We start from the raw sequence: 112,559 nt of genomic DNA on the forward strand, positions 1-112,559 counted from the left end.
CTACGAACCGAGCGGTCGGAGGTTCGAATCCTCCTGAGTGCGCCATTATGTAAGAAGCTTTGATTTTATCGAAGATTCTGCAGCCAGAGGCGAGCTGGCTTATCAAGCGCTTACGCACTCATAGCTCAGCTGGATAGAGTACTCGGCTACGAACCGAGCGGTCGGAGGTTCGAATCCTCCTGAGTGCGCCATACCAAGAAGGGCCTGCAGTAATGCAGGCCCTTTTTCGTTTCTGAGCGAATCATCGTTTGCCGGTAACGCAGCCTTTCTCATCGAAGGTTACGGTGCGCGCTCGGCCTTCGCTTTTCTCGTAGCGATAGCGAGTGCGGCCATTGGTGCTGACGACGCTACTGGGGCGTCCAAGGGCGCTTTCCACGTCGGAACGAGTCATCCCGCTAAGTATCCGTTGTTTGATGATCGCCTCGCGGCGCTCTCCGCCGCTGATGCGGTTGCCGCAGCCATCGTGCCGTTCGGCGACGATGGTGAGCTGGTCGCTCGACGGCGTCGTCTTGCGCGTACTGCGCGGATTGGTCGTAGCCATCTTGACCGCCTTGCCGCTACCGGGCGAGGGATTGTAGGCCTGCTGCTTCTGTATGTCGCTGCCGCCTGGACAGCCTTGCTGGGCGTAGGTGATTCGCCCTGCCTCGTCCGTGCAGCGAAATACCGTTGCTGCGGCCGGTGCCTGGCTGGTCAGTATGGCGAAGGCGAATAAGGTGGCGGAAAGGGGGTAGTGCATGTTCGTCCTCCATGACGAAGAAAGGGCATAAGCCTAGGCGTAAAATTCTTCTTGTGCAGCTGTGCCTTGCTGTGGCGTGAAGGCGTCGACAGATGAGCTCGCCTCGTATTAGGGGTGTTCGGGCGGCTGCACAGCTGGCGCAAGCAGTTGTATTCGCGTTCGTTTGAACAGCCTTGCCGATAGAGCGGTGGTATCATCGCGGCGTTCGCCTTCGGGCTTGTGGAATCGAACCATCCCATGGACTTACCCAGTAGTCGCTCAAGAATCCCGCTTGCCAATCACATGACTGATTGATCCTCTTGGCGTGCCCCTCGCGCTGGGGGTGGAGTGCGCCATGACAGAAGTAGAAGCAAAAAAAACGCAAGAAACGCTGCAGGATCGCCTGGCGCAGGTGATCGAACTATTGCATCGGCACCGCCTGGTCGAGGATCTCACTCATCGTCAGGAGGGTGAGCATCAGGAGCTGGTGGAGAGCCTGGTGCATCGGCAGAACCTGGCGGAATTGCAGCGCAAGCTCGATGCGCTGCATCCGGCGGACGTTGCGCATATTCTCGAAGCGCTTCCTCTCGATGACCGTCTTACCGTTTGGCAGCTGGTAAAAGCGGAACGCGACGGCGACATTCTTCTCGAAGTTTCCGACGCGGTGCGCGAAACGCTGATCGCCGACATGGACGATCACGAGCTGCTCGCGGCGGCCAAGGAGATGGATGCCGACGAGCTGGCCGACCTCGCGCCGGAGCTTCCGCGAGACGTCGTTCACGAGCTGATGGAAACGCTCGATGCGCAGCAGCGAGAGCGGGTTCGCTCGGCTCTGTCCTATGAGGAAGATCAGGTCGGTGCGCTGATGGACTTCGAGATGGTGACCATCCGCGAGGATGTCAGCCTAGAGGTCGTGCTGCGCTACCTGCGTCGCCTCAAAGAGTTGCCTGGTCATACCGACAAGCTGTTCGTGGTCGATTACGACGGCGTGCTCAAAGGCGTGTTGCCGATCAAGCGGCTGCTGGTCAATGACCCGGAAAAGCAGGTGGCCGAGGTCATGGCCAGCGATCCCGTCACCTTTCATCCTGACGAAGACGCCTACGAGGCGGCGCAAGCCTTTGAGCGCTATGACCTGGTTTCCACGCCCGTTGTCGACAAGGGCGGAAAGCTGATCGGGCGCCTCACAATCGATGAGATGGTCGACCTGATTCGCGAAGAGAGCGAGAGCGAAGTGCTCAGCATGGCTGGTCTGCGCGAAGAGGAGGACATATTCGCGTCAGTGTGGAAATCGGTTCGCAACCGTTGGGCCTGGCTCGCCGTGAATCTTGTTACCGCGTTTATTGCTTCACGAGTGATTGGTCTGTTCGACGGTTCGATCGAGAAATTGGTGGCGCTTGCAGCGCTGATGCCGATTGTTGCTGGGATCGGTGGCAACTCGGGTAACCAGACGATCACTATGATCGTGCGCGCGATGGCGCTCGATCAGGTTGGTACCGGCAATACGGCCCGCTTGTTGCGCAAGGAGCTGGGAGTGGGGCTGGCCAACGGCGTGGTTTGGGGCGGGGTGATTGGGCTTGTGGCCTACTGGTTATACGGCAGCTGGTCGCTGGGCGTGGTGATGACGGCCGCAATGACCTTGAATCTCCTGCTGGCTGCGTTGATGGGGGTACTTATTCCGATGACGCTTGCCCGTTTGGGGCGCGATCCGGCAATGGGGGCCAGCGTGATGATCACGGCCATGACCGACAGCGGTGGTTTTTTCATCTTTCTAGGTTTGGCGACAGTTTTCCTTCTCTAGCCCTGGGGTTTAACAATAAAAAATCCGATGCTCTGTGGAGCATCGGATTTTTTATTGGCACTCATTGAAACTGACAAGGCCAGCTTGTGGCTGCTGGCGCTCAGGCTTCTTCTTTAGCCAGCTCCGCGTCCTGAGCGATCAGAGCAATCAGTGCATTCTGTTGGCGATGCGTGAGCTGGCGGAAGCGCTGTAGCAGCTCACGCTCGTGCATCGACAGTTCGGGGCTGTCCAGACGCATGCTCAGATCATCATCTAATGCGCCTTCCTGCAGGAGGCTCTGCTCCAGGCGCGCAATGATCTCAGAGTTCATGCTGCGGTGGTGGTTGCGCGCGACGTCGGCAATGCGCTCACGCATGCCGTCGGGCAGTCGAACCACGAATTTGTCAGCCGTTCGGCTGGAATAAACTGCCTGCTTCATAGGGCGCATAATAAACCGGTTAGTCAGGTTGGCGTGGTGGCTTATTGCCGTGAAAGGTCATTGGTCTGACAACCGCCGTCCCGCGCTGTTCCGTTTGCGTAGAAAAACTTTTGGGACGGGTTGGTGGCGCCAATTGTACGGCGGTTATGCGAGGCGGGTAAAGGCATTTTGCTATTAGTGTGCGCTGATTGTGATCGGCCGCACCCCAGACCATCCAAGCCGGACGCAGATAATGTCAACGCAGTACGGGATCGAACTTTATGCGTCGCCCAATCAACATGGCACATATAAACGCCAGGCCGCAAATAACTAGTCCTGCCTGCGCGGCGATGTACCAGCCTTTTGCAACTTGTGGCTCGATGATCAGAAATGCGCCGAAGATCGCCCCAATAACTAGACAGAAGATGGCGAAGTTGGACATTGCAGCTCCCTCTAGGTTTAGTCGGTCGCTAAATCGGATCAGAAGACCCATCGCTGTGGTTGACTGAGGCTCGTTGGGCCGGTTCCGCTCATATTTAGAGCGCGTGCGGCAGGTGCTTCGAGGCCCGGCATGCCTGGCTGCGCTGCATTTGCTGTTCTGAAATCGGTGCCGTGTTCCGTCGGCGGGTGTGTCATGGCTGCATTGACTGCGAGTGTCGTGCCGAGCAGGCAAATCATTTTCCACATGATGCGTATCCTTCGCTGATGGGGTATTCCCAAAAGGAAGCACGCGTCATGCCAATGATTTGTTAAAGAAAATCATTTTAAAATCAACAAGATAGCGTAAGCTTGGGAATGTATGGCATTGCATAATGCATGATTCTAAAAATCGAAATTGCATTTTGCATGGGCGACCTGGCATGACAAAAATGGCTCGGCTCGCTAACATGCCGCGCGCACGTCCCAGTAGCTCAATTGGATAGAGCATCCCCCTCCTAAGGGGAAGGTTGTGAGTTCGAGCCTCGCCTGGGACGCCAGCCTTCAAGTAGCGCTGCTTCGCTACTCTCCGGCCTTGAGCGAGACTCTCCTGCCGAATTGCTTCTGGTATCCTGCTGGGCGGGATATCGGCTCAGTCGAGCCCATCTTCCGACTGATTACGGCGTGCTTCGCGCTGCAGTTGATAGACAAAACGCTCAACATTTCGCTGGGTAAGGCCGTTGATGCGGTAGAAGCTCAATCCGCAGAAGGTCAGGTCGAGTTTTTCGTCGTATGCAACGTGGCGAAGTTCCGCGGCAGACTGCACCGTGCCGCTCGGGAGGCGTACGGAGAGCTGTTCGTATACCTGGCCGGTCTGCAGCCGGCTTTGCACATCGCCTTTGAAACTCACCTTGCAGCCGGTGGCAGATATGTCGAGAAGCTTGCCTTCCAGGCTGTTGCGTAGCCTGTTGCCGCCCAACGTGGTGGCAATAGGCGCGCCTTGCAGCGGCGCGCGATAGGCGTTGCGGCGCTGGTGATAGGTCAGCTCTGTGGGGATCGGAACCCAATAGCAGCGTGCGCCGTCCATCTCGCTCGGATGGATCGGCTGGGAATTGCTCCAGGCAATTCTCACGCCTTCGTCGAACGCCTCCAGATGAAAGGCTTCGCCTTGAAGCAGTAGGCGCTCGCCGTCATTGGGGATCAGTTCATCCAGTGCAAGCCAGCCTTTCTCGCGGTCCAGTTCGATCAGAAAGCTCTGGTAGCGCTGGTTGCGCTCGTCGAAGCGAATCATCACCGGGCTGCGGTTATCGAGCAGCGGTTTGAGGCTCGCATGGATTTCCAGGGGCGAGGTCAGCAGCTTGGGTGGTTGTGGGCCAGCTTCTTCAATGAAAGGATTTGCCACGTTCCAGGTCTCTCAGCGCAGCTGCGTCGCGAACGGTCATGCCCGCGCGTCCGTGTGTGGGGGGGGTCAGGCCTGGCTGAGAGGCCTTTGTTGAGTGGTCTTGGCCGTGCCGCCCCGGTTGTCGTACAGGTCCGGCGTCGCGTTACTGCCTTGCAGAATCTCCAGCATGCTGCCGACGGCTGCGCGATTGGCGCGAATCAGTCGGCCGTTACGCTCGTTGGCTGCGCGGCAGGCATTCAAGGCGGTCTCGAGTGAATCGGCCTGCTCAAGAATGCGGGGGCCTAGTGGGGTCTTCGCGGCGAGTTGTTGCAGGCCGGCACGATCCGAGCTCAGCCCTTGTTCGCTCAGCCACTGGCTGCGCAGGCCGCCATGCTGGCCGAGTAGTGCAAGCAGTGGTTGCGTCTGCGAGAGGATGCCTTCCAGTTTCGCCAGATCGCGATCACTCAGCGCCTGAAATTCCTGCTCGGCGAGCTCAAGTAATTGCTGGGCGATGTCGATATCGCCATTCAGTTGCTGGAGCAGGGCTTCGTCTTGCATGTCTGGCTCGGAAAGGGGCGCTGAGTCGCCTTAGCGCTGGGTTTCAAACGCCAGCAGCTTGGAGGCGACGCGCTGACTGTCGACCTGATAGCTGCCGTCGGCGATGGCTTGCCGCAGTTTGGCCACGCGCTCTTGATCTACGGACGGCTGTTCATTGAGCTTGTCCATGGCCTGCTGCAGGCGCTGGGCTTCGGGGCTCAGTTGTACGGATTCGCCAGCCGGAGCCGTAATATTGCTGCTGACTGGTGCGGTATCGCCGCTCGCCGGCTGCGCCGTGGGGCGCTCGTTGCCTTGAACGCTGCCGCTACGCGTAGCGGTCGACCCGAGAGCGCTGTTGGGCCGGTTGAAGTCGATGACCATGATGCAAACCTCGAAGGAATCAGGACGCTTGCCCGGTTTTCGGCAACGTCCGGAAGAACTTTAGCTTTTTTATCCACCATCGTCATGGCTGTGTCTCGCACATGCAGCGGGAGGCTCCGCTACATAGCCACCTCAACCTGCCCGGGGCCGGCGACCCGAGCTTTGACGATTCGTCCCGAGCGCAGGTTTTTTACACGGATCTGCGTGCCGGGTGCACCGTCGGACATCGCTTCACCGGGCATGCGGACGTTGATGCCTCCGCTGCGCGCGGTGATGACTACCTGATCGCCCTTACGTACCACCTCGGCGAGCTGCAGAAGGGTAGGCGCGAGCGCCTGATCGAGTTGAACCGGCCGCGTCAGCTTGTTGCCCAATACCTGGTCGAGCGACGTCAGATAGCCTTGGGTGAGCAAGGACACATCCCGTTCAGCCAGGTAGACGTCGGCGGCACTGAGGGTGCTGTCGCGCTTGAGTGGGCGTGCGGCGATGATGACATCCCGAAACAGGCGAACCTGGCCAGGAACGAACAGTGACCACGGCGAGCTGCCTTCGCAACTGACGCGAACCGTGACGCGACCGATCGGTTGCGCGGGGCTCTCGAGCTTGAAGGTGAGTGGCTTGTCGCAACTGGCCAGGCGCAGGCGAGGGTCCAGGCGATTCACTTCGATTTCGTGACGGCCGGCGATGTCGCTACGTCGCAGATAGTCCGTTGTCGCCTGCTCAAGAAACTTTCGAGTCTCGTCGATAAGCTGGTCGGGATGTGACAGAGTCGGCATCTGCTCCGCCAGAGCAGAGGCACTGAGCAGGGCCAGGCACGCAAAGATGGCGAAGCGGCTGCGCGTCGTTTTGGCGGCGTGTCGAAATAATGTCGGTTGAGCATTCATGGCTCGATCCGAAGCAAGGGGCGTGCCCATCGAGCCCGTTTTGGCTTTAGGCAGCGCTGCTGCTAACGCATGAGGATGACGGCATGGTCGGAGTATTGGATTCGGTTAACCAGAGAACCCAGTTGGTGGGGCAGAACCGTCTGGAGCTGCTGTTGTTCCGCCTCGACGGCGCGCAGCTGTACGGCATCAACGTGTTCAAGGTGAAAGAAGTACTGCAGTGCCCGCGCCTGACCGTCATGCCGCGCTCGACCGCTGTCGTCCGCGGTGTCGCCAATATCCGCGGCAATACGTTGCCGATCCTCGATCTGGCATTGGCCATCGGCAAGCCCGCGCTCGACGATCTGCAGAGCTGCTTTACCATCATCACCGAGTACAACAATCGGACCCTTGGTTTCCTGGTGCGATCAGTCGAGCGCATCGTGAACATGAACTGGGAGGAAATCCTCCCGCCGCCCAAGGGTGCCGGACGCGATCATTACCTCACGGCAGTGACGCATTTCGACGGGCAGATGGTCGAAATCATCGACGTGGAAAAGGTTCTGGCCGAAGCCGCGCCGGTTTCGGAAACGGTTTCGGCCGCTGTCATCGATGCTGATGTGCAGGCCCGTGCCGGGTCGTTTCGCGTGCTGATCGTCGACGACTCCTCCGTCGCGCGTAAGCAGATCATCCGCTGTCTGCAGAATCTGGGCGTAGAGGTGGTGGCGCTCAATGACGGGCGTCAGGCGCTGAACTATCTGAAGGCAATGGCCGATGAGGGGCGACGTCCGGCCGATGAGTTCATGATGATGATTTCCGATATTGAAATGCCGGAAATGGATGGCTATACCCTGACTACTGAGGTGCGTCACGACCCGCGTATGCAGGACATGCATATCCTTTTGCATACCTCGCTATCGGGGGTGTTCAACCAGAACATGGTCAAGCGGGTTGGCGCGGACGATTTTCTTGCCAAATTCCAGCCGGACGATCTGGCCACCCGCGTGGCGGAGCGGATAAAACGTGCGGACGGAAACTGAGGCCATGACCTCTCATTACCAGGGCGGGAGCAATTAGTGTCAGGCGATCAGGATTTCGAGCAGTTCCGGGTATTTCTTGAAAAGACGTGCGGCATCCTGCTGGGCAGCAACAAGCAGTATCTGGTCTCCAGTCGACTGAACAAGCTGATGGAGCAACAGCACATCACCTCGCTTGGCGAGCTGGTCAGGAAGATTCAGAGCATGCCGCGCTCGGGCCTGCGCGAGCAGGTCGTCGATGCCATGACGACCAACGAAACCCTGTGGTTTCGCGACACCTATCCCTTTGAGGTTCTCAAGAACCGGGTGCTGCCCGAGCTGCTCAAGAGTGGCGCGGGCCAGCGGCTGCGGATCTGGTCGGCTGCCTGCTCCTCGGGGCAGGAGCCTTATTCGCTGTCGATGAGTATCGATGAGTTCGAGCGGGCCAGCCCGAGCCAGCCGCGATTGGGGGTACAGATCGTCGCCACCGAATTGTCTGGAACCATGCTCGCGGCCAGCAAGGCGGCTGAGTATGACGGCCTGGCCATCGCCCGCGGCTTGTCCAGCGAGCGTCTGCAGCGCTACTTCGATGTTGCCGCGCCGGGGCGTTGGGCGGTCAAACCGCCTATTCGCGCACGCGTCGAGTTCCGGACGCAGAACCTGCTCGACAGCTATGCCGCGCTGGGCAAGTTCGACATCGTGTTCTGCCGTAACGTACTGATCTACTTCTCCGCCGACGTGAAGAAAGACATCCTTCGCCGTATTCATGCGACGCTCAAGCCCGGCGGTTACCTGTTCCTCGGCGCTTCCGAGGCGCTCAACGGCTTGCCTGAGCTGTATCAGATGGTTCAGTGCAGCCCGGGCATCATTTATCAGGCGCGATAGCCTTTGTCGGCGGCAGAAAACCGTCATGCATCATGACGGTACGCGGCAACGCAGCGGTAAAGCCTTGCCGCTTTTGACGCCTAAACTGGCGTCGTTCGAAATAAAACCTTATAAATCAATCGGTTGAATAGATGGCATGGGCTTTGCTCAAGTTTGCGCCAGCAGACTTGTATCCGGCAGAGGCCCAGATCCATGAGCATCAGTTTCGACAAAGCACTCGGCATTCACGAGAAGGCGCTTGGTTTTCGTGCACAGCGTGCCGAGGTGCTGGCCAACAACATCGCCAACGCCGATACGCCCAACTACAAGGCGCGTGATCTGGACTTCGGCGCCGTTTTGGCGGCGCAGGCCGCACGCGGTGAGGGCAGCTTCGCCACGCGTACCACCGACGCCCGGCACATCGCCGCCGAAGGACTGGAGATCGCCGATCCCTCGTTGCGCTTTCGCACACCGGCGCATGCCTCGCTCGATCAGAACACCGTCGATCTGCAGATAGAGCAATCCAACTACGCGCAGAACGCCGTCGATTTTCAGGCGAGCTTCACCCTGCTCAACAGTAAGTTCCGCGGGCTGATGAGCGCCCTGCGTGGCGAATAAGGAGTCCAGCCATGTCCCTGAGTAATGTCTTCAACATCGCTGGTAGCGGCATGAGTGCGCAAAGCACGCGCCTCAACACCATCTCCAGCAATATCGCCAACGCCGAGACGGTGTCGTCCAGCGTCGATGAGACCTACCGGGCTCGTCACCCAGTGTTCGCCACCATGCTGCAGCAGGCCAGCGGCGCGCCGAACGAGTCATTGTTCGCCGATCAGGACCAGGCCGGCGTCGGTGTGCAGGTGCTTGGTGTGGTCGAGGACCAGAGCGAGCTGCAGGCCCGTTATGAGCCCAATCACCCGGCGGCCGACGACAAGGGCTACGTCTACTACCCGAACGTCAACGTGGTAGAGGAGATGGCCGACATGATTTCCGCCAGCCGCGCGTTCCAGACCAATGCCGAGCTGATGAACACGGCCAAGACCATGTTGCAGAAAGTGCTGACACTGGGTCAGTAAGGGAGCCTTTTGATGAGCACAACAAGCGGCGTTGGCGGTACCGGCTCGATACTGGATCAGTACCAGTTCGGCAAGGACCGTGAGGTCAAGGGCGAAGAGCTCGGCAAGAACGAGTTCCTCGAACTGCTGGTCGCGCAGATGAACAACCAGAATCCGCTGGAACCGCAGGAGAACGGCGAGTTCATCGGCCAGCTGGCGCAGTTCAGCACCGTCGAGGGCGTCGAAAAACTGAATTCCAGCATGGAGACCATCCTCTCCGGCTACCAGTCGTCGCAAGCGTTGCAGGCATCGTCGCTGGTAGGGCGCAAGGTCATCGTGCCGACCGACAAGGCGGTGGTCGACACCAGCGAAACCTTCAAAGCCAGTCTGGTGCTGCCAACGTCGAGCAGCAACGTGTTCGTCAACATCTACGACAGCACCGGCGCTTCGGTCAGTCGCGTCAACCTCGGGCAGCAGCAGGCCGGCAACGTCTCCTTCATGTGGGACGGCAAGGATGCCAGCGGCAAAACCTTGCCGCCCGGCACCTACAAGTTCGAGGCGCAGGCTACCTACGACGGCGAAACGAAGGGGCTGTACACCCTGCTTCCGGCCAATGTGGACAGCGTCACGCTCGGGCAGAACGGCGGGGAGCTGATGCTCAACCTGGCCGGTATCGGCAGCATCGGGCTTTCCCAGGTCCAGGTCATCGGACAATAACCGCCGGCACCCGGCGAAAGGAGCGATTCAATGTCCTTCAATATCGGTCTCAGCGGCCTGCGTGCCGCGAGCAAGGATCTCAACGTCACCGGCAACAACATCGCCAACGCCGGCACGGTCGGCTTCAAGCAGTCGCGTGCGGAGTTTTCCGATGTGTATGCCGCTTCCGTCATGGGGACCGGCAAGAACCCGCAAGGCAGCGGTGTGCTGATGTCGAACATTTCCCAGCAGTTCAACCAGGGCAACATCAACTACACGCAGAACGCTCTGGATCTGGCGATCAACGGCAACGGCTTCTTCCAGGTCAGTAACAACGGTGCCATGAGCTATACCCGCGCGGGCTACTTCGGCACCGACCGCACCGGGTTTCTGGTCGATAACTTCGGTTACAAGCTGCAGGGCTATCCGGTCGATGCGAACGGCAATCTGCAGAGCGGCGTCGTTGGCGATCTGCAGGTGCAGACCACCAACCAGGCACCGAAGGCGACCAGCCAGATCACCACGGCGTTCAACCTGAATTCGACGCAGACGTCGCCGGCGACTTGGCAGGCTGCATTTAATGGTGCGGCATTAGCGGAACTGAGGGCGCAGCCGGGTAGCATGGCCCTCTCGAGCAGCCAGATAGATGATGTTGCGTTTGACCCCGTCGCCTGGCAATCCGACTTGTCAACGGCAGCACCCGGCGCGGGCGATTTTTTTCTCGCTAAATTGAAAGGTATCTATAGCGAGCCGAGCAGGACGCCCTTTGAGGATGGTGCTGGTAATCTCGTTGACTCCGCGGGGTATGAAGCGGCCATCAAAGCGGCAATTCGGTCTGCCATGAATGCAGCCGATACAGCGGTCTTGGCTGATTCTGTTGCGGTTGCGTCAGTTGAAAGTATTGCTCTTCCTGCTGCGGCGCTGACATTTGATCCGGCGGATCCGACTACATATAACAGCTCTACCTCGCTTAACATCTATGACTCGCAAGGCAACGCGCATGTCATGACGCAGTATTTCGTCAAGACCGGCGCTAATACGTGGGATATGAAGGTTCTGGTTGATGGGCGCAATCCGGCCGATCCGGCGGGCGAGCCTCTGCCATACGTGATGGGGCTGACCTTCAACTCCGCTGGCGCGCTGACGACTGTTAGTGATGACGGCTCGGGGCTGTTTTCTGTCGATGCTGCCACCAAGAAGGTCACTCTCAACGCGGCGACCGGCAATCCGCCTACCGGTGGTTGGGTGCCGGCCATTGCCGATGGCGCTAACTGGAGCTGGAACGGCGCCCTGGCCAACCCGGGTGGCATCGTCCTCGACTTCTCCAAGTCCTCGCAGTACGCCAGTACCTTTGCGGTAAACAGCGTGGCTCAGGACGGTTACACCACCGGCGAGCTGGCCGGCCTGGAAATCGACGACACCGGCGTGATCTTTGCGCGTTACACCAACGGCCAGTCCAAGGTGCAGGGGCAGATTGTGCTGGCCAACTTTGCCAACGTGCAGGGCCTGACTCCGGTGGGCAAGACGCAGTGGGTGCAGTCGTTCGAATCCGGTGAGCCGGTGGTGGGCACGCCGATGTCCGGCACCCTCGGGGCGCTGCAGGCCGGTGCGCTGGAAGACTCCAACGTCGAACTGTCCGACCAGCTGGTCAACCTGATCGTCGCCCAGCGCAACTATCAGGCGAATGCCAAGACCATCGAAACGGAAAGCGCGATCACTCAGACCATCATCAACCTGCGCTGAGGTTGAGAGGCAAGCGGCTTGCCGCCACCGGCAGGATTCCGCCGCTTCCTCGATCGAAGGCCCGCAAGGGCCTTCGTCGTTTCTGAAAAACGCTTCCGATTCAATGGCTTGGGCGGTTATGGTCGCGGTGGCACGCGCCTTGCTATCTCGATGTCAACAGAATGGCGAGTGTCAATCTCGCGTCTTGGAGTTTGCTGATGGACAAGATGCTCTACGTGGCCATGACCGGCGCCAGCCAGAACGCGCGGGCACAGCAGGCCCATGCGAACAACCTGGCGAACATCTCCACCACCGGATTTCGGCGGGATTTCGAGCAGGCGCGTTCGATGCAGGTGTTCGGCGACAGTTTCCCGGCGCGTGTCTACGCGATGACCGAGCGCCCGGGTACGGACTTTACCGCCGGCGCGCTACAGGAAACCGGGCGCGATCTGGATGTCGCCATCGAAGGCGAAGGCTGGATCGCGGTTCAGGCGCCCGATGGTGGCGAAGCCTACGTGCGCACCGGCAGCTTGAATATCGATGTGCTCGGCGTGCTGCGTACCGCCGATGGCATGCCGGTGATGGGCAACGGCGGGCCGATCGCCATTCCGCCCGAGGAAAAGGTCGACATCGGTCAGGACGGCACCATCAGCATCCGCGCTCTGGGCGAAGACCCGAACGTGGTCGTCACTGTCGATCGCCTGAAACTTGTCAATCCCGATCCGCAGCAGCTGGAGAAGGGCACCGATGGGCTGATCCGCATGAAGGGCGGCCAGCCAGTGGAGGCCGACGCAGGCGTGCGCGTGACCTCGGGCTTCCTCGAGGCGAGCAATGTGAATGCGGTGGCCGAAATGACATCCATGCTGGCGCTGTCGCGCCAGTTCGAACTGCACGTGAAGATGATGCGCACCGCCGAGGATGATGCGGCTGCGATGGCTCGCGTCCTGCAAATCAGCTAACACCAGCGCGTCGCGTCCGCTCGACGCACGAGGAGAAAGCACATGCTTCCAGCACTTTGGGTCAGCAAGACCGGTTTGTCCGCCCAGGACATGAACCTGACGACCATCTCGAACAACCTGGCCAACGTCTCGACCACCGGCTTCAAGCGTGATCGTGCCGAGTTCCAGGACCTGCTCTATCAGATCCGTCGCCAGCCCGGCGGGCAGTCCAGCCAGGACAGCGAGCTGCCGTCCGGCCTGCAACTGGGTACCGGGGTACGCATCACCGGCACGCAGAAGATCTTTACCACCGGCAGCCTGCAGACCACCGAACAGCCGCTCGACATGGCGATCAACGGGCGCGGCTTCTTCCAGGTGCTGCTGCCTGACGGCACCGTGTCCTACACCCGCGACGGTAGCTTCCACCTGAGCTCCGACGGCCAGATCGTCACCTCCAACGGCTATTCGCTGGAACCTGCCATTGTCGTGCCGCCGGAAACCCAGACTTTCACCGTCGGCGAAGACGGCACCGTCTCGGTGACTATGCTGGGCAATGCGCAGCCGCAGATCATCGGCAATATCCAGACGGCTGACTTCATCAACCCGGCCGGCCTGCAGGCGATGGGCAGCAACCTGTTCCTGGAGACCGCGGCCAGCGGCGCGCCGCAGATCAGTACGCCGGGCCTCAACGGCCTGGGTACGGTGCTGCAAAACACCCTGGAAAACTCCAACGTCAGCGTGGTGGAGGAGCTGGTCAACATGATCACCACCCAGCGCGCCTACGAGATGAACTCCAAGGTCATCTCCACCGCCGACCAGATGCTGTCGTTCGTTACCCAGCAGTTGTAAGTCGCGTTAACCGTTGTTGCAGGGCATGGATAGCTCGCTGTGTCCGAAGTCGTTTCAGTGGCCCTGTCCGGGCTGAGGTGTGTATGAGCCGCTTGTTGACCGTTGTTGTCTCGATATCGTCCGCGCTGGCCCTGGCCGGCTGCGTGGCGCCGGCGCCCAAGCCGAACGATCCGTACTATGCGCCGGTGCTGCCGCGTACGCCGCTGCCGGCGGCGCAGAACAACGGTGCGATCTATCAGGCCGGTTTCGAGACCAACCTCTACGACGACCGCAAGGCCTTCCGGGTGGGCGACATCATCACCATCACCCTCAACGAGCGGACCCAGGCGAGCAAGAATGCCTCGTCGCAGATTTCCAAGGACAGCAGCGCCAACATCGGCCTGGGCTCGCTGTTCGGCGGTGGCGTTTCGATGGGCAATCCGCTGACCGGCAACAAGATGACGCTCGGCGCCGAATACGAGGCTGAGCGTGACACCTCCGGCTCCGGTCAGGCGGGGCAGAGCAACAGCCTCTCCGGCTCGATCACGGTGACCGTCTCGGAGGTGCTGCCCAACGGTATCCTCGCGGTGCGCGGTGAGAAGTGGATGACGCTCAACACCGGCGACGAGCTGGTGCGCATCGCCGGCCTGGTGCGGGCCGACGACATCACCACGGACAACACCGTGCCTTCGACACGGATTGCCGACGCGCGCATCACCTATTCGGGCACGGGTGCCTTCGCCGACGCGAGCCAGCCGGGTTGGCTGGATCGCTTCTTCATCAGCCCGCTGTGGCCGTTCTGACCGGAGGCTGTTCCATGATGCGCAAAATCTTCGTGCTGCTCGGCCTGCTCGGCCTGGCCATGACCGCCCAGGCCGAGCGCCTCAAGGACGTCGCCACCATCAACGGCGTGCGCGCCAACCAGCTGGTCGGCTACGGACTGGTGGTCGGCCTGAACGGCAGCGGCGACCAGACTACACAGACGCCGTTCACCGTGCAGACGTTCAACAACATGCTGGCGCAGTTCGGCATCAAAGTGCCGGCCGGCGGCAACGTGCAGCTGAAGAACGTCGCGGCGGTTTCCATTCACGCCGAGTTGCCGCCATTCGCCAAGCCTGGGCAGACCATCGACATCACCGTGTCCTCTATCGGTAACGCCAAGAGCCTGCGCGGCGGCAGCCTGCTGATGGCGCCGCTCAAGGGCATCGACGGCAACGTCTACGCCATCGCGCAGGGCAATCTGGTGGTCGGCGGTTTCGATGCCAGCGGCGCCGACGGCTCACGGGTCACCGTCAACGTACCGTCGGCCGGGCGAATTCCGGGAGGGGCGACCGTCGAACGGCAGGTGCCGAGTGCCTTCAACCAAGGCAACACGCTGACGCTCAACCTCAATCGACCGGACTTCACCACGGCGAAGAATATCGTCGACCAGATCAATGACCTACTCGGCCCAGGCGTGGCGCAGGCGCTGGATGGCGGCTCCATCAGCGTCAGCGCGCCGCTGGACCCGAGCCAGCGAGTGGATTACCTGTCGATCCTGGAGAATCTCGAGGTTGACGTCGGCCAGGCGGTGGCCAAGGTCATCATCAATTCGCGCACCGGCACCATCGTCATCGGTCAGAACGTGCGCGTGCAGCCAGCCGCCGTCACCCACGGCAGCCTGACGGTGACCATTACCGAGGATCCGCAGGTTAGCCAGCCGGAGGCGTTCTCCGCTGGGCAGACCGCGGTGGTGCCCAACTCCCGGGTGCAGGCCGAAGAGGAAGCCAAGCCGATGTTCAAGTTTGGTCCCGGCACCACGCTGGACGAGATCGTGCGTGCGGTGAACCAGGTCGGCGCGGCGCCCAGCGACCTTATGGCGATTCTCGAGGCGCTCAAGCAGGCCGGTGCATTGCAGGCCGATCTGATCGTGATCTAAGGGTTTAACGGATATGGATACTCGTCTGGGCGCCAGCGGGCGCGGTCTCGACAGCGGCAGCTACACCGATCTCAATCGCCTCAACCAGTTGAAGGTGGGTAAGGATCGCGATGGCGAAGAAAACGTGCGCAAGGTTGCGCAGGAATTCGAGTCGCTGTTTCTCAACGAGATGCTCAAGTCGATGCGCTCGGCCAATGCCGTGCTGGCCGAAGACAACCCGCTGAACAGCCAGGCCGCCAAGCAGTATCAGGAGATGTACGACCAGCAGCTGTCGGTCAGTCTGTCGAAAGACGGCGGCGGCATCGGCCTGGCCGACGTGTTGGTGCGCCAGCTGAGCAAGCAGACTGAAACCGCCAGCCGGCCGAACCCGTTCGCCCAGGTCGCTGCCACCGAAGGCGCGAGCTGGCCGAACAAGCCGGCCGCGGCGACCGAGGCCGTGCGTGACGACTCGCGTCTGCTCAACCAGCGCCGCCTGGCGTTGCCAGGCAAGCTCAGCGAGCGCCAGGTCGCCAATGTTTCGGCAACCAATCCTGCCGCGCCGCAGGCGCTGGTATCCGATGGCAAGCCGCTGGTCGAACTGGACTGGAAGCCCGCCACCGCCTTCGCCGCCCCGCAGGACAAGTCGCTGATCGTCAACGGGGTACCGGCGAATGCCGCCGCAGCGCCGAGCAAGACGCGCTTCAGCTCGCGCGAGGAATTCATCACCACCATGCTGCCGATGGCCGAGAAGGCCGCCGAGCGCCTGGGCGTCGAGCCACGCTATCTGGTGGCGCAGGCCGCGCTGGAAACCGGCTGGGGCAAATCCATGATCCGTCACCGCGACGGCAGCAATAGCCACAACCTGTTCGGTATCAAGGCTACCGGCTGGCAGGGGGAGTCAGCCACCGCGACCACCACCGAGTACGTCAATGGCAAGGCCACCCGCGAGGTAGCGGGCTTCCGAGCCTACGACTCCTTCGAGCAGAGCTTCAACGACTTCGTCAGCCTGCTGGAGAACAACGACCGTTACCGCACCGCCATTCAGGTCGCCAGCAATTCCGGTGATTCCGAGCGCTTCGTCAAGGAGCTGCAGAAGGCGGGCTACGCCACCGATCCGCAGTACGCGCGCAAGATCAGCCAGATCGCGCGCAAGATGCAGACCTATCAGACCGTCGCCGACGCAGGTTCGGCGCCCGCCATGCGGACCAGAGGCTAATTCATGGCTGACCTACTCAATATTGGCCTGTCCGGGCTTTCCGCCAGCAAGACGCAGCTGTCGATCACCGGCCACAACATCAGCAACGTCAACACGCCGGGCTACACGCGCCAGGATGCGACCCAGGCGACACGGCTGGCACAGTTCAGCGGCGCGGGTTATATCGGCTCCGGCACCACGCTGGTCGATGTGCGCCGCAGCTATAGCGAGTTCCTGACCAGTCAGTTGCGCAGCAGCACGGCGCTCAATAGCGACGTCGCGGCCTACAAGAGTCAGATTGATCAGCTCGACTCGCTGCTTGCCGGTACTACCACGGGAATCACCCCGGCATTGCAGAGCTTCTTTTCCGCATTGCAGACCGCGGCCGAGGACCCGGCCAACATTCCGGCGCGGCAGCTGGTGCTGGCCGAGTCCGAAGGCCTGGCGCGGCGTTTCAATACCGTCTATGACCGGCTGGCCGAGCAGAACGCGTTCACCAACAAGCAGATGTCCGCAGTCACCGATCAGGTCAACCGACTGGCCAGCAGCATCGGCAGCCTGAACGAAGCCATCGCCGTCGCTGCCGCCAATGGCAAGCAGCCGAACGATCTGCTTGATGCTCGCGAAGAGGCGGTGCGCCAGCTGTCCACCTACATCGGCGTAACGGTGGTTCCGCAGGACGACAGCAGCTTCAACATCTTCATCGGCAGCGGCCAGCCGCTGGTGGTGGGCAGCAGCGTGGCGCGCCTGGAAGTGGTGCCGGGGCAGGGCGACCCTAACCGCCACGAGGTACAGTTCATCAGCGGCGGCTCGCGCCAGGGCATCACCTCGCAGATCAGCGGTGGCGAGCTGGGCGGGCTGATTCGCTACCGCAGCGAGGTGCTGGACTCGACCATGAACTCCTTGGGCCGTCTGGCACTGGCGGTGAGCGATCAGGTCAACAGCCAGCTCGGGCAAGGGCTGGATCTGAAGGGCAATGTGGGGACGGCGCTGTTTGGCGATTACAACGATCCGGCGCTGGCCAAGCTGCGCGTCAATGCGTTTTCCGGCAACAGCAGCAACGCGCAACCGGCGCTGAACATCACGCAAACCAATCTGCTGACCACCAGCGACTATCTCATGGAGTACGGCGCTGGCGGCTACACGGTGCGTCGCCTGAGCGACAGCCAGCCGATGACGGTGACCACTAATGCGGATGGCAGCCTGAGCATCACCGACAAGAGCGGCCGGGATCAGGGATTCCAGATCGTGCCGGGAACGCCGGCACCCGCGCTGGGCGACAAATTCACGCTGCAGCCCACGCGTCGCGGTGCAACCGATATCACGGCGGTGCTCGATCAGGCGGATCAACTGGCGTTCGCCGCGCCGATGCGTGCCGAAGGTAATTTGCAAAACAGCGGAACCGGACTGATCGGTCAGCCTGATCTGGTCAATGGCCCGTCGCCGATAGACAAGAGCGTGCTCAGCGCAGCCAGCCTTTCGCTCGAGGTAACGCTGAGTGCAGATGGCAAGACCTATACGCTGGGCGATCCGCTGCCGAGCGGCTGGTCGTACGTTGATGATCAGGGCAATCCGTTGACGCCCGCTCCCAGCTTTACGTCGGGCACCGCCAATACCGTGCGGGTGGCTTATACGTCTGGCACCGAGACGTATCAGCTGGCCTTTGCCATGAGCGGCCGTCCGGCAAATGGTGATGATTTCAGTATCGCCTTCAACCAGAGTGGAGTCTCCGACAACCGCAACGCCCTGAAGCTGGCCGACCTGCAAAGCAAGCAGAGCATCGGTGTCGATAACAACGTGGCGGGTTCCGGTTTCAGTTTCACCGACGGCTATGGCGAGCTGGTCGAGCGCGTTGGCACGCTGACCGCGCAGGCGCGACTGGACAGCGAGGCGAACGGCGCGATCCTCAAGCAGGCCACCGACAACCGCGACTCGCTGTCGGCGGTCAACCTCGACGAGGAGGCCGCCAACCTGATCAAGTTCGAGCAGTACTACAACGCCTCGGCGCAGATCATTCAAGTTGCCCGCTCGCTGTTCGATACATTGATCAGCACCTTCCGCTAACAGGCCCGACCATGCGCATCTCGACCTTGCAGGCATTCAACAACGGCGTCGCCGGGTTGCAACGCAACTACGCCAACGCGACCCGTACTCAGGAACAGATCAGCACCGGCAACCGCATCCTCACTCCGGCCGACGATCCGGTCGCGTCGGTACGCCTGCTGCAGCTGGAACAGCAGCAGAACGTGTTGAGCCAGTACAACGCCAACCTCACGGCGGCGAAGAACAGCCTGACCCAGGAAGAGGTCACGCTCAATTCGGTAAACACCGTATTGCAGCGCGTGCGCGAGCTGGCAGTACAGGCCGGCAACGGCGCGCTCGATCCGCAGGATCGCAAGTCCATTGCGGCCGAACTGGGCGAGCGAGAGGATGAGTTGCTGTCGTTGATGAACACCCGTAACGCGCGAGGCGAATATCTGTTCGCGGGCTTTCAGGGCAAGACACAGCCGTTCGTGCGGGGCGCCGATGGCAGCTATAGCTACGAAGGTGATGAGGGGCAGCGCAAGCTGCAAATCGCCAGCTCGTTAAATATTCCGATCAGCGACAATGGCAAGTCGGTCTTTGAGAACGTGATCAATGCCGGGCGTTACCAAAGCGTCTTCACCGCTCAAGCCGGTTCCACGTTGAGCGTTTCGGCTCCGCTGGTTCAGGATGAGGTCGCGCTCAGCGCAAATCCGGCATTTCCCGCTGCGGGCATTGGCGTGCACTTCACTTCGGAAACTGACTACATCGTCTACGATCTCAGCGCTCCGCCAGCTGATTTTGCTGATCCATTTGCCGATCCCAATCTCGTCCTCGCGTCCGGTTCTTTGGACGACAAAACGGACACAAGCGACAAACTCGTTTTTCGTGGTGTGGTCATGCAGTTTAACGGCACGCCTGCGGCTGGCGATTCGGTTGAGGTTACGCTGGACGCTACTCAGCAGAAGCAGGGCATCCTCAGCACCATCGCCAGCCTACGCTCCGCGTTGGAAAACCCTATCACGGGTAATCAGGGGGTTCACGATGCCGTTGCCGTCGCGCTGACCAACCTCGACCACGGCATGGTCAGCGTCGATGCCGCGCGCGGCAATATCGGTGCGCGGCTGAACGTGATCGAAACGACGCAGACCGATAACGAGGACGTGACGCTGGTGAACAAATCGGTGCAGGCCGAGCTGAAAGAGCTGGACTATGCCGAAGCGTTGTCGCGCCTGTCGTTCCAGACCGTCATCCTCGAGGCGGCGCAGCAGAGCTATGTGAAGATCAGTGGGCTCAACCTGTTCAACGCGATGAGGTAACGGCAGGTTGACGGGGTTCGCAAAAAACGCATCCCGTTTTGACTTCGCTAGAACGCTGTCTAGATTAAGCACGCTGCGGAGCAGGAAGTACCGCAGCCTTCAAACTTCATAAGGACGTGAATATGAGCAAAGCATTTCTTTCCGCAGTGGCCTTCGCGCTACTCACCTCGCTGGCCGTGCCAGGCCATGCTGCCAGTAATCCTCAGCAGAGCGCTCCTGCCGCTGTACCGGCAGCGAATGCCGAGATTGCAGTCGTCAAGATCAACAGCGCCGACGCAGAAACCCTGACCCGGGAACTCAAAGGCATCGGCCCGACCAAGGCGAAGGCGATCATCGATTATCGCGACGACCACGGCCCGTTCCAGTCAGTCGACGAGCTGCTGGAGGTCAAGGGCATCGGCGCGGCAACGCTCGAGAAGAACCGCAGCAAGCTCAGTCTGTAACCTGCAGCCGAAGCGAGTCGCACTGGCTCGCTTCGTGCCAGCCCCTCCTTCGGCCGAACCCTGTCGCTGCAGCCCAGTCAAAAACGCTATCGAAAAAGCGTTGACATATGACGGTTATGCACATTTCAAACGGCCAGGAGACCGTTCGTCTCCGTCTCCTTGTCGTTGCTTAATCAAATGACATAAGTCATTGTTTTTCAATGACTTGGGCGGCTGCGCAAAAAAGGAGCGATTTGTCTCAGAGGCCCGTGAGTAGGGCGTTTGACGCAATCATCCATAAACAATTCACAAGGTTATCCACAGCTTCTGTGGGTAACCTCGCTAACCCAGCAAGGACGCTGCCTGGAGGAAACTCTGTATGAAAGCGCCCTGGAATTTCCTGCGATACCTACCCGTTGCCCAACGCGTCATTGCTCGTGGCAGAGTTCCCGCGTTGCTGCTGGCGGTCGCGCGTAAGCGCTCCTCTCACGGCGGGTTGCTCAAAGGTTTGCGTGAGGATCTGTCGCTGTTTCAGGCGTTGTGTGTCGCTTGGTGGCGCGGAGAGTACCGGGCGATCAGCAAGTCGACGCTCGTGTCGGTAGTTGCCGCGCTGTTGTACTTTCTGTCGCCGCTGGACGCGCTTCCGGACTGGATTCCCGGGCTCGGCTTCATCGATGACCTGGCGGTGATGGGTTGGGTCATGCGCAAGTGGTCCGACGAGCTTGTGGCGTTTCGTGGCTGGCGCGACGCTCAGCCACCGTCGCGTAAAGCGGCGCTGGAGGTGTTGCCGGCAGCGCAGGAAACCGAGCGACGTTAGAGCGGATGCGCTGCCGTTGCATACAGTGAAATGCAGTGGCAGCGCGATGCTCCATTGCCTGTCCAGACTGTTAAGATTTGGCTATCTAGGCCAAAGAGTTCAGGAAAGAAAGATGAATGTGCAGGTCATCATGCGCGATGGCGCACCCGAATATGCTGTCCTGCCGTGGAGCGAATATGAAGCGCTGCTGAATGCGGTAGGGCGACGACCCGACGCTCCTCAGCCTGCCCCTGAAGCTGTTTGCGCATCGGCGCTGCGACAGCTGCCACAATTGCGTGAGGCGAAGGGGCTGGATATCGCAGCGTTGGCCCGCTCAGTAGGTATCAGCCCGGCCTATCTCGCATTGATTGAAAGCGGTGAGCGGGTACCCGATACGGCGATCCGCCGCGCCTTGGCCCGTGCCCTCGAGGTACCACGCTGGGAGGACGACGCTTGAACCTGCAACGTCCTGCGGTACGCATCAGTCGGCAGCATTGGCAAGCGCTGCTGCTGGAGTTGGGCGAGGCTCGCCGGCAGCGTCATCTGGTGACCTATCGAGCATTGGTCGAGCGCCTGCAATTGCCGGCTCCGGCCATGCAAACGCTGACCGCTGCGCTGGAGCATCTGGCCGCGTTGGATGCGCGGGCGGAACGGCCTTTGCGCAGCGCACTGGTCATCAGTCAGGGCGCCAGCCGTCTACCCCGTACGGGGTTCTTCGAGTGTGCGACGAAACTCGGGCGCTTCAGTGGACCGTCAGATGGGTTCGCTGCGGCATCCTGGCACGCTGGCGAGGTCGCGCGGGTTTTCGAATTCGACTATCCGGAGGTTCCATGATGCTCTGGAAGCTGCGCGCGAGCGCAGGCTATCTGCTCGCCCGCAAACTGATGGCTGCGCGTTGGGCGGTGCAACAGCCGAAGCTATGGCGCTGGATGGAAGGGCAGTTCTCGCGCAAGGCCAATCTGGGCGATCGTGCCGCGCAGAGTTTCTACGGCCATATGCTCTATTTTCGTGGCCAGGGTCTGGGCGCAAAGCAGGAAGGCATACGGCTGTTGCGTTTGGCTGCTCAGGCCGGCGATGCCAAAGCGGCCTACCAGCTGGGCGTGATCAGTCTCAGTGAAGATGCCTCGCGTGGTCCAGATGGCCCTGAGGCTGCGCGCTGGTGGGAGCAGGCGGCAACTGCCGGGCATCCGCTGGCGGCGATGCGGCTAGAGCAGCTTTACCGTGCCGGTGGCTATGGCCTGGCTGCGGATCCGGCAGAAGCCGATCGCTACAAGGCGCTCGCCGCACACCGCGGCATATAAGGTCTGCTGGAGCTGATGAGAATGAAAAAAGGCCGCCTCGTTGGGCGGCCTTTCTGTTAGCGCAGTTCAGTAATCAGTGCTGTGCCATCGCTGAATCGAGACCCAAGTAGTCGAGCAGAATCCGTCCGCTCTCCGCGAGATAGGCGTCGTCCTCCGGCTTGAGTTTCTCGGGCTCGTGAGGCGTACTCGTCTCGTCGTCCTTTTCCAGCTTGGCCAGAGGTTCTTCGCCCTTGGCCTGGCGCAGCGCGTTTTCCAGCGACAGCTGACGTTTCTCGATAGCGGCCTGCTGCGCGCGACGCTTGCTCTCGTTGAGACTTACCGTGGTTTCATGCATCAGCTCTTGGGTTAGAGCCAGGCGATCACGCGTAAACACGAAGTCCGGATTCTGCTCGGTACGCGCCTCGTGGCGCGCCTTGAGTTCGGCGAGGAACGGCTTGAACGGGTTCATATCAGGATTGATCGCGGCGCGGATACTGTCCCAGGGCATTGCCTCGGGCAGCGCGCTTTCGCCAATCTCCTTGGTATCGACGTCGGCCGGATAGCTGATGTCCGGAATCACGCCCTGGTGCTGGGTGCTCTGCCCGGAAACCCGGTAGAACTTGGCCAGAGTGAGCTTCAGTTCGCCGTGGTTGAGAGGCTGGATGGTCTGCACGGTGCCCTTGCCAAACGTCTGTCCGCCGAGGATCAGAGCCCGGTGATAGTCCTGCATGGCGCCAGCGAAGATCTCCGAAGCGGAGGCGGACAATCGATTGACCAGCACCGCTAGCGGACCTTTATAGAATGCACCGACGTTCTCGTCGGCCAGCACGTCGACGCGGCCGTCGGCGTTGCGCACCAGCACGGTCGGCCCCTGGTCGATGAACAAGCCGGTCAGCTCGGTGGCTTCCTGCAGCGATCCGCCGCCGTTGTTGCGTAGGTCGATCACTACGCCATCAACCTTCTCCTGCTGCAGCTCGGTCAGCAGTTTCTTCACGTCGCGGGTGGTGCTCTTGTAGTTCTGGTCGCCGGCGCGCAGCGCTTTGAAGTCGAGGTAGAAGGCCGGTATCTCGATGACACCGAGCTTGAACTGCTGACCCTGGTGCTCGAGGTTGAGCACCGATTTCTTCGCCGCCTGTTCTTCCAGCTTCACCGCTTCGCGAGTGATCGCGACGATCTTGCTGGTCTGGTCGTTGGGTGCGTTGCTCGCCGGAATCACTTCCAGGCGCACAACTGAGCCCTTCGGGCCGCGAATCAGCTTGACCACTTCGTCCAGTCGCCAGCCAATCACGTCGACCATCTCGTCATCGCTCTGGGCGACGCCGATGATCTTGTCGGCCGGCGCCAGCTGCTTGCTTTTCTCTGCCGGGCCGGCCGGCACCAGGCGCACGATCTTGACGTGCTCGTTGTCGCTCTGCAGCACCGCACCGATGCCTTCCAGCGACAGGCTCATGTTGATATCGAAGTTCTCCGCGTTATCCGGCGACAGGTATTGCGTGTGCGGGTCGTAGGACTGCGCGAAGGCGTTGATGTAGGTCTGGAACACATCCTCGCCGCGAGTCTGCTCCAGTCGCGCGAGCTGGTTCTTGTAGCGCTTGGTCAGCAGTTCCTGAATGGCCTTGGGCTCCTTGCCGGCAATCTTCAGGCGCAGGACTTCATCCTTCACGCGCTTGCGCCAGAGGTCATCGAGTTCGGCGCGATCCTTCGCCCAGGCGGCTTTCTCTCGATCCACCAGCAGCGTCTCGTCGACGGTGAAGTCGATCTTGTCGACGCCCTGTTGCAGCAGGCCCAGCGCATAGTTGAGGCGATCTTCCAGGCGCTCCAGGTGACGTTTGTAGATGAGGAAGCCCGGTTCCAGGTTGCCGCGCTTGAGGAAGTCGTCGAACTCGGTGCGCCAGCGATTGAATTCGGCGAGGTCCGATGCGAGGAAATAGCTGCGCGCCGGATCGAGCATCTCTATGTAGCTGTCGAAGATCTTTGCCGAGCGTGCGTCGTTGAGCGGCGGCTTGTTGTAATGGTGGCGCTTGAGTAGCTCGACGACGTTGAGGCTGGCGATGACCTGCTCGCGGTCCGGCTGAAGGTAATCCCACTTCGGTGCGTCGCCAGGCTTGGCCAACGCCAGCGAGGCCTGGAGGCCGAACAGCAGGGTGAAAACGGTGCAGGCAAGCGTGCGTTTCATGGTTTGAGGGCGACGTAAGGCTGAGGAATAACGCATATTAGGCCATCTAGGGTTGGCGCCGGTTCGTCAGGCGTCCGGCGGTATGAAGCACGCGCCCGTCGGTATGGCTGGGAGAGACCAGCGAGTAACGGTTGGGCGCAGGATTGGACTCACTATGGAGGCAGCATGAAGGCATTGCAAGGCGTCGAGGGGGAACTGGAGTGGGCGCAGCGACCAGCCCCGGAGTGTGGCGAGGGTGAGGTGCGAATCCGCGTTGCGGCCGCTGGGTTGAACCGTGCCGACCTGCTGCAGCGTGCCGGTCATTATCCGCCGCCAGCGGGCGTGACCGATATTCTCGGTCTGGAGTGTGCCGGGGTGGTCATAGAGGCCGGCGCGGGTAGCCGTTGGCAGGTTGGCGATCGGGTCTGCACCTTGCTGGCTGGTGGCGGTATGGCGGAGGAGGTGGTGGTCGATGCCCGGCATGCGCTGCCGGTGCCGGCGGGACTGTCGCTGCGCGAGGCGGCGGTGATTCCTGAGGTGTATGCCACGGCCTGGCTCAATCTGTATCGGCTGGGTGCGCTGCAACCTGGCGAGAAGGTGCTGCTGCATGCTGGGGCCAGCGGTGTCGGTTCGGCGGCGATCCAGCTGTGCAAGGCATTCGACAACCCCTGCTGGGTCAGCGTGGGATCGGCGGAGCGTCTGGCCTACTGCGAGGCGCTCGGTGCACAAGGCGGCGTGCTGCGTGGAGAGGCGCTGGAGGCGCTGCGCGATTTCGCGCCATTCGACCTGATCCTCGATCCGGTCGGTGCCAAGTACGCTGCACTGAACCTGCAGCTGCTGGGGCTGGACGCGCGCTGGGTGATGATCGGCCTGATGGGCGGACGCAAGGCCGAGCTGGACCTGGCAGGGTTGTTGGCCAAGCGCATCCAGCTGATCGGCTCGACGCTACGCAGCCGCGATGCGGACTACAAGGCCGGGTTGCTCGCCGAGATGGAGGAAAATGTCTGGCCAATGTTCGCCGAGGGTAAATTGTCACCGCGTCTGGAGCAGTGCTTCCCGATCGGCGATGCCGAAGCGGCCTTCGCGGCCCTGGCCAGCAATACCGTCTCCGGCAAGCTGGCACTGGTCATCGACGCCGATCTGCAGTGACCATCGATGCGGGGCGCTGGCCGGCGCACCCGCGTCCGTTTCAGGGCAGCGTGCTGCTCGAATAGAAGGCAGTGAGTACTTTCACCAGGTGCGCCAGATCCTGACTGCCGGCCAGTTCGCGGATCGAATGCATGGCGAAGGTTGGCAGGCCGATATCGACCGTGCGCACGCCGAGCTGACCGGCGGTGATCGGGCCAATGGTCGAGCCGCAGCCGAGATCGCTGCGGGTGACGAAGCTCTGTACCGGCACCTCGTTTTCCACGCATAGATGACGGAAGAAACCGGCGGTTTCGCTGCTGGTGGCGTAGCGCTGGTTGCTGTTGACCTTGATCACCGGGCCGGCGTTGAGCTTCGGTCCGTGGTTGCCATCATGTTTGTCGGCATAGTTGGGGTGCACGGCGTGCGCGTTGTCGGCGGAAATCAGCAGGGAACGATTGATGCAGCGCTGGAAACTCTCATCCTCCGGGAGCACGCGACGCAGCACCTGTTCGAGGAACGGGCCGTCGGCACCGCACATGGAACAGGAGCCGACCTCCTCGTGATCGGTACAGACGAGTAGGCAGGTCTCCTCCGGCGCAGCGTGCAGCAGCGCCTGCAAGCCGGCGAAGCAGGACAGCAGATTGTCAAGGCGGGCGCCGGCGATGAAATCGCCGTTGAGGCCGACCACTGCGGCTGGCTGGGTGTCGTAGAGACTGAGCTCGAAGTCCAGAATCACGTCGGCGATCAGATCGTGCTCGCGGCTCAGCTGTTCGGCCAGCAGCGCACGCAGATCGGGGTTTTCCTCGCCGAGTACCTGGGCGATCAGTGGTGGCAGCTCGTTCTGGGCGTTGATGGCCCAGCCCTGGTTCGCTTCGCGGTTGAGGTGAATGGCCAGGCTGGGGATCACTGCGATGGGCAGCCGGAAGTCGATCAGCTGGCTTTCGATGCGGCCGTCGCGGCTGTAGGTGACGCGGCCGGCGAGCGACAGGTCGCGGTCGAACCAGGGTGCGAGCAGCGCACCGCCGTAGACTTCCACGCCGAGCTGCCAGAAGCCCTGGCGCTGCAGGTCCGGATGCGGCTTGACGCGCAGGCAGGGGCTGTCGGTATGCGCGCCGACCAGGCGCATGCCGTGCTCGACCATCGTTCTGCTGCCGAGCTGGAAGGCAATGAGCGACGAATCGTTGCGCGTGACGTAATAGCGCCCGCCGGGCTGCAGATGCCAGGCGTCGCGTTCCTCGAGCGGAGTGAAGCCGGATGCCTGCAGGCGCTGGGCGAGATTGCGAGTGGCGTGGAACGGCGTGGGCGATGCCTGAAGGAATTCGATCAGGCTCTGGTTAAGTGTTTGCGGCATGACGGGCTCCGGACTTCAATGGCGCGAAGTCTACCGCATCGATCCCGGGCGGTCTGCGCGATTGGCCGGCGCTAGGGGATGCCCGTTCAGAACGGCGCCGCGCAGTCGAAGCGCAGGCGTTCGCCGGTCTGCGGGTGGGTCAGCGTCAGCATGCTGGCATGCAGGCACAGACGCTCATGCGCCTGCAGGGCCTGCTCGTGCGCGTAGAGGCGGTCGCCGAGCAGCGGATGGCCGATGGAGAGCATGTGCACGCGTAGCTGATGCGAGCGACCGGTGATCGGTGTCAGTTCGACGCGGCAGTGATCACCACGGCGCTCGAGGATGCGCCAGAACGTCAGCGCATGTTTGCCCAGCTCGTGATCGACGACGTGCCGTGGCTTGGTCGGCGGGTCGTAGCGCAGTGGTAGGTCGATACTGCCGCTGTCCTGCTCCGGCTGGCCCCAGCACAGCGCCGTGTAGGCTTTTTCGGTTTCGCGATCGTGAAACTGACGAGACAGCTCGCGGTGGCTGTCAGCATCCCGGGCGAGCACGATCAGACCCGAGGTTTCCCAGTCCAGCCGGTGCACGATGCGCGCTTCGGGGTAGCCGTTCTCCTGCAGACGGGTCACCAGGCAATCGCGGTTATCCTCGGCGCGGCCGGGCACCGAGAGCAGCAGGGTAGGCTTGTTGATCACCAGCAGGGCGGCGTCCTGATGGACGATCTCGATGTTGCTTAGCGGCATGTGCTTTTCCACAAACGAAGACGGCGGCCCGAGGCCGCCGTTTCTGAAACAACCGGGTCGCTCAGCGATCCGGCAGGGTGATGTTCAGCTCGAGGATCGAGCAGCTGCCCTGGTCCTCCAGCGCCACCTGGACCTGATCCTGATCGATGTTGACGTACTTGCGGATCACCTCCACCAGCTCCTTCTGCAGTGCAGGCAGGTAGTCCGGCTGGGTGCGCTGGCCGCGTTCATGCGCAACGATGATCTGCAGACGCTCCTTCGCGATGGCGGCGGGCGTTTCCTTCTTCTTGCGCTCGCGAAAGAAATCGAAAAGGTTCATTCGCGGCCTCCAAAGAGTCGCTGCAGGAAGCCGGGCTTCTTCACGTCGAGGAAGCGGTGGGCCACTTCCTTGCCGAGCAGACGGTCTACGGCGTCGCTATAGGCCTGGCCTGCGTCGCTCTGGTCGTCGAGGATCACCGGGATGCCCTGGTTGGAAGCCTTGAGCACCGCCTGGGATTCCGGGATCACGCCGAGCAGGCGGATGGAAAGGATTTCCTCGACGTCTTCGACGCCGAGCATTTCGCCCTTGTTGACGCGCTCGGGGTTGTAGCGAGTCAGCAACAGGTGCTCCTTGATCGGCTCCTGGCCGTTCTCGGCGCGGCGCGATTTGCTGGCCAGCAGGCCGAGCATGCGGTCGGAGTCGCGTACCGACGATACTTCCGGGTTGGTCACGACGATGGCTTCGTCGGCGTAGTACATGGCCAGATGCGCACCCTTTTCGATACCGGCCGGGGAGTCGCAGATCACGTACTCGAAAGTCTTGCTCAGCTCGTCGATCACCTTGCCGACGCCTTCGAGCGTCAGGGCGTCCTTGTCGCGGGTCTGGCTGGCGGCGAGGACGTAGAGGTTCTCCAGGCGCTTGTCCTTGATCAAGGCCTGGCCGAGGGTCGCGTCGCCATTGATGACGTTGACGAAGTCGTAAACCACGCGACGCTCGCAGCCCATGATCAGGTCCAGATTACGCAGGCCGACGTCGAAGTCGACCACGGCGGTCTTGTGCCCGCGCAGAGCGAGGCCGGTTCCGATGGCGGCGCTGGTGGTGGTCTTGCCGACGCCACCTTTGCCGGAAGTGACTACGAGGATCTTGGCCAAGGTGCTTCACCCTAAATGTGAAAAATCGGCCTCGTCGGCCTGAGCGGCGCGGGAAGCCATTTCGGTGCGGAAAAATTCGCGGAAGTATCCGTTAAAGGCGGGTGATGTTCAACACGTCGCCGGCGAGCCGGATCTGCACCGATTCGGCCCACAGCGGCTCGCGGCGCAGGTCTTCGGCCACCTTGTACTGACCGGCGATCGAGATCATCTCGGCGGCCAGTTGCTGGCAGAAAATGCGCGCATTGGCGTCGCCCTTGATGCCCGCCAGCGCGCGCCCGCGCAGCGGACCGTACACATGGATGTTGCCATCGGCGAGAAGTTCCGCGCCGGGGCTGACCGCGGCGAGCACGATCAGGTCGCCGCCCTGGGCATAGACCTGCTGGCCGCCGCGGATCGGCGTGGTCACCACACGCGTCGGGCGATAGACCGGTTCGGCGGGTTTGGCAGGTGTCTTGCTCGCCAGGTCGACCTTGCGCTCGCGTGCGCCGGAGGGCGGCAGCACCGGGATATCGAGCCCCTCGGCAGCGCTGATATAGACCGGCTGGGCGGCACGAACCGCCAGTGTGCGCAGGCCGTGCTTGCGGCATAGCGCGATCAGCGCGGCGAGGTCGACATCCGCACCATCGGCGGGGAGCTTGTCCAGGGCCAGTACCAGCGGTGTGTTGTTGAAGAAGTCTGGTGCCTGCTCGACCTTGGCCGCCAGCTGTTCGTCGAGGGCGTCGAGGTCGTTGCGGACAATCTCCAGCACGGTGATGGCGAGCATGCTGCCCTTGAGCTGGAAGACGGGGGCTTGGGGAGAGGAGTCGGCTTGGCTCATGGTCTGCCTGCGGCGGTAAATGGCGAGGACTTATAGCGGGGTGCGGCGCGGCCTGCAACAGCGAACATGGACTGCCGCCGGGGCCAGCGGCTCGGTTTTGCAGCGTTTTTCCCGATAGAATGCGCGGCTTCACCCGCTTCGAGCTCGCTATGGAACGTCCTCACTTTCGCCCGTACTTCCTGCATCCCCGTTTCTGGCTGCTCTGGCTGGGGCTGGGGTTGCTCTGGCTGCTGGTGCAATTGCCGTATCCGTGGCTGTTGTGTCTGGGGCGTCTGCTTGGCCGGTTGATGTATGCCGTCGCCGGTTCGCGCCGGAAAATCGCGCGGCGCAACCTGGAGCTGTGCTTCCCTGAACTGAGCCAGGAGCAGCGCGAGCGGCTGCTGAAGGAAAACTTCGCTTCCACCGGCATCGCCTTCTTCGAGATGGCCATGAGCTGGTGGTGGCCGCAAGCACGCCTGCAGCGCCTGGCGCATGTCGAGGGGCTGGAACACCTGCAGCGCGCACAGGCGGCGGGGCAGGGCGTGATCCTGATGGCGCTGCATTTCACCACGCTGGAGATCGGTGCCGCGTTGCTGGGCCAGCGCCACACCATCGACGGCATGTACCGCGAGCACAAGAACCCGCTGTTCGATTTCATCCAGCGTCGCGGGCGCGAACGGCACAATCGCGACGCCACCGCCATTGAGCGTGAGGACGTGCGCGCCATGCTCAAGGTGCTGCGCGCCGGCCGCGCCATCTGGTACGCGCCGGATCAGGACTACGGGCGCAAGCAGAGCCTGTTCGTGCCGCTGTTCGGCATCCAGGCGGCAACCGTCACCGCCACTACCAAGTTCGCGCGCCTGGGGCGGGCGCTGGTGGTGCCGTTCACTCAGGAGCGTCTGGCCGACGGCTCGGGCTATCGACTGGTGATTCATCCGCCGCTGGAGAATTTCCCAGGCGAGAATGAAGAGGCCGACTGCCGGCGCATCAATCAATGGGTCGAGGAAGCGGTCGGCGCGCTGCCGGAGCAATACCTCTGGGCGCATCGGCGCTTCAAGACGCGTCCGGAAGGCGAGCCGAGCCTCTACGGTCGGCGTAGAAAGCGGCGCGGCTGATCCTGTGGATCATTCCGCAATCTGCAGATCACGCGCCCGGCTGTAGACGTAGCGCACCTTTTCATACTCGAACGGCGAGTTGAGCTGGCCGTAGCGGAAGTCGGTGCTGTAGCGCATATCCACCACGCGCAGCGCCGTCAGGCCGAACTGCCCGCCGCTGGCCTCGGCGTAGCCGAAATAGTCCACCTGGCGTTCGATGGCGAAGTCGGTGACCAGTCCGGCGCTGTCACGCAGGTTGGACGGACCGAGCGCCGGCAGGATCAGGTACGGGCCGCTGGGGACGCCGTAATGTCCCAGGGTCTGGCCGAAATCCTCCGGCTGGCGAGGCAGCCCCATGCGCGTCGCCGGGTCCCACAGGCCGGCGACGCCGATGATGGTGTTGAACAGGAAGCGCGCCGTCGCGTTCATCGCCCGCTCGCCCTTGAGCTGCAGCACGCTGTTGGCCAGAGTCGGCAGTTCGCCGAGATTGCTGAAGAAGTTGCTCACTCCGGTGCGCACCAGGCGCGGGGTGACGTAAACGTAGCCGCGCACTACCGGCAGCATCACCCACTGGTCCAGCCGGTAGTTGAAGTGGTACATGCGCCGGTTGAACGACTCGAAGGGGTCATAGACGTCCAGCGCCTTGAAGGTTGCGCGCTCGAACTCGCGCTGGTCGAGACCGGGATTGAATTCGAGATCGCGCAGCGGGTAGGTGAAGCCATCCTCGTCGATGTTCGAGGTTTCGCCCCAGGCCGCGGCGCTGGCGAGCAGCAGCGGCAACAACAAAGAAAACCTAGCCACGGAAGAACTCCAGCATCTGCGCGGTGTTGACGCGGTAGTTGAGGTTGCCGCAGTGCCCACCGCGCGGGTACAGCGTCAGCCGCTCGCCGAAGGTGCGCCGCAGAAAGCCGATGTCGCCGGGGCCGAGGATCAGATCATCGGCGTTGTGCATCACGGCAATCTTGTCGGCGCTGCGCAGGTAGTCCTCGAGCGCGTAGAGGCTCACCTGCTCGATCATCTGGGTGAGGCTGCCGCCGTCGTACTGCGCGCGCCACATGGGAATCAGCTGTTCGACGATGTAGCAGTCGAAGTCGCATAGCAGCGCGCGCTTGAGGAACGGTTCCAGGCTGGTGCCTTCGTCGATCGGGTAGTCGGGCGGAGTGATCAGTCCGCGACGGTTGATCAGGTCCGAGGTAAAGGCGATGTCCGCCGCGGAGAAGCGGAACACCGTGCCGATCAGCATCGCCATCTGCTCGTCGCTGAGCCGCAGCGGCGACTGCTGGAAGTCGTAGAGCATGGCTTCGTCGAGGTCGATGTAGCCCTTGTGGCGGTAGTAGCGGGTCAGCTTGTCCAGCACGACCTCGTAGAACGTGGTGTTGTTGTCTATGCCTTCGACCCGGGTTTGCACCAGCTTGTCCAGGTTGCTGATCGAGGTATAGAGGTTGACCGGCGGGTTGAGCAGCAGCACGCGCTTGAAGCCGAAACTCTGTCGCGTCTCGTCGAGCTGGCTGACGAAGGCCGCATGCAGCGCGCCCAGGCTGTAGCCGAGCAGGTGGAACTCGGTCACCGGCAGTTTGCGCTGCTGCGCACGCACGGCCTGCATGACCCGGTAGAGATCCTTGGCGTCGTCCTGGCTCAGGCCCGGTGTCGCATAGCGCGAGGCAGCGGCCATGAAGTCGTAACTGGTGGGCGAGGAGAGCTGCACAACATGGAAGCCGGCGCCGTAGAACAACTGCTTGAGCGCCTCGGTCTTGCCGTTGGCGTAGTGCGCGCCCGTGCCGGAGATGATGAAGATCAGGGGCGCCGGTCCGGCCTGACGTGCGAGCCGGTAGCCCAGGCGTTTGACCGGCCAGAAATTGTCCGGCAGCGTGAATTCGCGCTCCGGGCGCAGGCGCAGGCTGTAGTCGTCCTGATCGATCTCGTCGTCGGCCGGCACCGCCGGGCGCAGTTCGAGCGGGGTCGTGGCGATGGTCGCCTCGAACGGATTGTCCAGCGGAAAGCCATATTCGGCGGCACCGAGGTCGGCGGCCTGCACTGGCAGTACGCAGGCGACCAGCAGGGCGATGAGCGGCAGCAGCGGCATGCGAATTCTCCATAAAGCGACCTGCGCGGCGGCAGTCATGCGGGGTCGAGCCGTGCAGCCCTTCCTGTGCGACGTTCCGGCGTTTCGTCGTCGCCGGTGCGGGCCTGGCTCAGACACGCAGCCCCGCGATTGGTTTGATCTGCGTCGCTCGACATCGTTTCGCCGGTAGCAGCAGAACGGCGCCACCGGGCCTTTTTCGGCGCATCGCAGCTACCTAGAACGTATACGCCTTTAGGCGACATGGCGTGCCGAAGAATGATTTTGGTCATGTTAAGCAAGTGCCGTTCCGGAACGCTGTGAGCCCCGCGAAATAAGGCCTGCAGGATGTTTCAAGATGTTTGGCTGGCTCTAGATCGCTGCTTTGCGCCGCTCGAAGTCAGACCAAAGTCGGGTGGAATTCAGCCGATCCGGCCCTAAAGTAGCCACCCTGTCCTCATTGGGGGGCAAATGATCGTGGAGACAGTTGCAATGCACAATAACGACAATGCTTACCAGCAGATCTATAACAACCCCCGCTTTCAGGAGCTGGTCGCCAAGCGTGGCCGTTTTGCCTGGATGCTTTCGATCATCATGCTGGCAGCCTATTTTGCCTTCATTCTGGTGATCGCTTTCGAACCCCATCTGCTGGGCGTCAAGCTCAGTGCGCAAACCGTTACCACCTGGGGAATTCCTGCCGGCCTGGGCCTGATCTTCCTGGCCATCGGCCTGACGGGAGTCTACGTGCAGCGCGCCAACGGCGAGTTCGACCGTATCAACCAGGAAATCCTCAACGAGGCCCAAAAATAATGATCGCTCGTTTGCTGTCTGCTGCCGCACTACTGGCAGCCTCCCCGATGCTGCTGGCGGGAGAAGCCCTTACCGGCGAAGTCCAGAAGCAGGCGACCAACTGGACCGCCATCATCATGTTCGTGGTGTTCATCGCCTTCACGATGGGTATCACCAAGTGGGCGGCCAAGCGCAACACCTCCACGTCCGATTACTACACCGCCGGCGGCAGCATCACCGGCTTCCAGAACGGCTTGGCGATTGCCGGTGACTACATGTCCGCGGCGTCGTTCCTGGGTATTTCCGCTCTGGTGTTCACCAGTGGCTATGACGGCCTGATCTACTCCATTGGCTTCCTGGTCGGCTGGCCGCTGATCCTGTTCCTGATGGCCGAGCGCCTGCGCAACCTGGGCAAGTTCACCTTCTCCGACGTTGCTTCGTACCGTCTGGGCCAGACACAGATCCGCATTCTTTCGGCGCTGGGCTCGTTGACCGTGGTGGCCTTCTATCTGATCGCGCAGATGGTCGGTGCCGGCAAGCTGATCCAGCTGCTGTTCGGCCTGGACTACTACGTCGCCGTGATCATGGTCGGTGTGCTGATGGTCTGCTACGTGCTGTTTGGCGGCATGCTGGCGACCACCTGGGTACAGATCATCAAGGCGGTGCTGCTGCTTTCGGGCGCCAGCTTCATGGCCATCATGGTAATGAAGCACGTGGGCTTCGACTTCGGCACCCTGTTCTCCGAAGCCGTGAAGATCCACACCAAGGGCGAAGCCATCATGAGCCCGGGCGGTTTGGTAACCGATCCGGTTTCGGCGATCTCCCTGGGCCTGGCGCTGATGTTCGGTACCGCTGGCCTGCCGCACATCCTGATGCGCTTCTTCACCGTCTCCGACGCCAAGGAAGCCCGCAAGAGCGTGTTCTACGCCACCGGCTTCATCGGCTACTTCTACATCCTGACCTTCATCATCGGTTTCGGCGCGATCCTGCTGGTCAGCACCAACCCGGAATACAAGGACGCCACTGGCGCCATCATCGGCGGCACCAACATGGTGGCCGTGCACCTGGCCAACGCGGTCGGCGGTAACCTGTTCCTCGGCTTCATCTCCGCTGTGGCCTTCGCCACCATCCTGGCGGTGGTTGCCGGCCTGACCCTGGCAGGTGCTTCGGCCGTGTCTCACGACCTGTACGCCTGCGTGATCAAGAAGGGCAAGGCCAAGGAAGAGGACGAGATGAAGGTGACCAAGCGCACCACCCTGGCTCTGGGTGTGGTCGCGATCATCCTCGGTATCGCCTTCGAGAAGCAGAACATCGCCTTCATGGTGGGTCTGGCGTTCTCCATCGCTGCCAGCTGCAACTTCCCGGTGCTGTTCCTCTCCATGTACTGGAAGAACCTGACCACTCGCGGCGCGCTGATCGGTGGTGCGATGGGTCTGTTCACCGCGCTGGTGCTGACCATCCTCAGCCCGACTGTGTGGGTGCAGGTACTGGGCAACGCCGAGGCGATCTTCCCGTACTCCTACCCGGCGCTGTTCTCGGTAGCTGTCGCCTTCGCCGGTATCTGGTTCTTCTCGATCACCGACAAGTCGAAGATGGCCAGCGACGAGCGTGCGCGCTTCTTCCCGCAGTTCGTGCGTTCGCAGACCGGTCTGGGTGCAACGGGTGCCGTTGCTCACTGACAATCGTCCGTGATGTAAAAAAAGGCAGCCTTCGGGCTGCCTTTTTCATGCCCGCCGGAAATTGGCCCGGATGTTCTCTTCGCACGCCGCGCCAGCGATCCGCATGACGGTTTGCCCAGGTCATTCAGCGCCCTGATGGATGCCGGGCGGCCGGATGCCTTTCGCTAGACTCGCTGCCATTGAACCGGACAACGAGGGCTGCACGATGAATCAGAACCGCATGATGGTTACCGGAGCGGGCTCCGGGCTGGGCCGCGAGATCGCCCTGCGCTGGGCGCGCGACGGCTGGCGCCTGGCGCTTTCCGACGTCAACGAGGCGGGGCTGGCGCAGACCCTGGAAATGGTTCGCGCCGCTGGCGGCGATGGCTTCGTCCAGCGTTGCGATGTGCGCGACTACAGCCAGCTGATCGCCTTCGCCCAGGCCTGCGAAGACAAGCTCGGCGGCATCGACATCGTGGTGAACAACGCCGGCGTGGCGTCGGGAGGCTTCTTCAGCGAGTTGTCGCTGGAAGATTGGGACTGGCAGATCGCGATCAACCTGATGGGCGTGGTCAAGGGTTGCAAGGCGTTCCTGCCGCTCCTGCAGAAGAGCCGCGGCAAGCTCATCAATATCGCCTCGATGGCCGCGCTCATGCAGGCGCCGGGCATGAGCAATTACAACGTCGCCAAGGCCGGTGTGGTGGCGCTGTCGGAAAGTTTGCTGGTGGAACTGCGTCAGCAGGAGATCGGCGTACACGTGGTGTGCCCGTCGTTCTTCCAGACCAATCTGCTGGACTCCTATCGCGGCCCGACGCCGCACATGAAGGCGCAGATCGGCAAGCTGCTGGAAGCCTCGCCGATCACCGCGGCGGATATCGCCGACTACATCCATCAGCGGGTGGCCGCAGGCGAATTCATGATTCTGCCGCACGAGGAAGGGCGTATCGCCTGGCGGATCAAGCAGCAGAATCCGCAGGCGATCTACGACGAAATGGCCGCCTTGGCCGAGAAGAAGCGCAGCAAGGTCGGAAGCTGACCGATCGGTTCAATAGGCTTGTCGTCGCCCGGGGCTGGGAGTAGGGTTGCCTCCCCGGCGCCTGCCATGACTGTTGGATTCGCTGTGAACAGACCCTCCCGCTGGGTGCTGATGGCCGCGCTGCTGCTGGCGGCCGTCAACCTGCGCCCTGGTATCACCTCCTTCGCGCCCCTGATCGAACAGATCGCCATCGAACTCGGCCTCAGCCGCAGCACCATCAGCCTGACCACCGCGCTGCCGGTGCTGCTGATGGGCTTGCTGGCGCCGCTGGCGCCACGACTGGCGCTGCGCTTTGGCCTGGAGCGCAGCATCGGCCTGTGCCTCGGGTTGATCGCGGTAGCCTTGCTGCTACGCCTGTTCGGCGAGCAGGCCTCGCTGCTGATTCTCACCGCCGCGCTGGTCGGCGCCGGCATCGCGGTGGCGGGGCCGCTGCTGTCGGGCTTCATCAAGCGCTACTTCCTCGAACGGATCGGCCAGGCTGCCGCCTGGTATTCGCTGGCCATGGCCGTGGGTGGCACGCTGGGTGCGGTGGTCACCGCGCCGGCGAGCGAGCTGTTCGGTCAGCAGTGGACCTGGGGCCTGGCGCTGTGGGCCTTGCCGGCATTCGCCGCGCTGGCGCTGTGGTGGCGCCTGCCGAACCAGCCGGATGCGGTACCAGAGCAGCGTGCCGGGCTGCCCTGGCGCGTGCCGCGGGCTTGGTTGATCAGCCTGTACTTCGCGCTGCAGGCGGGACTGTTCTACGCGCTGGCGACCTGGCTGGTGGCGCGCTATCACGAAGTGGGCTTCAGCATGTTGCACAGCAACGGCTTCTTCAGCGCGTTCATGATGATCGGCTTGCCGAGCTCCTTTATCGCGCCCTGGCTGGCGCAGCGCTTTGGTCAGCGGCACCTGCTGATGTGTGGCTCGGGCGTGCTGGCGACGCTCTGCCTGAGTGCCATCGCGCTGGTGCCGCAGTGGCAGCCGCTGCTGGTCTGCATGCTGCTGGGCGTGGTGCTCAATGCGAGCTTCTCGCTGGCGCTGGTGCTGCCCATGTATGAAGCGAGCACGCCGCTGGCGGTCAGCCGACTGACGGCGATGATGCTCTGCACCGGCTACAGTCTGGCCTGCCTGACCCCGGTGCTGGCCGGGCTGGGACGCGATCTGTCCGGTGACTATCGTCTGCCGTTCCTGGTGCTGGCGGGCATGGCGGCCATCATGGCGGTGCTGGCCACGCGGCTCAAGCCGCGCCAGTCCTAGCAGGCGGCTCGCGCGGGCTGCGTCTGGCGTGGGCGTTGTGGCACGGTTCGAACTCGCGACACGACGCGGATGACCGTCCCGCCACGCTGTGCTAGAAAGCTCGCCTTTTCCTGGCCTGCCGCACCGGAGTAACCGCGTGGAGTCCGAATCCATCGTCTATGGCTGCATCCGTGACTGGCCTTCGGCCGACCCGGAGCAATGCCTGCGCCGCCGTGTCAGCAACCGCAAGGTGCTGCGCGCACTGCCGCACGGCGAAGCCTGGCCGTTCATTGGTCGTGAGATGTTCTCCTACTGCAGCGAGGCGGAGCAGGGCCTGTATCAGACCCAGGTGATTCACTTCGGCGCCAGCTACCGCGCCGTGGAGTACGAGTGGGCGCTGTGGGTCGAGCACTTCGAGGCACTGCTCCGGCAGCTTTACTGGAGCAGCGCCGTGGTGCACCTGGAGACCGAGCTCGCCGGCGCGCACACCTTCCGCTGGGAAACCGAGACCGGCAGCCATAACCCGCAGCAGAGCGAACTGCGCCTGCGCTGTGCGTGGGAGCGCGAAAGCTCGCTATTCAGCTGAGCGGCTCATTCGAGCCATTCCCGCGGGACCTCATGGCGCAGCGCCAGCTGGCATTGCTGGCTGTCGGCGTCGAACACGATCACCGCCTCGCCCTTGTCCAGCGCGCGTCGCACGCGGGCGACACGGGTTTCCAGCGGCGTCTCGTCACCGTTGTCGGTGCCGTCGCGGGTGACGAAATCCTCGATCAGGCGGGTGAGGGTGTCTGCTTCGAGCAGGTCGTGGGGAATCAGCATCGCGGATCCGATCAGCGGGGGCGGTGCGGGGATTCTACCGGTGGGCTCGCGGCATCGTGCAGGTAATCGTCCAGGCAGGCGTAGAGTTGCTGGCTTTCCAGCGGCTTGCCGATGAAATCGTTCATGCCGGCAGCAAGGCCGCGCTGGCGATGCTCGGCCAGCACATGGGCGGTGACGGCGATGATCGGCACCGCCGGCCATTGCCGTTCGGCTTCCAGCGCGCGGATCTGCCGGCTGGCCTCGTAGCCGTCGACCTCGGGCATCTCGCAATCCATCAGGATCAGGCGCACCGACCCCGGATCGCGCCGATACAGCTCCACGGCCTGGCGCCCGTTATCGGCCAGCCGCACCGTGTAGCCACGCTTTTGCAGCATGCCGCGGACGACCATCTGGTTCACCGGATTGTCTTCTGCAACCAGAATGCACGGCGGGTTGTCGACGATCTCGTCCGGCGCTGGTGCAGCCGGCGTCGGCAGATTGTCCGCGTAGAGCATCTGCAGCGCCTCACGCAACGGCGCGCTCTGCAGCGGCAGCGACAGGCTGGCCATGCGCAGCCCCGCAATGGGCTGCGGCTGTTCCAGTATCGGTGGATAGAGCAGCAGGATCCGCTGGTTCGCCTCCAGATGCGCCGCGAGCTGTTCCAGCCACTGGTCCGGCGTGCCCGGCCACGGCGCCTGCAGCACCAGCAGCGGCGGGGCGCTGTAGTCGCTCAGATAGTCGAGCAGCCGTTCCGGCTCCAGGCAGCGCTCGGTGCGCATGCCCCAGCGTTGCAGCAACTGGCTCAGCGCATCGACGCCGTTGCCGTCGAGCGAAGCCAGCAGCGCCGGGCGACCGGCCAGCAAGGCGATCATCGGATCGTCGTCCTGTGCGCTGACATGCAGCGGAATCTCGAAGCTGAAGCGGCTGCCTTCGCCCGGTGTGCTCTGCACTTCGATGCGCCCGCGCATCATCTCCACCAGCTCCTTGCTGATCGCCAGGCCCAGGCCGCTGCCGCCGTAGCGGCGGCTGGTGCTGGAATCGCCCTGGGAAAACGACTCGAACAGCGTGGCGAGCACCTCGGCGCGCATGCCGATGCCGCTGTCGCTGACGCAGAAGCGCAGGTACGGCGTGCCGTCCGTCTCATGGGTACAGGACACTTCCAGGCGCACGTAGCCCTGCTCGGTGAATTTCAGCGCGTTGCTCAGCAGGTTCATGAGGATCTGCTTGAGGCGGGTCGGGTCGCCGCGGACCCGGCGCGGTACATGCGGCTCCAGGCCGACGTGCAGGCTCAGCTGCTTGTCCAGCGCCTGCGCCGTGAGCAGGCTGATGGATTCGGAAATCAGCGTTTCCAGGTCGAACTCGATGTCTTCCAGGCTGAGCTTGCCCGAACCGATGCGGGCATAGTCGAGGATGTCGTTGATCACCGTCATCAGCGAATGGCCGGAGCTGGTGATGGTGTCCAGGTAGAAGCGCTGGCTGCGGTCCAGCGGGGTTTCGCGCAGCAGCTGCAGCATGCCCAGCACCCCGTTGAGCGGGGTGCGGATCTCGTGGCTCATCTTGGCGAGGAAGCGGCTCTTGGCCTCGTTCTCGCTGTGGGCCTGCTCGGCGGCCTGGCGCGAACGGAAGCCCTCTTCCTTGAGGCGGTTGATGCGGTCGGCCAGGCCCAGCGAGAGGGTGATCAGCTCGAACGTCACCGCGGCCTTGACCACCGAGGCGCCGTACAGCCCGAGCACCTCGAAACCCAGCGATCCGGTGGTCACAATGATGAACGAGGCGAGCAGCACGCCCCAGGCGATGGTGTAGTACAGCCCGTAGCGCACACCGTTACGCCAGACGAAGGCGCCGGTGGCGAGCAGGCCGATCGAGGTGACGATCACCACCACGCTGGCCAGGATGCTCCAGACATGCAGGCTCAGCAGCACCCCGGAAGCCAGGCTGGCGAAGGCCGCCAGCAGCGCCACGCGCAGGCCGCGGTCCAGGTGCGGGAAGTGCTCGCGGGTATGCAGGAAATGCCGGCTGAACTGGATCGCCACCAGGCAGTGGCTGTACATCAGCAGGTAGATGCCGAAAGTCGAGATGGTGCTGTTGTCCGGCAGCCATTTGATCAGCAGACCGTCGAACGCCAGCGCGAACAGGCCGACGTTGAGGTTGTAGATCAGGTACCAGAAGTAGGCCGGCTCGCGCAGCGAGACGAACAGGAACAGGTTGTAGCAGAACATGGCGAACAGCACGCCGTAGAACGCGCCGCTCATGCCGAGCAGTTCTTCCTGGGCTGCGGCGCTGGCGGTATAGCTGCTGAAATACAGCGGCACGTACAGGGTGCTGCTGGTCTTCAGGCGCAACAGCAGGGTGGTGTTGCCGGCGGGCAATTCGACCGGGAACCAGAAGTCGGCGATCTTCACCGGGCGTTGGGTGAACGGGTAATGGTCGCCGGACAACTGCCGGCTGAGGCTGCCGTCCGGGTACTGCAGGTACAGCTCGATATGGTCCAGCAGCGGGTAGTTGATCTCGATGAAGCCGCCGAGCGCGCCGGCCAGGCGATTGTCCAGCTGCACCCGCAGCCACCAGGTCGAATCGTTCTTGCCTTGGTTGACGTGGCGGCCGGTCAGATGCTGGAAGCTCTCCGTCGGCAGCGCGAGCACCTGCTCGACACTCAGTTCGCCATGCGGGTCCTCGAGGAAATAGGTGTGCTCCCCGAGTGCCTGGCGCGAGTCGGCGGAATCCAGCAATGCGGGCACGAACGCCCACGCCAGTGGCGAAAGACAGTACAGCAGGATCGCCAGGCAGAAACGCGGCAACATGGTCGGATTCCGGGAACGTGCAGCAGGAAAATGCTGGAAGGCGGCCAACGGAATGGGGGACTGCCGAACTGCCCCAGGCCCTGGCTCGGGCCTTCCATCATGCCGCGCGATTGCGGCGCTATCTTTGCCCAGGTGCCGCGTCGCGGCAACCCCGGCGGCACGGAAGCCGGTAGCCGGTCACGCACCGTCGTCGTTTATTGTCGGTGATCGTCGGCGTCACGGCCGACCAGCGAGTCCACCGCCGGCACGCGGGTGTCGTTCTCCATCTGTGCGTCGTGCTCCAGCTGGTGGCTGAAACGCTCCAGCGAATCCTGCGCGTGCTGGGCGTCGCTGGCGAACACCGGTGGGCTGAGCATGTAGCTGCACAGCAGTCGGCTCAGCGCGCTGAGGCTGTCGATATGGGTGCGTTCGTAGCCATGGGTGGCATCGCAACCGAATGCCAGCAGGGCGGTGCGGATATCGTGGCCGGCCTCGATCGCCGACTGCGCGTCGCTGTGGTAGTAGCGGAACAGGTCACGGCGGACCGGTATGTCCTGCTCACCGGCCAGGCGGAGCAGGTGACGCGACAGATGGAAGTCGTAGGGGCCGCCAGAATCCTGCATGGCCACGGTGACCGCGTGCTCGCTGGATTCCTGGCCCTTGGCCGCCGGCGCGATGTCGATGCCGACGAATTCGCTTACATCCCAGGGCAGCGCACCGGCGGCGCCGGAGCCGGTTTCCTCGGTGATGGTGAACAGCGGATGGCAGTCGATCGGCGGCTCCTGGCCGCTCTCGACGATGGCCTTGAGCGCGGCGAGCAGGGCGGCGACGCCGGCCTTGTCGTCCAAGTGACGGGCACTGATATAGCCGCTCTCGGTGAATTCGGGCATCGGGTCGAAGGCGACGAAATCGCCGATGTTGACCCCCAGCGCGCAGGTTTCGGCGCGGCTGTAGGTGTAGGCATCCAGGCGCAGCTCGACGTGGTCCCAGCTCACCGGTGCCTCATCCACCGCCGTGTTGAAGGCATGCCCGGACGCCAGCAATGGCAGCACGCTGCCGCGGATCACGCCGGTGTCGGTGAACACGCTGACGCGGCTGCCTTCGGCGAAGCGGCTCGACCAGCAGCCCACCGGGGCCAGACCGAGGCGTCCGCTGGGCTGGATCTCGCGGACAATCGCGCCGATGGTGTCGAGGTGCGCCGCCACCGCGCGGTCCGGGCTGTCGCGGCGACCCTTGAGCGTCGCGCGGATGGTGCCGCGGCGCGTCAGCTCGAAGGGAACGCTAAGCTCCTGCAGGCGTTCGGCGACGTAGCGCACGATGGTGTCGGTGAAGCCGGTGGGGCTGGGGATGGCGAGCATTTCCAGCAGCACGCGTTGCAGATAGTTGAGATCGGGTTCGGGTGTTCTTGCAGTCATTGAATGCTCCCGTCGGGACCGCAGGCGGCCGGATGAATGCCGGCCTCCGCACGCGAGGCGTGCGGGCCGGCGCGGGACTCAGGCGTTGTTCTGGCTGAGTGGGAAGAGCAGGTCGATGAAACGCTCGGCGGTCGGTTGCGGCTGGTGGTTGGCCAGACCGACGCGCTCGTTGGCTTCGATGAACACGTAGTCGGGCTGGTCCACGGCGGGCACCAGCAGATCGAGCCCGACCACCGGAATGTCCAGTGCGCGTGCGGCGCGCACGGCCGCCTCGATCAGCTCAGGATGCAGCAGGGCGGTGACGTCTTCCAGCGTGCCTCCGGTGTGCAGGTTGGCGGTGCGGCGCACGGCCAGGCGCTGGCCCTGCTCGAGCACGCTGTCCAGGTCGAACCCGGCGTCGCGCAGGCAGCGGCGGGTTTCCTCGTCCAGCGGGATACGGCTTTCGCCGCCGGTCGCGGCTTGGCGCCGGCGACTCTGCGCTTCGATCAGCGCGCCGATGCTGTTGCGCCCGTCACCGATGACCTCGGCGGGCCGGCGAATCGCCGCCGCCACCACTTCGTAGCCGATCACGACGATGCGCAGGTCCTGGCCGGGATGGTAGCTCTCCAGCAGCACGCGGCTGTCGAACTGGCGCGCGAGGCGGATGGCCTCCTCCATTTCCGCGACGCTGCGCAGATCGACGGCGACGCCCTGGCCCTGCTCGCCGTCCACCGGTTTGACCACCACGCTGCCGTGCTCGGCGAGAAACGCCGCATTGTCGGCAGCGCTGCCGGCCAGCTGCTGCGCCGGCAGGTGGATGCCGGCGCGGGCGAGCGTGCGGTGGGTCAGCGTCTTGTCCTGGCAGAGGGTCATGCTCACCGCCGAGGTCAGGTCCGACAGCGACTCGCGACAGCGTACCCGCCGGCCGCCCTGGGTGAGGGTGAACAACCCGGCCTCGGCGTCGTCGATGGCGATCTCGATGCCGCGCCGGCGCGCCTCGTCGACGATGATGCGCGCATACGGATTGAGCGTCGCTTCCGGGCCGGGGCCGAGAAACAGCGGCTGGTTGAAACTGTTCTTGCGCTTGACGGTGAAGGTCTGCAGGTCACGAAAGCCGAGCTTGGCGTACAGCGCCTTGGCCTGCTGGTTGTCGTGCAGCACCGACAGATCGAGATAGGCCAGCCCGCGGCCCATGAAATGCTCGATCAGGTGCCGCACCAGCACCTCGCCGACGCCAGGGCGCGGGCAGCTGGGCGATACCGCCAGGCACCAGAGGCTCGAGCCGTGCTCGGGATCGTTGAACGCCTTGTGGTGATCGATGCCCATCACGCTGCCGATGACCTGCCCGGAACTCTCGTCCTCGGCGATCCAGTACACCGGGCCGCCTTCCTCGCGCGGGGTGCAGCGTTCCGGGTCGACCGGCATCATGCCGCGCGACTGGTAGAGGCCATTGATCGCCTGCCAGTCGGCGGCGCTCTGCGCGCGGCGTACGCCGAAGCCGCGCACGCCCTTGCGCGCCGGGCGGTAATCGGTGAACCAGATGCGCAGCGTGTCGGAGGGATCGAGAAACAGCTGTTGCGGCGCGTGTGCCAGCACCTGGTGCGGTGCGGCGACATACAGGGCGATGTCACGCTCGCCGGCCTGTTCGTTGAGCAGGTCGGCAGCGAGTTCCGCCGGATCGGAGTAGGTGTGGCCGATCAGGATGCGGCCCCAGCCGCAGTTCAGCGTGACCGGTCCGCAGGGTTCGACCTGGCCGTCTTCGGCGAACCGCGCCTGCAGGCGCTGGTAGGTGGGTGCTTGCCCGCGCAACAGGCGCTGACCATAGGCTTGAGACTTCTGCATGGTGCTTTTCCTTGAGGCGTGGCCCACGTCGGCAGCTGGCGTTGCCGCCGCGCGTGCGCATTCTTAGAGGCCTTGCTCACTCAACCAAAGGTTGACCGCCGCGAGCTGCCAGAGTTTTGAGCCGCGCAGCGGCGTCAGCTGGCCATGCGGATCGGCGAGCAGCCGCTCGATGGCCTCGGGGCGGTACAGCCCGCGATCCTGGCTGGGGTCGAGCAGCAGTTCGCGGACCCAGTTGAGGGTTTCGCCCTGCAGATGCTTGAGCCCGGGCACCGGGAAGTAGCCCTTGGGGCGGTCGATCACCGCCGCCGGGATCACCTGGCGTGCGGCCTCCTTGAGCACATGCTTGCCGCCGTCGGGCAGCTTGAAGCGCGCCGGAATGCGCGCCGACAGCTCGGCGACGCGGTAGTCGAGAAACGGCGTGCGTGCTTCCAGGCCCCAGGCCATGGTCATGTTGTCCACCCGCTTGACCGGGTCGTCGACCAGCATGACCGTGCTGTCGATACGCAGCGCCTTGTCCACCGCGGCTTCGGCGCCGGGCTCGGCGAAATGGCGGCGAACGAACTCGCCGGAGAAATCGCCCTGATGCCACTGGTCCTGCATCAGCGCGCGGTACTCGTCGTAGTCGCGATCACGAAAGGCGCGCAGGTAGGCCGCCAGCGGATCGCTGGCGCCATCCACCTGCGGATACCAGTGGTAGCCGGCGAATAGCTCGTCCGCGCCCTGGCCGCTTTGCACCACCTTGCAGTGCTTGGCGACCTCGCGCGAAAGCAGATAGAAGGCGATGCAGTCATGGCTGACCATCGGCTCGCTCATGGCCTGGAAGGCCGCCGGCAGCTGTTCGAGTATCTCCCGTTCCTGGATGCGCAGCTGATGGTGGCGGGTGCCGTAGTGCTCTGCGACCAGATCGGAATACTTGAATTCATCGCCGCGCTCGCCGCCGGCATCTTCGAAGCCGATGGAGAAGGTCAGCAGGTTGTCGGCGACACCTGCCTCGCGTAGCAGGCCGACCAGCAGGCTGGAATCGACGCCGCCGGACAGCAGCACGCCGACATCCACCGCGGCGCGCTGCCGGATCGCCACCGCTTCGCGCAGGCTGTCGAGGGTGCGGCTTTGCCAGTCCTCGAAGCTGTAGTGCTGCTCGTCCTCGCGGGCGCCGTACTCCAGCGTCCACCAGCGCTGGGTGGTGGTCGTGCCGTCGACGCCGACGCGCATCCAGCTGGCCGGCGGCAGTTTCTCGATGCCGGCGATCAGCGTGTCCGGCGCCGGCACCACCGCGTGGAAGCTCATGTAGTGATTGAGCGCCACCGGATTGAGCTGGCCGGCAATGTCGCCGCCCTTGAGCAGGGCCGGCAGCGTCGAGGCGAAGCGCAGGCGTTGCCCGGTGCGCGACAGGTACAGCGGTTTCACGCCGAGGCGGTCGCGGGCGATGAACAGCTGTCCGCTGTCACGCTCCCAGATGGCGAAGGCGAACATGCCGTTCAGGCGCGGCAGCAGCGCCTCGCCCCAGGCGTGGAAACCCTTGAGCAGGACCTCGGTGTCGCCTTCTGAAAAGAAGCGGTAGCCCAGCGCTTCCAGCTCGGCGCGCAGTTCCGGGTAGTTGTAGATGGCGCCGTTGAAGACCATCGCCAGGCCGAGCTGCGGATCGATCATCGGCTGGCCGGAGGCCTCGCACAGATCCATGATCTTCAGCCGGCGATGGCCGAGGGCCAGCGGGCCCTGGCTATGGAAGCCGCACGCGTCGGGGCCGCGCGCGGTGAGGTGTTGGGTGATGCGTTCAACCGCGGCCAGATCGGCCGGTTGGTTGTCGAAACGAAATTCTCCAGCTATGCCACACATAGTTCCTTCCCGGTTGGTGCCGTTGGGGAGTGTGACTGACGGGTTTCCGCCGAAGTTCAGCTTTTCTGCCCGCGCGCCCGGCTTGCTACAGGCGGAAACCCTCGACGATGTACTCGGCCAGCGCCTCGCTCACCGGCGACTGGCTGCGCGGATTGCGCAGCAGCACGATGCTGCATTGCGGCAACGCTGGCAGGCCTTCGGCCTCGCCGAGAATGCGCAGCTGCGGCGGGATCAGGCTGCGCAGTTGTGCGGTCACCGCCAGCCCGGCGCCGACCAGTGCCATCAGCGCCGCCAGGCTCGGGCTGGTGTAGGCGATGCGGTAGTCGATCTCGGCCGCGTCCAGCGCATTGCAGACCCAGGCACGGCAGAAGCAGCCGCTGTTGAACATCGCCAGCGGGATCGGCCGCTGCTGGTGCAGGTCGTAGCCGGTGGCCTCGGCCCAGACGAAGCGCTCCTGGCGCAACAGCTGGCCGATCTCGGTTCCCGGCTCGCGAGTGACGATGGTCAGGTCCATGTCCTGCCGCTGCAGCAACTGGTAGGACGGCTCGCAATGCAGCTCGACCTGCACCAGCGGATAGGCCTGGGCGAACTGGGCGAGGATGCCGGGCAGAAAGCGCATCACGTAATCGTCCGGCGTGCCGATGCGCACCGCGCCAACCATGTGCGGCTCGCGCAGCGTGGTCATCACCTCGCCATGCAGCTTGAGGATGCGCCGCGCATAGCCGAGCAGCACCTGGCCCTCGGCGGTGAGGCTGACCTGCCGACCGCTGCGCTCGAACAGCGGACGCTGCAGCACGTCCTCCTCCAGCCGCTTCATCTGCATGCTGATCGCCGACTGCGTGCGGTGTACCGCCTCCGCCGCGCGGGTGAATCCACCGTGGTCGGCGATGGCGACGAAGCTGCGCAGCAGTTCGGTATCGATGCCCGGATAGTTGGCCACTCATCAATCTCCAAGATGGGTTGCATCAAGAGTATTCGTTGGATTGATCGTAGCCACGGCAAGAGACTGGCGCCATCCCGATTGGAGGGCCAGAGCATGAAAACTCATGACAACGCATCGATCCTGCGGCACCTGCCGACGCCGCGCCGTCTCGCCTGGAGCACCTTGCTGCGCGACGGCTGGCGGCAATTGCGTCGCTGGCAGGAACTGGCGCGCCAGCGTCGGCAGCTGGCGTCGATGAGCGACGCGATGCTCAAGGACATCGGTTACAGCCGGGCCGATATCGAGCAGGAAGCCAGCCGGCCATTCTGGGACGACCCGCTGCGGCGCTGACTCAGTGCCCGAGCAGCAGCTTCTGCACGCCCAGCGACAGGCTGACGGCCACCAGCATCAGCGCGAAGATGCGCTGCAGCACGCTGCTGTTGAGATAGTTCGCCAGCCGGTTGCCGGCCAGCACGCCGCACGCGCCGCCGGCTGCCAGCCCGCCGAGCAGGGCCAGCGGTGGCTGGGCGTCGCTGAGGTAGAGGAGGAAGCCGCCGCCGCTGACCAGCGCGATCACCGCCATCGAGGTGGCCATCGCGCTGAGCAGTGTCAGTGGCGTGAACCAGAGCAGCGCCGGCACGACCAGGAAGCCGCCGCCAACGCCCATCAGCCCGGACAACAGACCGACGCCCAGGCCGATGGCGATCAGCGCGCCGTGACGTATCGAGCCGTTTTCCCGCGCCGGCAGACTCGCTCCGCGCCACATGCGCCAGGCCGACCACATCACCAGCAGGCAGAAGGCGATGATCAGCGCCTTCTCGGGGATGAACTGGCCGAGCCACTGCCCGGCGGCGTTGCCTGGCAGGCCGCACAGCGCCAGCAACGCCACCGGCTTCCAGGCCACCTGGCCCTGCCAGGCGCGGGGAATCGCGCCAATCAGCGCCGACATGGCGACCGCGCCGAGGCTGACACCGATGGCATCGCGCAGCGGCAGATGCAGGCTGAGCAGCAGCGGCAGCGCGACCAGCGAGCCGCCGGCGCCGGTCAGCCCCAGCAGCAGGCCGAGCAGCAGACCGATGCCGAGGGCTTCGAGCAGCAGCGTCTCCATCAGCGAACGTCCGCTGCGCGGGCCGGTATGCGTGGGTCACACATCGAGTAGTCCTCGGGTCGCAGACAAAGGGCGATGCTAGCCGATCCCGTCGCTCAGCGGTCCAGCGGACGGCGCAGGCTGAAGGCGCCGCGCAGATCGCCTTCCTTGAAACCGCGCGCCTGATCCTGCGGATAGTGCTGGTCGAGCAGGGTCAGCAGTTCCGGCTTGATGTTGCTGCCGTGGCAGCCCAGGCACGCTTCGGCAGTGCCGATGGCCTGCAGGTAGCGGTACTCGCCGTTGACCACTTCGCCGTGGCGCAGCTGCTCCAGCGGTTCACCGGCGGCGGCACGCTGGGCGAATTGCTCGAGCACCTGGCGTTCCCAGGCGTCCGGCGCGTTGTCCGGGTTGCGCACCTTCAACGCGGTACGGCCGACCTGCCAGGGCGCCTTGCTGTGCTGCGCGGCGATACCCGGCGCGAGCAGGTTGCAGGCTTCGACGGCCTTGGCCGGCCCGCCTTCGGCGACGGCCTGCTTGACGGTGGCGAGCAGCTGCTGCTGGAACGGCGGAATCAGCGCCTGCGCCTCGCTTTGCAACTGGGAGGTGTCGACCGCCGGAGCGGCGTGCAGGCCGAGCGGAAGCAGGCTCAGGAGCATCAGGTAGCGGCGTTTCATCGGAGTCTCCGACAAGTCGTTTAGATAGGGGGGGGAGTATCATGCGATGGCTGTGCGAGCGCAAGATGCGCGGCATTGCCGCAGGCGGTCCGGTCGCGCTGTGGCGCCGCGACCGAAGCCGCGGCGGCGCATCGGTCAGCTGCCGCGAATCAGCTTGCGCAGCAGGAAGCGGTTGGGGTGGCAGGCTTCGGCGACTTCGCGCGGCAGCGGCAACGGCTCGCCTTCGATCCACGCAGCCAGCAGCTCGCCCGAGAGCAGCGTGGTGATCATCCCGCGCGAGCCGTGCGCGGTGTTCACGTACAGGCCGTCGAGCCAGGGGCAGGGCGCGTCTGGCGTTTGTCGGGCGTTCTTGCTCAGCGCAGCGAAGGCTTCGGCGAAGCCTTCGGCGTCGGCCAGCGGGCCGATCAGCGGCAGGTAGTCGGGGCTGGTGCAGCGCATCGCCACCCGTCCTTCGAGGCGACCGACCTGGGCCGGGTCAGCGTGCAGGCGCCGGTAGAGATCCTCGGACACCCCGGCCAGCTGTTCCAGATTGGACAGGTGCTCGGCCTCGCTCGGCGCCGGATCAGTCTGCTGGAAGTTGAAGCTCGCCCCCAGCGTGTGCACGCCGTCGCGTGCCGGGGCGACGTAGCCCTTGGCGCAGAGCACGGTGCGCAGCGCAGCGCTGTCGGCGGTTGCCGGCAGGCAGGTGATCTGCCCGCGAATGCGTTTGAGCGGTAGCCAGGCGCTCTGGCTAAAGCGCGCCGCTTCGGCGGCGCCGGCGAGCACCACCAGCGGTGCCTCGACCAGCACCTCGCCGTTGCACACCGCCTGCCACTGTTCGCCGTCGCGGCGCAGTTCGAGCACCTCGCGGTGGCGCAGCAGTTCGATGTTCGGTTGCGCCAGCAGCCAGCGACAGACCGCTGGCGGATGCGCCCAGCCGGCCTCTGGATAGAACAGCCCGCCGTCTGGCAGCGCCACGCCGGCCAGCTGTTCGGCCTCGGCCCGCGGCAGCGGATGGACCAGATCGGCGGGGAATGCCGACGCCAGCTCCGCCTGGCGCGCACGCTCCTCGTCGTCATAGGCGATCTGCAGCACGCCGCAGGCGTCCCAGTCCTGACCCTGCTGCAGATGGCGCAGCAGCCGGCGGGTGTAGCCGAAGCCGGCGACCACCAGCCGCGACAGCGCCGTGCCATGCGCCGACAGCTTGAGATAGAGCACTCCCTGCGGATTGCCGGAGCCTTCCTCGGCGGGGCTGGCGTGGCGCTCCAGCACGCTGACGTGCCAGCCGCGCGCGGCCAGGCTGGCGGCGCTGGCACAGCCGGCCAGACCCGCGCCGATCACCAGCGCACGACGCTGGCGCGGCTGGAAGGCGGGGCGCGCGTACCAGGGCTTGGCCGTCGCCGTGGCACTGCCGACGAAGTGCCCGCGGAGGATTTCGCGCTTGTGGCCGAAACCGGGTACGCGCTGCATGTCGAAGCCGGCTTCGCCGAGACCGCGACGGACGAAGCCGGCGCTGGTGAAGGTGCCCAGCGTCGCACCGGGCGCCGACAGCCGCGCCAGCTCGGCGAACAGCGCCGGCTGCCACATTTCCGGGTTCTTCGCCGGCGCGAAGCCGTCGAGGAACCAGGCATCGACCCGCGCATCCAGGCTCGGCAGCGCTTCGAGCACATCACCGATCAGCAGCGTCAGCACCACCCGGCCGCCGCCGAATACCAGTTGCTGGAAGCCCGGATGAATCGCCAGGTATTGCTCCAGCAGCGGCTGCGCCTGCGTCTGCAGCTGTGGCCAGAGCGCCAGCGCACGCGCGAGATCGGCGTGGGTCAGTGGGTGCTTCTCGACGCTGACGAAGTGCAGGCGCGCCCCGGTTGGCGCGACCTCATCGAACAGCTGCCAGGCGCAGAGGAAGTTGAGCCCGGTGCCGAAGCCGGTTTCGCCGATCACCAGGTGCTGCCCGGCGGTGAGTGCGGCGAAGCGCCGGGCGAGGTCGTTCTGGGCGAGAAAAACGTGGCGGGTTTCTTCCAGCCCCGAGGCGCGCGAAAAGTACACGTCGCCATAGTGGCGCGATTGGGGCTGGCCGCTCGCGTCCCAGTCGAGTTCGGCGGGCTGGAAGGCGGGCGTTGCGGGGCGATCTGGCATGGGAAAATCCGGCTCGGATGAAGGGGTCAGCTGGCGACGTGGGCGGCGTGCCCCAGCCGTTCGATGGCGGCGTCCAGCTCGTCGAGGGCGGCCTCGGCAGCCGGGCTGTTCTGCTTGAGCAGCGTCTCGCTCTGCAGGCAGGCGTTGCGCAGCTGCGGCACGCCGCAGTAACGGGTGGCGCCGTGCAGGCGATGCACGCGCTCAATCTGCCGCTGGCGGTCGCCGGCCTGGCGCGCCTGGCGGATCGCCACGCGGTCGGCGTCCAGCGAGCCGAGCAGCATGCTCAGCAACTCGCCGGCGAGATCGGCCTTGCCGGCGGCCAGGCGCAGGCCTTCCTCCTCGTCGAGTACCGGGAACACCTGCTCCGGCAGCGTTGCCGGGATATCGGCCGGCACGGCGCGCGGCGGACTCGGCGGCTGCGCCTGAGGCTGGCTGCGCAGGGTCAGGCCGGTCCACTTGAGCACCACCTGCGCCAGCTGGCGCTCGCTGATCGGCTTGGTCAGGTAGTCGTCCAGCCCGGCTTGCAGCAGGGCGCGCTTTTCGTTGGCCAGCGCATGCGCGGTGAGGGCGACGATCGGTAGCGGCAGCGCACCGGTATCGTTTTCCCACTGGCGGATCGCCTCGGTGGTCTGCCGGCCGTCCATTCCCGGCATTTGCACGTCCATCAGGACCAGGTCGAAGCTGTGCCGCTTGACTGCCTCCAGCGCTTCGGGGCCGTTGTCCACGGCGACTACCGCGGCGCCGAGATCGCTCAGCAGCGTTTCCACCAGCAGCAGGTTGGCCGGGTTGTCATCGACGCAGAGCAGCTGCGGCACCCGGCCGCTTGCCGGCTGGACGGACGGCGCCACCGCCTGCGCCGGGCGCAGCAGCTCCAGCAGCACGCGCTGCAGCTTGCGCGTGCGCGCCGGCTTGCCCTGCAGCTGGGCGTGGCTGTGATGATCCGGCAAGGTGTCGCTGAACAACGGTTGTTCGGTGGTCGGGCAGAGCACCACGCACTTGCAGTCCAGCGTGTCGAATTCGTAGAGCAACTGGCCCAGCTGCGCTGGTGCCAGTTCGCGGGTGGTGATGCCGAGTACGGCCAGGTCGATCGGCACGTTGCTGTCACGCTGACTGGCGACGCTGCGCTGCAGCTGCTCCAGGTTGTCGAAGTTCTGCACGCTCAGTCCGCAGCTTTCCAGCTGGTGCTGCAGCGCCTGGCGCGCCAGCGGATGCTGTTCGAGCAGCGCCACCCGGCGTCCGAGCAGCGCAGCCGGCGGCTGGTCCTCGATGTCGTCGCGCGCTTTGGGCAGGCTCAGGGTGATCCAGAATTCCGAGCCCTCATCCGGAATGCTGTCGACGCCGATCTCGCCGCCCATCTGCTCGATCAGGCGCTTGGAGATCACCAGCCCCAGGCCGGTGCCGCCGGGCTGGCGCGACAGCGAGTTGTCGGCCTGGCTGAAGGCCTGGAACAGCGCCCGCAGGTCCTGATCGGTGAGGCCGATGCCGGTGTCCTGCACGCTGATGCGCAGCTGTGCGCGCTCGGCGCTTTCTTCCTCGATCATCGCGCGTACGGCGATGGTGCCTTCGTTGGTGAACTTGATGGCATTGCTGACCAGATTGGTCAGCACCTGCTTGAGCCGCTGCGGATCGCCGACCAGCGACAGCGGGGTGTCGCGGTAGACCAGGCTGACCAGCTCGAGCTGCTTGGTGTGCGCGGCCGGTGCGAGGATGGTCAGGGTGTCCTCGATCAGATCGCGCAGGTTGAACGGCACGCTGTCGAGCACCAGCTTGCCGGCCTCGATCTTCGAGAAATCGAGAATCTCGTTGATGATGCCGAGCAGGTTGTCGGCGGATTTCTCGATGGTCGACAGGTAGTCCTGCTGGCGCGGGGTGAGGTCGCTTTTCTGCAGCAGGTGGGTGAAGCCGAGGATGCCGTTGAGCGGGGTGCGGATCTCGTGGCTCATGTTGGCGAGGAACTCGGACTTGATCCGGCTGGCTTCCAGCGCCTCCTTGCGCGCCAGGTCCAGCTCGATGTTCTGGATCTCGATGGTTTCCAGATTCTGCTGCACGTCGGCGGTGGCCTGGTCGATGCTTTGCTGCAGCTCCTCGCGGGCGCTGAGCAGGGCCTCGGCCATGCGGTTGATGCCCGAGGCCAGCTCGTCCATCTCGTGGCTGCCCAGGGCCGGCAGACGCGTTTCCAGATGGCCGTCCTTGAGCTGGGTGACGGCCAGCTGCACGCGCTGCAGCGGCTGGCTGATGGTGCGGCTCATGCGCAGCGCCAGCAGGGCGGTGACGATCAGGCCGGCGCCGACCAGCAGCAGGCTGGTGAACAGGCTGCGATAGCCGCGCAGCAGCGTGCCGTGATGCGACAGCTCCAGCTCCAGCCAGCCGATCAGTGCATTGCCGTTGCCGCGTGCCTCCTCGCCGAGATTCAGGTGCTGCTGCAACACCGGCATGAGGATGCGCGTGTAGTCCAGGCTGCTGACCCGGGTCAGGCCCTCCGGGTCGCCGGGTGGCGAGGGGGTGAGCATTCGCGGGCCGACGTGCGCGCGCGCGTTGCGCTCGGCGTCGAGGATGGTCACCGCGCGGACGTCGTTCTGGTCGAGCACCTGCGCGAGGATGCGCTGCAGGCGTTTGTCGTAGCCCAGGTTCATCGCCGGAGCGGCCAGCGGCGCCAGCTGTTCGGCGATCAGCACGCCGCGTTCGTCGAGCTGGTGACGCATCTCGGAGAGCTGCATCCAGGTGAAGTAGGCGCCCAGCGCGATGGCGAGCAGGGTGCTCGGCAGCAGCGTGAGTACCAGTACGCGGCCTCGGATTCCTACGTCTTTGAGCACAGTCCATTCCCCTGGGTTGCCAGCCCGCTAGTGTAGCGATTTGCCGGGGATGAATCTGTACGCCGGTCAAGCCGGCGGCGCCGGCGCGGCGGCTCAATCGAGGCCGCGAATCTCCTTGCCGTTGAAGTCCGGCAGGCGCCAGCGGAAGGTCATCGCCAGCACGCGGAACAGGAAACCGCTGCCCAGCGCGATCAGCGTGGCGAGCGCGGTGTTCATCTCCAGCCACAGCAGGCCGACGTAGAGCACGCCGGTGAACAGCGCGACGGTGGCGTACAGCTCGCGCTGCAGCACCATCGGCACCTCGTTGCACAGCACGTCGCGCATCAAACCGCCGAAAATGCCGGTGATGACGCCGGCGAAGACCACGATCGACGGATGCGCGCCCATGCCCATCGCCACGTCGCAGCCGATCACCGTGAACGCCACCAGGCCCAGGCCGTCCACCAGCAGGAAAACCTGGCGCAGGCGATGCAGGTAGCGTGCGATGAAGCCGGTGACGATCGCCGCGCCGATGGTGAAGGACAGGTATTCGGGGTGCGCGATCCAGCCGATCGGGTAATGGCCGAGCAGGATGTCGCGGGCGGTGCCGCCACCCAGAGCGGTCACCGTGCCGAGCAGGCAGATGCCGAACAGGTCCATGCCGCGTCGCATGCCCATGATGGCCCCGGACATGGCTTCGGCGGTGATCGCGATCAGGTAGATGGTATGCAGCAGTTCCACGACAGACCTCCAGGTGCCCGCTGCGCCAGACGACGGGCAGCGCCAAAGGGGCGCGATTATGGAGCACGCGCGGGTTCCGCGCCATTCGGGGGCGGTCACCGGGCAGGCGACGAAGCGGCCGGCGCGGCGGCGCTCGGAGTCTGCCCGTGACCGGCGGTTGCCGGTATCATGTGCGCCTTTTTTCCCGCCGTGTGGTTCATGACGTCATGACAATCCACTACCCGACCATTGCCGACTGCATCGGCAACACGCCGCTGGTTCGCCTGCAACGCCTGCCCGGCAACACCAGCAACACGATTCTGGTCAAGCTCGAAGGCAACAACCCGGCCGGCTCGGTCAAGGACCGTCCCGCACTGTCGATGATCACCCGTGCCGAGCTGCGCGGCGATATCCAGCCCGGCGACACGCTGATCGAGGCTACGTCGGGCAACACCGGTATCGCCCTGGCGATGGCGGCGGCAATCAAGGGTTACCGGATGATTCTGATCATGCCGGACAACTCCAGCGCCGAGCGCAAGTCGGCGATGACCGCCTACGGTGCGGAGCTGATCCTGGTGACCCGTGAGCAGGGCATGGAAGGCGCGCGCGACCTGGCGCTGCAGATGCAGGCCGAGGGCCGCGGCAAGGTGCTCGACCAGTTCGCCAACGACGACAACCCCGAGGCGCACTACGGCAGCACCGGCCCGGAAATCTGGCGGCAGACCCACGGCAGCATCACTCACTTCGTCAGCTCGATGGGCACCACCGGCACCATCATGGGCGTGTCGCGCTATCTCAAGGAGCAGAATCCGCACGTGCAGATCGTCGGCCTGCAGCCGATGGAAGGCGCGGCGATTCCCGGCATCCGTCGCTGGCCGCAGGAATACCTGCCGAGGATCTTCCAGGCCGAGCGCGTCGACCGCGTCGTCGATATGTCGCAGGACGAGGCCGAGACGGTGATGCGCCGCCTGGCCCGCGAAGAAGGCATCTTCTGCGGCGTGTCCTCGGGCGGCGCGGTGGCGGCGGCGTTGCGCCTGTCGCGCGAGGTCGAGAACGCGGTAATCGTGGCCATCGTCTGCGACCGTGGCGATCGCTACCTGTCCACCGGCGTGTATGACGCTCCCAACTGAATTCATCGCCGCCTGCTGTCATCCGGCAGCAGCGCAGCGCCTTGCCGTTCCCTTGAAGCAGGTTCCAGCCCATGGCCAAACGTAGCGGCGCCTTGCGCTTTCAGCCCAGCGGTGGCGAGCGCAAGCCGCAAGTGCCGGTCGGCAAGAAGCAGACGCTGGTCATCGAGCGGCTGGCGCACGATGGGCGCGGTATCGCCTTCGTCGACGGCCGCACCTGGTTCGTCGCCGGTGCACTGCGGGGCGAGCGGGTCGAGGCGCGCGTGCTCGGTGCGCGCGCGCAGATCGTCGAGTCGCGCTGTGAGCGGGTCCTCGACGCCAGCCCGCAGCGGCGCCACGAACCCTGCCCGCATGCACGCCTGTGCGGCGGTTGCACCCTGCAGCATGCGGCGGCGGCCGATCAGCTGGAACTCAAGCAGCGCACCCTCGGCGAGCAGCTCGCGCGCGTCGCCGGCCTCGAGCCGCAGACCTGGGCCGCGCCGCTGAGCGGCCCGGAGTTCGGCTATCGGCGCCGCGCCCGACTTGCCGTGCGCTGGGATGCCAAGGCCGCGCGACTGGCGGTGGGCTTTCGCGCCGCGGCCAGCCAGCAGATCGTCCCGATCGAGCAATGCCCCGTGCTGGTACAGCCTTTGCAGACGCTGTTGCCGCATCTGTTGGCGGTGTTGCACAAATTGACCCAACCCCAGGCCATTGGCCACATCGAGCTGTTCAGCGGTACCGCCGAGGCCGTGCTGGTGCGCCACACGGCCGCGCTGGCGGTGGACGACCTGGCGCAGCTGCAGGCATTCGCGCACCAGCAGGGTGCGCAGCTGTGGCTGCAGGGCGAGGGCGAGCCGGCGCCGCTCGAAGCGGCACCGCTGGGTTATCGCCTGGAGCCATGGAAGCTGGAGCTGGAGTGGCGTCCGGGCGATTTCGTCCAGGTCAATGCCGCGGTCAACGAGGCGATGATCGCTCAGGCGCTGGACTGGCTGGCGCCGGCTCCCGGCGAGCGGGTGCTGGACCTGTTCTGCGGGCTCGGCAATTTCGCCCTGGCGCTGGCGCGCAGCGGCGCGCAGGTAACCGGCGTAGAGGGCGTCGAGGCGATGGTCGAGCGGGCACGCGGCAACGCGTTGCGCAACGGCCTGGACGGCCTGCACTTTTATCGTGCAGACCTGTCGAAGCCGCTGGCCGATGCACCTTGGGCGCGCAGCGGTTTCGACGCGGTGCTGCTGGACCCCCCGCGTGACGGCGCGCTGGAGGTTGTTCGACAAATGTCGGAGTTCGGTGCGCGCCGCCTCGTCTATGTTTCATGCAATCCTGCAACGCTCGCCCGCGACGCGGCCGAGCTGGCCCGCCAGGGCTACCGGCTGTCCCGGGCCGGTGTGATCGACATGTTCCCGCAGACGGCACATGTCGAGGCGATGGCGCTGTTCGAACTGACGGACCGCGCCGCCCGGTGATTTCTTGGCAGGCAACCGGCCTGCGATTCAACCGACCGGCACGCAGAATGCCGGCGTGCGGCGCAGTCACTGCGCAGAGGGAAGGTTTAGATGGTACAGGTCAGAGCGCTTCAGCCGGTCAATACCGACGGCAGCATCAACCTCGACAGCTGGCTCGACCACGTGCTGGGCATGGACCCGGCGCTGGATCGCGCGGCACTCAAGGAGGCCTGCGAGTTCGCTCGCGAGGCCGAGCAGCAAGCCAACGCCGCGCAGAATCTGTGGAGCGAAGGCACCTCCAGCTACCAGACCGGCCTGGAGATCGCCGAAATTCTCGCCGATCTCAAGCTCGACCAGGACAGCCTGGTCGCCGCGGTGATCTACCGTGGCGTGCGCGAAGGCAAGATTCAGCTGGCCGAGGTGCACCAGCGCTTCGGCCCGGTGGTCGCCAAGCTGATCGAGGGTGTGCTGCGCATGGCGGCGATCAGCGCCAGCCTCAACCCGCGTGAGTCGCTGGTGCTGGGTTCGCAGGCGCAGGTGGAGAACCTGCGCAAGATGCTGGTGGCGATGGTCGACGATGTGCGCGTGGCGCTGATCAAGCTGGCCGAGCGCACCTGCGCCATCCGCGCGGTGAAGAACGCCAGCGAGGACAAGCGCCAGCGCGTGGCGCGCGAGGTGTTCGACATCTACGCGCCGCTGGCGCATCGCCTCGGCATCGGCCATATCAAGTGGGAGCTGGAAGACCTGTCGTTCCGCTATCTGGAGCCGGAGCAGTACAAACAGATCGCCCAGCTGCTGCATGAGCGCCGGCTCGATCGCGAACAGTACATCGCCAACGTGGTGCAGCAGCTCAAGGACGAACTGACCGCTGCCGGTATCCAGCCGGAGATCGACGGCCGCGCCAAGCACATCTACTCGATCTGGCGGAAGATGCAGAAGAAAGGCCTGCAGTTCAGCCAGATCTACGACGTGCGCGCCGTGCGCGTACTGGTGCCGGAGGTGCGTGACTGCTACACCGCGCTCGGCATCGTGCACACGCTGTGGCGGCACATTCCCAAGGAGTTCGACGACTACATCGCCAACCCCAAGGAGAACGGCTACCGCTCGCTGCACACCGCGGTGATCGGCCCGGAAGGCAAGGTGCTGGAGGTGCAGATCCGCACCCAGGCCATGCACGAGGAGGCCGAGCTGGGCGTTTGCGCGCACTGGCGCTACAAGGGCACCGACGTCAATTCCGGCTCCGATCATTACGAGGAGAAGATCGCCTGGCTGCGCCAGGTACTCGAATGGCATGAAGAGCTGGGCGACATCGGCGGGCTGGCCGATCAGCTGCGGGTCGACATCGAGCCGGACCGCGTCTACGTGTTCACCCCGGATGGCCACGCCATCGACCTGCCCAAGGGCGCCACGCCGCTGGACTTCGCCTACCGCGTGCACACCGAGATCGGCCACAATTGCCGGGGCGCCAAGGTCAACGGGCGCATCGTGCCGCTCAACTACAGCCTGCAGACCGGCGAGCAGGTGGAGATCATCACCAGCAAGCAGGGTTCGCCGAGCCGTGACTGGCTGAACCCCAACCTGGGCTACATCACCACCTCGCGCTCGCGGGCGAAGATCGTCCACTGGTTCAAGTTGCAGGCGCGCGACCAGAACGTCGCCGCCGGCAAGGCGCTGCTGGAGCGGGAACTGAACCGTCTCGACCTGCCGCCGGTGGATTTCGACAAGGTGGCGGAGAAGGCCAACCTCAAGACTGCCGAAGACATGTTCGCCGCGCTCGGTGCCGGCGACCTGCGCCTGGCCCATCTGGTCAATTTGGCGCAGCAGCTGGTCGAGCCGGAGCGCGGCTACGACCAGCTGGAGCTGATTCCGCGGCGCTCGACGCCGCACAAGCCGGGCAAGCGCGGCGATGTGCAGATTCAGGGCGTGGGCAACCTGCTGACGCAGATGGCCGGTTGCTGCCAGCCGCTGCCGGGCGATCCCATCGTCGGCTACATCACCCAGGGCCGTGGCGTCAGCATCCACCGCCAGGACTGCCCGTCGGTGCTGCAACTGGCCGGCCGCGAGCCGGAGCGGATCATCCAGGTCAGCTGGGGCCCGGTGCCGGAGAAAACCTATCCGGTGGAAATCTTCATCCGCGCCTACGACCGTTCCGGGCTGCTGCGCGACATCTCGCAGATGCTGCTCAACGAGCGCATCAACGTGCTGTCGATGAACACCCGCTCGAACAAGGAAGACAGCACCGCGCAGATGACGTTGACCATCGAGATTCCGGGGCTGAATGCCTTGGGTCGCTTGCTCAGTCGCATCTCTCAGCTACCCAACATCATCGAGGCCAAGCGCCAGCGGGCCACGTAAGACGCAAGGCCGGCGGCGCCGCCGGCCGCGTCACGGTGGATGGGTGAAGCGTCATCCACCCTACGATGCAATACGGTTTTGGGCGTTTGGCCCGCGACCGAACCGTAGGGTGGATGTCGTTTTTTACATTCACCGTGATGCCATCAGCGTCCCTCACCAGCCCTCGTTTCGCTGAGGAATCCCATGTACCAACTCCCCGACCTGCTGCACCTCATGGCCCGCCTGCGCGACCCGCAGCACGGCTGCCCCTGGGACCTGCAGCAGAACTACGCCAGCATCGTGCCGCATACGCTGGAAGAGGCCTACGAAGTGGCCGATGCCATCGAGAGTGGCGATTTCGACCATCTGCCCGGCGAGCTGGGCGATCTGCTGTTCCAGGTCGTCTACTACAGCCAGCTGGCCAAGGAAGAAGGGCGCTTCGAGTTCGCCACGGTGGTCGATGCGATCACCCGCAAGCTGGTGCGCCGCCATCCGCATGTGTTTCCCGACGGCGATCTGTACGGTTCGCCCGAGCTGCCGCGCCTCGATGAAGCCGCGATCAAGCAGCGCTGGGAGGAGATCAAGGCCGAGGAGCGCGCCGAGAAAGCCGCCGCGCCCGAACAGCTGTCGCTGCTCGACGACGTGCCCGCCGCATTGCCGGCGCTGAGCCGCGCGGCCAAGCTGCAGAAGCGCGCCGCGCAGGTCGGTTTCGACTGGCCGGAAGCGCTGCCGGTGGTCGACAAGGTGCGCGAAGAACTCGACGAAGTGCTGGTGGCGATGAGCGAGAACGACGCCGACGCCATCGCCGAGGAGCTGGGCGATCTGTTGTTCGTCGTCGTCAACCTGGCGCGCCACCTCAAGGTGGACCCGGAAAATGCCCTGCGTGGTGCCAACGGCAAGTTTGAGCGGCGTTTCCGCTTCATCGAGCAGGCCTTGCGGCAGGCGGGGCGACCCATCGAGAATTGCACCCTCGAAGAGCTGGATGCGCTCTGGGATGCAGCCAAGCGGGCCGAGCAGTCGCCTGTCTGCGGCTGATGACGGTGCGCACGGTGGATTCGCGTTCACATCCATCACAATTCCGCGCGGCGGATCGCCCTCGAGCGACCCGCCCGCCCCATTGAATGACCACAGACGAGCCGAAACATGAGTCTTTCCCTTCGCGACCAGCTGCTCAAAGCCGGGCTGGTCAACGAAAAGCAGGCCAAGCAGGCCGTCAAGCAGAAGCAGAAGCAGCAGCGCCTGGAGAAGAAGGGCCAGATCGAGAAGGACGATTCCCAGCGCCAGGCGGCCCTGCAGGCGCAGGCCGAGAAGCTCGCGCGCGATCAGGAACTCAACCGCCAGCAGCAGGAGAAGGCCGAGCAGAAGGCCCGTACCGCACAGGTCAAGCAGCTGATCGAGACCAGCCGCCTGCCGAAGCTGGCCACCGAGGACTACTACAACTTCGTCGACGACAAGAAGGTCAAGCGCCTGTCGGTCAACAAGCTGATGCGCGACAAGCTGGCCGGCGGCTCGCTGGCGATCGTCCGCCACGGCGGCGGCTACGAAGTGATTCCGCGCGAGGCCGCGCTGAAGATCCAGGAGCGCGACCCGCGGCGCATCGTGCAGCTCAACGTGCAGACCGAAGCGCCGGATGCCGACGATCCTTACGCCGCCTACCAGATCCCCGACGACCTGATGTGGTAAGCCCACGGTTCCGACCGATGGCGGGATAGAACTGCCGCGCCCGGCCTCTACAGTCCGGGTGCACCCAATTCCGGGTGCCCGCGTTGTGGAGGGCAGCGGCATGACTGGCGCAGCGATTCGGACCATGGGCAACGGTGAGGCGCAATACTGGCGGGCCGGCGGTGTGCCGGGCGATCCCGAGGAGCCTGGCGTGCCGGTGCAACCGGGCGAGCCGGGCGAACCGACCATTCCCGATCAGCCGCCACCCGCACCGGTCGCCTGAGCGCGCCGGGCGCGCGTTTTTCACTCGCCGAACGGATAGGTATCCGGCACGGCCGCGTCGTCGAATCGGCGCGGACCGACCGGCGTCACCGCGCTGGTCTGCTCGAACCAGACCAGCGCATCGAACTGTTCGGCGAGCACCGCACGGAAATAGTGGCTCTGACGCTCGGTCCGCGGCCGGTAGACCACCCCGATGGCACGCTCCAAGCGCGGTTGGGCCAACGCCTGGCGCAGCTTGCCGTGTGCTTCGCTGCGCCACTCGGTGAGCGAAGCACCGTGCCCGGCACGCAGAAACAGCTGCTCCCAGCTGTCCGGCCGCGACGGTAGCACCTCCATGATCTGCATCGGCTCATCCCAGTTGTCTGCGGCGGCCACGCTGCCGCGATCGGTGGCCATGCCGATCAGCACCGCATCGCGGCCGAGCGCGGTGCGACACAGCTCGCCGATGTTGAACTCGCCGTCCCAGCCCATCGACGTCGCCGCCGCGTTGCCGATGTGCGAATTGTGTGCCCAGACCACCGCACGGGCCTGCGCGCCGCGATGCTCCAGCAGCGCGCGCAGGGTGTCGAACATGTGCCGGTCGCGCAGGTTCCAGGATTCGCTGGAGCGGCGGTACATGGCGCGGTAGTACTGCTCGGCGGCGAGCACGACATGGGCGTTGCGCGCCGCATCGAAGAAACGTTCGCCGTCGCTTGCGGCGTACTGCAGGCGGCGTTCCAGCAGCGTACGCAGCTGCTCGACCACCGCGTCCTCGCAGGACGGTTCACCCAGCAGCACCTGATGGCCGTAGGCGGCCGGTTCGTCGTGCCACGGACTCAGGCAGCCGTATCGCTGGCGTGCCGCGCTGGCGGCGGGCGGGTCGACCTGGTCGAGATAGCGCAACACCTCGGCAATCGAGGAACCTAGGCTGTACACGTCCAGGCCGCGAAACTCCACGCGCTGTTCGGCCGGCAGGCCGTCGTTGTGCTGGCGCAGCCAGCGGGTGAACGCCGCCACCTCGCGATTGCGCCACATCCAGGTGGGAAAGCGCTTGAAGGCGTCCTCCACCCAGGCGGCGGGCTGCTGCTGGCGCACGTGGCGATCGATCCAGGCGGCGTCCGGCCAGTCGGCTTCGACGGCGACGATGGAGAAACCGTGGCGCTCGATCAGCCGGCGGGTGATGGCCGCCCGCGCGCGGTAGAACTCGGAGGTGCCGTGGCTGGCTTCGCCGATCAGCACCACGCAGGCATCGGCGAAACGCTCGAAGGCGTCGGCGAAGGCGGGGTCGTCGAGGTCCGGCAACGGTTGCGCGTGCCGGCGCAGCAGCTCGACCAGCTGCTCTTCGTCGTAGTCGGCGGCGCGGGTAAGGGAGGCGCGCATGGGTGGCTCCTGCGGGGGGATGCTCACCGACAGACTAGCCCGCGTGAGCGCCCGTGCCAGGGCACCCGGTCGGAGCGGCCTCCATGTCTGGAGCGAACTTGCCCGACGGCTTTCGCCTCTAAGGCATACACTGGGATTGGTGGCGTCTGCTGCCGGCCCGGCTTTGAACTAGAACGAGGGGCTGCCAAATGACAACCTGGATCATTGCCTACAACAAAGATGGCAACACATCGACACTGAAGGTCGACTCAGCGCATCAACCGGATATCGACGAGGCCGTCGAGCTGGTGACGCGCAAGGCCGAGCAGGAATTTGCCGGCGAGGATATTGAGCACGAGCATGACCCGGACATGGAAAGCACGCCGGCCACGCGGCTCGCCGAGCGTTACGGCATAACCGTCACGGGTATTTCCGAGGCCTGATCAGGTCAGCGACCAGACTTCCCCATCCCCGACCAGAAACAGGCGCCGGCCCGCTTCGGCGCCGATCTCGGTCGCGCCGGTGAAACTGCCGAATGCCGGCAGCAGGCTGACCCGTTCACCTAGGCAGAAGCACGGCAGGCGCAACCGCTGGCGACCGCGGCCGCGCAGGACGAATGCCGGATGCAGGTGGCCGGCGAGCACGTGATGGGTGGGATGCGGCGTCGGCTCGTGCTGCAGCGCGAACGGCCCGAGCAGCAGCGGTTCGCCCACCACCTCGATGCACAGCTCCGGCGGCGGATCGCCGGCGCGACGGTCGTGGTTGCCGCGGATCAGCGTCATGCCCAGCTGCGCGTGGCCCGCGCGCCATTCGGCCAGTCGGGCGAGAGTGGCGGGCGCATGCGATTCGGGCGCATGGAGGAAGTCGCCGAGGAAGATCAGCTGGCGGCAGGTGTAGTGCGCCAGCAGCCTGTCGAGCGTCTGCAGGTTGGTGGCGGTGGTGCCGCGTGGCACCGGCTGGCCGAGCCGGCGGTAAGCGGCGGCCTTGCCGAAATGCACATCGGCGACCAGCAGCGCCTGCTGCGCCGGCCAGTAGATGGCCTTTTCCGCCAGCAGCCAGAGCGTGCTGCCGGCCAGCTCGATGGGCAGGCAGGCGCTCATCGGCGCTGCGTCTCACGGATCATGGCGCGCGCCGACTCCGGTTGGGCGTGCCGTCCTTGCGCGCGCGTGGCGTGCGCGGCCGTGACATTTCGCGCTCCACGACCGGCATGACCCCCGCATCGGCCTGGTAGCCGCCGGGGCCGGCAGCCTGGTCCAGCTCGGTGACCATGCGGCGGATGCGGTCGGCGAGCTTCTCCGAACTCATGCTTTCGCGGAAACGCTCCACCAGCAGCGGAAAGGCCAGCGGCGTCGGCCGCTGCAGCTGGCGCAGGTCCAGACGGCGAGCCTGCAGGCGGCGCAGCGTCTGCTCCAGCCTGTCGACGTCCAGCTCCTGGCGCAGCACTTCCTCCTCGGCCTGGCCGAGCAGCAGATTGTCCGGGTCGTACTGGCGGAACACGTCGAAGAACAGACCGCTGGAGGCCTGCAGCTGGCGTGCGCTCTTCTGCGCGCCGGGATAGCCGGAAAATACCAGCCCGGCGATCCGCGCGATCTCGCGAAAGCGCCGCCGCGCCAGCTCGCCGGCGTTGAGGCTGGCGAGCACGTCGTGCAGCAGGTCGCGGCTGTCGAACAGGTGCGGCGTCAACTGGCTCGCCCAGTGCGGTTCGCTGGCCGAGAGCAGTTCCAGCCCGTAGTCGTTCACCGCGATGGAAAAGGTCAGCGGCTGGTGGCGGGCCATGCGCCAGGCGAGCAAGCTGGCCAGCCCCAGATGCACGTGGCGCCCGGCGAACGGGTAGAGGAACAGGTGCCAGCCCTCGCGCGAGCGCAGCAGTTCGGCCAACAGCGTTTCGCTGCGCGGCAGCGCCGACCAGGCCATCTGCACCTGCAGCAGCGGCTGCAGCAAGCGCATCTCGGCGCCATCGAATTCGCCGCGCGCGGCGGCGTCCAGCTGTTCGACCACCGCGTCGGCCAGCTCGCTGGAAAGCGGCATGCGCCCGCCGTTCCAGCGTGGCACGGCGGCCTTCCTGCCGGTGGCGCGGCTGACGTAGACGGTCATGTTCTCCACCCGCACCAATTCCAGCAGGCGTCCGGCGAAGAGGAAGCAGTCGCCGGGGCGCAGACGGGCGATGAAGCCTTCCTCGATGCTGCCCAGCGAGCGGCCGCTGCCGCCTCTGGCCCAGAACTTCACCGTCAGGCTGGCGTCGCTGACGATGGTGCCGATGCTCATCCGATGACGCAGCGCGACGCGTCGGCTCGGCACCTTCCACAGCCCCGAGTCATCCGGCTCGACGCGCTGGTAGTCGGGGTAGGCGGTCAGCGAATGGCCGCCATGCCGCACGAAGGCCAGCGCCCATTGCCAGTGCGCCTCGTCCAGTTCGCGATAGGACCAGGTCTGGCGGACTTCAGCGAACAGTTCGTCGGGACGGAAGCCGCCGGCCAGCGCCATGCTGACCAGATGCTGCACCAGCACGTCGAGCGGGCGTTGCGGCGCGCTGCGGGCCTCGATACGGCGTTCGGCAATCGCCTGCTGCGCGGCGGCGGCTTCGAGCACCTCAAGACTGTGGGTCGGCACCAGTGTCACCCGCGAGGTGCGGCCGGGCGCGTGACCGGAGCGCCCGGCGCGCTGCAGCAGGCGCGCCACGCCTTTCGGCGAGCCGATCTGCAGCACCCGTTCGACCGGCAGGAAGTCGACGCCCAGGTCCAGGCTGGAGGTGCACACCACGGCCTTCAGCGCGCCCTGCTTGAGCCCTTGTTCGACCCAGTCGCGCACCTCGCGCGCCAGCGAGCCGTGGTGCAGGGCGATCAGCCCGGCCCAGTCCGGACGGGCGTCGAGCAGCGCCTGATACCAGCGCTCGGCCTGCGAGCGGGTGTTGGTGAACACCAGGGTGGTGGACGCCGCGTCGATCTCCCCGACCACCTGCGTCAGCATGCGCAGGCCCAGATGCCCGGCCCAGGGGAAGCGCTCGATGCTCTCGGGTAGCAGGCTGTCGACCAGCAGCGGCTTGTCGATGCGTCCCTGGACCAGCCGGCCGCGGCCGGGGTGCAACAGCACCTGCAGCGCCTCGGGCAGATTGCCGAGCGTCGCCGACAGACCCCAGACGATCAGCCGCGGCTGCCACCGGCGCAGGCGTGCCAGCGCCAGTTGCAGCTGCACGCCACGCTTGTTGCCGAGCAGCTCGTGCCATTCGTCGACGACCAGCATCTGCAGCCCGGCAAAGGCCTGGCGGGCATCGGCACGGGTCAGCAGCAGGGTCAGGCTTTCGGGCGTGGTGACCAGCGCGCTCGGCAGCCGCCGGCCCTGGCGCGCGCGTTCGGCACTGCCGGTGTCGCCGGTGCGCAGGCCGATACTCCAGACGATGCCGAGTTCGTCGAGCGGCGCTTGCAGCGCGCGGGCGGTATCGGCCGCCAGCGCACGCATGGGGGTGATCCACAGCAGGCTGAGTGGGGCCGGCTGGCCTGAGCGAGGCATCTGCTGGGCGAAGCGCTCCAGCGCGGCCAGCCACACCGCGTAGGTCTTGCCCGAGCCAGTGGTCGCGTGCAGCAGCCCGGATTCGCCGTCGCGCACCGCTTGCCAGACCTCGCGCTGGAAGGTGAAGGGCTGCCAGCCGCGCGCGGCGAACCAGCGTTCGGCAAGGCTCATGCGTGCGCCTCGTGCGTGTGTTCGGGCGTCGGCCCGCTCATGGCAGCAGGGCCTTAAGCGTCGCCAGGGTATCGGCCTCGTCCACGGGCTTGTCGTGGCGCCAGCGCAGCATGCGCGGGAAGCGCACGGCGATGCCGCTCTTGTGCCGGCTGCTGGCGGCGATGCCCTCGAAGCCCAGCTCGAACACCAGCGTCGGCGTCACCGAGCGTACCGGGCCGAATTTCTCCACCGTGGTCCGGCGCACGATGGCGTCGACCTGGCGCATTTCTTCGTCGGTCAGCCCCGAGTAGGCCTTGGCGAAGGGCACCAGCTTGCGCTCGGGATCGCCCGGCTCGCCGTCCCAGACGGCGAAGGTGAAGTCGGTATAGAGGCTGGCGCGCCGGCCGTGGCCGCGTTGGGCGTAGATCAGCACGGCGTCGATCGCATAGGGATCGATCTTCCACTTCCACCACAGGCCGACATCGCGGGTGCGGCCGACGCCGTATTGCCCGGCGCGGGCCTTGAGCATCATGCCCTCGACGCCGAGCGCGCGGGAGCGCTCGCGTTGGCGGGCGATCGCCGGCCAGTCCGCGCCGCGCACCCGCGGCGAGGCCAGCAGTGCCGGATGGCGGCACTGTTCGAGCAGCGTTTCGAGCTGCTGGCGGCGCTCGGCGTGCGGTCGCTGGCGCCAGTCCATGCCCTGCCATTCGAGCAGGTCGTAGGCCAGCACGACCACCGGCGCGGCGTCGAGCACCTTGGCGGTGAGGTTCTTGCGGCCGATGCGCTGTTGCAGCAGGGCGAACGGTTGCACGCCGAACGTCGTCGACTCGTGTGTTGCATCGAGTGGCACGTGGCGCAGGGCATCGTCCGTCTTCCAGACCACGATCTCGCCATCGAGCACCGTGCCGTCCGGCAGGCAGTTGGCCAGCGCGCAGAGTTCCGGGAAGCGCTCGCTGACCAGCTCTTCGCCGCGCGACCAGATCCAGATCAGCCCGTCGCGCTTGACCAGCTGGGCGCGGATGCCGTCCCACTTCCACTCGATGTGCCAGTGGTCCGGTGGCCCGAGCAGTTCGTCGAAGCGCGCGACATCTGCCTGCAGCGGGTGCGCGAGGAAGAACGGGTAGGGTTGTCCGCCGCGCTGCGTGTGCTCGTCGTCGGATTCGGCAGCGATCAGCGCGCGGTAGCGCTCGGCGCTGGGATGGTGCGACAGGTCGGTGTAGCCCACCAGCCGCTGCGCCACCCGCTTGGGGTCAAGGTCGGCGAGCGACGCCAGCGCGCGGGTGACCAGCAGTTTCGACACACCGACGCGAAAGGCGCCGGTGATCAGCTTGATGCAGACCAGCAGGCTGCGTCGGTCCAGCTGCCCCCAGAACACCGGCAGCCGCGCGGCCAGTTCCTCGGGCGGCAATCCGCGCAGCGGCAGCAGACGCTCCTGCATCCATTGCGCCAGACCGGCATCGCTGCAGTGTTCGGCCTCGGGCATCAGCAGCGAGATGGTTTCGGCCAGGTCGCCGACTGCCTGGTAGCTTTCCTCGAACAGCCATTCCGGCAGCGCGGCGGTGCGCCTCGCCGTCTCGCGCAGCAGCCGCGTCGGCACCAGTTGTCGGGGACGGCCACCGGCGAGGAAATACACCGCCCAGGCGGCGTCCTCGGCCGGCGCCTCGCGAAAGTAGTCGCGCATCGCCGCCAGTTTGGCGTTGCTCGAGGTGGTGGCGTCGAGGCGGGCGTAGAGATCGGCGAAGGCTTTCATTCAGCCTCCGGCAGCGTGGCATCGTCCTCTTCGCCGTACTCGGTATCGAAAGCCTGGGCGTCCAGGCCGCGCTCCTCGCGCAGATAGCGCACCAGCGCGGCGACCGAGCCGTGGGTGACCATCACCCGCTCGGCGCCGCTCTGCTCGATGGCCCAGAGCAGGCCCGGCCAGTCGGCGTGATCGGACAGCACGAAGCCGCGATCCACGCCGCGTCGCCGGCGCGTGCCGCGCAGCATCATCCAGCCGCTGGCGAAGGCGTCGGCGTAATCGCCGAAACGGCGCATCCAGGTGCTGCCGCCGGCCGAGGGCGGGGCGATGACGATCGCCTGCTTCAGACGCGGGTCGTTGCGCGGCAGATCGCCGGCGTAGAGCGTTTCCGGCAGCGCGACGCCGGCCTGGCGGTAGACCCGGTTGAGCGGCTCGACCGCGCCGTGCACGACGATCGGGCCGATGCCGGCGTCCAGCCCGTGAAGGATGCGCTGGGCCTTGCCGAAGGCGTAGCAGAACAGCACCGAGGTGCGGCCGACGGCGGCATTGGCGCGCCACCAGTCGTTGATCTCGCGGAACACCTGCGCCTGTGCCGGCCAGCGATAAATCGGCAGGCCGAAGGTCGATTCGCTGATGAAGGTATGGCAGCGCACCGGCTCGAAGGCGGCGCAGGTGGCGTCCGGTTCGACCTTGTAGTCGCCGGAGGCGACCCAGACCTCGCCGCGATACTCCAGGCGAATCTGCGCCGAGCCGAGCACGTGGCCGGCTGGATGCAGGCTCAGCCGGACGCCGTGGTGGGCGATCGCTTCGCCGTAGGCGAGGGTCTGCAGCGGCATGTCGGCGCCGATGCGCGAGCGCAGGATGCCGGCGCTGTCCTGGCTCGCCAGGTAGTGGCCCATGCCCCAGCGCGCGTGGTCGCCGTGGGCGTGAGTGATGACGGCGCGTTCGACCGGGCGCCACGGATCGATATGGAAATCGCCGGGCGGGCAGTACAGGCCTTCGGGACGGGCAACGACAAGGTCCATGACGACGTCTGGCTGGAGGGCTTGCAGTGTTGGAACCCGGCGCGGCGCCGCGAGTTCGTTTGCCAGGCGAAGGGTTCGGCGGGGCAGGGCGGCGACCGACCCGCCCGGCCGGTCAGTCCAGCAGCTTCAGGTGCGAGGTGTCTGGCGGCGGCACATCGCTGGCGCGGCGGCGTTCGCTCATGTCGCTGCCCACCGGCGCCAGGCTGAACTGCGAAAGGTCTACGCGCGGTGGCGTCGGTTCCGGCTGGGCGTCCTGCAGGTCGACGCCGACCGGGGCGATACCGAAGTCGGGCGCCTCGACGTCGGCGAACGCGGCCATGTACTCATCGCGCGGCACCACCTTGAGCGGGCCGGGCGCGCGACTTGTGGCATCGGCCACCGGAGCCGGCGCGGCGGATGCGGCATTGGCCGGCGGCGGTGCCAGTTCGATTTCCTCGACATCCACCGGCATCGGCTTGACTTCGACCTGCGCGCCGGCGCGTTCCATCGCCAGGCGGTACTTCTCCACGGCGTCGAAATCCAGGTTCTGCTTGATGACGATGCGGCGTCCGGAAAACAGCAGAGCGATGCGCTGGGCATCGGCCTGGAACAGCCGGGTCAGGTTGGCTTCAACCTGTTCGAGGCGGGCGCCGGGAAGCAGCTGGCCGGAAAAGGCGATCTCGTAGAGGCTCATCGGAAGGTCCTTGTGCGATGCGAGGGCGAGCGCGTGGATAGCCGGGCAAGCTTGGACGAAAAGCCCGCCGCCATCCAGTGAGCACGTCCCATTGGCGAGTGTGGGTGTTCAGTCCGGCAGCGGCGCCAGCAGCGCATCGATATCGCTCTGCTGCAGGCGCCAGTCGTCCGTCCCGCCGCTGTCCAGCACGCCGCTGGCAAGCTCCGCCTTGCGCGTCTGCAGCTGCTGGATCTTCTCCTCGACGCTGCCGCGGGTGATCAGCTTGTAGACGAACACCGGCTTGTCCTGGCCGATGCGGTAGGCGCGGTCGGTGGCCTGGTTTTCCGCGGCCGGGTTCCACCAGGGGTCGTAGTGGATCACGGTGTCGGCGGCGGTGAGGTTCAGGCCGGTGCCGCCGGCCTTGAGGCTGATCAGGAACAGCGGCACCTCGCCATTCTGGAACTGCCGCACCGGCGTGCGCCGGTCGCGGACGTCGCCGGTGATGATCACGTAGGGGATACCGCGCTGGCGCAGCTCGTCCTCGATCAGCGCGAGCATCGAGGTGAACTGCGAGAACAGCAGTACGCGTCGCCCTTCGGCCAGCAGCTCGTCAAGCATCTGCATCAGGCTGTCGAGCTTGGCGGAATGGCCGCTACGCGCCACCCGGGCACCGTCGGCCTTGACCAGGCGTAGGTCGCAGCAGACCTGACGCAGCTTGAGCAGCGCTTCGAGGATGACGATCTGGCTACGTGCCAGGCCCTTGCGGTCAATCTCCTCGCGCACCTTGCGGTCCATCGCCAGGCGCACCGTTTCGTAGAGGTCGCGCTGCGCCGGGTTCAGGTCGACCCAGTGGACGATCTCGGTCTTCGGCGGCAGCTCGCGGGCCACGTCTTCCTTGCGCCGACGCAGCAGGAATGGGCGAATGCGCGCGATCAGATGCTGCAGGCGGTCGCGGTCGCCGTGTTTCTCGATGGGCGTGCGGTAGCTGCGGGTAAAACTGCGCGCATCGCCGAGCCAGCCAGGCATGAGGAAGTGGAACAGCGACCACAGCTCGCCGAGGTGGTTTTCCAGCGGTGTGCCGGTCAGGCACAGACGCTGCCGGGCGACCAGCCGGCCGGCGGCCTGCGCGGCCTTGCTGCTGGCGTTCTTGATGTTCTGCGCCTCATCCAGCACCAGCAGGTGCAGCGGCTGCGCGACGAGCTGTTCGATGTCGCGCGGCAGCAGGGCGTAGGTGGTCAGCAGCAGGTCGTGCCCGGCGAGCTGTGCGAAGTGCCGCTGGCGATCGCTGCCGTGCAGCGTGAGCACGCGCAGTTGCGGGGTGAAGCGCGCTGCTTCGTCCTGCCAGTTGGGAATCAGGCTGGTGGGCATGACCACCAGGCTCGGGCGATCGAGACGGCCGGCCTGCTTTTCCAGCAGCAGGTGGGCCAGGGTCTGCAGCGTCTTGCCCAGGCCCATGTCGTCGCCGAGGATGCCGCCGACGTCCAGTGCGCGCAGCGCCTGCATCCAGCTCAGACCATCGAGCTGGTAGGGGCGCAGCGTCGCGCGCAGGCCCGGTGGCGCGGCGACGGGCTGCTGGTTGTAATCGCGCAGACGCCGGGCGAAATCGAGCAGCTGCTCGCCGCCGCTCCAGGCGAACGGCAGCGCGTCGAGCTGGCCCAGGCGCGCGGCGTCGAGGCGTGACAGGCGCAGACTGTCGCCGGCCGGCTGGTCGCGCAGGTACAGCTCGCCCAGTGTGGCGAGGATCGGTTTCAGCCGGCCGAAGGGCAGCAGCACCTGCAACGGTCGGTCGTCTACCGCGCTGCGCCGGCCCAGCGCGACCCGGAGCGTTTCGTCGTCGGCGCGCTGGGCCAGGTTCTGCGGCGAGAGCAGGGCGGGATTGCGGCGGATGACGCTGAGCAGCACCGGCAGCAGGCTGATGCGCTCGCCTTCGACGAGGATGCCCAGCTGCAGGTCGAACCAGCTGTGCTCCGGGGATTCGTCCAGCTCGGCGTACCACTGCTCGACCGGCGCCAGGTCGTAGGCGAAACCGGGCTGCATGACGATCTGCCAACCCTGCTGGCGCAGCACCGGCAGTTGGGTGTCGGCGAAGTGCTGCCAGGCGCTCTCGCTGGGCAGCTCGAACATTTCCGCCGAATCCTTCGGTAGCGCCGGGCTCTGGCGCAGCGCCGGGCGGAAACCCAGCTGCTGCAGTTGCTGGCGCAGCGCCTGTTCGGCCGCCGGCTGGCGGGCGATGCTGAGCACACGCTCGCCCTCGGCCTGGCGCAGACGCTGCTCGCCCTTGAGCTTGCCGTGCGTGGCGAGGCTGCCGTAGACGAAGCTCAGGCCGGCGCGGTGCTGCTGCTCGTTGACCATCCGCCCGCTGGCCGGCTGCCAGTTCATCGCCTGATGGCTGCCGAGCGTCAGCCGGGCGATGGGCTGCAAGTCGTCGATGCGCTGCTCTTCGGCCTTGATCGGCACCGGCAGCTGCGGGGCGATCTCGCTGAGCGAGAGGCTGAACAGCCCGGCCTGGTTCGGTGACACCGCGGGGGCTTCGAGCAGGTGACGCGCCAGGGATGCCGACAGGCCGTGTTCGATCAGGCCGACCTCGTTGCTCGCGTCGTCGCGGTAGTACAGTGGGTCCACGGCGGTCAGCGCCTCGGCGCCGCCCTCGACTTCCAGCACCGGACGCAGCGCGCCTTCGTGCTGCTGCCAGGCGAAGCGGGCCGAGCGGCGATGGCCTGGTTGCAGCGCTGGGGCATCCCAGTCGAGAAAGGCGCGACCGCTTTCCAGCAGCAGACGCAGAGCCTCGGCACCGTTCTCGCCGGTCAGGGCGAAGCGGTTGCTGGCGATCGGTGCGAGCGCCAGCAGGGCAGCGATATGCAGGTCCAGCGGCTGCATGAAGCGCGGCTGGCGGAACGTGGCCTCGCGCACGGCCGGGTACGGCTCGCGCGCAGCGACCGATCCGTCCTGTCGCAGGCGCACCTTGTTCACTTCCACGTAGAGGTCCGGCAGCAGCCGGTAATGCAGACAGTGCGTGGGCGCGTCCTGGCCGGTGTCCTCGCCGAGCGCACGTGGCAACTGCGCGAGCCAGTGCCGCAGGGCGTCGGGCAGCTCGCCTTCCGGCGAGGCGTCGGCGCCCTGTGGGGGGCGCTCGGCCAGCTGCTGCAGGTGATGGATGACGGCCGCGGCGTGCTTGCAGGCCAGCCCCACCGGGCAGCTGCAAACGCAGCTGAGCCCACCGCGCTTGTCGAGCAGCAGCGACTGCCGGTAGCGCTTGCCGCCGGTGCCGCGACAACTGGCCTCGATCAGCCCGTCGTCCTCGCGCAGCAGGGTGACGCGATCCTCCTCGGCGTACTGCTTGCCGCGCGCCAGCGCGTTGTCCGAGAAGCCCAGCGCCCAGGTCGGTGGCAGCCGGGTGAGAAAATCCCTGGCCATGGTTCAGTAACTTGCCCGGATCAGCGCACCGAGGCTGCCGTGGTCGATATAGCGCAGCTCACCGGGGCGCAACTGCACGCGCTGTTGCAGCTGCTCGCTGGCGAGCAGTCGGCCATGTTCGCCGAAGCGGTTGACCCAGAACCGCGCATCGACTTCCAGTCCGTGGCGGCGGCGCAGGGCGATCACGCCCTGCACGGGAAAATGCTCCAGCTGCCGCGCGCCCTCGACCACGGCGACGCGCTCGTCGATGCGCTGCCGCCAGGTCTGGCGCAGTAGCACGCGATAGCCGTCGCCGCTGTCCAGTCGTTCGGCCAGCGCCTCGAAGTCCGCCGGCTGCGCGTCGCTGCCTGCGAGCAGACGGGCATTGCGTGCCCAGTCGTAAGGCGCGCGACGGCTGGCCTCCAGCGGTTCGGCATGGCGGAACAGGATCAGCTCGATGCGATACAGCGCATCGGCGCACGCGGGCGGCGCGCATAGCACGAGCAACAGCAACAGGCGACGTAGCGGCGACATCCGGAATCCTTATGCGCTGGGCGCGAGCCTTTCGAGCAACGCTTCGAGGGTGTTGAAGCGCTCTTCCGGGCGTTCCATCGGTACCTGGAACTTGAACATCGTCGCGCCTTCGAATTTGTAGCGGTTCGGCTGGCTCTGGATCAGCTTGATCAGCACCAGCGGATCGACCGAGGTATCGGCGGAGAACTCGATGCGCCCGCCCTGCGGGCCGGCGTCGATCTTGACGATGCCGAGCTTCTCGGCCTGCAGCTTGAGCAGCGTCAGGCGCACCAGATTCTTGGTCGGCTCGGGCAGCAGGCCGAAGCGGTCGATCATCTCCACCTGCAGTTCCTTCAGGCCATCCTCGTCGGCGGCATTGGCAATGCGCTTGTAGAGGATCAGCCGCGCGTGCACGTCCGGCAGGTAGTCGTCGGGGATCAGCGCCGGCAGGCGCAGGTTGATCTCCGGGCCGCCGCCGAGTGGCTGCTCGAGGTTTGGCTGCTCGCCCTTGCGGATGGCCTTGACCGCGCGCTCGAGCATTTCCATATAGAGGGTGAAGCCGACGGCCTGGATCTGTCCGCTCTGGCCTTCGCCGAGCAGTTCGCCGGCACCGCGGATTTCCAGGTCGTGGGTGGCCAGGACGAAGCCGGCGCCGAGGTCCTGGGCGTTGGCAATGGCCTCCAGGCGCTTCTGCGCATCGTCGGTCATCTGCTTGCGCGGCGGGGTCAGCAGGTAGGCATATGCCTGGTGGTGGCTGCGTCCGACGCGGCCGCGGAGCTGGTGCAGCTGAGCGAGGCCGAACTTGTCGGCGCGCTCGATGATGATGGTGTTGGCGCTGGGCACGTCGATGCCGGTCTCGATGATGGTCGAGGCCACCAGCACGTTGAAGCGCTTGTGGTAGAAGTCGCTCATCACCTGTTCCAGGTCGCGCTCGCGCATCTGTCCATGGCCGACGGCGATGCGTGCCTCGGGCACCAGCGCGGCGAGGTCGGCGGCGCATTTCTCGATGGTTTTGACGTCGTTGTGCAGGTAGTAGACCTGACCACCGCGCAGCAGCTCGCGCAGCAGGGCTTCCTTGATGGTCGGGTTGTTGGCCTCCATGACGAAGGTGCGCACCGACAGCCGGCGCGCCGGTGGGGTGGCGATGATCGACAGGTCGCGCATGCCGGCGATGGACATGTTCAGCGTGCGCGGGATCGGCGTGGCGGTCAGCGTGAGGATGTCCACTTCGCTGCGCAGTGCCTTGAGCTGCTCCTTCTGGCGCACGCCGAAGCGGTGTTCCTCGTCGATGATGACCAGCCCCAGGTTGCTGAATTTGACGTCGTCCTGCAGCAGTTTGTGGGTGCCGATGAGGATGTCGATCTTGCCTTCGGCCAGCTCCGCGATGGCGCTCTGCACCTCCTTGGCCGATTTGAAGCGGCTCATCACCTCGACGCGCACTGGCCAGTCGGCGAAGCGGTCGCGGAAGCTGTTGTAGTGCTGCTGAGCGAGCAATGTGGTGGGCACCAGAACCGCGACCTGCTTGCCGCCATGCACGGCGATGAAGGCGGCACGCATGGCCACTTCGGTCTTGCCGAAGCCGACGTCGCCGCAGACCAGGCGGTCCATCGGCTTGGCCGAGAGCAGGTCCTCGCGCACCGCATCGATGGCGGCCTGCTGGTCCGGTGTTTCCTCGAAGGGGAAGCCGGCGGCGAAGGTCTCGTAGTCGACCTGTGGGTCCTTGAAGGCATAGCCCTGGCGTGCGGCGCGACGGGCGTAGATGTCGAGCAGTTCGGCGGCAACGTCGCGCACCTGTTCGGCGGCCTTGCGCTTGGCTTTCTGCCAGGTTTCCGAACCGAGGCGGTGCAGCGGCGCCAGGGCGTCGTCGCTGCCGGTGTAGCGGGCAATCAGGTGCAGGCTGGCGACCGGCACATAGAGCTTGGCTTCGTCGGCGTACTGTAGCAGGAGGAATTCCTGCGCCTGGCCTTCGATCTCCAGCGTGACCAGCCCCTGATAGCGGCCGACGCCATGGTCGATGTGCACCACCGGCGAGCCTTCGCGCAACTCGGTGAGGTTCTTGATCACGTTGTCGCCGTCGCCGCGACCCTTTTCGCGGCGCCTGCGCTGCATCACGCGCTGCCCGAACAGCGGGCTTTCGGCGATCAGCGCGAGTTCGTCGAGCAGCAAGCCTTCATCGAGCGGGGCGATGGTGATCGCCAGCCGTTGGTCGCTGCCGAGAAAGCCGGACCAGCCTTCGACTTCCTGCGGGCGCAGTTTCAGCCGGGCGAGCAGTTCCAGCAGCACCTCGCGGCGGCCGGCGGACTCGGCGGTGAACAACACGCGGCCCGGATAGCTTTCGAGAAACTGACGCAGCTTGCCCAACGGCTCGCCGGCCTTGGCCTCGATTGCCAGGTCCGGCAACGCCTGCGCCGGATAGCGCTCGCGACCGATGCCGGGTTCGACGTCTTCCTGGCTGGCCACCACGCGCGGCCATTGCTTGAGGCGGGCAAAGCAGTCCTCCACCGGCACGAACAGCTCGCCGGGCGGTAGCAACGGGCGCTGCGGATCGACGCGGCGCTCCTCGTAGCGATTGCGCACATCGGTCCAGAACTGCTCGGCGGCCTGCTCGATCCCGGGCAGCGAAAACACCTGGCTGTCCTCGGGCAGATAGTCGAAGAGGGTGGCGGTTTCTTCGTAGAACAGCGGCAGGTAGTACTCGATACCTGCCGGGGTGATGCCGGTAGAAAGATCCTGATAGATCGGGCAGCGGCGGAAGTCGACGTCGAAGCGTTCGCGAAAGCGCGCGCGAAAGCCGGTGACTGCTTCCTTCTTCAGCGGGAACTCGCGCGCCGGCAGCAGGCGGATCGACTCGACCTTGTCGATCGAGCGCTGGTTCTCCGGGTCGAAGGTACGCAGCGTCTCGATCTCGTCATCGAACAGGTCGATGCGGTAGGGCAGGGCGCTGCCCATCGGAAAGATGTCGATCAGCGCACCGCGCACGGCGAACTCGCCGTGTTCGTAGACGGTATCCACACAGCGATAGCCCGCGGCCTCCAGGCGCAGACGCATCTGTTCCACGTCGAGCTTCTGACCCACGTCCAGCACCAGGCTCGAACCCAGCAGGAAGCGCTTGGGCGCCAGCCGGTGTAGGGCGGTGGTGATCGGCACTACCAGCACGCCGTGACTCAGCTCCGGCAGTTGGTAGAGCGTGGCGATGCGCTGGGAAATAATGTCCTGGTGCGGCGAGAACAGGTCATAGGGCAGCGTTTCCCAATCGGGGAAATGCAGCACGGACAGCTCGGGCGCGAAGAAGGCGAGCTCTTCCTGCAGGCGCTCGGCGCTCTGGCTGTCGGCGGTAAGCAGGAGGGTGAAGCGTTTGGCGTTGCTGGCGGCTTCGGCAATGGCCAGGCTCAGCGCGGCTCCGGGAAGGTTGCCCCAGTGTTGCTTGCCGCTGGCGGCAGGCAGGGGCGCAAGGCGCAGGACGGACACGAGTGGGCGTGGCTCCGATCGAAAAAATAGGCCGCCGGGATTGTAACTATCGCGGTGCGGGGCTGTCAGTGTTTCGTCCGCTGCAGATTGCCGGCGCTAGGGTGCGCCGTCATAATGTAGCCCCTTTTCTCAGCCCCTACATGTTGGAAGGAACTGCCCGTGACTCAGAAGCCCGACCAGTGTCTTGGTGAATGGATTGACCGCGAAGCGCTCGCCGAAGCGATGATTCCGTTGATTGGTCAGCTGTACCGCAACAACAACGTGGTGACTTCGATCTACGGGCGCGGCCTGATCAATCGCTCGGTGATCGCCATTCTCAAGGCGCACCGCTTCGCGCGTCACCGTATCGCGGACGAGGCCGAGCTGTCGGTACATGACACCTTCCAGATCCTCAAGACCATGAGCGAGATGAACCTGGGCGCTGCTTCGGTTGACCTGGGCAAGCTGGTCGCCAAGTTCATGCAGGCTGGCGAAGGCCGCACTCTCGAGCAGTTCGTGCGTCAGGAACTGGCGGAAGTGGCTGACAAGCGTCATACCGCAACCGGCCGCAAGGGCACCGACGTGGTGCTGTATGGTTTCGGCCGCATCGGCCGCCTGCTGGCCCGTATCCTGATCGAGAAGACCGGCGGCGGCGACGGCCTGCGCCTGCGCGCCATCGTCGTGCGCAAGGGCGCCGACAACGATCTGGTCAAGCGCGCCAGCCTGCTGCGTCGCGACTCGGTGCACGGTCCGTTCGATGGCACCATCACCATCGACGAAGCCAATAACACCATCACCGCCAACGGCAACCTGATCCAAGTGATCTATTCCAACGATCCGGCCTCGGTGGACTACACCCAGTACGGCATCGAGAACGCGTTGCTGGTCGATAACACCGGCAAGTGGCGTGACGCCGAAGGCCTCGGCCAGCACCTCAAGTGCCCGGGCGTTGCCCGCGTGGTGCTGACCGCACCGGGCAAGGGTGAGCTGAAGAACATCGTGCATGGCATCAACCATGGCGACATCACCGCTGACGACAAGATCATTTCCGCCGCATCCTGCACCACCAACGCTATCGTGCCGGTGCTCAAGGCCGTGAATGATCAGTACGGCATCGTCAACGGTCACGTCGAAACCGTTCACTCCTACACCAACGACCAGAACCTGATCGACAACTTCCACAAGGGCAGTCGTCGTGGTCGCAGCGCTGCGCTGAACATGGTGATTACCGAGACCGGTGCTGCCACCGCCGCCGCCAAGGCGCTGCCGGTGCTGAAGGGCAAGCTGACCGGCAATGCGATCCGCGTACCGACGCCGAACGTGTCCATGGCCATTCTCAACCTGAATCTGGAAAAGGCCACCAGCCGCGACGAGATCAACGAGTACCTGCGCCAGATGGCCATGCACTCGGATCTGCAGAAGCAGATCGACTTCGTCAACTCGCAGGAAGTTGTATCAACAGATTTCGTCGGCTCGCGTCATGCTGGCGTGGTGGACGCCGAGGCCACCATCTGCAATGACAACCGTGTGGTGCTGTACGTCTGGTACGACAACGAGTTCGGCTACAGCTGCCAGGTGGTTCGCGTGATGGAAGACATGGCCGGCGTCAACCCGCCTGCCTTTCCCCGCTAAGCGCAGCGCCAGCTGAAACGAAACGGGAGCCTGTGGCTCCCGTTTCGCGTTTCTGGGGTAACGAAAAACGGCCGAGCATCGCCGGGCTGTGGTGCGCGCACTGATGTTTTATTACGCAAGCGAGCTGCCGCTATGCGGCGAAGGTGTAGATAAAAACGCTCGGTACCGGGTGGTCAGTCGGCGCGCCCCCCCCCTATAATCGGGCGGATTTTTCACTTGGGGCCGTGACATGGCGTCGCGCTGATGAGCTATCGGCGCGAGCGGTGTGGCGTTTTTTTGCTATCAGTCGCTTGGCTGAAAAAGCTTTCAGAATAAGTGGTTAAGCAAACCGATGATCAATATAAAACGAGGGCTGGACTTGCCCGTAGCCGGCGCGCCAGCGCAGCGTATCGAGGCTGCGAGGCCGGTGCGCAGCGTGGCCGTGATTGGCTTCGACTACCCGACCATGAAGCCGACCATGAACGTGCAGGTCGGGGATCGGGTCAAGCTGGGGCAGTTGCTGTTTTCCGACAAGAAATCTCCAGGCGTCAACTTCACCGCGCCCGGCGCCGGTGTCGTCAGCGCCATTCACCGCGGCGAGAAACGTGTCCTGCAGTCGGTTGTGATCGACCTCGAGGGTGATGACGAGCTGACCTTTGCCGCCTATAGCAGCGCTCAGCTGGATGGTCTGACAAGCGATCAGGTTCGCGAGAATCTGCAGCAGTCCGGCCTGTGGACCGCGCTGCGTACACGTCCCTACAGCAAGGTGCCGGCGGTCGATGCCGTGCCGAGTTCGATCTTCGTGACCGCGATCGATACCCATCCGTTGGCGGCCGATCCGGCGCTGATCATCGCTGAACGGGCCGACGCCTTCGAGGCCGGTCTCAAGACTCTCGCCCGGCTCGCCAAGGTGTTCCTGTGCAAGGCGCCGAGCGCGACGCTGCCCGGCGAAGGCCTGACCAACGTGCAGGTCGAGGCATTCAGCGGTCCGCATCCGGCAGGTCTGGCCGGCACGCACATCCATTTCCTGGATCCGGTCAGCGCCAGCAAGAGTGTCTGGAGCATTGGCTATCAGGACGTGATCGCCATCGGCCTGCTGTTCACCAGCGGGCGCCTGTCGGTCGAGCGTGTCGTTGCGTTGGCCGGTCCGGTAGTGACCGCGCCGCGCCTGCTGCGCACGCGTCTGGGCGCCAATCTGGACGAGCTGACTGCGGGCGAACTGCAGCCCGGCGGCAATCGCGTGGTTTCCGGTTCCCTGCTCGGTGGACGTACCGCGCATGGGGCATTCGCCTACCTCGGCCGTTATCACCAGCAGGTTTCCTGCCTGCGCGAGGGCAAGGAGCGCGAGATGCTGCATTATCTGCGCGCCGGTGCGGAGAAGCATTCGATCCTCAACATCTATATCTCTAAGTTGATGGCGGGCAAGAAGTTCGCCTTCTCCACCTCCACCAACGGCAGCCCGCGGGCCATGGTGCCGGTCGGCAATTATGAGGAAGTGATGCCGCTCGATGTACTGCCGACCCAGCTGCTGCGTTCGCTGATCGTCGGCGATACCGAGATGGCACAGAAGCTCGGCTGCCTCGAACTCGACGAGGAAGACCTGGCGCTGTGCAGCTATGTCTGCGCTGGCAAATACGAATATGGCCCGATCCTGCGGGACAACCTGACCCGCATCGAGAAGGAGGGCTAAGGCATGGGCATTCGCGCATTCCTCGACAAGATCGAGCACCATTTCGAGAAAGGCGGGCGCTACGAGAAGTGGTACGCGCTCTATGAAGCGGCGGACACGTTCCTCTATCGTCCCGGCAGTGTCACCAAGACTACGGCGCATGTGCGCGACGGCATCGATCTTAAGCGGATGATGATCACCGTCTGGCTGTGCACCTTCCCGGCCATGTTCTTCGGCATGTGGAACGCCGGCTACCAGGCCAACCTGATCTACGCTGCCAATCCGGAGTTGCTGCAATCGCAGTCGGACTGGCAGTTCGCGCTGACCGGGCTGCTGGCCGGGTTCGATCCGGGCAGTCTGTGGGATAACGTCATCCAGGGCGCGGCGTATTTCCTGCCGATCTATGCGGTGACATTCATCGTTGGCGGCTTCTGGGAAGTGCTGTTCGCCTCCATTCGCAAGCACGAAGTGAACGAAGGTTTCTTCGTCACTTCCGTGCTGTTTGCCTTGACCCTGCCGCCGAGCATTCCGCTGTGGCAGGTGGCGCTGGGTATCAGCTTCGGCGTGGTGATCGGCAAGGAGGTATTTGGCGGCACCGGCAAGAACTTCCTCAACCCGGCTCTGACCGGCCGTGCGTTCCTGTTCTTCGCCTATCCGGCGCAGATTTCCGGCGATCAGGTCTGGACCGCGGTCGACGGCTATGCCGGCGCTACGGCGCTGAGCCTGGGCTACGCCGGCGGCATGGAAAACGTGATCGACCACGGCATCAGCTGGATGGATGCCTTCGTCGGCACCATTCACGGCTCGATCGGTGAAACGAGCACGTTGGCGATCTTTATTGGTGGGGCAGTCCTGCTACTGACCAAGATCGCGTCCTGGCGCATCGTGTCCGGTGTGATGCTGGGCATGATCGGCCTGAGCTCCCTGTTCAACCTGATTGGCTCGGACAGCAACCCGCTGTTCGCCATGCCCTGGTACTGGCACATGGTGGTCGGCGGGTTCGCCTTCGGCATGATCTTCATGGCCACCGATCCGGTCTCGGCCTCGATGACCAATACCGGTAAATGGATCTTCGGTGTGCTCATCGGCGTGATGGTGGTACTGATTCGCGTGGTCAACCCCGCCTTCCCGGAAGGCATGATGCTGGCGATCCTGTTCGCCAACCTCTGTGCACCGCTGATCGACCACTTCGTCATTCAGGCCAATATCAAGCGGAGGCTGGCGCGCAATGTCTAGTAAAAAAGAATCCACCGCGCGCACGCTGACGGTGGCCCTGCTGGTCTGCCTGGTCTGCTCGGTGTTCGTCGCGGGCGCCGCGGTCGCGCTGCGGCCGACGCAGCAGCAGAACGCGCTGCTGGACAAGCAGCGCAGCATTCTTGCCATCGCCGGTCTCGGTCAGGCCAACATGTCTGCCAAAGAGATTCGCGCGCTGTACGGCGAGCGCATCGTGGCCCGATTGGTTGATTTGCAAACCGGCAAGTTCAGCGATGAGTTCGACGCGCAGCAATTCGATCCGCTGGCTGCTTCCAAGGATCCGGCGTTGTCCGCATCCCTGCCGGGTGAGCAGGACATCGCCTCGATCAAGCGCCGCGAGCGCTACAGCATCGTCTACATGGTGGAGAAGGACGGCCAGCTGGATACGCTGATCCTGCCCGTACGCGGCTACGGGCTGTGGTCGACGCTCTACGGCTTCATGGCCGTCAAGGGTGATCTGAATACCGTTGCCGGTCTGGGCTTTTATCAGCATGGCGAAACCCCCGGCCTGGGCGGCGAGGTCGACAATCCGAAATGGCGCGGTCAGTGGCCGGGCAAGGAGCTGTTTGACGATGGCAAGCTGGCTGTCCAGATCATCAAGGGCAGCGTCGATCCGCAGAGTCCGAAGGCCGACCACCAGGTGGACGGCCTGGCCGGGGCAACCCTGACCAGCAACGGGGTAAACAACCTGTTGCATTTCTGGCTGGGCGAGAACGGTTTCGGTCCTTTTATCGCTAACCTGCGCGCCGGGGAGGCTTGAGTATGTCGCAACCTACAGTCAAAGAAGTCCTGATCAATCCGATCATCGCCAACAACCCGATCGGCCTGCAGATTCTCGGCATCTGTTCGGCGCTGGCGGTCACGTCGAATCTCAAGACCGCCGTGGTCATGTCCATCGCGCTGACGCTGGTGACGGCGTTCTCCAGCATGTTCATCTCGATGATTCGCACGCAGATTCCGGGCAGCATCCGCATGATCGTGCAGATGGTGATCATCGCTTCCCTGGTGATCGTGGTGGACCAGATCCTCAAGGCCTATGCCTTCAGCCTGTCCAAGCAGCTGTCGGTGTTTGTCGGTCTGATCATCACCAACTGCATCGTGATGGGGCGCGCCGAGGCGTTCGCCATGCAGAACCCGCCGGTGCTGTCGTTCTTCGACGGCATCGGCAACGGCCTGGGCTACAGCGCCATGCTGCTGGTGCTCGGCGTCATCCGCGAGCTGTTCGGTGCCGGCAAGCTGATGGGTTACACCATCATCCCGGTGGTCAACGATGGCGGCTGGTATCAGCCCAACGGCCTGTTGCTGCTGCCGCCCTCGGCGTTCTTCCTGATCGGCCTGATCATCTGGGGCATCCGTAGCTGGCGCACCGAACAGGTCGAGAAGCCGACCTATCGGATGGCCCCGCAAGTCTCGAACAAGGAGGCTTACTAATGGAGCACTACATCAGCCTGTTCGTGCGTGCCGTGTTTATCGAGAACATGGCTCTGGCGTTCTTCCTCGGCATGTGTACCTTCATCGCGATTTCCAAGAAGGTGGAAACCGCCATCGGCCTGGGCATCGCGGTGGTCGTGGTGCAGGCGATTACCGTGCCGGCCAACAACCTGATCTACACCTACCTGCTCAAGGCTGGTGCGCTGTCCTGGGCCGGGCTGCCGGACGTGGATCTGAGCTTTCTCGGCCTGCTGAGCTACATCGGCGTGATCGCCGCGATCGTGCAGATCCTCGAGATGCTGCTCGATAAGTACGTGCCCAGCCTTTACAACGCACTGGGCGTGTTCCTGCCGCTGATTACGGTGAACTGCGCGATCATGGCCGGCTCGCTGTTCATGGTCGAGCGTGACTACAACCTGGCGGAAAGTACCGTCTACGGCGTCGGCTCAGGTCTGTCCTGGGCGCTGGCCATCGCTCTGCTGGCGGGCATTCGCGAGAAGCTCAAGTACAGCGACGTACCGGACGGCCTGCAGGGTCTGGGAATCACCTTCATCACCATCGGCCTGATGTCGCTGGGCTTCATGTCATTCTCTGGCGTACAGCTCTAAGGACGGGATGCAGATGAGTTACGAAATTTTCCTCGCCATCGGCATGTTCACCGCCATCGTGCTCGCACTGGTGGTGATGATCCTGGCGGCACGCGCCAAGCTGGTTTCCAGCGGTGATGTCAGCATCGTGATCAACGGCGAGCGCACCATCACTGTGCCTGCCGGCGGCAAGCTGCTGCAGACGCTGGCGTCCAACAACATCTTCCTGTCGTCGGCCTGTGGCGGCGGCGGTACCTGTGCGCAGTGCAAGTGCATCGTCGAGAGCGGTGGTGGCGAAATGCTGCCCACCGAGGAGTCGCACTTCACCCGGCGCGAAGCTGGCGAGGGCTGGCGCTTGTCCTGCCAGACGCCGGTCAAGGCGGACATGAAGATCGAAGTGCCGGAGGAAGTCTTCGGCGTGAAGAAGTGGGAATGCACCGTCGAGTCGAACCCGAACGTTGCCACCTTCATCAAAGAGCTCACGCTCAAGCTCCCCGAGGGCGAGAACGTGGACTTCCGTGCTGGCGGTTATGTGCAGCTGGAGTGTCCGCCGCACACCGTGCACTACAAGGATTTCGACATCCAGCCTGAGTTTCGCGCCGACTGGGACAAGTTCAACCTATGGCGCTATGTCTCCAAGGTTGACGAGACCACGATCCGCGCCTACTCGATGGCCAACTATCCGGAAGAGCGCGGCCTGGTCAAATTCAACATCCGCGTGGCGTCGCCACCGCCGGGGCGTGACGATATCCCGCCGGGCAAGATGTCTTCCTGGGTGTTCAGCCTAAAGCCCGGCGACAAGGTGACCGTGTACGGTCCGTTCGGCGAATTCTTCGCCAAAGATACCGATGCCGAGATGGTCTTCATTGGTGGTGGCGCGGGCATGGCGCCAATGCGTTCGCACATCTTCGATCAGCTCAAGCGCCTGAAGTCCACGCGCAAGATGAGCTTCTGGTATGGCGCGCGCTCGATGCGCGAGGCGTTCTACGTCGAGGAATACGACCAGCTGCAGGCGGACAATCCGAACTTCCAGTGGCATCTGGCGCTGTCCGATCCACTGCCCGAGGACAACTGGCAGGGCCCGACCGGCTTCATCCACAACGTGCTGTTCGAGAATTACCTCAAGGATCATCCGGCACCGGAAGACTGCGAGTTCTACATGTGCGGCCCGCCGATGATGAACGCCTCGGTGATCAAGATGCTCACCGAGCTGGGAGTCGAACCGGAGAATATCCTGCTCGACGACTTCGGCGGCTAGCGCATGATCCGAGCGATACTGCAGCCCGTCATCGTTGTCGCCTTGGCGGCGACGATGACGGGCTGCCTGTTTCAGGACACGATCGAGTCCTTCGACGGCCCGACTATGGGCAGTACCTTTTCGGTCAAATACGTACGCAGCAGTGGCGTGGCGGACAAGCAGACACTGCAGCAGGAAACCTCGAACATCCTGGCGGAACTCGATCGGCAACTCTCCACCTACCGTGCCGATTCCGACATCGAGCGTTTCAATGCACTGCCGGCGGGGCGCTGCGAAGTAATGCCACCCGCGGTGCGCTTGCTGGTCGAGACTGGCGAACAGCTGTCACTGCAAACGGATGACGCCTTCGATCTCACCCTCGAACCGCTGCTGAACCTGTGGGGATTCGGTCCGCAGGGGCGTGTCGAGCAGACCCCTGGCGAGGCACAGATCGCCGAGGTGATGCAGCGTGTCGGTCACAAACACCTGCGTATCGAGGGTGAGCAGCTATGCAAGAGCGCCGCCGTGGAGGTGGACTTCAACAGCATCGCTGCCGGCTATGCCGTGGATCGCGTAGCGCAGCGCCTGCAGGAGTTGGGCGTGAGCAGCTACCTGGTGGAGATCACCGGCGAACTCAAGGCCCAGGGGCGCAAGCCCGATGGCTCACCCTGGCGGATCGCTATCGAGGCGCCGCGTGACGATCAGCGCGTCGCCCAGCAGGTCATAGAGCTGGACGGCCTGGCGGTTTCCACCTCGGGTGACTATCGCAACTACTTCGAGCGCGACGGCAGGCGTTATTCGCATACGCTCGACCCGCACACCGGGCGTCCGGTCGAGCATAAGCTGGCGTCGGTGACGGTACTCGACGGGTCGGCGTTGCAGGCCGATGGCCTGTCGACCGCATTGATGGTGCTGGGACCCGAGCGTGGCTTCGAGTTCGCCCGCCAGCATCGGATCGCCGCGTTCTTCGTGATTCGCGAAGGGCAGGGTTTCGTAACCAAGAGCACCGATGGCTTCGAGCAAGTTATCGGTGCGGGAGCAAAGCAATGACCTGGCTACTGGTATTTCTGTTCATGCTGCTCGTGGTATTTGGCATGGCCATCGGAGTGATCATGGGCCGCAAGCCGATTGCCGGTTCCTGCGGTGGCATCGCCAATCTGGGCATCGAGAAGGAATGCTCGATCTGCGGCGGCAGTCGCGAGAAATGTGAAGAAGTGAACGAGGCGAGCAAGAGTCGCGGCGATAACGCGGCACTGGCCTACGACGCAGCCAAGCGCTGATTGCGCTTGCGGGCGCTGCCAGGCGGATCGCCCGTAAAGGATGCGCTGGCTACTGCGCCTATGCGTGGGATTGCCTCTGCCTGGCGTGCAGCGAATTTGTTGACAGCGGCGCTGGTTCGCCGCGTTCTCAGGAGTGTATATGGCTGTCTATAACTACGATGTGGTGGTGTTGGGTTCCGGTCCGGCTGGGGAAGGCGCGGCGATGAATGCCGTGAAGGCGGGGCGCAAGGTCGCCGTGGTGGACAATCGCCCGCTGGTGGGTGGTAACTGCACGCACCTGGGCACCATCCCGTCCAAGGCGCTACGTCACTCCGTTCGCCAGATCATGCAGTACAACACCAACCCGTTGTTCCGTCAGATCGGCGAGCCGCGCTGGTTCTCGTTTCCCGATGTGCTGAAGAGCGCCGAGAAGGTGATCAGCAAGCAGGTCACCTCGCGCACCGGCTACTACGCGCGCAACCGCATCGACACCTTCTTTGGCACCGCGAGCTTCGCCGACGAACAGAGCGTCGAGGTGGTTTGCCTCAATGGCATGGTGGAAAAACTGGTCGCGAACCAGATCGTCATCGCCACCGGCTCGCGTCCGTATCGCCCGGCGGACATCGACTTCAACCACCCGCGTGTCTACGACAGCGACACCATCCTGAATCTCAGCCATACGCCGCGCCGGATGATCATTTACGGCGCTGGGGTGATCGGCTGTGAATATGCCTCGATCTTCAGCGGCCTTGGCGTGCTGGTCGACCTGATCGACAACCGCGACCAGCTGCTCAGCTTCCTCGACGACGAAATCTCCGATGCGCTGAGCTATCACCTGCGCAACAACAACGTGCTGATTCGCCACAACGAGGAATACGAGCGGGTCGAAGGCCTCGACAACGGCGTGATCCTGCACCTCAAGTCCGGCAAGAAGATCAAGGCCGATGCGTTCCTCTGGTGCAACGGCCGAACCGGCAACACCGACAAGCTGGGGCTGGAGAACATCGGTCTGAAGGCCAATAGCCGTGGGCAGGTACAGGTAGACGAGTTCTATCGCACCGCGGTCGGCAATATCTACGCGGCTGGCGATGTGATCGGCTGGCCCTCACTGGCCAGTGCCGCCTATGACCAGGGGCGCTCGGCGGCCGGCAGCATCGTCGACAACGACACCTGGCGCTTCGTCGACGACGTGCCGACCGGCATCTACACGATTCCGGAAATCAGCTCGATCGGTAAGAACGAGCGCGAGCTGACCCAGGCCAAGATTCCCTATGAAGTCGGCAAGGCGTTCTTCAAGAGCATGGCGCGTGCGCAGATCTCCTACGAGCCGGTCGGCATGCTGAAGATCCTCTTCCATCGCGAAACGCTGGAAGTGCTGGGCGTGCACTGCTTCGGCTATCAGGCCTCGGAGATCGTGCATATCGGCCAGGCGATCATGAACCAGAAGGGCGAGGCGAATACCATCAAGTATTTCGTCAACACCACCTTCAACTACCCGACGATGGCCGAGGCCTATCGCGTTGCCGCGTTCGACGGGCTCAATCGGCTTTTTTGAGCGGCTCCGACCGGTGGCCTGAGCCGGTCGGAGACACCAGCGATTCCCGCGACTGGCGTTGGCCGAACCGGGAAAGCCTGTGATCAGGTAGCGAAACGGTGCGGTTTCAGCCCGAATGCTCGGGCTGATGACCGTAGCCAGTCTGACCTGCTAGATGTTGCAGCCGCCGTGCCCCAGCGTTTCCACAGCCAGACCGGGAAAGTCGGTGATCAGGCTGTCGACGCCGAAATCGGCAAGCCGGCGCATCAACGCCGGTTCGTTGACCGTCCAGACCGACACGTGCAGCCCCTGCTGCTGGGCCTTCGCCAAGCGCTCCGGCGTGCACAGCGTCCACTTCAGCGCGAGCAGTCCGCAGCCATGATGACGGGCGACCTTGAGTGGATCGAGCCAGGCGTATTCGGCAACCAGTCCGCGGGAAATCTCTGGAGTCAGGCGCTTTAGCGCATGCAGCACCTCGCGCGAACCTGACGTGACGGTGACGCGTTCGAGCAGCCCATGGCGCTCGGCCAGTTTGCGGATCGCCAGTACCGTGCGCGCCGCACGTTCGCGCGAAGCGCTCTTGACCTCCAGTTGCCAGTGCTCGAAGTCGCACTTCTCGAACAGTTCGCTTAAGCGCGGGATCGGGCAGGGCTGTTTCCAGCCCGGTCCACCCAGGCGCGCGTCGTAACCGGCCAGTTCCTCGGCGGTGTGCTGGAGGACTTTGCCGCGCCGACCGGTGGTGCGCTTGAGGGTAGGGTCATGGATGACCATCAATTGGCCATCGCTGGACAGATGCAGGTCCAGCTCGCAGCGGCGGACGCCATGCTCCAGGCAGCGCTGAAAGCTGGCCAGGGTGTTTTCCGGCGCCTCGCCTTTGGCGCCACGGTGGCCGTAGATCAGGGTCACGGTAGGGACTATTCCTGTGCAGAGTGAGTGGGCTGATGGTGAAGCACACTGTTGATGACCCGGTCGTTTTCGAAATACACCGAGAACTCGCGGTAATCCCAGCGGAGAATTGGTGGCTTGCCGACTGCGGGATGTTCCTCGTCGGCGAGACCGAAGCGTTCGAGAACCTGATGCTTGTGCTCGCCCCGCGCGGGCACGCCGATGTTCGTCGGGCCTTGCTGACCCAGCGGTATGCGGATTTCCTCGGCCACGGCGGGACCGCCGGCGAGCAGGAGCAGCAGGTACGACAGACGCAGCATGAAGTCAGCTTCCTTGTAGAGGATCACGGGCCAGACGCCGTTGCAGCGCCTGCTTCTGCAGGATATGCCTGGCCAGCAATTGCCGCTGTGCATCCGTCAGCGCTTCGAACTCGGTACCCAGCTGAAAACCGCCGTCGGCGTCAGCCGCGCAGTGGGTCACACGGGCCTGTAATCGCAGCCCCAGCCCTTGTGGCAGCAGGACCAGCTTGAGGGTGAGCAGGGTGCCGGCCGCGAAGGCGGTGTCATGGTGGAAGCTGACGCCGCCTTCGGAGAGCACCACCGTGCGTGCCGGGCCGATGTCCTTGAGCAGGTCTTGGGTCAGCGCCTGGCCGATCAGTTCGATACGCTTGTTCTGTACCTTCAGATAGCTGGCCAGCGTACGGTTGCCCTCGGCAATCTGGCGCAGCAGGTGCTGGGCTTCGAAGTCCAGCTGATGCAGCTCGCCGAGCAGGTCGAACAGCTGCTGACGCTCGTCGTCCGAAGCGGCTGGCTGCTGGGTATCGGGGATGATTTCCAGTGCGATCCGATCCTCGATACGGTAGTATTCCCGGCGTTCTTCAGTGTCTTGTGTCGGCATGGCGATACCCAGGCAGCGTGATGGCCAGAGTGTATCAGGCCTTGGGACAATCCCTGTCGCATGCTCGTTTCTTCCCCCGCCAGCGAACCCGTCGATCTATGTTCAGACCGCTGTCCGTTTATATCGGAGCGCGTTATACCCGCGCCAAACGCCGCAGCCTCTTCGTTTCCTTCATCTCGCTGACGTCCATGATCGGGCTGGCACTCGGCGTGCTGGTGATGATCGTCGTGCTGTCGGTGATGAACGGCTTCGATCACGAGATGCGCACCCGGGTGCTCGGCATGGTGCCGCACGCCACCATCGAAAGCCCCGTGCCGGTGAATGACTGGCAGCAGCTCGGTGAACGCCTCTCCCAGCACCCGCAGGTGGTCGCTGTGGCGCCGTTCATCCAGATGCAGGGCCTGCTGACGCACGAGGGAAAGGTCAGCAAGATCCTGATCAATGCGGTCGATCCGCAGATCGAGCCGCAGGTTTCGATCATCGATCGCTTCTTCCGCGAGGGCGAGCTGGCCGCGCTCGCGCCCGGTGAGTTTGGCATCGTGATCGGTGACAAGGCGGCGCAGAAACTCGGCGTGGGCGTTGGCGATAAGCTCACTTTCGTCGCGCCTGAAGTGACGGTGACGCCGGCCGGTATGTTTCCGCGCATGAAACGCTTCACCGTAGTCGGCATCTTCCACGTCGGCGCCGGCGAGATCGACGGTTACGTGGCGCTGGCCAACATCGCCGATCTGGCCCGCCTGCACCGCTGGAAACCCGATCAGGTCCAGGGGTTGCGCCTGCGTTTCGCCGATCTGTTCCAGGCGCCGCGGATCGCCTGGGAGCTGGCAGGCCAGCTGGACGGCGACTTCTATTCCCGCGACTGGACGCGCACTCACGGCAACCTCTACCAGGCGATTCGCATGGAAAAGGCGATGATCGGCCTGTTGCTGTTGCTGATTGTCGCCGTGGCGGCGTTCAACATCATTTCGACACTGGTCATGGTGGTCACCGACAAGCGCGGCGACATCGCCATCCTGCGCACGTTGGGCGCGACGCCGCGGCAGATCATGGCGATCTTCATGGTGCAGGGCACGGTGATCGGTGTGGTTGGTACGGTGGTCGGGGGCGCTCTCGGCATCCTGGCGGCGCTGAACATCAGCAGCTGGATCGCCGCGCTGGAACGACTGATTGGCCACAAATTCCTCAGTGCCGACGTGTATTTCATCGACTACCTGCCGTCGCGGCTGATGGCCGCCGATGTCGTCCAGGTGTGCGTCGCGGCGCTGCTGCTGAGCTTTCTCGCCACCCTGTATCCGGCTTGGCGTGCCGCGCGCACCCAGCCGGCGGAGGCGCTTCGTTATGAGTGAACCCGTTATGCATGAGCTGTCTTCCCAAGATCGTGCGGTGCTCAGCTGCCGCAACCTGGGCAAGCGTTACGAACAGGGACCGGAGTCGGTCGATGTGCTGCGCGGACTGCAGCTGGAGCTGTTTCCCGGCCAGCGTGTGGCGATCGTCGGCAGTTCCGGCTCCGGCAAGAGCACCCTGCTGAATCTGCTGGGCGGGCTCGATACGCCGAGCGAGGGCAGCGTCTGGCTGGCCGGCGAGGAGTTGTCCGCGCTGAACGAGAAGGAGCGCGGCCTGCTGCGCAATCGTGCGCTGGGCTTCGTCTATCAGTTTCACCACCTGCTGCCGGAATTCACCGCGCTGGAGAACGTCTGCATGCCGTTGCTGATCGGCAAGGTGGCGATCCCGGAGGCGCGCCAGCGCGCCGGCGAGTTGCTGGCCCGCGTGGGGCTCGGTCATCGCCTGGAGCACAAGCCGGCCGAGCTGTCCGGTGGCGAGCGCCAGCGGGTGGCGATTGCCCGAGCGCTGGTCAACCGGCCGGCGCTGGTATTGCTCGACGAGCCGACCGGCAACCTGGACCATCACACCGCGCAGGGTATTCAGGATCTGATGCTGGAGCTGAGCACCTCGCTGCGTACTGCGTTCCTGGTGGTTACTCACGATCGCCAGCTGGCGGCGCAGATGGATCAGGTTTTGCGCCTGGAAGACGGCCGCCTGGTGGCTGAATAATGTTCCGCCCGCTGAGCGTCTTCATCGGCAGCCGCTATACCCGTGCCAAGCGGCGCAATCACTACATCTCATTCATTTCCCTGACCTCGCTGATCGGGCTGTCGCTGGGCGTGCTGGCGATGATTCTGGTGCTGTCGGTGATGAACGGCTTTCAGCGCGAGATGAGTGCACGGATTCTCGGCATGGTGCCGCACGCCACGATCGACGGCGTCCAGCCACTCGACGACTGGCAGGCGCTGGCGCAGCGGCTGCGGACGCACCCCGAGGTGCAGGCCGCGGCGCCGCTGACCCAGCTCGAGGGCATGCTCTCGTTCAAGGGCAGCATGCAGCCGATCCAGGTCAGCGGTATCGAGCCGCAGGTCGAGGGCGATGTCTCGATCGTCGCTTCACGCATGGTTGCCGGCAGCCTCGATGACCTGCGACCGGGCGAGTTCGGCGTGATCATCGGCATGATCACGGCTCGGCGCTTCGGCCTTTCGGTGGGCGACAAGCTGACCCTCATCGTGCCGGAAGTCAGCGCAACCCCCGGTGGTATCACCCCGCGCATGCAGCGTTTGAACGTGGTTGGCGTGTTCAAGGTCGGCGCCGATCTGGATGGCAGCCTGGCGCTGATCCATCGCGCCGATGCCGCGCAGATCCGCCGCTGGCAGCCGGAGCAGGTGCAGGGCGTGCGGGTCAAGCTGAACGACCTCTATCGCGCACCGCAGGTGGCTGGGCAATTGCTGGCTCAGTTGGGCGAAGGCTACCGTGCGGAGGATTGGTCGCACACGCAGGGCAGCCTGTTCAGCGCGATGAAGATGGAGAAGACCATGATCGGCGTGCTGTTGATGCTGATCGTGGCAGTCGCGGCATTCAACATCATCGCCACGCTGATCATGGTCGTGGCCGATAAACGTGCGGACATCGCCATCCTGCGCACGCTGGGCGCAACGCCACGGCAGATCATGGCGATCTTCATGGTGCAGGGCAGCCTGATCGGCATCAGCGGTACGTTGATCGGCATCGTGCTCGGCGTGCTCGGCGCATTGAACGTGAGCGAGCTGGTGGGCTGGCTGGAGCGAGTGACCGGCCAGCGTATCTTCAGCTCCGACGTGTACTTCATCAGCACGCTGCCATCGGAGTTGCGCTGGGAGGATGTGGCGATCGTCGCCGTGGCGGCGCTGAGCCTGAGCTTTCTGGCGACGCTGTATCCAGCCTGGCGCGCCGCGCAGACGCAGCCGGCGGAGGCGCTGCGTTACGAATGAGAGCGGCGTTCAGCGCCGGCCGTTCTGCCGCCGGCGCCAGCTCCGTCCGACCCACCAGCGCCAGTAGGCCTGCGTGCCAACATAGCCGAGCACGGCAAAACCGATTGCCGCGACCAGCGAGCCGAGGTACAGCGGTTGCCAGTTGTTCTGCAGCAGCTGCGTCACCCAGGCGAGGGTGAGTTCTTCCGGCATGCTCAGGGCGGGCGCATCCATCAGCCAGGCACCGAGCTTGTACGTGCAATAGAACACCGGCGGCATCGTCAGCGGATTGGTCAGCCAGACCAGGCCGATGGCGATCGGCAGGTTGGCTCTGGCTGGCAGGGCGCAGCTCGCTGCCGCGAGCATCTGCATGGGCATGGGAATCAGCGCCCAGAACAGGCCGATGGCCATCGCCCGGGACACCGAGTGGCGGTTGAGATGCCAGAGGTTGGGATCGTGAATCAGCGCGCCGAGAAATCGCAGCGACTTGTTAGTCTTGATGCGGTCGGGATGCGGCATGTAGCGTTTGAAGAAGCGACGCGGCATGGAGATTCTCGGGCGGACGGAGCTCGGCGAATTATGCGCCGTTTACCGCGCAGGATCGGCAGCGGTTTTGTCACATAAGGTCTCCTGTCCGGCATGGCCGGCAGGTACGGTACGACTTCCGGGGAATGGATTCCGAGGGGGGTAGGAACATGCGGGCAGGGATGCTGGCATTGGCCATGGGTTTGTTGTTGCCGCGCTTTCTGCCGGGGTTGCCTGCGGCCTGGGTATTGATTGTGCTGGGCTTGCTGGGGCTGCTGTGCCTGTTGCGGCAAGCGTCCCGGCCGTTGTCCTGGCTGTGTTTCGGCCTGCTCTGGGCGTGTCTGCAGATGCAGGCGGCGTTGGACGAACGGCTCGCCAGCGAACTCGACGGCCGCACGTTCTGGCTCGAAGGTCAGGTGCTCGGTTTGCCGGCCGTGCAGGACGGTGTGGTGCGCTTCGAACTCGGCGACATCCGCTCGCGGCACGCCGGCTTGCCGCCGCGCCTGCGCCTGGCTTGGTATGGCGGTCCGCAGCTGCGCGCCGGTGAGCGTTGGCGGCTGGCAGCGCGGCTGAAACGCCCGCACGGACTGGTTAACCCGCATTCGTTCGATCATGAGGCCTGGCTGCTAGCGCACCACATCGGCGCGACCGGAACGGTCAAAACCGGCGAGCGTCTGCGGGAAGCGGTTGGTGCCGGTAGCTGGCGCGATCGCTTGCGTGCCCGGCTGTTGACTGTCGAGGCGCAGGGCCGGCAGGGCGCGATCGCGGCGCTGGTGGTCGGCGATAGCTCGGGCCTGTCACCAGCGGATTGGCGCATCCTGCAGGATACCGGGACGGTGCACCTGATGGTCATCTCCGGCCAGCACGTAGGCATGCTGGCCGGCCTGCTGTACGGGCTGGTGGCGCTGTTGGCGCGCATCGGTTGGTGGCCGCGACATCTGCCGTGGCTGCCCTGCGCCTGTACGGCGGCGTTCGCCGGCGCCCTCGGTTACGGCTGGCTGGCCGGGTTCGAGGTGCCGGTCCAGCGGGCCTGCGTGATGGTGGCGGTGGTGCTGCTCTGGCGTCTGTGCTTTCGTCAGCTGGGTGTCTGGCTACCGCTGCTGATCGCGCTCGACGGTGTCCTGTTGTTCGATCCGCTGGCCAGTCTGCAGCCGGGGTTCTGGCTGTCCTTCGGCGCCGTCGCCGTGCTCGCCTTGACGTTCTCCGGACGACTGGGCGCCTGGCGCTGGTGGCTGACTCTACCGCGTGCGCAGTGGGCGATGGTGGTGGGCTTGCTGCCCTTGATGCTGGCGTTGGGGCTGCCGATCAGCGCCAGCGGGCCATTGGCGAATCTACTGGCGGTGCCCTGGGTTGGTCTGACGGTGCCGGTGGCGCTGCTCGGCACCGCGCTGCTGCCGTTGTCAGGCCTTGGCGAAGGTCTGCTGCTACTGGCGGGCTGGTCGCTGGGATGGCTGTTCCAGTTGCTGGAGCTGTTCGCGGACTGGCAGGCAGCCTGGATAGTGGAGAGTCTGCCGCTCTGGGCCTGGTCGCTGGCGACGGTGGGCGCGCTGGTGTTGCTGCTGCCCGCCGGCGTGCCGTTCCGTGCGCTGGGTGCGCTGCTCCTGCTGCCACTGCTGTATCCGTCGACGCCGCTGCCGCTTGCCGGCAAAGCCGACGTCTGGGTGTTCGATGTTGGGCAAGGCCTCTCGGTGCTGGTGCGCACCCGCTCCCATGCCTTGCTTTACGATGCCGGCCCACGCCACGGTGACTTCGACACGGGCGAGCGAATCGTCTTCCCGTCGCTGCGGCGGCTGGGAGTGGATCGGCTGGACGTGCTGCTGATCAGTCATGCCGACAGCGATCATGCCGGCGGCGCGGTGGCCGTGCAGCGACTGCTGCCGACGCAGCGAGTGCTTGGCGGCGAACCGGCGCGACTGCCGGCGGTGCTGCAGGCGCAATCCTGCGAGAGTCAGACCTGGCGGTGGGATGGCGTGCGCTTCGGCCTCTGGCGCTGGGCGCAGGCGGCGGATGGCAACCAGTCGTCCTGCGTGCTGATGATCGAGGCGGGAGGCGAGCGCCTGCTACTGACCGGCGATATCGATGCGCGGGCGGAACAGGCGCTGGTGCAGAGTGACTGGCCGCTGGCGGCGCACTGGCTGCTGTTACCGCATCACGGCAGCAACAGTTCCTCTTCGCTGCCTTTTCTTTCGGCGGTACGGCCGCAGAATGCGCTGATCTCACGCGGCCGCCACAATGCGTTTGGTCATCCTCATCCGATGGTCATCGGACGCTTGCAAGACGTAGGCGTGCGGCTGTACGACACTGCCGAGTCAGGCGCGCTGAAGGTTGAACTGGGGGCGTTTCACGAAGCGCGTGGTTTGCGCGAGCAGCGCCGATTCTGGCGGGAAAAATGAGAACGGCGGCGGTCGGCGGGCTGCGGACCCTATGCTAGAGTGGCGCCACTTTTTCGAGGGGGATTCGTCTCGTGTGGGAGCTGGTCAAAGCGGGCGGCTGGATAATGCTGCCGATCATTCTGTGTTCAATCGTCGCCGCCGCGATCATCGCCGAGCGGCTGTGGACGCTGCGTCCGAGCCGTGTCACGCCGCCGCATCTGCTCGGTCAGGTGTGGAAGTGGATCAAGGAAAAGAAACTCAGCAACCAGCAGCTCAAGGAGCTGCGCGCCGATTCGCCGCTGGGCGAGATCCTCGCCGCCGGGCTGGCCAATTCCAAGCGCGGCCGCGAGATCATGAAAGAATGCATTGAGGAAGCCGCGGCCCGTGTGGTGCATGACCTGGAGCGCTATCTCAATGCGCTGGGCACGATTGCCGGCATCGCGCCATTGCTCGGTCTGCTGGGTACCGTGCTGGGTATGATCGAGATCTTCAGCGCCTTCATGGGGTCGGGCATGGCCAATGCGCCGCAACTCGCCGGCGGGATCGCCAAGGCGCTGATCACTACCGCGGCGGGCCTTATCGTGGCGATTCCGGCACTGTTTTTCCATCGCTTCCTGTTGCGTCGCGTCGATGAGCTGGTGGTCGGCATGGAGCAGGAGGCTATCAAGCTGGTCGAGGTGGTCCAGGGCGACCGCGATGTCGATCTGGACGAGGGCAAGGCGTGAAATTCCGGCGCAAACCGCGGGAGAATGTCGAAATCGGCCTGGCGCCGCTGATCGACGTGGTCTTCATCCTGCTGCTGTTTTTCGTGGTTACCACCACCTTCACTCGCGAGACACAACTGCAGGTGGATCTGCCGGAAGCGGCCAGTGGCACGCCGCCGGAGCAGACCGAAGTCAAGCAGCTGGAAGTCGTCATCGATGTTGACGGCAACTATTCGCTCAACGGCAAGGCTCTGCTCAAGAGCGACCTGAATTCGCTGATGGCGGCGTTGAGCAAGGAGGCTGAGGGCGACAACAGCCTGCCGATGATCATCAGCGCGGACGGCAAGACGCCCCATCAGGCGGTAATCACCGCGATGGATGCCGCCGGCAAGCTTGGCTTCGCACATCTGCGCATCACCACCGTCGAGGCGCAGGCGGCGCCTTGATGTCGTTCGCCGAGCGGCTGCAACGCGCCTGGTATCGCGGGCATCCCGCACTGCACCTGCTGGCACCGCTGGAGGCGCTTTATCGGGCGGTTGTCGAACGCAAGCGTCGGCGCTTCCTGGCCGGGCAGGGCGACAGCTACCGGGCGCCGGTGCCGGTCATCGTGGTCGGCAATATCACGGTCGGGGGTACCGGCAAGACACCGCTGATCCTCTGGTTGATCGAGCATTGCCGTGCGCGTGGTCTGCGGGTCGGGGTAGTCAGTCGCGGTTACGGCGCGACCCCGCCGACGGTGCCGTGGCGAGTGCGGGCGGAGCAGGCGGCGAGTGAAGCGGGCGACGAACCCCTGCTGATCGTGCAGCGAACCGCCGTACCACTGATGATCGATCCTGACCGCGCCCGCGCCGTGCGTGCACTGCTGGCAAGTGAGCCGCTGGATCTGATCCTGTCCGACGACGGCCTGCAGCACTATCGTCTGGCGCGCGATCTGGAGCTGGTGCTGATCGATGCCGCACGCGGGCTCGGCAACCGTCGCTGCCTGCCGGCAGGGCCCCTGCGCGAACCGGCCGAGCGCCTGCGGACGGTGGATGCGGTGTTGCTCAATGGCGCGCAGGCGGATGCTCCAGAAGGCTATGCCTTCCGTCTGCGGCCTTCGGCGCTGATCGAGCTGCACAGCGGCGAGCACTGGCCACTCGACCATTTTCCGCCGGGGCAGAGGCTTCACGCCGTCGCAGGTATCGGCAATCCGCAGCGTTTCTTCTCCACGCTCGAGGCGCTACACTGGCGCCCGATTCCGCACGCCTTCGCCGATCATGCCGCCTACAGCACGCAGCAGCTGCAGTTCGCTCCCGAGCTGCCGCTGGTAATGACCGAGAAGGATGCGGTGAAATGCCGGGCGTTCGCGCCCCCGGGCTGGTCCTATCTGCAGGTCGAGGCAGCGCCCTCGGCGGCGTTCGTGACCTGGTTTGACGAACAACTGGCCCGACTGCTGCCCGCTCACTCATAAGCCGTCCGATCTGCCGATGCAGTCGGCTGCTTTCCAAGGACTGCGCATGGACACCAAACTCCTCGATATTCTGGCCTGCCCGCTGTGCAAGGGGCCGCTGAAGCTGGCCGACGACAAATCCGAACTGATCTGCAAGGCCGACGGCCTGGCCTTCCCGGTGCGCGACGGTATTCCGGTGATGCTGGAAGGGGAAGCTCGTACCCTCGACGTGGATGAGCGTCTGGACAAATGAGCACCCCCTACACCGTGGTGATTCCGGCTCGCTATGCCTCCAGCCGCCTGCCGGGGAAGCCGCTGCAAGATATTGTCGGCAAGCCGATGATCCAGCACGTCTGGGAGCAGGCCAGCCGCAGCGCAGCGCAGCGTGTAGTGGTGGCGACCGACGACGAGCGGATTCTCAGCGCTTGCGCCGCCTTCGGTGCCGAGGCTGTGCTGACGCGCATCGAGCACAATTCCGGGACCGACCGCCTGGCCGAAGTGGCTGGTCTGCTCGGTCTGGGTGCCGAGGCCATCGTCGTCAACGTGCAGGGCGATGAGCCACTGATCCCGCCGGCGGTCATCGACCAGGTTGCGGCGAATCTGGCGGCGCATCCTGAGGCGGCGATCGCGACCCTGGCCGAGCCGATCACCGATGCGACGACGCTGTTCAATCCAAACGCGGTGAAGGTGCTGGCGGATATCAACGGTCTCGCTCTGACCTTCAGCCGCGCCCCGCTACCGTGGGCGCGTGATGCCTTCGCGCAGAACCGCGAGGCATTGCCGCAAGGCGTGCCGTACCGCCGGCACATCGGCATCTATGCCTATCGCGCCGGGTTCCTGGCCAACTTCGTGGCCTGGGGGCCGTGCTGGCTGGAGAACACCGAATGCCTTGAGCAGCTGCGGGCACTTTGGCATGGCCAGCGTATTCACGTCGCCGATGCCATCGAGGCGCCGCCGGCGGGAGTGGATACGCTGGAGGACCTCGAGCGGGTCCGGCGTCTGCTGGGACATTAAGCATGAAAGTGCTGTTCGTCTGCATGGGCAACATCTGCCGCTCGCCGACTGCCGAGGGCGTGTTTCGTCACCATGTGCAGCTGGCCGGTTTGCAGGATCGGCTCCAGATCGATTCGGCCGGTACTGACGACTGGCATGTCGGCAAGTCGCCAGACAGCCGGACTCGCCAGGCGGCGCGGCGTCGTGGCTATGACCTCGACACGCTGCGTGCGCGCCAAGTAGAGGTTGAGGACTTCCGTCGCTTCGACCTGATCCTGACCATGGATCACGACAATCTGGCGCGTCTGCAAGTGCTGCGTCCGGCGGATGCGACCGCCGAGCTCGACTTGTTCCTGCGTCGCTACGGTGTGGCGGGCGATGTGGTGCCCGACCCCTACTACGGCGGTGCGGATGGGTTCGAGCAAGTGCTCGACCTGATCGAACAGGGCTCGCAAGCGCTGCTTACAGAAGTTCGGGAGCGCCTGTGAACCTGCGGGTCGACACGTGGCGCTCGCTCAAGCCGTTCAACACCTTTGCCGTCGAGCAGCGTGCCCGCCTGTTTGCCGAGGCGAATGACGATGCCGAGGTCCGTCAGGCGCTGGCGCTCGCGACGCGACACGACCTGCCCCTGCTGGTGCTTGGTGGTGGCAGCAACCTGCTGCTGACACGCGATGTCGAGGCGCTGGTGCTGCGCATGGCCAGTCGAGGCAAGCGCATCGTGGCGGAGCAGGACGGCAGCGTGCTGGTAGAGGCCGAAGCGGGCGAGCCATGGCATCCCTTCGTGCTCTGGACGCTGCAGCAGGGCCTGGCTGGACTGGAGAACCTCAGCCTGATTCCCGGCACCGTGGGGGCGTCGCCGATCCAGAACATCGGCGCCTACGGCGTGGAGATCGGCGATGTGCTGGCGGGCATCACCGCGCTGGATTGCGAGACGGGCGCGCTGCGCGACTTCAGTCAAGCCGAGTGTGCCTTCGGTTACCGTGACAGCCTGTTCAAGCGGCAGCCGGGTCGCTACGTGATCCTGCGGGTGCGCGTGCGGCTGCAACGGCAGGCTTCCCTGCATCTGGAGTACGGGCCGATCCGGCAGCGCCTGGCGGAGCAGGGCATCATCGCGCCGACGGCGCTGGATGTCAGTCAGGCGGTCTGTGCCATTCGCCGTGAGAAGCTGCCGGACCCGAGCGAACTGGGCAATGCTGGCAGTTTCTTCAAGAACCCGCTGGTGTCGGCGGAGCTGGCCGAGCGGCTGCGCGCTGCCCATCCGGGGTTGGTCGCCTATCCTCAGGCGGACGGTCAGGTCAAGCTCGCCGCTGGTTGGCTGATCGAACGGGCCGGCTGGAAGGGCTACCGCGAAGGCGACGTGGGGGTGCATCGTTTGCAGGCGCTGGTGTTGGTCAACTATGGCCAGGCCACGGGCGCGCAGCTGCTGCAGCTGGCGCAGCGTATCCAGAGCGATATCGCCAGCCGATTCGGGGTGGCGCTGGAGATCGAGCCGAACGTCATCTGATCCGCTCGCGTCACGTGAGTCTCGGCTCGAAGCTTTCCGCCTGCGCCATTCGCCACATCCGCGGATAGAAGTCACCCTGCAGGTTTTCCGCCAGCAGCTCCCCGGGTGCGAGGAAGGTGTGCAGCTGAGAGAACAACTTGATCTCGGTGGCTGACATCCGGCGTACCAGGTGCTTGGCCTCCAGTTCGCTTGGGTGCGACAGCCCGGCCGCGGCAAGCATTTCGGCCAGCGCCTTGAGCGTATTGCGATGGAAATTGTGCACTCGCTCCGCCTTGTCCGGCACCACCAGTGCGCGCTGACGCAGTGGGTCCTGGGTGGCCACGCCGGTGGGGCACTTGTTGGTGTGGCACGACTGCGACTGGATACAGCCGATGGCGAACATGAAGCCGCGTGCCGAGTTGGCCCAGTCGGCGCCGATGGCCAGCACGCTGGCGATATCGAAAGCGCTGACGATCTTGCCGCTGGCGCCCAGTTTGATGTGTTCGCGCAGGTGCAGGCCGACCAGCGTGTTGTGCACGAACAGCAGGCCTTCGCGCAGCGGTACGCCGATGTGATTAGTGAACTCCAGCGGTGCCGCGCCGGTGCCGCCTTCCTTGCCATCGATCACGATGAAATCCGGCAGGATGCCGGTCTTGAGCATGGCCTTGGCGATTGCCATGAACTCCCACGGGTGGCCGAGGCACAGCTTGAAGCCCACCGGCTTGCCGCCGCTCAGCTCGCGCAACTGAGCGATGAATGCCAGCAGCTCCAGCGGCGTGGAGAAGCTGCCGTGGCTGGCCGGTGATACGCAGTCCTGGTCCATCGGCACGCCACGTGTCGCGGCGATCTCCGCAGTGATCTTGTGCCGCGGCAGAATGCCGCCGTGGCCCGGCTTGGCACCCTGGCTCAGTTTCACCTCGATCATCTTCACCTGTGGATCCACGGCCTGCTGGGCGAAGCGTTGCGGATCGAAGCGCCCCTGTTCGTCGCGGCAGCCAAAGTAACCGCTGCCCAGTTCCCAGATCAGATCACCGCCGTACTCGCGATGATAACGGCTGATGCTGCCTTCGCCGGTGTCGTGGGCGAAGTTGCCGAGCTTGGCGCCACGATTGAGCGCACGGATCGCGTTGGCGCTGAGAGAGCCGAAGCTCATCGCGGAGATGTTGAAGATCGACGCGCCGTAAGGCTGGCGGCATTGCGGACCGCCGATGCTGACGCGAAAGCTTGATGGATCGCTGTGCGGCGCCGTGCGGATCGAATGGCCGATGAACTCGAAGCCGGCGCCATAGACGTCGCTGAGCGTGCCGAAGGGCTTGTCGGCCACTTCGTTCTTCGCGCGGGCGTACACCAGCGATCGCTGTGCCCGGGAAAAGGGCAGGGGATCGCTGTCGTTCTCCAGCAGGTACTGGCGAATTTCCGGGCGGATGGTCTCGATCAGGTAGCGCAGGTTGCCGAGGATCGGGTAGTTGCGTCGCACAGCCTGGCGGGGTTGCAGCAGGTCCAGCGTGCCGATGGCGCTCAGCAATGCCGTGACCAGGGTCAGCCCCCAGACCTTTTCGAGCCAGGGAAGGCTGAACAGGGTGAACAGCACGCAGAACGCGTAGAAGGCGTAACGGTTCATCAGCGACAGATTCATCGGCACCCTCGGGTTTGCGGAATCGCACGGCGCGTGGATGGTGCGCTGATGGCGAAATGCCGGCTATTGCGCTTTGGTCGGCTGGCCTTACTTGATCGCGCCGCCTGAACGAAAAAAGGGATGCCGAAGCATCCCTTTTTTCGTTTTGGCGTGGGTCAGGCCTGAGGCTTGTCCTTGTCGTCTTGCTCGCCTTGTTCAGGCAGCGGCGCCTGCTCGACTTCCGGCGCGGGCTCCGCGACAGCGTGTGGCTCGTGCGCCGACACAGCCTGCTCCGGTTCGCTCGGGGCTGCTTGCGGTTCAGGCTGTTCCGATGGCTGCACCTCTGCCTGTGTCTCGGTTTGCGGTGCGGCAATCTCGGGCTCGCTCACGACGATCTCTGCAGCGGCCAGCGGCTGCTGCGCGATGCTCGGAGCTTCTTGTTCGGCTTGCACCGGCGCCGCGGCAGCCAGTGCTGCAAGGCGCTCGGCTTCGCGCTGACGACGGCGTACCTCTCGCGGGTCGTTGGGTGCGCGACCACTGGGCGCGACTGCCGGTGCCGTTTGCTCGGCGCTCGGCTCGACCGGCGCAGGCGCTTCCGCCGCCGGCTCGACGACCGCAATTTCCGGCGTTTCCGCATTGGTTTCAGCTGCGACGGCCGGCTGCTCTTCAATAAGCGTCGCGGGGTGCTCGATCGCAGCTTGCGGTGCTTCTTCGGCGACAGTCGTACTCTCGATGACGGCTTCGGTCTCTGCAGCGGTGGCGACTTCGGCTGCCGACGACGTGTCGGCTTGCGGCTCCGCTTCGGCGCTTGCAACGATGGCGGCGGCCGTGGCAGCGACGGCGATGTCCTCGCTCTTCACCGGCGCGTTGTCTTCGCCTGCTTCGGCGATTTCGTTGCCATCGGCGTCACGCTGGCGCTCGCGACGATTGCTGCGGCGGCGCTGACCGCGGGAACGGCGACGGGGACGCTCGCCGTCGGTGGTTTCCTGGTCTTCCTCGGTGCTTTCCTCGTTCTGCTGCATCTCTTCCTCGCTGGGTACCGGCTCGGCACGCGGCTTGCGTTCCTCACGCGGTGGTCGAGGCTTGCGTTCGGTCAGCTCTTCGCTTGGAGTCTCCAGTGGGCTGGCTTCATCCAGCGGCGCGCGCAGTTCGCGCTTGCGCTCCTCGCGCGGCTGGCGTTCTTCACGCAGGCCGCGTTCACGGCGCGGCTGAGCTTCGGCGGTTTCGAGCTGCTCGCGCGGCTTGCGCTCCTCGCGAGGCGGTCGCGGCTGGCGTTCTTCGCGCGGTTGGCGCTCCTCACGGGAGGCGCGCTCTTCACGCGGCTTGCGTTCCTCACGCGGTGCGCGTTCCTCGTCGCGACCACGGCCGTCACGACGACGATTTTGCTGACGTCCGCTGCGACGCTCTTCATTGCGCGGCGTGCGATTGCCGGCCGGCTTGGTCTCGGCGGTAACGGCTGCTTTCGGCTCTTCCTGCTTGCCGGCGAACAAGCCGACCAGCGACTTGATCAGTCCCTTGAACAGGCTCGGCTCGGGCGTGGCGGCAGGGGCCGGTGCCTCGACGGCCGTCGTTGCGGCCGGTGCCGGAGCGGGTGTGCTGCGCTGCGGCGCGGTCTTCACCGCGGCCTCTTGACGTACCAATGTACGGGTCGAGCTGACCGGCTGGACTTCCTCGGCTTCGCTGTGGCTCATCTCGTAGCTGGCGTGGCCAGCGGCGATCTCCGGGCTGTCGTCACGCAGGCGCTGGACTTCGAAGTGCGGCGTTTCCAGGTGATCGTCCGGCAGGATGAAGATGCGCGCGCGGGTGCGCAGTTCGATTTTGGTGATGGCGTTGCGCTTTTCGTTGAGCAGGAATGCCGCGACCTGGAACGGCACACGGGCGCGGACTTCGGCGGTGCGGTCCTTCAGCGCCTCTTCCTCGATCAGGCGCAGAATTGCCAGCGACAACGACTCGACGTCGCGAATGATCCCCTGGCCGTTGCAGCGCGGGCAGACGATGCCGCTGGTTTCGCCGAGCGACGGGCGCAGGCGCTGGCGGGACATCTCCAGCAGGCCGAAGCGCGAGATGCGCCCGACCTGGATGCGCGCGCGGTCGGCTTCCAGCGCTTCGCGCATCTTCTCTTCGACGGCGCGCTGGTTTTTCGCCGGGGTCATGTCGATGAAGTCGATCACGATCAGACCGCCGATGTCGCGCAGGCGCAGCTGACGGGCGATTTCTTCGGCTGCTTCCAGGTTGGTCTGCAGCGCGGTTTCCTCGATATCGCCGCCCTTGGTGGCGCGCGCCGAGTTGATGTCGATGGATACCAGGGCTTCGGTCGGGTCGATGACGATGGAGCCGCCGGACGGCAGTTTCACTTCACGCTGGAAGGCCGTTTCGATCTGGCTTTCGATCTGGAAGCGGTTGAACAGCGGAACGGAGTCTTCGTACAGCTTGATCTTGCTGGCGTACTGCGGCATGACCTGCTGGATGAAGGAAAGCGCTTCGTCCTGGGCTTCGACGCTGTCGATCAGCACTTCGCCGATGTCCTGGCGTAGGTAGTCGCGGATGGCGCGGATGATGACATTGGATTCTTGGTAGATCAGGAACGGCGCAGCGCGGCCCTGCGAGGCGTCCTTGACCGCGGTCCACAGTTGCAGCAGGTAGTCCAGGTCCCACTGCAGCTCTTCGCTGGAACGACCCAGACCGGCGGTGCGCACGATCAGACCCATATCGGCCGGCACATTGATGCCGTTGAGCGCTTCACGCAGTTCGTTGCGCTCTTCGCCTTCGATGCGGCGGGAGATGCCACCCGCACGCGGGTTGTTGGGCATCAATACCAGATAGCGACCGGCGAGGCTGATGAAGGTGGTCAGAGCGGCGCCTTTGTTGCCGCGCTCTTCCTTTTCGACCTGGACGATGACTTCCTGGCCTTCCTTCAGCACTTCCTTGATGTTGACGCGGCCTTCAGGGGCCTTGGAGAAGTACTCGCGGGAAATTTCCTTGAGCGGGAGGAAGCCGTGGCGCTCGGCGCCGAAATCGACGAAGGCAGCTTCCAGGCTGGGTTCTACGCGGGTGATTTTGCCCTTATAGATGTTGGCCTTCTTCTGTTCGCGTGCACCGGACTCGATGTCCAGGTCGAACAGCCGCTGGCCATCGACCAGTGCGACACGCAACTCTTCGGGCTGAGTTGCGTTAATTAGCATTCTTTTCATGTAGTACCGTCGGTTTCCGTGGCGTCCGGAAACGGCGTTCGGCACACACGACTCTCGCGGTCGGTGTCAGGTGAGTCAGGAATGGTTGTAAGGCACTCCAGTGTCCAGCGATGAGCGGCCAGATGGGCCGGCGTCGCGACGACGTCTCCTGCTTTGCTGTCGGAACAGCAGCAAATGCTTGGGGAGGAGGAATCAGACATCGGTAGCGGACGATTGATGAAGCGTCTGTGAAAGCCCTTGCTACGCAAATCCGATGCTGTGCATCTCCACCCAACACGCATACTTCGAAAATCGGGTGCCGCTCGCAGAATCCAGGGAGCGGGTTGTCGATTGTCGCGATTCCCCAACCTGGGGGCACGCATCATGTCTTCAAGGCTTGTTTCGTATCCTCACCACATTGGGAAGATGCGCCGGACAGCCTCACGTCCTCGAACATTTTCCGATCAAGGTTGGCGATATCGCTGCATCCCATGATCCGGCCGCTTTTGGCGGCGTTCGCGACTATAGCAGCAATGTTTAAGTGCTTCAATTCCATGAAAATTGATATGATCTCGCGATGACCAATACCCCCTCCCAGACCTCCGGCGTGCAAATGCTCGAGGTCGCGCCGGAACTTGCCGGCCAGCGCATCGACAATTTTCTCCGCACCCAGCTAAGAGGCGTTCCCAAGACGCTGATCTACCGCATCCTGCGCAAAGGCGAGGTGCGGGTGAACAAGGGGCGGGTCAAACCCGAATACAAGCTGCAGGCGGGCGATCTGGTGCGCGTCCCGCCGCTGCGCCTGGCCGAACGCGACGAGCCCGAGCCGTTGGCGCAGGGCCTGCTCGAGCGGCTCGAGGCGGCAATCGTTTATGAAGATAAGGCGCTTATCGTGCTGAACAAGCCGGCCGGCATCGCGGTGCATGGCGGCAGCGGGCTCAGTTACGGCGTGATCGAGGCCTTGCGTCAATTGCGACCGGATGCCAAGGAGCTCGAGCTGGTGCATCGTCTGGATCGTGATACTTCCGGGCTGCTGATGGTCGCGAAGAAGCGCAGCATGCTGCGCCATCTGCATCAGGCACTGCGCGGCGATGGTGTAGACAAACGCTACATGGCGCTGGTGCGTGGTCGATGGGAAACCTCCAAGAAGCAGGTGAGTGCGCCGCTGCTGAAAAATACGCTGCGCTCTGGCGAGCGCATGGTCGAGGTGACCGAGGACGGCAAGGAGGCACTGACGCTGTTCCGAGTGCTACGCCGCTTCGGTGACTTCGCGACGCTCGTCGAGGCCCGGCCGGTGACCGGGCGCACCCATCAGATCCGCGTGCATGCCCGGCATGCCGGGCATAGCATCGCCGGTGACAGCAAGTACGGCGATGAAGAGTTCACCCGCGAGATTCGTGAACTTGGCGGCAAGCGACTGTTTCTGCACGCCTATGCGCTGCGGGTGCCGTTGCCGGATGGCGGCGAGCTGGCGCTGGAAGCGCCTGTGGACGAAGTCTGGACGCGGACGCTGGAGAAGCTCGGTGAGTAGATACGAGCTGCTGATCTTCGATTGGGATGGCACGCTGGTCGACTCCATCGGACGTATCGTCGAGTCGGTGCGGGTGGCTGCGCGTGCTTTCGATCTGCCGCCACGCGACGATGTTTCCATCAAGGCCATCATCGGCCTTGCGCTGACAGATGCGATTTCCACGTTGTATCCGCATATCGATGATCCCGTTCTGATCGACGAATTTCGTCGACGCTACAGCGAGCATTATCTGGCCCTGGAGGCGCAGCCTTCGGCCCTCTATCCCGGGGTTGCAAGCGCGTTGCAGGAATTTCGCGAGCGCGGGCACCTGTTGGCTGTCGCTACCGGCAAGGGGCGTAAGGGGCTGGATCGAGTGCTGGCCGGGCAGGGCTGGACGGAATTTTTCGATGTCACGCGCTGCGCCGACGAGACGGCGGGTAAGCCTGATCCACTGATGATCGAGGAGATTCTCGCGCATTGCGACATGCGCCCGGAGCAGGCGCTGATGATCGGTGACTCGGTTTTCGACCTGCAGATGGCGCAGCGCGCTGGTGTCGATAGCGTGGCGGTCGCTTACGGTGCGCAGCCGGTGGAGAAGCTTCAGGCGCACGGTCCGCGGCTGGTGATCAATCGTTTTGCAGAGCTGGCCACCTGGTTGGGTGAGCCGCAAAGTACTGAGGTGAATGAGCATGTCGGATGAATGGAAGGCGCCGATGAACGAGGGGCGTGACGAGCGCAGTAGCTGGAAGCTGCTGGAGAAAACGTTGCAGGCAGGTATTCAGGAGCAGCGGCGCGCCAGGCGCTGGGGCATCTTCTTCAAGCTGCTGACCTTCATTTATCTGTTCGGCGCGCTGATGGTGTTTTCGCCGGCGTGGCAGTTCGGCAAGGATAAGGCGGCGCGCGAAAGCCATACCGCCGTTATCAATGTGCGCGGCATGATTGCCGACGAGGAGTCCGCTAGTGCTGACAATATCGTTGGTGCTTTGCGTGCTGCGTTCGAGGATACGAATACCAAGGGCATCGTTCTGCGTATCAACAGTCCAGGCGGTAGCCCGGTACAGTCGGGGTACGTTTACGACGAGATTCGCCGGTTGCGTGGCGAGTACCCGGCCATCAAGGTTTATGCGGTGATTACCGATCTGGGAGCGTCCGGCGCTTACTACATCGCCAGCGCAGCGGACGAGATCTATGCAGACAAGTCGAGTCTGGTTGGTTCTATTGGCGTGACGGCGGCGACTTTCGGTTTCGTCGAGGTCATGCAGAAGCTGGGTGTGGAGCGGCGCGTCTACACCTCGGGCGAGCACAAGGCATTCCTCGATCCGTTCCAGCCGCAGAAACCGGAGGAAACCGAGTTCTGGCGTGAGGTGCTGGCGACAACGCACCGACAGTTTATCGATAGCGTCAAGCGCGGGCGCGGTGATCGTCTGCAGGTGGCCGAGCATCCCGAGCTGTTCTCGGGCTTGGTTTGGTCGGGCGAGCAGGCGCTGGAGCTTGGTCTGATCGATGGCCTGGGCAGTACGGCGCATGTGGCGCGTGAGGTGATCGGCGAGCCAGAGTTGGTCGACTTCACCGTGAAGGAATCGCCGATCGATCGCTTCACCAAGAAGCTCGGCGCGGGCGTTGCCGAGCGGCTCGCGCTGCTGGTCGGTCTGCAGGGGTCAGCGTTGCGCTAGGTGGCCGCGTGTCAGGGTACTTCCACGCCCTCGGCCAGAAGCATGTCCACCAGACGAATCAGGGGCAGACCTACGAGGCTGGTAACGTCAGTGCCCTCGGTGGCGCGGAACAGGCTTATGCCCAGGCCCTCGGCCTTGAAACTGCCGGCGCAATCGTAGGGTTGCTCGAGCTGCAGATAACGCTCGATGCGCGCGTCGTCCAGTTCGCGGAAGTGGACTGTGAACGGAACGCAGTCGCTCTGAATGCGCCCGCTGCGACTATCGAGTAAGGCTAGGCCGGTGAGAAAGCGAACAGTGGTGCCGCTGGCAGCCTGCAGCTGACGTCTGGCTCGTTCGAACGTGTGGGGTTTGCCGAGGATGCTGTCGCCCAGTGTTGCTACCTGGTCGGAGCCGATGATCAGATGATCGGGGTGGGTTTCGGCGAGTGCTTGTGCCTTTTGGGCGGCCAGACGGCACACCAGTTGTTCGGCTGATTCGCCAGGATGTGGAGTTTCGTCGATGGCCGGGGCGCAGCTTGTGAAAGGCAGGCGCAGGCGTGAAAGCAGTTCCTGTCGGTACTTGGAACTCGAAGCAAGCAATAGTCGGCGCATGTGTCCTTCCTTTTATATATGGATGGGCAATTCTATGCGCGCGGTGTGGCCAGCGGGCTGAATTCCTTTGACAGTCATGGGGCGCATCCATAGAATGCCGCGCTTATGTTGAAAGGACCGATACCTCCGCACATTGATCCGCGCAAGCTTGCAGATCGGGCGGCTAGCCTGCAGGGCGAGCTAAGCCTGTCGCAGCTTCAGCGACTCGCTGAGTCTCTTGAAGATGATCAGGGTGTGGTGCGTGCCAGTTTTTCGTTCGGGCGCGACGAGCAGCGTACTGCGGTTATCCACAGCCAGCTCGATGTTGACGTCAAAATGATTTGCCAGCGTTGTCTGGAGCCGGTTGTTTTGCCCATTCACAGCGAATGCGACTACGCCGTTGTCAATGAGGGGGCGAGCAGCCAGCACCTGCCCAAGGGCTATGACGTGCTGGAAGTGGGAGAAGATTCGTTGGATCTGCTGGCGCTGGTCGAAGACGAGCTGTTGCTCGCTCTGCCGATTGTTCCACTCCATGATCCTGAAATTTGCCAGCCGCCGGTTGGGCCAGACGAGCCTGAGCCGAGTGAGGACGAGGTAACGCGGTCCAACCCGTTCAGCGTACTGGCGCAGTTAAAGCGTGACCCAAACGTTTAGGAGTTGATCCAAATGGCTGTTCAGCAGAACAAAAAATCCCGTTCCGCTCGCGACATGCGTCGTTCCCACGATGCTCTGCAGGCGAACGCTCTGTCCGTGGAAAAGAGCACTGGTGAAGTCCACCTGCGTCACCACGTTTCTCCGGACGGTTTCTACCGTGGTCGCAAGGTGATCGACAAGGGCGCTGACGAGTAATCCTTGTTCGCTCCGGTCATCGCGATCGACGCAATGGGCGGGGACTACGGTCCCCGTTGCATTGTTCCGGCCAGTCTGTCCTTGCTGGCTGACCTCCCCTCGCTGCATCTGGCTCTTGTCGGCCAATCTTCCCTTCTGGAACGCCTCATCGCCGAGCACTCATCGGTCGATCGCACACGTCTGCAGATCGTTGACGCCGAGGACGTTATCGGTATGGCCGAGCGTCCGGCGCAGGCTCTGCGCGGCAGATCGCAATCATCGATGCATGTTGCGCTGGAGCTCGTGCGCGAAGGGCGGGCGCAGGCCTGTGTCAGTGCTGGCAATACCGGTGCGCTGATGGCCTTGGCGCGGCAGGTGCTGAAAACCCTGCCAGGCATCGATCGCCCCGCGATGGTTACTGCCATCCCGACGCGCGCAAATCCCTGTTTACTGCTTGATCTTGGGGCAAACGTCGATTGCACTGCCGAGCAGTTGCAGCAGTTTGCGCTCATGGGGTCGGTTGCTGCACAGGCTTTGGGTACCGATCGCCCCCGCGTCGCCCTGCTGAACATCGGGATCGAAGAGATCAAGGGTAACCAGCAGGTCAAGCTTGCTGCCACGTTGTTGAAGCAGACGCAGGGGCTCAATTTCATCGGCTTCATCGAAGGTGATGGTCTATACCGCGGCGAAGCGGATGTCGTGGTGTGCGACGGCTTCGTCGGCAATGTTTTGCTCAAGTCCAGTGAGGGACTGGCGGAGATGGTGATCGCCAGGGTGGAGGCGCTTTTCCGGCGGTCGCTAGCGGCGCGCATCGTTGGCGGATTGGCTCTGCCGATGCTGCGTCAGTTGCGCACGGAGCTGCGGCCATCACGCTACAACGGCGCCAGTTTCCTTGGCCTTCAGGGGATTGTGGTAAAGAGTCATGGCAGCGCGGGGGAGGCTGGCTTCAGGTCGGCTATCCTGCGTGCGGCGGAGGATATTCAGCATGATCTGCCTGGCCATTTGCGCGAGCGCTTGGCGCAGGGGCTGGGGTCGGACAATGTGACTGCGTCCGGTAGTCGACCATCCAACTGAGATTCGCGACGCCTGTCCACGGGTGCGCGTATCAGACGAACAGAACCATAAGAGAGCTGCTTCATGTCCGCATCATTCGCTTTCGTCTTTCCTGGTCAGGGTTCGCAGTCGCTCGGCATGCTCGCCGAGTTGGCTGCCCGGCAGAGCCTCGTCATCGACACAATCGCCGAGGCCTCGGCGGCGCTCGGCTATGACATCTGGGCATTGATCCAGCAAGGTCCGGAAGAACAACTGAATCAGACCGACAAGACCCAGCCGGCCATCCTGGCTGCATCGGTGGCGCTGTGGCGTCTGTGGCTGGCCGAGGGTGGCGTACGTCCCGCCTTCGTCGCTGGGCACAGCCTCGGTGAGTATTCCGCGTTGGTCGCCGCGGGCAGTTTGCCGTTCGCCGAAGCGGTGAAACTGGTCGAACTGCGTGGTCAGCTGATGCAGCAGGCGGTGCCGGCTGGCATGGGTGGAATGGCGGCGATTCTGGGGCTCGAAGACGCTGACGTGCTGGCGGCCTGTGCCGAGGCGGCGCAGGGCGAAATCGTCAGTGCAGTGAACTTCAACGCTCCGGGGCAGGTTGTGATCGCCGGCAATGCGGCCGCCGTCGAACGCGCCATCGAGGCCTGCAAGGCACGTGGCGCCAAGCGTGCGATGGCGCTGCCCGTGAGTGTGCCTTCGCATTGTGAGCTGATGCGGCCCGCGGCCGAGCGCTTCGCAGATGCGGTTGCCGCTGTGGCTTGGCAGGCGCCGCAGATTCCGCTGGTCCAGAATGTCAGCGCAGCGGTCGTCGCCGATCTGCAAACGCTTCAGCGCGATCTCCTGGCTCAGCTCTACAGTCCGGTGCGCTGGGTTGAGTCGATGGTTGCGCTCAGCGAGCGCGGCGTGACGGATCTGGTCGAGTGCGGCCCCGGCAAGGTGCTGTCCGGGCTGAATAAGCGCTGCGTGAAGGGCATCAACACCTACAACCTCGATACCCCAGAAGCCTTCGCCGCCACCCGCGCTGCGCTGGCCTGATCAAGGAGAATGCTATGAATCTGCAAGGCAAGGTGGCGCTGGTCACTGGCGCTAGCCGTGGTATCGGCCAGGCCATCGCCCTGGAACTGGGGCGCCAGGGCGCCATCGTTATCGGCACGGCCACCACGCCGTCAGGTGCCGAGCGCATCGCCGAAACCCTGAAGGCGAATGGCATCGAAGGCGCCGGTCTGGTGCTCGACGTCGGCAATGACGAATCAGTCGCCAGTACGCTGGAACACATTCAGCAACATCTTGGGCAGCCGGCCATTCTGGTCAACAACGCCGGGATCACACGCGACAATCTGATGCTGCGGATGAAGGATGACGAGTGGTTCGACGTCATCAATACCAATCTCAACAGCCTGTACCGTCTTAGCAAGGCCGTGCTGCGCGGCATGACCAAGGCGCGCTGGGGACGCATCATCAACATCGGTTCGGTGGTGGGTGCAATGGGTAACGCGGGGCAGGTAAACTACGCCGCCGCCAAAGCCGGCCTCGAAGGATTCAGTCGTGCCCTGGCGCGTGAGGTGGGATCGCGGGGCATTACGGTCAACTCCGTGGCGCCGGGCTTCATCGATACCGATATGACGCGTGAGTTGCCTGAGGCCCAGCGTGATGCCTTGCTGGGACAGATCCCGCTGGGTCGTCTCGGTCAGGCTGAGGAAATCGCCAAGGTCGTTGCCTTTCTGGCTTCGGATGGCGCTGCTTATGTCACCGGTGCCACGGTTCCGGTGAACGGCGGCATGTACATGAGTTGAAT

General features: G+C 64.5%; 105 protein-coding genes and 3 tRNA genes (1 of these 108 running past the window's edge). 66 read left to right on the forward strand and 42 right to left on the reverse strand.

The window, feature by feature from the left end; genetic code table 11:
- Positions 1–45 (forward strand) — tRNA-Arg (locus NAV27_RS07525); it begins 32 nt to the left of the window's first position.
- A 69-nt stretch (positions 46–114) separates the two neighbouring features.
- Positions 115–191: transfer RNA gene (locus tag NAV27_RS07530), tRNA-Arg, on the forward strand.
- 50 nt (positions 192–241) lie between these two features.
- On the opposite strand, the gene NAV27_RS07535 is transcribed toward NAV27_RS07530, so the two are convergent.
- Positions 242–736, reverse strand: coding sequence for a DUF4124 domain-containing protein (locus tag NAV27_RS07535; protein WP_102828821.1), 495 nt, complete (start codon positions 734–736; stop codon positions 242–244).
- 334 nt (positions 737–1,070) lie between these two features.
- Here NAV27_RS07535 and mgtE point away from each other — a divergent pair, with 334 nt between their 5' ends.
- Complete coding sequence (gene mgtE, locus NAV27_RS07540; RefSeq protein ID WP_054095133.1) at positions 1,071–2,513, forward strand: magnesium transporter; 1,443 nt, start codon at positions 1,071–1,073, stop codon at positions 2,511–2,513.
- Between the two features lie 100 nt (positions 2,514–2,613).
- On the opposite strand, the gene NAV27_RS07545 is transcribed toward mgtE, so the two are convergent.
- Positions 2,614–2,940 (reverse strand): Arc family DNA-binding protein, encoded by a 327-nt coding sequence (locus NAV27_RS07545; protein WP_003287433.1) that lies wholly within the window; start codon positions 2,938–2,940, stop codon positions 2,614–2,616.
- Positions 2,941–3,166: 226 nt separating this feature from the next.
- Positions 3,167–3,352, reverse strand: coding sequence for a PA3371 family protein (locus NAV27_RS07550; protein WP_102828822.1), 186 nt, complete (start codon positions 3,350–3,352; stop codon positions 3,167–3,169).
- A 458-nt stretch (positions 3,353–3,810) separates the two neighbouring features.
- Between NAV27_RS07550 and NAV27_RS07555 the strand changes: the two genes are divergently transcribed.
- Positions 3,811–3,887: transfer RNA gene (locus tag NAV27_RS07555), tRNA-Arg, on the forward strand.
- Positions 3,888–3,979: 92 nt separating this feature from the next.
- On the opposite strand, the gene NAV27_RS07560 is transcribed toward NAV27_RS07555, so the two are convergent.
- From NAV27_RS07560 to flgA, 4 genes are all read right to left on the reverse strand, one after another.
- Positions 3,980–4,729, reverse strand: coding sequence for a flagellar brake protein (locus NAV27_RS07560; RefSeq protein ID WP_102828823.1), 750 nt, complete (start codon positions 4,727–4,729; stop codon positions 3,980–3,982).
- Positions 4,730–4,795: 66 nt separating this feature from the next.
- Entirely contained in the window at positions 4,796–5,266 is a 471-nt protein-coding gene (locus NAV27_RS07565; protein ID WP_102828824.1) for a flagellar protein FlgN, read from the reverse strand.
- 30 nt (positions 5,267–5,296) lie between these two features.
- The gene (flgM, locus tag NAV27_RS07570) at positions 5,297–5,626 is read right to left on the reverse strand and encodes a flagellar biosynthesis anti-sigma factor FlgM (protein WP_102828825.1); all 330 of its coding nucleotides are present in this window, start codon (positions 5,624–5,626) and stop codon (positions 5,297–5,299) included.
- Positions 5,627–5,745: 119 nt separating this feature from the next.
- Positions 5,746–6,510 carry a flagellar basal body P-ring formation chaperone FlgA gene (gene flgA / locus NAV27_RS07575; RefSeq protein WP_102828826.1) on the reverse strand — a complete coding sequence of 255 codons (765 nt, stop codon included), beginning with the start codon at positions 6,508–6,510 and terminating at the stop codon, positions 5,746–5,748.
- An 83-nt stretch (positions 6,511–6,593) separates the two neighbouring features.
- Between flgA and NAV27_RS07580 the strand changes: the two genes are divergently transcribed.
- The 18 genes from NAV27_RS07580 to NAV27_RS07665 all read left to right on the forward strand — a co-directional run bounded on the left by NAV27_RS07580 (position 6,594) and on the right by NAV27_RS07665 (position 22,554).
- Complete coding sequence (locus NAV27_RS07580; RefSeq protein WP_102828827.1) at positions 6,594–7,526, forward strand: chemotaxis protein CheV; 933 nt, start codon at positions 6,594–6,596, stop codon at positions 7,524–7,526.
- A gap of 36 nt (positions 7,527–7,562) precedes the next feature.
- Positions 7,563–8,387, forward strand: coding sequence for a protein-glutamate O-methyltransferase CheR (gene cheR / locus NAV27_RS07585; RefSeq protein WP_008570752.1), 825 nt, complete (start codon positions 7,563–7,565; stop codon positions 8,385–8,387).
- Positions 8,388–8,579: 192 nt separating this feature from the next.
- On the forward strand, positions 8,580–8,984 hold the full coding sequence (gene flgB, locus NAV27_RS07590; RefSeq protein WP_008570750.1) for a flagellar basal body rod protein FlgB: 405 nt from the start codon (positions 8,580–8,582) through the stop codon (positions 8,982–8,984).
- An 11-nt stretch (positions 8,985–8,995) separates the two neighbouring features.
- Complete coding sequence (gene flgC / locus NAV27_RS07595; protein ID WP_008570749.1) at positions 8,996–9,439, forward strand: flagellar basal body rod protein FlgC; 444 nt, start codon at positions 8,996–8,998, stop codon at positions 9,437–9,439.
- A gap of 12 nt (positions 9,440–9,451) precedes the next feature.
- Complete coding sequence (flgD, locus tag NAV27_RS07600) at positions 9,452–10,135, forward strand: flagellar hook assembly protein FlgD (RefSeq protein ID WP_008570748.1); 684 nt, start codon at positions 9,452–9,454, stop codon at positions 10,133–10,135.
- Positions 10,136–10,165: 30 nt separating this feature from the next.
- Positions 10,166–11,857, forward strand: a complete 1,692-nt coding sequence (locus NAV27_RS07605) for a flagellar hook protein FlgE (RefSeq protein WP_102828828.1) — start codon at positions 10,166–10,168, stop codon at positions 11,855–11,857.
- A 197-nt stretch (positions 11,858–12,054) separates the two neighbouring features.
- Positions 12,055–12,795, forward strand: coding sequence for a flagellar basal-body rod protein FlgF (gene flgF, locus NAV27_RS07610; RefSeq protein ID WP_008570746.1), 741 nt, complete (start codon positions 12,055–12,057; stop codon positions 12,793–12,795).
- A gap of 42 nt (positions 12,796–12,837) precedes the next feature.
- A complete protein-coding gene (gene flgG / locus NAV27_RS07615) occupies positions 12,838–13,623 on the forward strand; it encodes a flagellar basal-body rod protein FlgG (protein WP_008570745.1) in 786 nt (261 codons plus the stop codon).
- An 83-nt stretch (positions 13,624–13,706) separates the two neighbouring features.
- The gene (gene flgH, locus NAV27_RS07620) at positions 13,707–14,405 is read left to right on the forward strand and encodes a flagellar basal body L-ring protein FlgH (RefSeq protein WP_043299257.1); all 699 of its coding nucleotides are present in this window, start codon (positions 13,707–13,709) and stop codon (positions 14,403–14,405) included.
- A 17-nt stretch (positions 14,406–14,422) separates the two neighbouring features.
- Complete coding sequence (locus tag NAV27_RS07625) at positions 14,423–15,520, forward strand: flagellar basal body P-ring protein FlgI (RefSeq protein ID WP_043299416.1); 1,098 nt, start codon at positions 14,423–14,425, stop codon at positions 15,518–15,520.
- A gap of 13 nt (positions 15,521–15,533) precedes the next feature.
- Positions 15,534–16,715: a flagellar assembly peptidoglycan hydrolase FlgJ gene (gene flgJ / locus NAV27_RS07630; protein ID WP_102828829.1), complete on the forward strand. Its 1,182-nt coding sequence runs from the start codon at positions 15,534–15,536 to the stop codon at positions 16,713–16,715.
- 3 nt (positions 16,716–16,718) lie between these two features.
- Positions 16,719–18,758, forward strand: a complete 2,040-nt coding sequence (gene flgK, locus NAV27_RS07635) for a flagellar hook-associated protein FlgK (protein ID WP_043299262.1) — start codon at positions 16,719–16,721, stop codon at positions 18,756–18,758.
- A gap of 11 nt (positions 18,759–18,769) precedes the next feature.
- Positions 18,770–20,035 (forward strand): flagellar hook-associated protein FlgL, encoded by a 1,266-nt coding sequence (gene flgL, locus NAV27_RS07640; RefSeq protein ID WP_043299263.1) that lies wholly within the window; start codon positions 18,770–18,772, stop codon positions 20,033–20,035.
- A 122-nt stretch (positions 20,036–20,157) separates the two neighbouring features.
- Entirely contained in the window at positions 20,158–20,478 is a 321-nt protein-coding gene (locus tag NAV27_RS07645; RefSeq protein ID WP_043299265.1) for a ComEA family DNA-binding protein, read from the forward strand.
- Between the two features lie 358 nt (positions 20,479–20,836).
- Entirely contained in the window at positions 20,837–21,274 is a 438-nt protein-coding gene (locus NAV27_RS07650; RefSeq protein ID WP_043299267.1) for a YkvA family protein, read from the forward strand.
- A 112-nt stretch (positions 21,275–21,386) separates the two neighbouring features.
- Positions 21,387–21,710 carry a helix-turn-helix domain-containing protein gene (locus tag NAV27_RS07655; RefSeq protein WP_043299268.1) on the forward strand — a complete coding sequence of 108 codons (324 nt, stop codon included), beginning with the start codon at positions 21,387–21,389 and terminating at the stop codon, positions 21,708–21,710.
- On the forward strand, positions 21,707–22,087 hold the full coding sequence (locus tag NAV27_RS07660) for a hypothetical protein (protein ID WP_043299270.1): 381 nt from the start codon (positions 21,707–21,709) through the stop codon (positions 22,085–22,087). The genes NAV27_RS07655 and NAV27_RS07660 overlap by 4 nt, the downstream gene beginning before the upstream one ends.
- Complete coding sequence (locus NAV27_RS07665; RefSeq protein ID WP_043299418.1) at positions 22,087–22,554, forward strand: SEL1-like repeat protein; 468 nt, start codon at positions 22,087–22,089, stop codon at positions 22,552–22,554. The genes NAV27_RS07660 and NAV27_RS07665 overlap by 1 nt, the downstream gene beginning before the upstream one ends.
- Before the next feature lie 73 nt (positions 22,555–22,627).
- Here NAV27_RS07665 and NAV27_RS07670 read toward each other — a convergent pair whose 3' ends face one another.
- Positions 22,628–24,709: a carboxy terminal-processing peptidase gene (locus tag NAV27_RS07670; RefSeq protein ID WP_043299272.1), complete on the reverse strand. Its 2,082-nt coding sequence runs from the start codon at positions 24,707–24,709 to the stop codon at positions 22,628–22,630.
- 165 nt (positions 24,710–24,874) lie between these two features.
- Here NAV27_RS07670 and NAV27_RS07675 point away from each other — a divergent pair, with 165 nt between their 5' ends.
- Positions 24,875–25,837, forward strand: a complete 963-nt coding sequence (locus NAV27_RS07675; RefSeq protein WP_054095122.1) for an NAD(P)H-quinone oxidoreductase — start codon at positions 24,875–24,877, stop codon at positions 25,835–25,837.
- 40 nt (positions 25,838–25,877) lie between these two features.
- On the opposite strand, the gene NAV27_RS07680 is transcribed toward NAV27_RS07675, so the two are convergent.
- The 5 genes from NAV27_RS07680 to minC all read right to left on the reverse strand — a co-directional run bounded on the left by NAV27_RS07680 (position 25,878) and on the right by minC (position 29,837).
- Entirely contained in the window at positions 25,878–27,167 is a 1,290-nt protein-coding gene (locus NAV27_RS07680; protein ID WP_102828830.1) for a M18 family aminopeptidase, read from the reverse strand.
- Between the two features lie 86 nt (positions 27,168–27,253).
- Positions 27,254–27,889 carry an RluA family pseudouridine synthase gene (locus NAV27_RS07685; protein ID WP_102828831.1) on the reverse strand — a complete coding sequence of 212 codons (636 nt, stop codon included), beginning with the start codon at positions 27,887–27,889 and terminating at the stop codon, positions 27,254–27,256.
- Positions 27,890–27,950: 61 nt separating this feature from the next.
- Positions 27,951–28,208 (reverse strand): cell division topological specificity factor MinE, encoded by a 258-nt coding sequence (minE, locus tag NAV27_RS07690; RefSeq protein WP_003287467.1) that lies wholly within the window; start codon positions 28,206–28,208, stop codon positions 27,951–27,953.
- Positions 28,205–29,020 (reverse strand): septum site-determining protein MinD, encoded by an 816-nt coding sequence (gene minD / locus NAV27_RS07695; RefSeq protein ID WP_008570733.1) that lies wholly within the window; start codon positions 29,018–29,020, stop codon positions 28,205–28,207. Before minD ends, minE begins: the two co-directional genes overlap by 4 nt.
- A gap of 91 nt (positions 29,021–29,111) precedes the next feature.
- A complete protein-coding gene (gene minC, locus NAV27_RS07700) occupies positions 29,112–29,837 on the reverse strand; it encodes a septum site-determining protein MinC (RefSeq protein WP_102828832.1) in 726 nt (241 codons plus the stop codon).
- 149 nt (positions 29,838–29,986) lie between these two features.
- Between minC and NAV27_RS07705 the strand changes: the two genes are divergently transcribed.
- Complete coding sequence (locus NAV27_RS07705; protein WP_043299282.1) at positions 29,987–30,931, forward strand: lipid A biosynthesis lauroyl acyltransferase; 945 nt, start codon at positions 29,987–29,989, stop codon at positions 30,929–30,931.
- Between the two features lie 9 nt (positions 30,932–30,940).
- Here NAV27_RS07705 and NAV27_RS07710 read toward each other — a convergent pair whose 3' ends face one another.
- Both NAV27_RS07710 and NAV27_RS07715 read right to left on the reverse strand, forming a co-directional pair.
- Entirely contained in the window at positions 30,941–31,696 is a 756-nt protein-coding gene (locus NAV27_RS07710; protein ID WP_008570730.1) for an MlaA family lipoprotein, read from the reverse strand.
- 7 nt (positions 31,697–31,703) lie between these two features.
- Positions 31,704–32,993, reverse strand: coding sequence for an alpha/beta fold hydrolase (locus NAV27_RS07715; protein ID WP_102828833.1), 1,290 nt, complete (start codon positions 32,991–32,993; stop codon positions 31,704–31,706).
- A gap of 468 nt (positions 32,994–33,461) precedes the next feature.
- Between NAV27_RS07715 and NAV27_RS07720 the strand changes: the two genes are divergently transcribed.
- The 5 genes from NAV27_RS07720 (at position 33,462) to NAV27_RS07740 (ending at position 38,253) form a co-directional block, all read left to right on the forward strand.
- Complete coding sequence (locus tag NAV27_RS07720; RefSeq protein ID WP_003287476.1) at positions 33,462–33,779, forward strand: DUF485 domain-containing protein; 318 nt, start codon at positions 33,462–33,464, stop codon at positions 33,777–33,779.
- Positions 33,779–35,437, forward strand: a complete 1,659-nt coding sequence (locus NAV27_RS07725) for a cation acetate symporter (RefSeq protein ID WP_008570728.1) — start codon at positions 33,779–33,781, stop codon at positions 35,435–35,437. The genes NAV27_RS07720 and NAV27_RS07725 overlap by 1 nt, the downstream gene beginning before the upstream one ends.
- A 205-nt stretch (positions 35,438–35,642) precedes the next feature.
- Entirely contained in the window at positions 35,643–36,452 is an 810-nt protein-coding gene (locus NAV27_RS07730) for an SDR family oxidoreductase (protein ID WP_008570727.1), read from the forward strand.
- 111 nt (positions 36,453–36,563) lie between these two features.
- Positions 36,564–37,688 carry an MFS transporter gene (locus tag NAV27_RS07735; protein WP_102828834.1) on the forward strand — a complete coding sequence of 375 codons (1,125 nt, stop codon included), beginning with the start codon at positions 36,564–36,566 and terminating at the stop codon, positions 37,686–37,688.
- 136 nt (positions 37,689–37,824) lie between these two features.
- Complete coding sequence (locus NAV27_RS07740; RefSeq protein ID WP_043299291.1) at positions 37,825–38,253, forward strand: hypothetical protein; 429 nt, start codon at positions 37,825–37,827, stop codon at positions 38,251–38,253.
- A gap of 5 nt (positions 38,254–38,258) precedes the next feature.
- Here NAV27_RS07740 and NAV27_RS07745 read toward each other — a convergent pair whose 3' ends face one another.
- The 6 genes from NAV27_RS07745 to NAV27_RS07770 all read right to left on the reverse strand — a co-directional run bounded on the left by NAV27_RS07745 (position 38,259) and on the right by NAV27_RS07770 (position 47,257).
- A complete protein-coding gene (locus tag NAV27_RS07745) occupies positions 38,259–38,486 on the reverse strand; it encodes a YheU family protein (RefSeq protein ID WP_003287485.1) in 228 nt (75 codons plus the stop codon).
- Positions 38,487–38,497: 11 nt separating this feature from the next.
- On the reverse strand, positions 38,498–41,266 hold the full coding sequence (locus NAV27_RS07750) for a hybrid sensor histidine kinase/response regulator (RefSeq protein ID WP_102828835.1): 2,769 nt from the start codon (positions 41,264–41,266) through the stop codon (positions 38,498–38,500).
- 194 nt (positions 41,267–41,460) lie between these two features.
- Positions 41,461–42,660, reverse strand: coding sequence for an osmoprotectant NAGGN system M42 family peptidase (locus NAV27_RS07755; protein WP_102828836.1), 1,200 nt, complete (start codon positions 42,658–42,660; stop codon positions 41,461–41,463).
- A 78-nt stretch (positions 42,661–42,738) separates the two neighbouring features.
- Positions 42,739–44,481 carry an N-acetylglutaminylglutamine synthetase gene (ngg, locus tag NAV27_RS07760; protein WP_102828837.1) on the reverse strand — a complete coding sequence of 581 codons (1,743 nt, stop codon included), beginning with the start codon at positions 44,479–44,481 and terminating at the stop codon, positions 42,739–42,741.
- A 63-nt stretch (positions 44,482–44,544) separates the two neighbouring features.
- Positions 44,545–46,317, reverse strand: a complete 1,773-nt coding sequence (locus NAV27_RS07765; RefSeq protein WP_102828838.1) for an N-acetylglutaminylglutamine amidotransferase — start codon at positions 46,315–46,317, stop codon at positions 44,545–44,547.
- An 85-nt stretch (positions 46,318–46,402) separates the two neighbouring features.
- Complete coding sequence (locus tag NAV27_RS07770) at positions 46,403–47,257, reverse strand: LysR substrate-binding domain-containing protein (protein ID WP_008570720.1); 855 nt, start codon at positions 47,255–47,257, stop codon at positions 46,403–46,405.
- 96 nt (positions 47,258–47,353) lie between these two features.
- On the opposite strand from NAV27_RS07770, the gene NAV27_RS07775 reads away from it, so the two are divergent.
- Positions 47,354–47,590 carry a DUF1127 domain-containing protein gene (locus NAV27_RS07775; RefSeq protein ID WP_008570718.1) on the forward strand — a complete coding sequence of 79 codons (237 nt, stop codon included), beginning with the start codon at positions 47,354–47,356 and terminating at the stop codon, positions 47,588–47,590.
- 1 nt (position 47,591) lies between these two features.
- On the opposite strand, the gene NAV27_RS07780 is transcribed toward NAV27_RS07775, so the two are convergent.
- The 5 genes from NAV27_RS07780 to NAV27_RS07800 all read right to left on the reverse strand — a co-directional run bounded on the left by NAV27_RS07780 (position 47,592) and on the right by NAV27_RS07800 (position 54,648).
- Entirely contained in the window at positions 47,592–48,347 is a 756-nt protein-coding gene (locus NAV27_RS07780) for a sulfite exporter TauE/SafE family protein (RefSeq protein WP_102828839.1), read from the reverse strand.
- 95 nt (positions 48,348–48,442) lie between these two features.
- On the reverse strand, positions 48,443–49,000 hold the full coding sequence (locus NAV27_RS07785; protein WP_008570715.1) for a Tll0287-like domain-containing protein: 558 nt from the start codon (positions 48,998–49,000) through the stop codon (positions 48,443–48,445).
- Positions 49,001–49,135: 135 nt separating this feature from the next.
- On the reverse strand, positions 49,136–51,115 hold the full coding sequence (gene mnmC / locus NAV27_RS07790) for a bifunctional tRNA (5-methylaminomethyl-2-thiouridine)(34)-methyltransferase MnmC2/FAD-dependent 5-carboxymethylaminomethyl-2-thiouridine(34) oxidoreductase MnmC1 (protein WP_102828840.1): 1,980 nt from the start codon (positions 51,113–51,115) through the stop codon (positions 49,136–49,138).
- Between the two features lie 26 nt (positions 51,116–51,141).
- Positions 51,142–53,928 (reverse strand): response regulator, encoded by a 2,787-nt coding sequence (locus NAV27_RS07795; RefSeq protein ID WP_102828841.1) that lies wholly within the window; start codon positions 53,926–53,928, stop codon positions 51,142–51,144.
- A gap of 93 nt (positions 53,929–54,021) precedes the next feature.
- Positions 54,022–54,648 (reverse strand): trimeric intracellular cation channel family protein, encoded by a 627-nt coding sequence (locus NAV27_RS07800; RefSeq protein WP_008570712.1) that lies wholly within the window; start codon positions 54,646–54,648, stop codon positions 54,022–54,024.
- A 206-nt stretch (positions 54,649–54,854) separates the two neighbouring features.
- On the opposite strand from NAV27_RS07800, the gene cysM reads away from it, so the two are divergent.
- The 6 genes from cysM to NAV27_RS07830 all read left to right on the forward strand — a co-directional run bounded on the left by cysM (position 54,855) and on the right by NAV27_RS07830 (position 61,451).
- Positions 54,855–55,757: a cysteine synthase CysM gene (gene cysM, locus NAV27_RS07805; protein WP_008570711.1), complete on the forward strand. Its 903-nt coding sequence runs from the start codon at positions 54,855–54,857 to the stop codon at positions 55,755–55,757.
- Between the two features lie 71 nt (positions 55,758–55,828).
- Positions 55,829–57,193 (forward strand): 23S rRNA (uracil(1939)-C(5))-methyltransferase RlmD, encoded by a 1,365-nt coding sequence (gene rlmD / locus NAV27_RS07810; protein WP_102828842.1) that lies wholly within the window; start codon positions 55,829–55,831, stop codon positions 57,191–57,193.
- Between the two features lie 90 nt (positions 57,194–57,283).
- Positions 57,284–59,527, forward strand: coding sequence for a GTP diphosphokinase (relA, locus tag NAV27_RS07815; protein WP_102828843.1), 2,244 nt, complete (start codon positions 57,284–57,286; stop codon positions 59,525–59,527).
- Positions 59,528–59,710: 183 nt separating this feature from the next.
- On the forward strand, positions 59,711–60,541 hold the full coding sequence (gene mazG, locus NAV27_RS07820; protein WP_102828844.1) for a nucleoside triphosphate pyrophosphohydrolase: 831 nt from the start codon (positions 59,711–59,713) through the stop codon (positions 60,539–60,541).
- Between the two features lie 108 nt (positions 60,542–60,649).
- Positions 60,650–61,189, forward strand: a complete 540-nt coding sequence (locus tag NAV27_RS07825) for a DUF2058 domain-containing protein (RefSeq protein ID WP_102828845.1) — start codon at positions 60,650–60,652, stop codon at positions 61,187–61,189.
- A gap of 100 nt (positions 61,190–61,289) precedes the next feature.
- Positions 61,290–61,451, forward strand: coding sequence for a hypothetical protein (locus tag NAV27_RS07830; protein WP_165595088.1), 162 nt, complete (start codon positions 61,290–61,292; stop codon positions 61,449–61,451).
- 20 nt (positions 61,452–61,471) lie between these two features.
- Here NAV27_RS07830 and NAV27_RS07835 read toward each other — a convergent pair whose 3' ends face one another.
- Positions 61,472–62,809 carry an erythromycin esterase family protein gene (locus NAV27_RS07835; RefSeq protein WP_102828846.1) on the reverse strand — a complete coding sequence of 446 codons (1,338 nt, stop codon included), beginning with the start codon at positions 62,807–62,809 and terminating at the stop codon, positions 61,472–61,474.
- A 188-nt stretch (positions 62,810–62,997) separates the two neighbouring features.
- Here NAV27_RS07835 and NAV27_RS07840 point away from each other — a divergent pair, with 188 nt between their 5' ends.
- Positions 62,998–63,231, forward strand: coding sequence for a hypothetical protein (locus tag NAV27_RS07840; protein ID WP_054095100.1), 234 nt, complete (start codon positions 62,998–63,000; stop codon positions 63,229–63,231).
- On the opposite strand, the gene pdeM is transcribed toward NAV27_RS07840, so the two are convergent.
- The 8 genes from pdeM to mfd all read right to left on the reverse strand — a co-directional run bounded on the left by pdeM (position 63,232) and on the right by mfd (position 77,234).
- Positions 63,232–63,888 (reverse strand): ligase-associated DNA damage response endonuclease PdeM, encoded by a 657-nt coding sequence (gene pdeM / locus NAV27_RS07845; protein WP_102828847.1) that lies wholly within the window; start codon positions 63,886–63,888, stop codon positions 63,232–63,234.
- Positions 63,889–63,907: 19 nt separating this feature from the next.
- Positions 63,908–66,466, reverse strand: coding sequence for a ligase-associated DNA damage response DEXH box helicase (locus NAV27_RS07850; RefSeq protein WP_102828848.1), 2,559 nt, complete (start codon positions 66,464–66,466; stop codon positions 63,908–63,910).
- A 37-nt stretch (positions 66,467–66,503) separates the two neighbouring features.
- On the reverse strand, positions 66,504–68,195 hold the full coding sequence (locus NAV27_RS07855) for an ATP-dependent DNA ligase (RefSeq protein ID WP_102828849.1): 1,692 nt from the start codon (positions 68,193–68,195) through the stop codon (positions 66,504–66,506).
- Positions 68,192–69,208 (reverse strand): ligase-associated DNA damage response exonuclease, encoded by a 1,017-nt coding sequence (locus NAV27_RS07860; RefSeq protein WP_054095096.1) that lies wholly within the window; start codon positions 69,206–69,208, stop codon positions 68,192–68,194. The genes NAV27_RS07855 and NAV27_RS07860 overlap by 4 nt, the downstream gene beginning before the upstream one ends.
- Positions 69,209–69,320: 112 nt before the next feature.
- Positions 69,321–69,881: a hypothetical protein gene (locus NAV27_RS07865; RefSeq protein WP_102828850.1), complete on the reverse strand. Its 561-nt coding sequence runs from the start codon at positions 69,879–69,881 to the stop codon at positions 69,321–69,323.
- Between the two features lie 108 nt (positions 69,882–69,989).
- On the reverse strand, positions 69,990–73,274 hold the full coding sequence (locus tag NAV27_RS07870; RefSeq protein ID WP_180981434.1) for a DEAD/DEAH box helicase: 3,285 nt from the start codon (positions 73,272–73,274) through the stop codon (positions 69,990–69,992).
- Positions 73,275–73,277: 3 nt separating this feature from the next.
- Positions 73,278–73,787, reverse strand: a complete 510-nt coding sequence (locus tag NAV27_RS07875; protein WP_043299334.1) for a CsiV family protein — start codon at positions 73,785–73,787, stop codon at positions 73,278–73,280.
- 9 nt (positions 73,788–73,796) lie between these two features.
- Positions 73,797–77,234: a transcription-repair coupling factor gene (mfd, locus tag NAV27_RS07880; RefSeq protein ID WP_102828851.1), complete on the reverse strand. Its 3,438-nt coding sequence runs from the start codon at positions 77,232–77,234 to the stop codon at positions 73,797–73,799.
- Positions 77,235–77,393: 159 nt separating this feature from the next.
- On the opposite strand from mfd, the gene NAV27_RS07885 reads away from it, so the two are divergent.
- The 10 genes from NAV27_RS07885 to sthA all read left to right on the forward strand — a co-directional run bounded on the left by NAV27_RS07885 (position 77,394) and on the right by sthA (position 87,816).
- The gene (locus NAV27_RS07885; protein WP_102828852.1) at positions 77,394–78,845 is read left to right on the forward strand and encodes a glyceraldehyde-3-phosphate dehydrogenase; all 1,452 of its coding nucleotides are present in this window, start codon (positions 77,394–77,396) and stop codon (positions 78,843–78,845) included.
- Between the two features lie 331 nt (positions 78,846–79,176).
- On the forward strand, positions 79,177–80,514 hold the full coding sequence (locus tag NAV27_RS07890; protein ID WP_054095092.1) for a Na(+)-translocating NADH-quinone reductase subunit A: 1,338 nt from the start codon (positions 79,177–79,179) through the stop codon (positions 80,512–80,514).
- A 3-nt stretch (positions 80,515–80,517) separates the two neighbouring features.
- Complete coding sequence (locus tag NAV27_RS07895; protein ID WP_008570690.1) at positions 80,518–81,729, forward strand: NADH:ubiquinone reductase (Na(+)-transporting) subunit B; 1,212 nt, start codon at positions 80,518–80,520, stop codon at positions 81,727–81,729.
- A complete protein-coding gene (locus tag NAV27_RS07900; protein WP_102828853.1) occupies positions 81,722–82,507 on the forward strand; it encodes a Na(+)-translocating NADH-quinone reductase subunit C in 786 nt (261 codons plus the stop codon). Before NAV27_RS07895 ends, NAV27_RS07900 begins: the two co-directional genes overlap by 8 nt.
- The gene (locus NAV27_RS07905) at positions 82,504–83,178 is read left to right on the forward strand and encodes an NADH:ubiquinone reductase (Na(+)-transporting) subunit D (protein ID WP_175415042.1); all 675 of its coding nucleotides are present in this window, start codon (positions 82,504–82,506) and stop codon (positions 83,176–83,178) included. The genes NAV27_RS07900 and NAV27_RS07905 overlap by 4 nt, the downstream gene beginning before the upstream one ends.
- Positions 83,178–83,786: an NADH:ubiquinone reductase (Na(+)-transporting) subunit E gene (nqrE, locus tag NAV27_RS07910; RefSeq protein ID WP_008570687.1), complete on the forward strand. Its 609-nt coding sequence runs from the start codon at positions 83,178–83,180 to the stop codon at positions 83,784–83,786. Before NAV27_RS07905 ends, nqrE begins: the two co-directional genes overlap by 1 nt.
- Positions 83,787–83,799: 13 nt before the next feature.
- Positions 83,800–85,023: an NADH:ubiquinone reductase (Na(+)-transporting) subunit F gene (nqrF, locus tag NAV27_RS07915; protein WP_102828854.1), complete on the forward strand. Its 1,224-nt coding sequence runs from the start codon at positions 83,800–83,802 to the stop codon at positions 85,021–85,023.
- 105 nt (positions 85,024–85,128) lie between these two features.
- The gene (locus tag NAV27_RS07920) at positions 85,129–86,052 is read left to right on the forward strand and encodes an FAD:protein FMN transferase (protein ID WP_083862574.1); all 924 of its coding nucleotides are present in this window, start codon (positions 85,129–85,131) and stop codon (positions 86,050–86,052) included.
- The gene (nqrM, locus tag NAV27_RS07925; protein ID WP_008570683.1) at positions 86,049–86,282 is read left to right on the forward strand and encodes a (Na+)-NQR maturation NqrM; all 234 of its coding nucleotides are present in this window, start codon (positions 86,049–86,051) and stop codon (positions 86,280–86,282) included. Before NAV27_RS07920 ends, nqrM begins: the two co-directional genes overlap by 4 nt.
- Positions 86,283–86,421: 139 nt before the next feature.
- Complete coding sequence (gene sthA, locus NAV27_RS07930) at positions 86,422–87,816, forward strand: Si-specific NAD(P)(+) transhydrogenase (RefSeq protein ID WP_008570682.1); 1,395 nt, start codon at positions 86,422–86,424, stop codon at positions 87,814–87,816.
- A 150-nt stretch (positions 87,817–87,966) separates the two neighbouring features.
- Here sthA and NAV27_RS07935 read toward each other — a convergent pair whose 3' ends face one another.
- The 3 genes from NAV27_RS07935 to NAV27_RS07945 are packed head-to-tail and all read right to left on the reverse strand — an operon-like array spanning position 87,967 to position 89,577.
- A complete protein-coding gene (locus tag NAV27_RS07935) occupies positions 87,967–88,701 on the reverse strand; it encodes a glycerophosphodiester phosphodiesterase (RefSeq protein ID WP_102828855.1) in 735 nt (244 codons plus the stop codon).
- 8 nt (positions 88,702–88,709) lie between these two features.
- Positions 88,710–89,000, reverse strand: coding sequence for a phosphodiesterase (locus tag NAV27_RS07940; RefSeq protein ID WP_102828856.1), 291 nt, complete (start codon positions 88,998–89,000; stop codon positions 88,710–88,712).
- Between the two features lie 4 nt (positions 89,001–89,004).
- Positions 89,005–89,577: a PilZ domain-containing protein gene (locus NAV27_RS07945; protein WP_102828857.1), complete on the reverse strand. Its 573-nt coding sequence runs from the start codon at positions 89,575–89,577 to the stop codon at positions 89,005–89,007.
- Between the two features lie 98 nt (positions 89,578–89,675).
- Here NAV27_RS07945 and NAV27_RS07950 point away from each other — a divergent pair, with 98 nt between their 5' ends.
- From NAV27_RS07950 to NAV27_RS07960, 3 genes are read left to right on the forward strand one after another with little or no spacing between them, the layout of a single operon-like run.
- Positions 89,676–90,923, forward strand: coding sequence for a lipoprotein-releasing ABC transporter permease subunit (locus tag NAV27_RS07950; protein WP_102828858.1), 1,248 nt, complete (start codon positions 89,676–89,678; stop codon positions 90,921–90,923).
- 7 nt (positions 90,924–90,930) lie between these two features.
- Positions 90,931–91,629: a lipoprotein-releasing ABC transporter ATP-binding protein LolD gene (lolD, locus tag NAV27_RS07955; RefSeq protein WP_008570677.1), complete on the forward strand. Its 699-nt coding sequence runs from the start codon at positions 90,931–90,933 to the stop codon at positions 91,627–91,629.
- Positions 91,629–92,873: a lipoprotein-releasing ABC transporter permease subunit gene (locus tag NAV27_RS07960; RefSeq protein ID WP_102828859.1), complete on the forward strand. Its 1,245-nt coding sequence runs from the start codon at positions 91,629–91,631 to the stop codon at positions 92,871–92,873. Before lolD ends, NAV27_RS07960 begins: the two co-directional genes overlap by 1 nt.
- Positions 92,874–92,882: 9 nt before the next feature.
- Here NAV27_RS07960 and NAV27_RS07965 read toward each other — a convergent pair whose 3' ends face one another.
- Positions 92,883–93,398 (reverse strand): DUF2062 domain-containing protein, encoded by a 516-nt coding sequence (locus NAV27_RS07965; RefSeq protein WP_008570674.1) that lies wholly within the window; start codon positions 93,396–93,398, stop codon positions 92,883–92,885.
- Between the two features lie 149 nt (positions 93,399–93,547).
- Here NAV27_RS07965 and NAV27_RS07970 point away from each other — a divergent pair, with 149 nt between their 5' ends.
- The 8 genes from NAV27_RS07970 to murB all read left to right on the forward strand — a co-directional run bounded on the left by NAV27_RS07970 (position 93,548) and on the right by murB (position 100,379).
- Positions 93,548–95,770 (forward strand): DNA internalization-related competence protein ComEC/Rec2, encoded by a 2,223-nt coding sequence (locus tag NAV27_RS07970; RefSeq protein WP_180981435.1) that lies wholly within the window; start codon positions 93,548–93,550, stop codon positions 95,768–95,770.
- 71 nt (positions 95,771–95,841) lie between these two features.
- Positions 95,842–96,474: a flagellar polar localization protein PocA gene (gene pocA / locus NAV27_RS07975; protein ID WP_102828861.1), complete on the forward strand. Its 633-nt coding sequence runs from the start codon at positions 95,842–95,844 to the stop codon at positions 96,472–96,474.
- Positions 96,471–96,899 carry a flagellar polar localization protein PocB gene (gene pocB / locus NAV27_RS07980; RefSeq protein ID WP_043299366.1) on the forward strand — a complete coding sequence of 143 codons (429 nt, stop codon included), beginning with the start codon at positions 96,471–96,473 and terminating at the stop codon, positions 96,897–96,899. The genes pocA and pocB overlap by 4 nt, the downstream gene beginning before the upstream one ends.
- Entirely contained in the window at positions 96,899–97,903 is a 1,005-nt protein-coding gene (gene lpxK, locus NAV27_RS07985) for a tetraacyldisaccharide 4'-kinase (RefSeq protein ID WP_043299369.1), read from the forward strand. The genes pocB and lpxK overlap by 1 nt, the downstream gene beginning before the upstream one ends.
- A gap of 46 nt (positions 97,904–97,949) precedes the next feature.
- Entirely contained in the window at positions 97,950–98,135 is a 186-nt protein-coding gene (locus NAV27_RS07990; RefSeq protein ID WP_008570668.1) for a Trm112 family protein, read from the forward strand.
- Positions 98,132–98,896, forward strand: coding sequence for a 3-deoxy-manno-octulosonate cytidylyltransferase (gene kdsB, locus NAV27_RS07995; protein ID WP_102828862.1), 765 nt, complete (start codon positions 98,132–98,134; stop codon positions 98,894–98,896). The genes NAV27_RS07990 and kdsB overlap by 4 nt, the downstream gene beginning before the upstream one ends.
- Before the next feature lie 2 nt (positions 98,897–98,898).
- A complete protein-coding gene (locus NAV27_RS08000) occupies positions 98,899–99,363 on the forward strand; it encodes a low molecular weight protein-tyrosine-phosphatase (RefSeq protein WP_102828863.1) in 465 nt (154 codons plus the stop codon).
- Positions 99,360–100,379, forward strand: a complete 1,020-nt coding sequence (gene murB, locus NAV27_RS08005) for a UDP-N-acetylmuramate dehydrogenase (protein ID WP_102828864.1) — start codon at positions 99,360–99,362, stop codon at positions 100,377–100,379. Before NAV27_RS08000 ends, murB begins: the two co-directional genes overlap by 4 nt.
- A 10-nt stretch (positions 100,380–100,389) precedes the next feature.
- On the opposite strand, the gene NAV27_RS08010 is transcribed toward murB, so the two are convergent.
- Together NAV27_RS08010 and rne are read right to left on the reverse strand one after the other, a co-directional pair.
- On the reverse strand, positions 100,390–101,994 hold the full coding sequence (locus NAV27_RS08010) for an FMN-binding glutamate synthase family protein (protein ID WP_102828865.1): 1,605 nt from the start codon (positions 101,992–101,994) through the stop codon (positions 100,390–100,392).
- A gap of 155 nt (positions 101,995–102,149) precedes the next feature.
- Positions 102,150–105,164: a ribonuclease E gene (rne, locus tag NAV27_RS08015; protein ID WP_197931604.1), complete on the reverse strand. Its 3,015-nt coding sequence runs from the start codon at positions 105,162–105,164 to the stop codon at positions 102,150–102,152.
- Between the two features lie 556 nt (positions 105,165–105,720).
- Between rne and rluC the strand changes: the two genes are divergently transcribed.
- Genes rluC through sppA form a run of 3 tightly spaced genes read left to right on the forward strand, consistent with a single transcriptional unit; the run spans position 105,721 to position 108,326 of the window.
- Positions 105,721–106,674, forward strand: a complete 954-nt coding sequence (rluC, locus tag NAV27_RS08020) for a 23S rRNA pseudouridine(955/2504/2580) synthase RluC (RefSeq protein WP_102828867.1) — start codon at positions 105,721–105,723, stop codon at positions 106,672–106,674.
- Positions 106,667–107,353: an HAD-IA family hydrolase gene (locus NAV27_RS08025; RefSeq protein ID WP_102828868.1), complete on the forward strand. Its 687-nt coding sequence runs from the start codon at positions 106,667–106,669 to the stop codon at positions 107,351–107,353. Before rluC ends, NAV27_RS08025 begins: the two co-directional genes overlap by 8 nt.
- Positions 107,343–108,326, forward strand: a complete 984-nt coding sequence (gene sppA / locus NAV27_RS08030; protein WP_102828869.1) for a signal peptide peptidase SppA — start codon at positions 107,343–107,345, stop codon at positions 108,324–108,326. The genes NAV27_RS08025 and sppA overlap by 11 nt, the downstream gene beginning before the upstream one ends.
- An 11-nt stretch (positions 108,327–108,337) precedes the next feature.
- On the opposite strand, the gene NAV27_RS08035 is transcribed toward sppA, so the two are convergent.
- A complete protein-coding gene (locus NAV27_RS08035) occupies positions 108,338–108,916 on the reverse strand; it encodes a Maf family protein (RefSeq protein ID WP_102828870.1) in 579 nt (192 codons plus the stop codon).
- Positions 108,917–109,021: 105 nt separating this feature from the next.
- Here NAV27_RS08035 and NAV27_RS08040 point away from each other — a divergent pair, with 105 nt between their 5' ends.
- The 5 genes from NAV27_RS08040 to fabG all read left to right on the forward strand — a co-directional run bounded on the left by NAV27_RS08040 (position 109,022) and on the right by fabG (position 112,557).
- Complete coding sequence (locus tag NAV27_RS08040) at positions 109,022–109,549, forward strand: YceD family protein (protein WP_102828871.1); 528 nt, start codon at positions 109,022–109,024, stop codon at positions 109,547–109,549.
- 12 nt (positions 109,550–109,561) lie between these two features.
- Positions 109,562–109,744, forward strand: coding sequence for a 50S ribosomal protein L32 (gene rpmF / locus NAV27_RS08045; protein WP_008570655.1), 183 nt, complete (start codon positions 109,562–109,564; stop codon positions 109,742–109,744).
- Between the two features lie 3 nt (positions 109,745–109,747).
- On the forward strand, positions 109,748–110,797 hold the full coding sequence (gene plsX / locus NAV27_RS08050; protein ID WP_102828872.1) for a phosphate acyltransferase PlsX: 1,050 nt from the start codon (positions 109,748–109,750) through the stop codon (positions 110,795–110,797).
- A gap of 63 nt (positions 110,798–110,860) precedes the next feature.
- Positions 110,861–111,799 (forward strand): ACP S-malonyltransferase, encoded by a 939-nt coding sequence (gene fabD / locus NAV27_RS08055; protein ID WP_102828873.1) that lies wholly within the window; start codon positions 110,861–110,863, stop codon positions 111,797–111,799.
- A gap of 14 nt (positions 111,800–111,813) precedes the next feature.
- A complete protein-coding gene (fabG, locus tag NAV27_RS08060) occupies positions 111,814–112,557 on the forward strand; it encodes a 3-oxoacyl-ACP reductase FabG (protein ID WP_043299393.1) in 744 nt (247 codons plus the stop codon).
- The last annotated feature ends 2 nt before the right edge of the window (positions 112,558–112,559 follow it).

It is taken from the genome of Stutzerimonas degradans, from assembly GCF_024448505.1.
GTDB classification, from domain to species: Bacteria; Pseudomonadota; Gammaproteobacteria; order Pseudomonadales; family Pseudomonadaceae; genus Stutzerimonas; species Stutzerimonas degradans.

Excerpts from the sequence above, each read along its gene's own strand:
- NAV27_RS08000 (WP_102828863.1), top strand. The coding sequence starts at position 98,899 with ATGAAAGTGCTGTTCGTCTGCATGGGCAACATCTGCCGCTCGCCGACT.
- NAV27_RS07870 (WP_180981434.1), bottom strand. The coding sequence starts at position 73,274 with ATGGCCAGGGATTTTCTCACCCGGCTGCCACCGACCTGGGCGCTGGGC.
- NAV27_RS07875 (WP_043299334.1), bottom strand. The coding sequence starts at position 73,787 with ATGTCGCCGCTACGTCGCCTGTTGCTGTTGCTCGTGCTATGCGCGCCG.
- NAV27_RS07780 (WP_102828839.1), bottom strand. The coding sequence starts at position 48,347 with ATGGAGACGCTGCTGCTCGAAGCCCTCGGCATCGGTCTGCTGCTCGGC.
- NAV27_RS07650 (WP_043299267.1), top strand. The coding sequence starts at position 20,837 with ATGAAAGCGCCCTGGAATTTCCTGCGATACCTACCCGTTGCCCAACGC.
- rlmD (WP_102828842.1), top strand. The coding sequence starts at position 55,829 with ATGGCCAAACGTAGCGGCGCCTTGCGCTTTCAGCCCAGCGGTGGCGAG.
- lpxK (WP_043299369.1), top strand. The coding sequence starts at position 96,899 with ATGTCGTTCGCCGAGCGGCTGCAACGCGCCTGGTATCGCGGGCATCCC.
- NAV27_RS07670 (WP_043299272.1), bottom strand. The coding sequence starts at position 24,709 with ATGAAACGCACGCTTGCCTGCACCGTTTTCACCCTGCTGTTCGGCCTC.
- NAV27_RS07890 (WP_054095092.1), top strand. The coding sequence starts at position 79,177 with ATGATCAATATAAAACGAGGGCTGGACTTGCCCGTAGCCGGCGCGCCA.
- sthA (WP_008570682.1), top strand. The coding sequence starts at position 86,422 with ATGGCTGTCTATAACTACGATGTGGTGGTGTTGGGTTCCGGTCCGGCT.
- NAV27_RS07850 (WP_102828848.1), bottom strand. The coding sequence starts at position 66,466 with ATGAGCCTTGCCGAACGCTGGTTCGCCGCGCGCGGCTGGCAGCCCTTC.
- NAV27_RS07825 (WP_102828845.1), top strand. The coding sequence starts at position 60,650 with ATGAGTCTTTCCCTTCGCGACCAGCTGCTCAAAGCCGGGCTGGTCAAC.
- NAV27_RS07685 (WP_102828831.1), bottom strand. The coding sequence starts at position 27,889 with ATGCCGCTAAGCAACATCGAGATCGTCCATCAGGACGCCGCCCTGCTG.
- rluC (WP_102828867.1), top strand. The coding sequence starts at position 105,721 with ATGACCAATACCCCCTCCCAGACCTCCGGCGTGCAAATGCTCGAGGTC.
- pdeM (WP_102828847.1), bottom strand. The coding sequence starts at position 63,888 with ATGAGCGCCTGCCTGCCCATCGAGCTGGCCGGCAGCACGCTCTGGCTG.
- flgC (WP_008570749.1), top strand. The coding sequence starts at position 8,996 with ATGTCCCTGAGTAATGTCTTCAACATCGCTGGTAGCGGCATGAGTGCG.
- NAV27_RS07680 (WP_102828830.1), bottom strand. The coding sequence starts at position 27,167 with ATGCCGCAAACACTTAACCAGAGCCTGATCGAATTCCTTCAGGCATCG.
- nqrM (WP_008570683.1), top strand. The coding sequence starts at position 86,049 with ATGACCTGGCTACTGGTATTTCTGTTCATGCTGCTCGTGGTATTTGGC.
- NAV27_RS07865 (WP_102828850.1), bottom strand. The coding sequence starts at position 69,881 with ATGAGCCTCTACGAGATCGCCTTTTCCGGCCAGCTGCTTCCCGGCGCC.
- NAV27_RS07835 (WP_102828846.1), bottom strand. The coding sequence starts at position 62,809 with ATGCGCGCCTCCCTTACCCGCGCCGCCGACTACGACGAAGAGCAGCTG.
- NAV27_RS07860 (WP_054095096.1), bottom strand. The coding sequence starts at position 69,208 with ATGGACCTTGTCGTTGCCCGTCCCGAAGGCCTGTACTGCCCGCCCGGC.
- NAV27_RS07945 (WP_102828857.1), bottom strand. The coding sequence starts at position 89,577 with ATGCCGACACAAGACACTGAAGAACGCCGGGAATACTACCGTATCGAG.
- ngg (WP_102828837.1), bottom strand. The coding sequence starts at position 44,481 with ATGCAGAAGTCTCAAGCCTATGGTCAGCGCCTGTTGCGCGGGCAAGCA.
- mazG (WP_102828844.1), top strand. The coding sequence starts at position 59,711 with ATGTACCAACTCCCCGACCTGCTGCACCTCATGGCCCGCCTGCGCGAC.
- NAV27_RS07665 (WP_043299418.1), top strand. The coding sequence starts at position 22,087 with ATGCTCTGGAAGCTGCGCGCGAGCGCAGGCTATCTGCTCGCCCGCAAA.
- NAV27_RS07775 (WP_008570718.1), top strand. The coding sequence starts at position 47,354 with ATGAAAACTCATGACAACGCATCGATCCTGCGGCACCTGCCGACGCCG.
- NAV27_RS07895 (WP_008570690.1), top strand. The coding sequence starts at position 80,518 with ATGGGCATTCGCGCATTCCTCGACAAGATCGAGCACCATTTCGAGAAA.
- lolD (WP_008570677.1), top strand. The coding sequence starts at position 90,931 with ATGCATGAGCTGTCTTCCCAAGATCGTGCGGTGCTCAGCTGCCGCAAC.
- mgtE (WP_054095133.1), top strand. The coding sequence starts at position 1,071 with ATGACAGAAGTAGAAGCAAAAAAAACGCAAGAAACGCTGCAGGATCGC.
- flgH (WP_043299257.1), top strand. The coding sequence starts at position 13,707 with ATGAGCCGCTTGTTGACCGTTGTTGTCTCGATATCGTCCGCGCTGGCC.
- NAV27_RS07715 (WP_102828833.1), bottom strand. The coding sequence starts at position 32,993 with ATGCCGCTGCTGCCGCTCATCGCCCTGCTGGTCGCCTGCGTACTGCCA.
- NAV27_RS07840 (WP_054095100.1), top strand. The coding sequence starts at position 62,998 with ATGACAACCTGGATCATTGCCTACAACAAAGATGGCAACACATCGACA.
- NAV27_RS07965 (WP_008570674.1), bottom strand. The coding sequence starts at position 93,398 with ATGCCGCGTCGCTTCTTCAAACGCTACATGCCGCATCCCGACCGCATC.
- NAV27_RS07545 (WP_003287433.1), bottom strand. The coding sequence starts at position 2,940 with ATGCGCCCTATGAAGCAGGCAGTTTATTCCAGCCGAACGGCTGACAAA.
- flgJ (WP_102828829.1), top strand. The coding sequence starts at position 15,534 with ATGGATACTCGTCTGGGCGCCAGCGGGCGCGGTCTCGACAGCGGCAGC.
- NAV27_RS08010 (WP_102828865.1), bottom strand. The coding sequence starts at position 101,994 with ATGAATCTGTCGCTGATGAACCGTTACGCCTTCTACGCGTTCTGCGTG.
- rpmF (WP_008570655.1), top strand. The coding sequence starts at position 109,562 with ATGGCTGTTCAGCAGAACAAAAAATCCCGTTCCGCTCGCGACATGCGT.
- NAV27_RS07645 (WP_043299265.1), top strand. The coding sequence starts at position 20,158 with ATGAGCAAAGCATTTCTTTCCGCAGTGGCCTTCGCGCTACTCACCTCG.
- NAV27_RS07755 (WP_102828836.1), bottom strand. The coding sequence starts at position 42,660 with ATGACTGCAAGAACACCCGAACCCGATCTCAACTATCTGCAACGCGTG.
- cysM (WP_008570711.1), top strand. The coding sequence starts at position 54,855 with ATGACAATCCACTACCCGACCATTGCCGACTGCATCGGCAACACGCCG.
- flgB (WP_008570750.1), top strand. The coding sequence starts at position 8,580 with ATGAGCATCAGTTTCGACAAAGCACTCGGCATTCACGAGAAGGCGCTT.
- sppA (WP_102828869.1), top strand. The coding sequence starts at position 107,343 with ATGTCGGATGAATGGAAGGCGCCGATGAACGAGGGGCGTGACGAGCGC.
- NAV27_RS07730 (WP_008570727.1), top strand. The coding sequence starts at position 35,643 with ATGAATCAGAACCGCATGATGGTTACCGGAGCGGGCTCCGGGCTGGGC.
- NAV27_RS07830 (WP_165595088.1), top strand. The coding sequence starts at position 61,290 with ATGACTGGCGCAGCGATTCGGACCATGGGCAACGGTGAGGCGCAATAC.
- minE (WP_003287467.1), bottom strand. The coding sequence starts at position 28,208 with ATGAACCTTTTCGATTTCTTTCGCGAGCGCAAGAAGAAGGAAACGCCC.
- NAV27_RS07750 (WP_102828835.1), bottom strand. The coding sequence starts at position 41,266 with ATGTTGCCGCGTTTCTGCCTGGCGATCCTGCTGTACTGTCTTTCGCCA.
- NAV27_RS07580 (WP_102828827.1), top strand. The coding sequence starts at position 6,594 with ATGGTCGGAGTATTGGATTCGGTTAACCAGAGAACCCAGTTGGTGGGG.
- flgK (WP_043299262.1), top strand. The coding sequence starts at position 16,719 with ATGGCTGACCTACTCAATATTGGCCTGTCCGGGCTTTCCGCCAGCAAG.
- NAV27_RS07970 (WP_180981435.1), top strand. The coding sequence starts at position 93,548 with ATGCGGGCAGGGATGCTGGCATTGGCCATGGGTTTGTTGTTGCCGCGC.
- NAV27_RS07725 (WP_008570728.1), top strand. The coding sequence starts at position 33,779 with ATGATCGCTCGTTTGCTGTCTGCTGCCGCACTACTGGCAGCCTCCCCG.
- relA (WP_102828843.1), top strand. The coding sequence starts at position 57,284 with ATGGTACAGGTCAGAGCGCTTCAGCCGGTCAATACCGACGGCAGCATC.
- NAV27_RS07855 (WP_102828849.1), bottom strand. The coding sequence starts at position 68,195 with ATGAAAGCCTTCGCCGATCTCTACGCCCGCCTCGACGCCACCACCTCG.
- flgG (WP_008570745.1), top strand. The coding sequence starts at position 12,838 with ATGCTTCCAGCACTTTGGGTCAGCAAGACCGGTTTGTCCGCCCAGGAC.
- NAV27_RS07550 (WP_102828822.1), bottom strand. The coding sequence starts at position 3,352 with ATGTCCAACTTCGCCATCTTCTGTCTAGTTATTGGGGCGATCTTCGGC.
- NAV27_RS07765 (WP_102828838.1), bottom strand. The coding sequence starts at position 46,317 with ATGTGTGGCATAGCTGGAGAATTTCGTTTCGACAACCAACCGGCCGAT.
- flgA (WP_102828826.1), bottom strand. The coding sequence starts at position 6,510 with ATGAATGCTCAACCGACATTATTTCGACACGCCGCCAAAACGACGCGC.
- minC (WP_102828832.1), bottom strand. The coding sequence starts at position 29,837 with ATGAGCCAAGCCGACTCCTCTCCCCAAGCCCCCGTCTTCCAGCTCAAG.
- NAV27_RS07535 (WP_102828821.1), bottom strand. The coding sequence starts at position 736 with ATGCACTACCCCCTTTCCGCCACCTTATTCGCCTTCGCCATACTGACC.
- NAV27_RS07950 (WP_102828858.1), top strand. The coding sequence starts at position 89,676 with ATGTTCAGACCGCTGTCCGTTTATATCGGAGCGCGTTATACCCGCGCC.
- flgL (WP_043299263.1), top strand. The coding sequence starts at position 18,770 with ATGCGCATCTCGACCTTGCAGGCATTCAACAACGGCGTCGCCGGGTTG.
- NAV27_RS08035 (WP_102828870.1), bottom strand. The coding sequence starts at position 108,916 with ATGCGCCGACTATTGCTTGCTTCGAGTTCCAAGTACCGACAGGAACTG.
- NAV27_RS07705 (WP_043299282.1), top strand. The coding sequence starts at position 29,987 with ATGGAACGTCCTCACTTTCGCCCGTACTTCCTGCATCCCCGTTTCTGG.
- NAV27_RS07655 (WP_043299268.1), top strand. The coding sequence starts at position 21,387 with ATGAATGTGCAGGTCATCATGCGCGATGGCGCACCCGAATATGCTGTC.
- NAV27_RS07745 (WP_003287485.1), bottom strand. The coding sequence starts at position 38,486 with ATGCTGATTCCCCACGACCTGCTCGAAGCAGACACCCTCACCCGCCTG.
- flgF (WP_008570746.1), top strand. The coding sequence starts at position 12,055 with ATGGACAAGATGCTCTACGTGGCCATGACCGGCGCCAGCCAGAACGCG.
- flgD (WP_008570748.1), top strand. The coding sequence starts at position 9,452 with ATGAGCACAACAAGCGGCGTTGGCGGTACCGGCTCGATACTGGATCAG.
- mnmC (WP_102828840.1), bottom strand. The coding sequence starts at position 51,115 with ATGCCAGATCGCCCCGCAACGCCCGCCTTCCAGCCCGCCGAACTCGAC.
- NAV27_RS07940 (WP_102828856.1), bottom strand. The coding sequence starts at position 89,000 with ATGCTGCGTCTGTCGTACCTGCTGCTCCTGCTCGCCGGCGGTCCCGCC.
- nqrE (WP_008570687.1), top strand. The coding sequence starts at position 83,178 with ATGGAGCACTACATCAGCCTGTTCGTGCGTGCCGTGTTTATCGAGAAC.
- NAV27_RS07785 (WP_008570715.1), bottom strand. The coding sequence starts at position 49,000 with ATGAAACGCCGCTACCTGATGCTCCTGAGCCTGCTTCCGCTCGGCCTG.
- fabD (WP_102828873.1), top strand. The coding sequence starts at position 110,861 with ATGTCCGCATCATTCGCTTTCGTCTTTCCTGGTCAGGGTTCGCAGTCG.
- NAV27_RS07625 (WP_043299416.1), top strand. The coding sequence starts at position 14,423 with ATGCGCAAAATCTTCGTGCTGCTCGGCCTGCTCGGCCTGGCCATGACC.
- NAV27_RS07960 (WP_102828859.1), top strand. The coding sequence starts at position 91,629 with ATGTTCCGCCCGCTGAGCGTCTTCATCGGCAGCCGCTATACCCGTGCC.
- NAV27_RS07720 (WP_003287476.1), top strand. The coding sequence starts at position 33,462 with ATGCACAATAACGACAATGCTTACCAGCAGATCTATAACAACCCCCGC.
- fabG (WP_043299393.1), top strand. The coding sequence starts at position 111,814 with ATGAATCTGCAAGGCAAGGTGGCGCTGGTCACTGGCGCTAGCCGTGGT.
- NAV27_RS08040 (WP_102828871.1), top strand. The coding sequence starts at position 109,022 with ATGTTGAAAGGACCGATACCTCCGCACATTGATCCGCGCAAGCTTGCA.
- NAV27_RS07605 (WP_102828828.1), top strand. The coding sequence starts at position 10,166 with ATGTCCTTCAATATCGGTCTCAGCGGCCTGCGTGCCGCGAGCAAGGAT.
- NAV27_RS07990 (WP_008570668.1), top strand. The coding sequence starts at position 97,950 with ATGGACACCAAACTCCTCGATATTCTGGCCTGCCCGCTGTGCAAGGGG.
- NAV27_RS07565 (WP_102828824.1), bottom strand. The coding sequence starts at position 5,266 with ATGCAAGACGAAGCCCTGCTCCAGCAACTGAATGGCGATATCGACATC.
- kdsB (WP_102828862.1), top strand. The coding sequence starts at position 98,132 with ATGAGCACCCCCTACACCGTGGTGATTCCGGCTCGCTATGCCTCCAGC.
- NAV27_RS07900 (WP_102828853.1), top strand. The coding sequence starts at position 81,722 with ATGTCTAGTAAAAAAGAATCCACCGCGCGCACGCTGACGGTGGCCCTG.
- rne (WP_197931604.1), bottom strand. The coding sequence starts at position 105,164 with ATGAAAAGAATGCTAATTAACGCAACTCAGCCCGAAGAGTTGCGTGTC.
- NAV27_RS07920 (WP_083862574.1), top strand. The coding sequence starts at position 85,129 with ATGGGCAGTACCTTTTCGGTCAAATACGTACGCAGCAGTGGCGTGGCG.
- NAV27_RS07735 (WP_102828834.1), top strand. The coding sequence starts at position 36,564 with ATGGCCGCGCTGCTGCTGGCGGCCGTCAACCTGCGCCCTGGTATCACC.
- NAV27_RS07675 (WP_054095122.1), top strand. The coding sequence starts at position 24,875 with ATGAAGGCATTGCAAGGCGTCGAGGGGGAACTGGAGTGGGCGCAGCGA.
- flgM (WP_102828825.1), bottom strand. The coding sequence starts at position 5,626 with ATGGTCATCGACTTCAACCGGCCCAACAGCGCTCTCGGGTCGACCGCT.
- nqrF (WP_102828854.1), top strand. The coding sequence starts at position 83,800 with ATGAGTTACGAAATTTTCCTCGCCATCGGCATGTTCACCGCCATCGTG.